Source organism: Nocardia sp. NPDC052001, from assembly GCF_040680615.1.
Classification (GTDB): Bacteria; Actinomycetota; Actinomycetes; order Mycobacteriales; family Mycobacteriaceae; genus Nocardia.
Genome location: NZ_JBFAXC010000002.1, coordinates 1 through 115343, shown reverse-complemented (window position 1 = coordinate 115343; position 115343 = coordinate 1). Strand labels below are relative to the sequence as shown.

Genomic DNA, 115343 nt, shown 5'->3' with positions numbered 1-115343 from the left:
CGAGGTGCGGATCTCCCGAACGACCTCGTTCAGGTCATCGATTACCGTCGTAAGCCGTTGCCGCACATCGGGATTGCGGGCGCGAGCCACCGTGCCTTGCAGATTGAGCCCGGCGGCGAAGAGCCGCTGGATGACGTGATCGTGCAGATCGTGGGCGATGCGGTCGCGATCGGTCAGCACCTCCAGTTCACGCATCTGCCGCTGGGACTGCGCCAGCTGCATCGCCAGCGCCGCCTGATCGGCGAAGGCGGCGGCCAATTCCAGAATTTCGGCCGAGTATGGATAACCCCCGAGATCCCGCTCGACCACCAGCACCCCGAGCACCGCGTCCGAGGTCCGCAGCGGCAAGATCAACGCGGGCCCGGCGCCCGCGAACAGGCCACCGTCCTCGAGGTCGTCGATACTCGGCACGCTCATCGGCGTCCGCCGGGTGTAAGCCTCGCCGATTGCGCTGCCCGCCATCCGCACGGTCCGCTCCGGCGGGGCGGCGCCCTGCCCCGACCAGCGCACGATGTCCAGACTGGCGCGTTCCTCGGGTGGACTGTCCGGATCCGGCGCAATCGCGAGGAAACCGCGAGCCGAATCGGTCAGTACGCGGGCATGATCCACGATGTGCGCCAGCACGATCCGGGTATCGGTGCCGGAGAGGAATTCGGTGGCGATATCGCGGGTGGTCTCGATCCACAGTTGCCGGGTGCGCGCCGCGGCGTATAGGCGCGCATTGTCGATCGCGACACCGGCCGCGGTGGCCAGGGCCTGCACGATCACCTCATCGTCATCGGTGAACGGATGTCCGCCGACCTTTTCGGTCAGGTAGAGATTTCCGAAGACCTCGTTGCGAATGCGCACCGGGACGCCGAGAAAACCATGCATCGGCGGATGATGATCGGGGAAGCCGACCGAGACGGGATGGTCCGCCAAATTGTCCAGCCGGATCGGTTTGGGTTGTTCGAACAGCAGCCCGAGCACTCCGTGACCCTCGGGCAGGTGCCCGATCTGCGCGCGGGTGACGTCATCGACGCCTTCGTTGATGAACTGACTGAGCTGTTCGTCCTGGCCGCGCACGCCGAGCGCGCCGTAGCGGGCGTCGACCAGGACGATCGCGGTGTGGACGATGGTGCGCAGCGTCTGGTCGAGGTTCAACCCCGAGGTGACCGCGAGCATGGCCTCGACCAGACCGTCCATCCGGTCGCGCGAGTCCATGATCTGCTCGATATTGTCTCTGACCTCGCTGAGCAATTCTCTCAGCCGCAGCTGAGACAGTGTTTCCCGAACGGAGTAGGGCCCGGCGGCGGAGGGGTTCGCGGGGCCCTCGGCACCCGTCGCGCGGCGGTGATCATGTGATTGCACCCTGGCATCTCCCTGTCAGAGGTATTCGACAGGTCCCAGAGCCATAGTTCCGGCCTTGGAAGACACCCTCTAGTCTAAAACACTTTCGATTGGGAATGGGCCGGGTCAATCATTTGCCACACGACGTACTGCCAGAGTATCGCTCCAAACCCATTGCGGTGGAACACATTTGGGCGGAACAATGCCTAGCACGTTATGAAAGCCGCTGTATGCTCACCTTCATTCCGTGGATTCACCGGCCGCCAGCGGCAGTTTGGCGGTGAACGAATCACGCGCGAGCTCGGCGGCGTGCCGCAACGCGCCCGGCTCCTCGAACAAATGGGTCGCGCCCGGCACCTCCACCAGTGTGGTCTCGCATGACATCGCTTTCGCCGCTTGATGATTCAACTCCAGCACCTGATAGTCGCGCGCGCCGACGATCAACAGGGTCGGTGCGGTCACCGCGGCGAGCAAACTCCCGGCCAGATCGGGTCGCCCACCCCGGGACACCACGGCGCCGATCCGCACGCGAGGGCTCGCCGCGGCGCGCAGGGCCGCCGCCGCACCGGTGCTCGCGCCGAAGTATCCGATCGGCAGGCCGGCGGCCTGCTCCTGCCCACTGAGCCATTCGGTGACCTCGACCAGCCTCCCGGCGAGCAGATCGATATCGAAGACATGGGCGCGATCGACTTCCTCCGCCGGGCTGAGCAGGTCGAACAGCAGGGTGCCCAGCCCGGCCCGCCGCAGCACCTCGGCGACGTAGTGATTACGCGAGCTGTGGCGGCTGCTGCCGCTACCGTGGGCGAATATCACCACGCCGATCGGCAGTTCGGGAATGGTGAGGTGCCCGGCGAGTTCGACCCTGCCGGCCAGCATCCGTACTTCCTCATCGCACAGCGGCGGATTCCCCGCGGCGACCGATGCCGATCGTTCCGCCCCGACGGCGGCGGACAGCAATTCCACCACCTCGGCATCGGTCGTCTGACCGAAATGGTGGTAGGACTGGCCGACCGCGTGGAAGTACCTGGGCTGATCGAGGCAGATCACCTCATCGGCCTCGCGCAGCAGCATGCGCAGCGCGTCCCGGGCGGCGACCGGCACCGCCAGCACCACCCGCGTAGCGCCCTGCGCGCGAGCGACCTGGCAGGCGGCGCGGGCGGTGGCACCGGTCGCGACGCCGTCGTCGACGATGACCGCGGTCCGGCCCGTGAGGGGGACACGCGGATGTCCGGCGCGGAATCCGGCCGCGCGTCGTTCCACCTCCGAACGCTCCCGGCGCTCCACCCATGCCAGCTCCGCATCGCTGACGTCCGCTCGTTCCACCACGATGCGGTTGATGACCCGTGCGCCGTCCTCGCCGACGGCGCCGAAAGCGAGTTCGGGCTGATGGGGTACGCCGAGTTTGCGCACCACGATCACGTCCAGGGGCGCCTGCAGTCGCCGGGCGATCTCGAAAGCGACCGGAACGCCTCCGCGCGGCAGACCCAGCACCACGATATCGGCGCCGCGAAGTATGCGCAGTCGCTCCCCGAGTCGGCGTCCGGCGTCCGCACGATCCTCGAAATACATCGAAACCTCCTGTCGGACAGGATTTTCCATAGCATCGCAGTCGATCCGGTCGCACCGGCAGGACCGGTTGTCGCAGATCCGAGGAGTCTTAGGTCCTCGATGAGGGGAGGATTCCCACGCGGGCCGGGCCGAACCATTGCCGCGTCGAGCGCGATCGCGGTCGAATAGCCCGCCGCGCTGTGACTTTCGGCTCTGATCGTACTGGCCGCGCGCTGTCAGGCTCCAGTAATGACAGCACGCGCAATGGAATCCGGTAGCACCCTGCAGATATCCGTCGGCCATCACGTATCCGCCGCCGGGGCCGATTACGCCCGCGAAAAGATCGGCCAGGCCCTGGCCGTCGCTCCCGAGCCGGTATTGACCGCACGCGTTCGGCTGAGCGGACATCGCGATCCCGCGGTCGCCAATCCGATTGTTGCCCAGGCGAATGTGAACATGGACGGTCGTGGCGTGCGCGTACAGGTGGCCGCGGCCACCACGCGAGAGGCCATCGATCTGCTGGAAGCGCGGTTACTGGAACGCTTCGACCGGCTCACCCGGCACTGGGAGGCCATTCGCGGCCGTCGTCCGGCTCCCGGCCCGCACGAGTGGCGGCGCGACGCGCCACCGCGCCCCGCGCTGCCCTATTTCCCGCGCGAAACCGAACAGCGGGAGGTGGTGCGGCACAAGTCGTATGCCCTGGCCGATGAGACCTGCGAGGAGGCCGCCTTCGATATGGAGATGATGGACTACGAGTTCCACCTGTTCACCGAATCCGGCAGCGGTGTCGACAGCATCCTGTACCGGGACGCGAACGGCTACCGGCTCGCCCAGCTCGATCCGCGACCGGAGGCCGTCACCCGCGGCAGCGTGCCCATTGCCGTCAGCCCCGCGACCGCACCGGTGCTCGATCTCCAGGGGGCCATCGAACGACTGGAGCTGACGGGCTGGCCGTTCGTATTCTTCCGGGACGTGCGGCGTGATCGCGGCCACGTCGTCTACCACCGCTACGACGGCCACTACGGACTGCTCACCCCGTCCGCCTGAAAACCCGCGCCGCGTTCGTCATCGGCCCGCGCGGTCTTCCCGTCATCGCCCGGATTCGGGTTCTCCCGGTTCCGGGCCCGGCGTTCACGCGCGTGACTCAGCAGGATCGGCCACTCGGCCATGATTCCCGCGGCTATCCGGTCGATATCGGGTGTGGTGTCGAAATCGCCGGTGATACCGAACGTCAACCGGCCGTCATAGCTCAGAATCGCGATGGTGCTCCGCACCCGCAATGCGATCGGAACGCACGGCCACAGTTCGACAACTTCGCGCCCGCCCAGCCTGAGCCGATGGCGCGGGCCGGGAATATTGGTCGCCAGGGCAGCCACCCCGTGCTGGGGGTACAGCGCGCCGAGACGAAAGACCGAGGCCACCAAGGCGAACGGCACCCATTTCACGAATGACAACACCGAGTGTTCGGCCGCGGCCTCCCCGCGGGATTTGTGCGCTTGGATCCGCCGGTGCACGGTCTGCAGACGCTCGACCGGATACTCGATCTCGATCGGGAGATCCGCGATCATCGCCGAAACACGATTGTCCAGCAGGCTTTTCGCGGCCTCGGTGCGCCGTGATACCGGAACCACGATACGAACTTTTCCGGGTGCGGGCGATTCACCCCGGCCCAGCAGCAGCTCGCGATAGGCGGCGGCGACCGCGGCGACCGCGACATCGTTGACGGTGACACCGAACGCGGCGGCGATCTCGCGCGCCTCGGACATCGTGGCCCGTGCCAGCGCGTATCGGCGTTGCCGGCCGATGGGACCGTTCAACGAGGATTCCCCGGCGGGCGCGAGCGCCGCGTACAGCACCGGAACCACGGCGCGCACCGTGCTGAGGGCGGAACGCGGAACCGTGTACGGCAACTGGATCGCTCGAAACGCCCGGCGTGAGAAGTCGGCGAAACGTGAAGAGCCGGAGAGTTTCCGATCTTCGGACGAGGCAGATATCCGGTCCGGTCCGCTGTCCTGCGTATCGCAGAAGCTCTCGAACAGGGTGATCTCGGAAATCCCATCGGTCATGGTGTGGTGCGCTTTGACGATCATCGCCCAGCGCCCGTGCGCCAGCTGTTCGACCACCACGACCTCCCACAGCGGGTGATCGCGGTCCAGTCGTTCGGCGAGTTCGGCGGCGATCAACTCGCGCAGTGCCTGCTCATCGCCAGGAGCCGGCAGCGCGGTCCACCGGGTGTGGTGTCCCAGATCAAAACTCGGATCGTCCTCCCACACCGGCGCGCGCAAATCCAGCGGCATGCGCCGGACCCGCTGCCTCAGCCGAGCGTGTCTGCTCAGCCCCCGCACCATCCACGCGTCGAACTCCGCGCGCGACGGCGGCTCCCCCGCGATGATCGCAACGGTACAGAGGCCGAGGCTCACATGAGCATCGGTATCCTCCATCGCCAGAAATCCCGAATCCAGCGGGCTCACTTCGCTCATCGTGAAACGCCTGTCCGACCGATCGCCGCGACCGTGGCCGCAGGCTGAAAACGCTACCGCCCTCGAACGATCCTCGCCTGCGACCGTGCCCGGCAGATCCGAAAGCACTCGGCCGGAGTGACATTCGCATCTGCCCGGCAACGGTCATGGTCCTGACGATGACGTGACGGTTTCCGCGAGATCCGCGCACAGGAATCTGGTACGGCCGGGATCGACGATCTCCGGAGCCGCGCTCTTCGGCGCCGCCAGCACCGGGTGCCGCAGGCCAGCGCGTCGGCCGGTTTCGCGGCATCGATGCGGCACCTCGAGAATCTCGCGGAAATCCGGAAGCGGTCTATATCGTGAACAAAGCAAACCAACAGAGCACGCGATCACCGAGCCAAAATGCTCTTGCGGAAGAGACCGGATATGCGCATCGGAGCGCAGCAGACCTCCGGATCTACGAAACCTCGATCACGACAGTGACTTTCGCCTCTGCCCGGACCCACTCGGGATATCGACGATGGAGTGGTGCCGGTTCCGTGTCACCGGCGGGAGGCCTACATCATGACCACGAAGCCACAGCCTGCGCACCGGGATCGCCGCGTTCGGGGCCGATTCGCCGGAGTGCTGGGACCGGTCGACTACACCGCGCGGACCCGTTACCGCTCCGGACCGGCCCTGTACCGGCGGCTACAGCCCCTGGGGCACCAACTGACGCGTCTGGGTGTCAGTCCGGATTATGCTGTCGTGCTGGAGGTTCCGGGACGTGGCACGGGAATCATCCACCGCACCAACCTGGTCCGGGTCGAGTACGCCGGTCACCATTACCTGGTATCGCTGGCCGGCGAATCGGAATGGGTCCGCAACGCCCGGGCCAGCGCGGGCCGTGTTGTCCTCGGCCGCCGTGAACGCCGCGCCGCCACCCTCGTCGAAATCCCGCCCGCCGATCGCCCACCGGTGATCCGAGCCTATCTCCGCCGCTCCGGCCGCACCGGCCGCTCCTGGGGCGGCGCCCTCGAAGCCAAGCACTACTTCGGTGTCACCATCGACCCCTCGGACGCCGAACTACGACGGATCGCCGGACACTATCCCGCTTTCCGCGTCGACTATGACGGCGACCGCCCCTGAGCGGCCGAAGCATGTGCCACCCGGCTTCGGTAGTTGATTGGGGTCCGGGTGGCAACCGGCGAAAGCCGCACTCCGGCAAGCCGAGTGGTGGCTAGGACAGCACCAGGCAGGCGGAGCCGGTGTTGGTTCCGGTGCCTACGTCGAGATTGATCGCGGGACCACCCTCGGAGCTCTGATAGGCGACGATGCGGTGCCAGCCGGTCTGCCCCGGGGTCCACCGGACAGTCGCGGTCCCGTTGGCGGGGTAGATGTAATTGCTCGGCGAGAAGGTTGACGAGGGGTCGAAATCGTAGAACGAGACCGGCTGCGCGTCATTGACGGTGGCGGTCAGCGTATAGGTGCAGGTCGTGCCGTACAGCTTGGACGGACCCCAGCTCAGCCCGGGCGACGCCTGCAGCCCGGTGACACCCGCGGTGGCGTCCGGCGCGGCCACCACGACCAGCGCCGCCGCCGCGAATACCGGCAGTGCCGTCCGCGCCAAGGCGACCGACGCCCCTGCTCGCCGGACGATGTCGCCACGCTTCCTCATCCCTGACATATCGAATTCCTCTCTCTCCCTTCACTACACGGTGAGCCAGCGGAGGACGAAGCGAAAGGGCCGAACGTCACCGGCGAGGTTCAGCGTTGCGCGCCAGCCGAATTCGACCGCCAGCCACTGTCGGCTGGTACGCCGGATCAGGATGTCGCACACACCGCCGTGTCGAAGACATGTTGCAGCGCGGCGGTCGCGGCCGGGTCACCGGATCGTTCATTGGCCATGACGGTGACGGCACGACCCTCGGCGGAGATGCCGTCACTGGTTTTGAAGCCGGGGATGGAGCCGCCGTGGCCCCAGACCTGTTTGTCGCAGGGGACGGTGAGGTTGGCCAGGCCGAGGGCGTAGTTGATGCCGGCGGGGCGGTTGGTGAGGGGTTTGGGGTTTTTCTGCATTTCGGTTAGTTGGGTGGGGTTGAGGAGGTTTTCGAAGAGGAGGGCGGTGAAGAAGCGGTTCAGGTCGGTGCCGGTGGAGACCATGGCTCCGGCGGAGGAGGCCCAGGAGGTGTCCAGGCGGGTCAGGTCGGCTCGGTGGCCGTCCACGGATTCGTAGCCTTGGGGGTGGGGGTCGCGGAGGTCCACTTCGCCGGGGGCCGGGATGTAGGTGGATTTCAGGCCCAAGGGGGTGATGATGCGGCGGGTGACCTCGTCGGAATAGGGGTTGCCGGTGATTTTCTCTACGAGCATTCCGACTATCAGGTAGTTGGTGTTGCTGTATTCGGCTTTTTCGCCGGGCGGGAAATGGGCGGGCATGGTGGTGAGGGCGCTGTGGACCAGGTCGGCGGGGTTGAAGTGCTGGGTGAGCATGATTTCGTAGTCGCCGTCGAGTTGCGGCATTTCGAGGTATTCGGGGAGGCCGCTGGTGTGCTGCATGAGATTTCGGACGGTGATGTGATTACCGTCGATGCCGTCGCCCTGGACTACGCCGGGGAGGTAGCGCTCGATGGGGGCGTCGAGGTCCACTTTGCCTTCGGCGACCAATTGCATGATGACGGTGGCGACGAAAGTTTTTGTGTTGCTGCCGATTCGGACCCGCGCGGCGGCGGGGAAGGGCGTGCCGGTATCGGCGTTTCCGACACCGGCGGCCGCGGTCCATTCCTGACCGTTCTCGGTCACCACGACGCGGACTCCGGCAATGCCAGCGGCGACCACCGCGTCGAGCGCGCGTTGCACCTCGGCTCGACTGGCGTCCGAGAGAGGTTGCGGCGCAGCGGGTTCCGCACCGGAGGTGCATGCGGCCAGAGCGCATGCCAGGGCTACGCCGCCCACCAGGATTCGACTCGCTCGCAGCTTCGACGTCATGGATCGAGGGTCACACGGCGGGGGTGGCGGGCACATCGGCCGCAGGTCCTATGCGCACCCCGAGACTCCCCCGACGACCCCTGCCTGTCGAGGGGATGGCGGATTCGGTCGGGCCCTACCGATCCAGAGGGCGTCGAGAATCGAGGCGAGCGTGGTTTGCGGCGGCGCGGCCCGCATCCCAGCCTTCGGCGCTGCGGATGGCGATGCCGCGACTACGGGCTTGCGGGAACAGGTTGTCGAAGGCGGTGTCCACGACAATTTGATGCGAGGCCAGAACGGGCAGGAGGCGTTCCGGCGCAACGGATTCCGCGATGGTCGCGGCTGTCGCCGCGGCGAGGCGTTCGCCGATTCGGGTGGCGTAGGCGACGAGGAAGGCTTTGCGGTAGACCCGGCTGCGCGCCTCGTCGGTGGCGGCGTCGCCGCTGGCGATCATGGCGCGGGTGGCCTGCACCAGCAGCGAGGTGGACAGGAGTTCGACGGCGTCGAGGTCGGCTTCGTCGCCGACGATGGTGACGAACCCCCATTCCGCGAAGAAGATGGCGCGGCTGCGGTTGGCATTGGCCACCACGTCGATGAGCAGGGCTTTGGCGTCCGTATACGGTGTATCGAGCCAGATACGGCGGGCTCCCGGGAGATCGGGGACGGCGCTGTCCGCATCGACCAGCACGCGGTCGAGTGCGTATTTGGTCATCAATTCCTGCGCTTTGGCCGAAAGCGCTTCGGCCTCTTCGGGGAATGAGGTCGATTCGGCCTTGGCGAGGAGGCCGCGAACTCGGCCCAGCACTTTTTCGTCGACATGATGCGGGATGTCGGCGACCGGTCGTGCGGTGCCGGGCAGTGGCCGGATCAGTTCCATTTTCGGCAGCAGGATCAATAGGGCGAGTGCCTCGATGACCGTGGTCAGGGCCTCCACGGGGGTCAGCATGTGTTTGGCCGACCATTGCGACAGATGTGACGAGGAATCGATCCACCAGACTCCAGCATTCAATTCGCCGAGCTGGATGAGCCAGGTTTCATCGATTGTCGCGGGCGCGAATGGCCGCATATAAGCAGCCATGACATCGGTGGTGAAACCGATGCCGAAAGTATCGAGCCGTCGTCGCGCCGCTTCTGCGACGTCTCCGGGCAGCCAGCCGTTCTCGAATACCCTGGCGATAACGCGCTGACCTGCGAGTTGTGCACCGTGCTCGACCTCGGCGGCGAGCGGCCCGGCCCCGGCGAACAGCGTGCCGAAGCGTTTGGCGATCGCCGCGTCGCCGCGCGCGGTCTTGCTTTGCGCCCCGCTCTGCGCCGACTGCATGGCCGCGGTCATGATCGCATTGCCGAATTCCGCGGCGGTCGGTTGCCGATCCTCGGGGACGCCCAGTGCCGCCCAGAATTCGGCATCGCTCTGCTGCGCCCGTTGCTTGGCCGCGCGATGTTTGCGATTCGGTTTAGCCATGGCTTGCCCGCGCGTGGTTCCCTGTCACCCGTCGACCCTATTTCACCGGGTTCCGAGGGTGTCATGGGCCGGGTGGCCGGACCATCGGACCGGTCCGCCATACTCGGTTGGTGGCGGCCACCTTTCCGAGGGGCCGACCGGTGAAAGGAACTCGCCTTGGCGAACAATGAACTGACAGTTGCGATTCTGGGTCCGGGTGGTGTGGGCGGATTGCTCGCCGCGTTGCTCGCGCGGGCCGGTAATCGGGTGATCTGCCTGGCCGGACCGGAGACCGCGGCGAGCCTGCGCGACAATGGAATTCAGGTCCGCAGTGCGCAATTCGGAGATTTCACGGCGCGGGTGGCTGCGGATACCGAGCTGCGCGAGCCGGTGGACGCCTGCCTGATCGCGGTGAAACACACGGCGTTGGCTGCGGCCTTGGATCGCGTCCCGGCCGAGTCGCTCGGCGATGGACTGCTCGTTCCCCTGCTGAACGGTGTCGAGCATCCGGCGCTGCTGCGCAGTCGCTATCGCCCGGACCGGGTGTCCCCCGGCATAATTCGGGTCGAATCGACCCGAGTGGCCCCGGGCGTGATCGAGCATGCGAGTCCCTTCGCGGAGATCGACCTGACCGGCGAGGCGGTTCCCGAGTCGGGACTGAAGTCGCTGGCCGACGCCCTCAGCGAAGCGGGCCCCACGGTGCGGATTCTCGGGAACGAGGCCGCCGCGCTCTGGGCGAAGATGTCCTTTCTCGCCCCGTTCGCCCTGCTCACCACCCGATACGCCGTCCCGCTCGGCGAGATCCGAGCCGAGCACGGCGATGAGCTGACCGCCCTGGTGGCGGAGACCGTCGCCGTCGCCCGCGCGCACGACGCGCCCATCGACGCGGCCCAGGTCCTGGCCCGCTATAACGCGTTCCCGCCGGAGGCCAAATCCTCGATGCAGCGTGACGCGGAAGCGGGCCACCCACTCGAATTGGATGCGATCGGCGGCGCACTACTCCGCGCCGCGGACAGCCGGAACATCGCGGTCCCGGTCGCAACGCGTCTCGTCCAGGAACTGCAAGCCCGCCTGCCCTGACCCGCAGCGCGCATCGAGTCCAGCGCAGAGTCGCGAGGGGGTAGTGCCGGCGGGAACTTCTCACCTGTTGCCGCCGCCATTACCCCCTCGGCCAACCTCGCGGGATTCGTGTCGACCGACCAGCTCGAGGTGGGTGACCCTGGTCATATTGATACCCCTAGGGGGTAGGGGTTTATAGTCAGCGCGGCGGATGTTCCGCCATGACGGGCAAGCCCGTGGAGTGCGAGGAGAACGGCTATGAGCAGCGACGCGAACGGCAGCAGCTACACGGTTTCCGGAATCACCTGTGGCGGATGCGTCGGGAAGGTCGAGGCCGCGGTGGGGAAACTCGCCGGGGTCGACGGCGTTCGGATCGAGCTTGCCACCGGGCGGATGAATGTTCTCGGGGCGGGCGACGACGCATTGATTCAGGCCACTGTCGAGCAGCTGGGCTACCGGGTAGCCAAAGGCTGAAGTGAAGTCCGCGTCACCGGCTCGGTGACGCGGACGGGAGGACCGTTCGATGATCACCATGCTGTTCCGGAATCGCGACTATCTGAGATTGTTCACGGCGCAGGTTTCGGCGCTGTTCGGAACCGGATTGACCACCGTCGCAATGGGATTGCTCGCCTATGAGCTGGCGGGGGCGGATGCGGCGGCCGTGCTGGGCACGGCGCTGACCATCAAGATGCTCGTGTACGTCACGGTCGCGCCGGTGGTGGCGGCCTATGCCGATCGGCTGCCGCGCAGGCCGTTCCTGTTCGGGCTCGATGTGATTCGCGGGGCCGTGGTGCTGGCGCTGCCGTTCATCGATCAGGTGTGGCAGATCTACGTGCTGATCGCGGTATTGCAGACGGCTTCGGCCGCGTTCACGCCGACCTATCAGGCGGTTATCCCGGATATCCTGCCCGATGAGCGGGAGTACACCCGCGCGCTGTCTGCGGCGCAGTTGGCCGCGACCATGGAAACGCTGCTCAGCCCCATGCTGGCCGCCGCGGCGCTGTTGTTGATCAGCTTCCATTGGCTGTTCGTCGGCACCGCGATCGGATTCGTGATTTCGGCGGGGCTGGTGCTCGGCACCCGCATTCCGGATGCCGGAGCCACCACCGCGGGCGATTTCCGCGAGCGGCTCACCGTCGGCATGCGAATCTTCGCGGCCACCCCGAGACAGCGCGGGCTGCTTGGGCTGAATCTCGTTGTCGCGGCGGCTGGTTCGGTGATCATGGTGAACTCCGTCAACTATGTGCGCGATACGCTCGGCGGCACCCAGACCGGTGTGGCGATTCTATTGGCCGCCAATGGTTTCGGGACGATGCTGGTCGCACTGGTACTCCCCCGCGTGCTGGATCGGGTGGCCGCGCGGCCGGTCATGCTGGCCGGTGCCGCCACGCTGATCACCGCCCTCGGCGGCGCGATCGCACTGTCCCTGGCGGATTCGGGCGACTGGCGTTGGGCCGCGGCGCTGACGGTGTGGGCCGTCACCGGCGCGGGCACCGCCGCGATACTCACCCCGACCGGGCAGGTGTTGCGCAGCTCGGCGCGTCCCGCCGATCGGCCCGCGCTGTTCGCGGCGCAGTTCTCGCTCTCGCATCTGGCCTGGCTGCTCACCTATCCGATCGCCGGATGGCTCACCACCGCGGCCGGTTTCACCATCACCTGGCTGACCCTGGCGGCACTCGCCGCGACGGGAATCACCGTGGCAGTGCGGATGTGGCCCCGGCACGATCCGCAGGAGATCACCCATCTGCACGAGGTCGGAACCATCGACCCGATCCGCCTGGCCGATGCCATTCGAATCACCGATCGCCTCTACGAGCACACGCACACCTACGTCATCGACCCCGAGCACCCACGCTGGCCGAGCGCACAGCACCGCCAGCCCGTGCTGGCCGCATGAGACGACAGTCGCGCACCGGATTCCGCGGCACTGCCCACGGGAGCCGGCGCGAACACACGTAACGAGCGATCTCACCCACGGCGTACCGGCCGGGTCGCGTGATGACGAGCGATCGGTGGTGTGGGCACCGCGGACCGAGGACCCGCTGGGCGCACAGGCACGGCCGGCAGCGCGATTCCGGCACCGGCTCGGAGTCCGCCGCCGCTGTCCAGGCATTCGGGGAGATTCCGTGCGTTTTCCGGGTTGGATCCGGTACCTGCGGGGCAGCCCGGCGGATCCCCGCGACACGCGGTGATCTCCTTGCGGATTCGGGCACGGGCGGGGCGTCGGTTCGCTTAGCGTGAGGCGGTTGCCGTCGAGAGAGGTCACTGATGCGAGCCGGGATGCTGAGTGTTGCGGAGCTGGTAGGTCAGGTCGAGGCGGGGGCGATCGACACCGTGCTGGTGGCCATGACCGATATGCAGGGGCGATTGCAGGGGAAACGTTGTTCCGCACGGTATTTCGTGGAGGAGGTACTCGATCAGGCCACCGAGGCGTGCAATTATCTGCTCGCCGTGGATGTGGAGATGAACACGGTCGAGGGGTACGCCATGTCCTCGTGGGAGACCGGGTACGGGGATTTCGTGCTGCGGCCGGACCTGTCGACCCTGCGGCTGGTGCCGTGGTGGCCGGGGACGGCGCTGGTGCTGTGCGATGTCGAGCAGGTGGATTCGGGCGGGCAGCCGGTGACGGCCTCGCCCCGGCAGGTATTGCGGGCGCAGTTGGATCGGCTGGCCGAGCACGGGCTGTACGCCTACGCCGGGACCGAACTCGAATTCCTGGTGTTCGACGACAGTTATGAGGCCGCGTTCCGGGGCGGGTATCGAGAGCTGACGCCCGCGAATCAGTACAACGTCGATTACTCCATGCTCGGAACGGCTCGAATCGAACCGCTGCTGCGGCGCATTCGCAATGAAATGTCCGGGGCCGGAATGTATGTCGAGTCCGCCAAGGGCGAATGCAATCCCGGACAGCACGAGATCGCGTTCCGCTATGACGAAGCGCTGATCACCTGCGATAACCACAGCATCTACAAGACCGGGGCCAAGGAGATCGCCGCGCAGGAGGGGCGCAGCCTCACCTTCATGGCGAAATACAATGAGCGCGAAGGCAATTCGTGCCATATTCATCTGAGTCTGCGGGATGGATCCGGTAAGCCGGTATTCGCCGGTGACGAGGCCGACGGCGGTTCGGCGCTCATGCGGCACTTCCTGGCCGGTCAGCTGGATTGCCTCCAGGAATTCACCTACCTGCTCGCACCGAATATCAACTCGTACAAACGGTTTCAGGCGGGCAGCTTCGCACCCACGGCGGTGGCGTGGGGCCGGGACAATCGCACCTGCGCACTGCGCGTGGTCGGACACGGACCGGCGCTGCGGTTCGAGAACCGGGTGCCGGGCGGGGATGTGAATCCCTACCTCGCGGTGGCGGCCACTATCGCCGCCGGATTGCACGGCATCGAACAGCAACTGCCCCTCGAGCCGGAGTTCCAGGGCAATGCCTACCGGTCGCAGCGGCCCCGGGTACCGCATACGCTGCGGGATGCGGCGCGCCTCTTCGGTGAGAGCAAGGTCGCGCAGCGGGCGTTCGGTGAGGATGTGGTGCGGCACTACCGGAATGCGGCGCAGGTCGAGTTGGACGCCTTCGACGCCGCGGTGACCGATTGGGAGCGGGTGCGTGGATTCGAACGACTCTGAGAGCGTTTCCGGGGGCAGCGGGCTGCCGAGCGACTCGGCGCGGTCGGCCAACGGTGGTGCGGAGTCTCGGCGGCCGTTGATCGGCCTGCCCACCTACTCCGAGCGGACCAGGTTCGGGCATTGGGATGTCGATGCCGCGGTGCTGTCGCGAACCTATGTCGATATGACCGAGCGGGCGGGTGGCATACCGGTGTTGTTGCCGCCCAGCGGGACCGCGCGGCCCGAGTTGATCGAGCGCCTCGACGGACTGGTGCTGACCGGTGGGGCCGATATCGATCCGGAGCGGTACGACGCGGAGCCACACGAGGCGACGCGCGGGCTGCGCACGGATCGGGACGCGTCGGAGTTCGCGCTGTTCGAGTTGGCGCGGGCGGCGGGCATGCCGGTGCTGGCGGTCTGTCGCGGACTGCAATTGGTGAATGTCGCCTTGGGCGGCACGCTGCACCAGCATCTCCCCGATGTGCTCGGGCATACCGATCACGCCCGCACGCCCGGCGTTTTCGGTGTGACCACGGTGCGGACCGTGCCCGGTTCGCAGGTGGCCACGATCGCCGGAGCCGAGGTGACGGTGCACTGTCATCACCATCAGGCGATCGATGTGCTCGCCGACGGTCTCACCGCCACCGCGCACGCCGCCGACGGCACCATCGAGGCGGTCGAGACCGGCGAGGCACCGTTCCTGGTCGGCGTGCAATGGCATCCGGAGGAGAACTCCGCCGACGACCGCCTCATGCGGGCGCTGGTGGAACAGGCGACAGGCTATGGAAGGGAGCGCAATCGGTGACAACGACCCAGGTGATCAACCCCGCGACCGAAACGGTCGTGGCGACGGTGGAGGCGGCCGATCTGGCCGCGACCGACGCCGCCATCGAACGGGCGCAACGGGCCCTGCCGGGCTGGCGGGATATCGCGCCGGGTGATCGCGCGCGCCTGCTGCGCCGGTTCGCCGAGGCGGTCGACGCCGATCTGGAGAACCTGGCGCGGCTCGAGGTGCGCAATGCCGGTCACACCATCGGCAATGCCCGCTGGGAGGCGGGCAATGTGCGCGATGTGCTGCACTACAGCGCCGGACTGCCGGAACGCCTGCTGGGCAGTCAGATTCCGGTCGCCGGCGGGGTGGACATCACCTTCCACGAACCGCTGGGCGTGGTCGGCATTATCGTGCCGTGGAATTTCCCCATGCCGATCGCGGCCTGGGGTTTCGGTCCGGCGCTCGCGGCGGGCAATACCGTGGTGCTCAAACCGGCCGAACTCACCCCGCTCACCGCCATTCGCATCGGTGAGCTGGCGACGCAGGCGGGCTTGCCGGACAACGTCTTTCAGGTGATTCCGGGCAAGGGCTCGGTGGTCGGCGCGCGTTTCGTCACCCATCCCGCCGTGCGCAAGGTGGTGTTCACCGGTTCCACCGAGGTGGGCCGGGGCATCATGGCCGGTTGCGCCGAACAGGTGAAGCGGGTGACGCTCGAATTGGGCGGTAAGAGCGCCAATATCGTGTTCGCCGACGCCGACTTGGAGAAGGCCGCCGCGACCGCGCCCTACGGCGTCTTCGACAATGCCGGTCAGGACTGCTGCGCGCGATCACGAATCCTGGTGCAGCGCAGCGTCTTCGATCGATTCCTGGAACTGCTGGAACCGGCAGTACAGGGTGTTCGGGTCGGCGATCCCGCCGATGAGGCCACCGAAATGGGCCCGCTCATCTCGGCGGCGCATCGTGAGCGGGTCACTGGATTCCTGGAGCTCTCGACCAAGATCGCGTTCACCGGCACCCGCCCCGACGGGCCCGGATTCTGGTTCCCGCCAACGGTGGTGCTGCCCTCCTCCCCCGATGACCGCCTCCTCACCGAAGAGGTATTCGGCCCGGTGGTGGCGGTACTGCCGTTCGACGACGAGGCCGATGCCCTGCGCATCGCCAATGATTCCGAATACGGCCTGTCCGGCTCCATCTGGACCTCGAATGTGGGCCGCGCACTGCGGGTGGCCCGGGGTGTCGAGGCCGGGAACCTGTCGGTGAATTCGCATTCCTCCGTGCGGTATTGGACGCCGTTCGGCGGATACAAGCAGTCCGGACTGGGTCGGGAGCTCGGCCCGGATGCCGCGCGCGCCTTCACCGAGATCAAGAACGTCTTCATCGCCACCGACAACTAAGGAGATACGTTGCAGCGCTTACAGGATCGCGTCGCGGTCGTGACCGGCGGCGGTAGCGGCATCGGGCTCGCCACCGTCAAACGGTTCGCCCAGGAGGGCGCGAAAGTCGTCGTCGCCGATATCGACGCCACCTCTGGGCAGGCCGCGGCGACCGAGGTCGACGGGCTGTACGTGAAGGTCGACGTCACCGATGAGGAGCAGGTGCGAGCGCTGTTCCAGACGGCCGTCGACACCTACGGCGGCCTCGATATCGCCTTCAACAACGCGGGAATCTCACCGCCGGAAGATGATTCGATCCTCACCACCGGACTGGAGGCGTGGAAGCGGGTGCAGGAGGTCAATCTGACCTCGGTGTACCTGTGCAGCAAGTACGCGATTCAGCACATGCTCGAGCGCGGTAAAGGGTCGGTCATCAATACCGCGTCGTTCGTCGCGGTGATGGGTGCGGCGACCTCGCAGATCTCGTACACCGCTTCCAAGGGCGGCGTGCTGTCGATGAGCCGTGAACTCGGAGTTCAGTTCGCGCGCGACAACATTCGCGTCAATGCCCTGTGCCCGGGACCGGTGAACACCCCGCTGCTGCAGGAGTTGTTCGCCAAGGATCCCGAGCGCGCGGCCCGCCGCCTGGTGCACATTCCGGCCGGGCGTTTCGCCGAGCCGGAGGAAATCGCCGCCGCCGTGGCATTTCTCGCCAGCGACGATTCCTCCTTCATCACCGCATCACAGTTCCTGGTCGACGGTGGTATCTCCGGTGCGTACGTGACCCCGCTGTAGCGAGGTTCAGGAGCCGACGGGGGCCTGTTCCCCCGGCGGTTCCTCCACGGTGCGCTTCGGCCCGGTGAACCAGCGCCGGGCCGAGGCGAACCACCAGATGGCGATCGCCCCCACCACGCCGACCAGCGCGATGGGTGCGTAATTGACCGAGTTCCAGGTGAATTCGGAATTCCAGGGATAGCCGCGATCATCCATCGGCAGGATGAACAGCAGGCTGATGAACACGATCCAGATCAGCGCGATGATGCCGACCGGCCGATACCAGCGCCCGAGTTGCCAAGGGCCGGTGCGGAATCGACTTCCGTTCATGAGCCGCAACAGGATCGGGATGCCGTAGGCGATATAGAGCCCGATGGTGGCGACCGAGGTGGCCGCCGCGTATGCCGTGGGAGCGTTCTCCGCGGGGACCAGCATCGACGGAATCAGCAGGATGAACGCGAACACCGAGACGAACAGCACCGCGTTGACCGGTACCTTGCGCGCCGACAGTTTGGACCACAGCGCCGAACCCGGCACCGCGCCGTCCCGCGAGAACGCGAACAGCATCCGCGAGGCCGCCGTCACCGAGGCGTAGCCACAGAACAATTGGGCGATGGCGGCGATGATCAGCAGCAGTCCGGACCAGAACGAGCTGAGCGAGTTCTCCAGAATGTAGATCACCGGATAACCGCTGTTCTTGGTCGGATCCAGCGCGTCGTCCAGGTTCGGGATCGCGAAGGTCACCGCCATGATCAGCAGATAACCGGCGACCGCCGACACGATGATGGTGTTGATGATCCCCTTGGCCGCCATCCGCGAGGCGTCATGCGTCTCCTCGGACATATGCGCCGAGGCGTCGTACCCGGTGAAGGTGTACTGCGCGTGCAGCAGGCCGAGCAGGAAGCTGAACGCGACCCCGCCGAATCCGACCGAACTGTTGTCCACGGTCTGGGTGAAGACGAACCCCACGCTCTGATGGTGTTCGGCGCCGATTCCGAGCACCAGCACGAAGATCGCCACACCGCCGACATGCCACCAGGCGGAGATATTGTTGATGACCGCGGACAGATGCGGGCCGATGGCATTGAGCACCGCGTGCAGCACCAGAATTCCGGCGAACACCAAAAAGATTGCGGTGCGGTCGGTTCCGATATCGATGCCGATCACATTGAGCACCACGGTGGTGAAAATCGCGGCGCCGTAATCGATTGCGGCCGTGACCGCGATTTGGCCGATGAGATTGAACCATCCGGTGAACCAACCCCAGATCGGCCCGCCCAACTCCGAGGCCCACCAGTACAGACCACCCGAAGTCGGATAGGCCGAGGCCAATTCGGCCATGGCCAGCCCCACGAACAGCACCATCACCGAGACCAGCGGCCAGCCCCACGCCATGGTGATGGGTCCGCCGTTGGAGAGTCCGATGCCGTAGCTGGCGAGCCCGCCGGTCAGGATCGAGACAATGGTGAAACTGATGGCGAAGTTCGAGAAGCCCGACCACGATCGGGCCAGTTCCTGTTTATAGCCGAGTTCGGCCAGCCGTCGTTCGTCATCGGACTGGGACTGATCAACGCTCATACCGACTCCCGCGTGAAAACGCCGCCCTCACACGGCGTTTGCCAGGAGCTCAGTGTGAAGTAAACATGCGTCAACCACACCGCGAATGTGTAAATCGACAGTTACCCATCGATTCGGCCGGCCGCGAACTTGGCGGCGATATCCTGTGCGGTCACCCTGGCGAGTTCGATGAAGAACGGTACGCGTTCGGGGATCATGAGCGCGGTGGGTCCGCGCAGGCCCAGGGCGAATCGGCAGCGATCGTTCGTGTCGAGGATGGGCAGGCCGATGGTGCGGAAGCCCGGATCGAGTTCCTCATCGTTGTAGGCGTATCCGCGCTCGCGGGTGACGGTGAGTTCACGGCGGAGTTCGGCCGGGCCGGACACGGATCGGTCGGTGCCCTCTTCATAAGGCAGGCCGTGCAATTCGTCATCGGTGGCGTCGGACCACGCCAGCAGCGCCTTGCCCAGGGCGCTGGCATGCAGGGGCAGGCGCACACCCTGGAGTTCGTGGCCGTCGGATTCGCGCCAGCGGCTGGTGCCCAGCAAGACGGCGTGGATGCCGTGCCGGGTGGCGACCGACGCACTCGCCCCGGTGGTGTTGGCGAGCTGTTCCAGCGCGGGCTCCGCGAGGTAGATGCGGTGCTGCCGGTACGCGATCTGACCGTATTCGGCGAGTGCGCCGCCCATGCGATAGCGGCTCGATTCCGGATCCTTCTCCAGGAATCCGGCCTGCACCAGCGCGGTGAGCAGGCGATGCGTGGTGCTGACCGCCAGCCCCTGCTGACGGGCGACATCGGAGACGCCGCGCTCCTCACCGCCCCGGAAGCAGTCCAGGACGGATAGGGCGCGGGCGACGGTCTGTACGCCGGAAGCTTCCACGGTGCGACGCTAACACAGCCGCACCGGTGGAGCTTTCCGCTATGTGGAAAGTATTTCCGTAGCAGCCGAAATCGATCTGTCAAGCTTTCCGATCCACGGAAAGCATTACCTGGTCGCGGGCCGCTCCCCTCCCTACTGTCCGGAGGCATTGATCGACAATCCGGAACAGGAGTCTCCACGATGTCCCGTAGGCGAGCCCTCATGCGTATCGCACTCGCGATCGTTCCCATCGCCGCACTCGTCGCAGGATGCGGTTCCGACTCCGGCGGCGGTGACAAACCGTCGATCGTGCTCAAGGTGGTCGACCCGGGCAATGAGGGGCCGATCGCGATCGGCAAGCGCGACGGCACCTTCGACGCGGCGCTGGCACCACTCGGCGCGAAGATCGAATGGGTCAACACCACACCGGGTTTCAGCTCCATGCTGAAGCTGTTCAACACCAAGGAACTCGACGTGTCGGGCGCGGCGTTCAGCCCGGTGGTGGGTGCGCTGTCCAAGGACGTCGGCGTGCGGATCGTGGCGGTGCAGGATCCGGCCGGTAAGGATCAGAGCGGGATCATCGCCTCCCCCGGCTCGGGCATCCGCTCGGTCGCGGATCTGGTGGGCAAGCGCGTCGCGGTGAACCCCGCCGCCAAGGGCGAGTACATCCTGCTCAAAGCCCTTGCGCAGGCGGGTATTCCGGCCGACAAGGTGACCCGGGTGCCGTTGCAGCAGAAGGATGCCGCCTCGGCGTTCGCCACCGGCAAGGTCGACGCCTGGGCCTCGTTCCTGATTCCGTACCAGGAAGCCAAGGCCAACGGCGGTATCGAGATCGCGACCGAACAGAGCATCGGGTCCAAGGACAATAGCGTCGTCGTGTTCCGCACCGAGGTGCTGGACAAGCATCCCGCGATCGCGGCCAAGTACCTCGAAGTGCTCCAGGGGCTGACGGCCAAGCAGCACGCCGCTCCCGCCGATTTCGAGAATGTCTTCGAAACCACCGGTCCGCGTGCGCTTTCCGGTGCGCGACTGAGCGATGCCATCCGGGTCGGCGGTGAGGTTACGGTGCCGCGCCTGCCGTCCGCGACCGATGCGACCGATCTCGCCGATGTGGTGAACGTCTTCTTCGACAATGGCGTGATCACCCGCAGGATCACCGCGGCCGATATCTTCTACGACCTGAAGTCCAAGCTCAACCAGGATCAGTTGACGGCCATCAAGGCGGGCAGCTGATATGGCGGTGATCACCGCACCTCCCGCCGCAGCGGTTCGGCCGGAGCCGGTGCTCGCCCCACCGCGCAGCCGGATCGAACGACGCAGGCCCGCATGGCTTTCGGTGCCGCTGCGATTCCTGCTGCCCGCCCTGATCTTCGCCGCCTGGTGGATCGGGTCCGCGACCGGGGCGATCGAACCGCAGGTCATCGCCGGACCGCCGAAGGTGTGGAGCGCGTTCACCGAACTCGCGTCCAGCGGTCAGCTGGCGGACTTCGCCTGGGCTTCGTTCGTGCGCGCCGCCGCCGGGGTCGGACTCGGCGTGGGTGCGGGGTTGATCCTCGGCCTGGCCGCCGGATTGTCCAGTCTCGGTGAGGAAGTGGTCGATTCGACCATGCAGATCGTGCGGGCGGTGCCGTTCCTGGCGCTGGCGCCGCTGTTCATCGCCTGGTTCGGCATCGACGAGCTGTACAAGGTGCTGTTGATCGCGGTGGCGACCGTCGCGCCGATGTACGCCTACACCTATCTCGGGGTCCGCAATGTGGATCGCAAAATGGTCGAGGCCGCACGGAGTTTCGGATTGCGCGGGCCGCGGCTGGTGCTCGAGGTGATCCTGCCGTCGGCACTGCCGGGCATTCTGATGGCGTTGCGAGTGTGCCTGTCCATCAGCATCACCGGGCTCATCGCGGCCGAACAGGTCGGCACCCGTGAGGGTGTCGGATATCTGGTGTCGCTCGCGCAGGAGTACAACCGCACCGACTACATGGTGTTGTGCGTGGTGCTGTACGCGGTGCTGGGCCTGGTATTCGACGGTGCGGTGCGGATCGTGGAGAAGGTCGCCATGCCGTGGCGCAAGCAGGTGGCGATCCGATGAGCACCGCGGTATCGATCACCGGACTGCGGAAGTCGTTCGGCGACAAGACCGTTCTCGACGGCGTGGATCTCACCATCGAACGCGGTGAGTTCACGGTGCTGCTCGGGCCGAGCGGCACCGGTAAGACCACGCTGCTGCGCTTGCTCACCGGGCTCGAAGCGCCCGATGCCGGACAGGTGCTGGTGCCATCGCGCCGCACCACCGTCTATCAGGAGCCGCGGCTCATTCCGTCCAAGCGGGTGCTGGCCAATGTGATTGTCGGGCAGCGACGTTCGCGGGAGAACCGGGAGGCCGGGCTGCGCGCGCTGGCCGAGGTGAACCTGGACGGTAAGGCGCGGCAGTGGCCCGCCACGCTCTCCGGCGGTGAGGCGCAGCGGGCCGCGCTGGCCCGGGCGCTGGTGCGCGAACCCGAATTGCTGTTGCTGGATGAGCCTTTCGCGGCGCTGGACGCGCTCACCCGGTTGCAGATGCAGGATCTGGTGGGCGATCTGGTGGCCCGGCATCGTCCCGCCGTGCTCATGGTGACCCATGACGTCGACGAGGCCATCCGGCTCGCCGACCGGGTGCTCATTCTCGATCGGGGGCGGTTCGCCGTCGACACCGTCATCGACCTGCCGCGTCCCCGCGATCGCGCTGACGCCGAAACCCTGCGGCTGCGTGCCGAATTCCTCGATCACCTCGGTGTGCGGCCGACCGCCGCGCACTGACCCCACTCCTCAGGAGCGATCATGACCGAAACCCTCTGGTACACCCGCTGCCCGGTCCCGACCGCCAGCGGCCTCGCGCACAGCCTGGGCTGGCTCGGCGATACCGCCGCCGCCTCCGGACTGGAATTCGGCGTATTGCAGGACGCCGGGCCGGAATTGGCCGGGCATCACTTCCTGCACGATCTGTCCGGGCTGGTGCGCGAGGGCGGCAATGTGCCCGCCATCGCGGCGCGGGCGCAGGGGTCGCCGACCCGATTGATCGGGCTGACCTGGATAGACGAGGCGCAGGCCATTCTCGTCGGACCCGATTCCGACGTGGCCGGACCCGCGCAATTGGCGGGGCTGCGGCTCGGTGTCCCGGCTTGGGCGCAGGATCAGGCGCGCAGCTTTCCGCGCGCCATGGCATTGCACGGCTTCTCCAGTGCGTTGCGACTGGCTGGGCTGACCCTGGCGGACGCGACGGTCACCGAGGTGACCGTGGAGCGGAATCCGCAGGTGCGCACCGCGGTTCGCGGCGGTGGGCGCGATGTCACCTGGGGCGTCGAGGAGCTGCTGCGCGGAGATGTGGACGCCATCTACGTCAAGGGCGCGCGGGCGCAGGAGATCGCGCGGGAACACGGTTTGCGGGTCGCGGTCGATCTGGACGCCACCGAGAGCAAGCGGCTGCGGGTCAACAATGGCACGCCGCGTCCCATCACCGTGCACGCGGACCTGCTCGAATCGCGGCCGGAAGTGGTGATCGGATTCCTGGCGCAGAGTCTGCGCGCGGCCGATTGGGCGGCCGGGAATCTGGACGGCGTGCGCGAGGTGCTACAGCGCGAAACCCTGTCCGGGCCGCTGGGTGTCGTCGCGGCGTACGGCGAGGATTTCCATCGCGGACTGCATCCGTCGCTGTCGGATGAGCGCTTGGAGCTGATCGGGATTCAGAAGCAGTTCCTGTACACGCACGGGTTCCTGGCGGCGGACTTCGATCTCGACAGCTGGGTCGCGCATGAGCCGCTGGAGCGGGCGCGGGAACTGGTGGCCTCGGGGCAGGTGCCCGCATGACCGAATTCCTGTGGCGGCTGCCCACCCGGGGTGATGGCAGGCATGTGCGGCCGGAGACCCGGCATCGCGGGGGTTTCGGCGGTCCGCCGCCGCGCACCCCGGCCACCGATGTGCGCCCCGGCAAGTTCGGGCCGTTCGACGATCTGCATCAGATCATCGATGCCGCGGAGCTTTCCGGGCTGGACGGTGTACTCGCGCCCTACGATCCGGCGGGTGAGGAGTCGTGGATCGTGGCGGGCGGCGCATTGCGCGCCACCCGGTACGGCCGCGTCGTGGTCGAATTCCAGCCCGCGTTCGGGACTCCGGTGTATGCGGCGAAGATATCGGCCACACTGCAACAACTTGCGCACGGCCGATTGGGATGGCGGCTCGCGGTCGATACCGGCGCGGACGACGCCCGCACGCGGGGCGATCGGGTGGCGGGCGATGATCGCTACGCCCGGGCAGCCGAATTCCTGACCGTCGCGCGTGGAGTCTGGAACGAAACACCGGTTCCGGGTGCGGGATTCAAGGGCACCGGGTTCGAATTCGACGGCGAGTACTACGACGTGATCGACGGTGGATTCCGGGGCATTCTCTCCGGGCTGCCGTTCCCCACCGTCTACCTGTCCGGAACTTCCGCACCCGCGCTGGAACTCTCGGCGCGGCACGGTGATGTGCACCTGTTCACCGAGACCGCCGACGGCCTCGACGCCGCACTCGCCGAGTTGGGCGAGCGGGCGGCCGCCGCCGGGCGACGCGTGCGCGCGGGACTCGAGCTACCGATCATCGCCCGGGAGACCGAGGCGGAGGCGTGGGCGCGAGTACACCGGCAGTGGCATGAGGTGCATGACGAAACACCTTCCGGCGCTTTGACTCTCGACGGCAACCGGTGGGCCGGGTTCGGCGCGCTGGGTTATTCACAGCCGATCGGCCTGGTCGGCAGTTATGAGCAGGTGGCCGAACGGCTTTCGGCGTATCGCGACGCCGGGATCGACAGTTTCGTTCTCGTCGGCCATCCGCAGATCGAGGAAGTGCATCGCACCGGCGAACACCTGCTGCACCTGGTGGATCCGGCCGGGCGCACGCTGGCTCAGGAGGCCACGGTATGACCATCGACACCTACTGGCGGATCGGCATGGAAGGCGATCACGCCTCGCTGCGCACGCCGCGCCGCTACAACCGCGGGCATGCGGGCGGATACGGTCCGGGAAATATCGCGCCCGGCATTCGCGGCGGGGAGCTCGACGGGTACGCGTACATCGACCATATCGCCGCTGTCGCAAAGGCTTCCGAGGCCGCCGGGTTCCTGGGCGGACTGCTGCCCTCGTTCCCGGTCACCGATGATCCGTGGGCGGTGGCGGCCGCGCTGGCCCGCGAGACCACCACCTACCGATTCATGGTGGCGTTCCAGCCGGGCTTCCTGCATCCGGTGCAGGCGGCGCGCATGTCGGCGAGCCTGCAACGCGCGACCGGCGGGCGACTGGTCTACAACATCATCAGCGGTGGTGGCGGGCCCGCCCAATTGTGGTGGGGCGATAAGGTGTCGCACGACGATCGGTACGCGCGCACGAGCGAATTCCTGGACGTGCTGCGCGGGGTGTGGGACGGTGCGCCCTTCGATTACGACGGGCGGTTCTTCCAGACCGAAAGCGCCGCGCTGGCACCGGGATTGGCGGGTCAGCCCTTCCCCGAGGTGTACTTCTCCGGTTCTTCGGGCGCGGCCGTGCAGGCCGCGGGACGGCATGCGGACTACTACCTGTCCTGGCTCGAACCGTATGCCGATCTGCGCGCCAAATTCGACGGCGTGCGGGCGCATTCCGAAATCACCGGCCGCACACCGAAGTTCGCGGTGCGCATCGATATCGTCGCGCGGCACACCGAGGAAGCCGCCTGGGCCGAGATCGAGAAGGGCTGGGCCTTCGTCGACCGTGATGCCGCGAACCGCGCCGCCCAGGGCGATTCGGTCGGCGCGGCCCGTATCAAGGGCTGGGTGCCCGAAACCATCACCGGCTACCGCGATCTCGAAGTGCAGCCGAATGTCTGGTGCGGTTTCAGCCTCATCCGCGGCGGTCCGGCCTTCGGCCTGGTCGGCAGCTACGAGCAGGTCGCCGAGCGCCTGGACGAACTAGTCGACCTCGGCGTCGATGCCTTCATCCTCGCGGGCAACCCGCACCTGGAAGAGGCCTACCGCGTCGGCGAAGAGGTACTACCGCTGCTGGGCCGATCACGACTCACCACACCCGATTCCACCCCGGCGCTCTCACTCGCGCACTGAGCGCCGACTCTCGCGCCACCGTGCCGGTGTCACCTCACTCAACCCGCGACACCGGTCTTCACCCGGTCGCGTCCGCGACCCTGCCTTCAGGAGTGTTCATGTCCCTGCGTGTCGGCTACTTCCCGCACAACAACTCACTGTTCGTGCTGCGGCATCGCGGCATTCTGGAAACCCGTCTGCCCGATGTGGAATGGGTGGATCTGCGCACCCTGCCGCGTTCGGAGCGGGTCGATCCGAAGACGGGTTTGCCGTCGCTGCATTCGGATTGGCTGTTCACCGAGGGTGGTTACGATTTCATCGGCACCGGTTTCACCCCGCCGGTCACCGGTCTGGCCAATGGCCGCGACCTGGTCTACGTGGGCATCTCGGGGCCGCGCATCGAGAACGGCCGCCTGGTCACCAAGGCCGACAGCGGAATTCGCACGGTGGCGGATCTGAAGGGTAAGCGCGTCGGCATCGCGCACGGCTCCTGGCAGACCACCCTGCTGCTGTTCGCCCTGGAGAAGGCGGGCCTGTCCTGGTCCGATATCGAACCCGTCGACACCGATGTGCGCGACGGCGGCGACGCGTTGCTCGCCGGTGACCTGGACGCCTGGACCGGGGCCTACCCCGGCCTGACCGCCGTCGAAGCCGCGGTGGAACTGCACACCCTGGTCGACACCGAATCGGTCTTCAGCCACCCGTCGCTGTGGTTCACCCGCCGCGATATCGCCGAGAACCACCGCCCGGAACTGGAAGCGATCATCGCCTCTCTCCAGGAATCCGACGCCTGGATCACCGCCAATCCCCGTGCGGCGGCCCAGTATTTCGTCGACGACATTGTCGCCGCGGGCGGCACCGCCGACCTCGATGCCTGGGAGGCAGCCCTGCGCGGCCGCCCCTTCGGCGTCAACGCCGTCACCGACGAATTCCTCGACGAACAGCAGCACGCCGCCGACCTGCTCGCCGCCAACGGCCTACTCCCCCGCACCGTCCAGGTACGCGACGCGGTAGTGCCGTGGATCAGCCAGGCGGTCGAGGAGACCAAGTCCGGCACAACCGTGTAGTTCGCACTCGAGACCGGTTTCAACCGGCTCCATCGAGCCGAACCACCGCAAGGATTCAACTTTGGTGATTGCCCCGCACAGCACCTGTGCGGGGCACTACTCTGCTGATCGATGCGAAAGCTCTCTTGAAATGCTTTGTCCTAACTCCTATTAGGTGGACAGTTAGTGTTGTTCAGGAAAGTATCAGCGGTGATTTCGGCGGCGGTATCTCTGGGCCTCATAGTTTCCAACCCAGCATGACCCCCTGGGAAATTTCGGGGCGCATTATCAGCCAACTCTTCATTCACACCTCGTGCGGCGGCAGCACAGTGCTCGACCGAGTAGCTCGGTCCATCACCTACTGAACGCAGGACGACAACCTTGATCACCAGAGGTCATCGAAGAGGTCGCCTGCTACGTCGCCGATGAGGTCGGCGGCGAGGATGCCGCCGCCTACTCCGAGGGCGATTTCGGCTGCGCCGGTGAGGAAGTCGCCGGGGCCGGAGGATCGCTCGGGGCGCTGGGCGGCGGACAGTTGCCGCTGGAGGTGCAGGACCTGCTGTTGGAGTTGGGCGTTGCGGTGCTGGAGCGATTCGATCAGGTGCTGGGCCTGGGGGGCGGTCATGGTGTTCTCCCTTGTGTGGCGGGCTCTTTCGGCCCGATGGGGAGAACGATGCCGGGCGGCGCTGACGAGGGGCTGACAGTCGGCTGACAGGGCGGGTTCATCGAGTTGTAACAGGTTCTAGTTATGGTTTCGGGGTGATCTTCCGACGTGATCGTTCCGGACTGTCCACACTGCCGCGTGATGTGCGCGCGGATCAGTATCCGATGCCGACCGTGCCGCAGGGGTGGTACGCGGTGCTGCGGAGTTCACGGCTGAAGAGCGGGGCGGTGGTGAGCCTGCACTACTTCGGGCGGGCGCTGGTAGCCTTCCGGGGGCGAGATGGGGCGGCTGCCGTGCGGGATGCGCACTGTCCGCATTACGGGGCACATTTGGGGGCGGGTGGGAAAGTCGTGGACGGGCGGCTGGAGTGCCCGTTCCACGGGTGGCAGTTCGAGAGTGACGGGTCTTGTGCCGCAGCGCCTTTCGCGGCTCGGCCGCCCCGGGTGACACTTACCGGGTTGCCGGTGCGGGAGCACAGCGGGCTGATTTTCGTCTATACCGGGGTGGATGAACCGGCGTGGGAGGTACCGGAGATTCCGGAGGCCGTCGATCGCGGGTACGCGCGGCCGATCGATGACATATTGACGGCGCGGATTCACGTGCAGGAGATGCGCGAGAACATCGTCGACGAATCGCATTTCCACCACATCCACGGGCAGAGTGAGCCGCCGGTGCAGGAGCTCATCCCGGATGGTCCGTTCGCCGAAATACACAGCAGGTTCCGGAAATCCGTCCTAGGTTACCGGGTGGACAACAGTTTCGACGTGTTCATGTACGGGCCGGGTGTCATGGTGGTGCGGACGGGCGGGCCCTTGATCACCATGACCGCCATCGCGCTCACCACGCCGATCGACAACACCAGTAGCGAACTGCGGATGCTGTACTTCATTCGCCGACCGCGAATCCCCTTCGCCACAACGGTATTGAAGCTCGCCTTCCGGATGGTGGCGCTCGGCGAAGTACGGGAGGAGCTCGATATCTGGGATCACAAGATCCATCGAGCCCGTCCCGTACTGCTACCGCACGAGCAGGGCATCAAGGCGCTGCGCCGCTGGTACGCGCAGTTCTATCCGGAGGCGTCAGGCGCCGGGCAGCACCAGGATCGGCTTGATGGTCACACCGGTCTCGGCATCGTGCATGGCGGTGTTCACCTCGGCGAAGGGGTAATGCCGGGAGATGCGCTCGATGGGGAACTTGCCCGCGCGATGCCATGCGATGAGCTGGGGGATGAACTGCTGCGGGTCGGCTCCGCCTTCGATACAGCCGCGGACGGCCTTGCCATTGCCGGTGAGATGACCGATCTCGAAATCCATGCTGGCCTCGCCCAGGCCGACCACGACCAGGGTGCCGCGCGGAGCCAGCGCCAGTAGCGCATTGGCGATGACCGGATTGGCGGCGGTGGTGTCCAGGGCGAAGGTCGCGCCGCCGCCGGTGGCGGCGTGCACCTGGGCCACCACATCCTCGGCCGCGCCGTCGATCAGCGTGGTCGCACCGAGTTCCTTTGCCAGCGTCAGCCTTTCGGACGACAGATCGATGGCGACGATATTCTCCACGCCCAGGGCGCGCGCGGCCAGCAGTGCGGACATGCCGACACCGCCCACACCGAAAATGGCGATCGACTCGTGCGGGGCCGGGCGCATGACATTGGCGACCGCGCCCGCACCGGTCTGCACACCGCAGCCGAACGGCGCGCACGCCACCAGATCCACCTCGTCATCGACCACGACCACGCTGGTGCGCAGCACCAGCGCGTGCGTGGCGAAACTGGACTGGCCGAAGAACGCGCCCATGACCCGCTCACCGTTGACGCTCAGCGGCGAGGTGAAGTCCGAGCGGCCACCGGAGGTGTTCAGGATGATGAAGTTCTCGCAGTAGCACGGCGCACCGGTGGTGCACTGGCGACACGTGCCGCAGCTGCTGTAGGTCAGCAGTACGTGATCGCCGGGCTTCACATCGGTGACCTCGGAACCGACCTGCTCGACAATGCCCGAACCCTCGTGTCCGAGCACGATGGGCAACTCCGCCGGGAAGACACTCTTGGTGACCAGGTCGGTGTGGCAGACGCCGGTGGCGACAATGCGCACCAGCACCTCATTCGCGCGGGGCTCCTCCAGCGTGAGGGCTTCGAGCGACAGGGGCGCCTGCGCTCCGCGCGCGACCGCGGCAGTGATGTCCATCCGGACAACTCCTTCCCAAGTTCGGCGAAGGGAATCTCACGCCGATCCCCGCCACCCTAGGGCGCGGCGGCGCACAAATCTAGAACAGGTTCCACTGACAGGGGCACGGGCTTGCCCTGCGGGTTCCCACCGGACCGGTGATACGCGGACGCGCGATACCGCATACTCGTCTCACCCCCTGCGTCGCATCTGAAGGAATCCCGATGGATCTCGCGGCTCCCATCTGCATCGTCGGCGCGGGACAGAGCGGCATCATGGCTGCCGCCGAACTCCGCGATCTCGGATACACCGATATCGATATCCTGGAGGCCGGAGCACAGCTCGGCGGTTACTGTCAGACCGCCGAAATCGACGGTGAGACATACGATTTCCAGGCGCACCTGGTGATCCAGCAGGATTTCGGCGCGGATTTCGCCGATACCGCCATCCATCGGCTGCTCACCCGCCATCCGGTCGAAATGCAGACCGAGGCGCTGTTTTTCGTCGGCCGGGACGAATCCGGTAAGCCGCGCTCGGCGGTGCCGCCGCATTTCATCCCGCTGTTCGGACTGCTGACCCCGGATCAGGCGGCCGATCAGCTGGCCGAAGCCTGGACAATTATCGAGCGGGCGGTACGCGACAAGCACGGGCCGGGAATAGCCGGGCTCAATTTCGACAGGATCCCGGGCGAGACCTGGGAGACCTATCGGGCACGGCATGCTCCGCTGGTCGGCGAACTGCTGCAGGGCATCACGTTGTACGCCAATATGCGACGACCGCGGCAGCCCGCGGAGACCATCATCAATATCAATGCGCACATCTCCGGGCATATCTCCCAACTGGCGAAGCTGATCCTGTCGCTGTATCCGGAGCAGCGGGCGGCGCTGCTGGCCAGGATGCCGGAATCATTGCTCGCACAGATGAGTTCGCGACTGCCGGTGACCCTGAGCATGCGGTACGGATTCATCAGCCTGCTGCACCGCATGGTCGCCGACCTCGACCTGCGGGTCCGAGTGAACTCACCCGTGATCGCCATCGAACCCCTCGCCCCGGAACGGATTCGAGTAACCACCCGGGTGGACGGCGAACCACAGGAGAGCGTCTACTCCCGCGTCATCGTCACCGCGCGGCCCGCGCAGATCCGAGAGATCTTCCCCGCCGGGGAGATTCATCAGATGTTCGCCGAGCGCAACTGTCCCCGCACCTGGACCCGCAGCTATCTCATCAAGGTCGCCGACGAGATCATCGAATTCCCGCGTAAGCCGAATTCGCCCGAACCCCTGGGCTTCTGGGTGATCGAACCCTACGGCAGCTATACCGATACCGATCCGGAACAGGCCGCCCACCGCATCACGGCGGTCAACAAACAGCATCCCGGCCCGTACTGGGTCTGCTTCAGCAATTCCGACACCTCGATCTCCGACGCGGCAGCCTGGACTTTGGCCAAGAAAGGGCTCTACCTGTTCCACGATCCGGAACTGATCACCGAAACCATCGCGGAATGGCCCGCGTACCCCAGCGCCGCGGCGATCCGAGACGGCTGGTTCGACCGCATCGCGAATCTGCAAGGGCGCGACGGCATCTACTTCACCGGAGAGATCCTGTCCGGCCCCACCGCCGAATGCATCAGCGCCTTCGCCCGCGATGTGATCCCGGCCTGGTTCGCTCCCGCCGGCGGGTACGGCGACACCGAATCGACCGCATGATCGGGACGTGTCCGACTCCCGGGCCCCGGCGGCGGTCAGTCGAAGCGGTAGGGGGTCAGGTATTCGGGGATGACCACCTTGGTGTCGGGGCTGGCGGAGTGGATGGCGGCGACGAACGCGTCGCGGCGGACGAGGTCCTTGTCGCCGATGGGAGGCGGGTTTTGCAGCGGCGACTCGAAGTTGTCCCAGTGCACCGGGATTACGGTGGCCGGATTGCCCAGGGCCGCCAGCAGACGGGGTAGGTAGGCGTGGGTGGTGTCGGCGGAGTTGACGGCGATCATGGCGATGTCGGGATGGACGCCTTCGAGGTTGTGCGCGGCGAAATCGCTTGCGCCCATGAAGAACACGCTGGGACCGTCCTTGACCGACAGGTGGAAGGTGAGGGTGTCGCCTTCGGGGAGGTCGGCGATGGTGGCCGGGCGTTCGGGCGGGGTGGGGCGGACGCCCGGGAAGGTGATGCCGTAGGAGGCGGTGCGGCTGTGCAGGGAGCTGATGACTTCCATTGTGTGCGTGCCGAAGTCGAAGACCTCACCGCCCTTGACGGTGCTCAGCTGGGCGGCGGGGACGCCCATGGATTGGGCGATATTGCAGGTGGTGAGGGTGCCGTTCACGCGAGCCCCGGTACTCGTGGCGATATGCGGGACATCGTTGAAATGGTCCCAGTGCGTATGGGTTACGAAAATGCGCTTCGGTGTGCCGATATGCGGATCGATCGCGGCCGGATCCACCCGCAGCGGGGTCGCGGAATCGAATGCGCCGGTGGCGAGCCCGACCGGGTAGCGGGTCAGGTACGGGTCGATCAGCAGGGTTTCACCGGCCAGGTCGATACGCCAGCCGGAGACGCCCAGCCATTGCAATTCGATTGCGGCACCGGCTTTTCGCCGATCCGGTGCGGTGTCATGCCGGGTCAGGGCGAACGCGCCCGCGGTTCCGGCGGCGGCGATGCCGACTCCGGCGGTGGCCGCGCCGCGCAGGAACCGGCGGCGGTCGATACGGGATGTCATATCGATGACGAAAGCAGCCCGCACCCGCCGGTGTCCAAGATCAAAACCCGAATCAGGTGATAGGTGAACGGATATCAGCGCTGGTACGCAGCATTTCCACGGAGGTACGCGCGGCGCGACTCATGGCCAGATCGACGTCGAGACGGCGGCTGCCGAGCTCCTCGGTGCGCGCGAAGATCGCCACCGCGTACCGGCCGCCGTCCGGATATTCGATGACGCCCGCCTCCATATGCAGTCCGGGCAGGGTGCCGGTCTTGGACGCCACCCGCACCTCGTCCGGGAAGCCCGCGGCCAGGCGGGTCCAGAACAGTTGCCGCCCGAGCAGATCCCGGGTCGCGGCGCAGGCGGCGGGCGAACCCGCACGGTCCTGCCAGATCAGCGTCAGCAACCGGGTGATATCGCGGGGTGTGCTGGAGGTGGTGTGCGCCGGATCGAAGACCCGCATCGCCGCGACCTCGGCGCGCGTCAAAGTCGGGTAGACGCGGGCGAATTCGGCCCCGTCGGCCGCACCGGCATCGGCCAGCATGGATTCCAGCAGCTGCCGGGGTCCGCCGATCACCCGCGTGTGGTCCAGGCCGAGTTCGGCGGCGAGCAGACCGGGCGTATCCGCGCCGATGCGCCGCAGCAGCAGATCGGCGGCGGTGTTATCGCTCACCGACATGGCGAAGTAGGCCAGATCGCGCAGCGACAGTTCGATATCGTCCGCGCATCCGGCGGTACCCCAGCCGCCGAGCCGATCCTCGGCGCGCACCCGCACCCGTTCGGTGGCATCCACCTGGCCCGCATCGACCTGGCGGCAGAATTCCAGCGCCAGCAGGATCTTGAAGATCGAGGCGATCACCACCCGCTCGTCGGCGCGCACCCCGACCTCACGACCGGTATCGATATCGATGGCGTGCGACCAGCCCCGCACCGGGACGGCCGCGAAGATCTCTTCCAGCACCGGACCACGGTAGCCGGGTCCCGAACTCATATCCGATGGCATATCGTTGCCGGGTGGATCTGGCCCGGCACCTGCGCTATTTCCTGGTCGTGGCGCAGGAACTGCATTTCGGCCGGGCCGCCGAACTGCTCGGCATGGCGCAACCGCCACTGAGCCAATCGGTGCAGCGATTGGAACGCGAACTCGGCGTGACACTGTTCGATCGCTCCCGCCGACAGGTCGAACTCACCGCCGCCGGCACCCTGCTGATCGATCAGGCGCGGCGCATGCTGGCCGCCGAGGAACGGCTGCGCACCGTGATACGCAAGGCGGGCGACGGCGACCTCGGCACCTTGCGCGCCGGGGTGCCGCCGGATCTGCCCGCCACCCTGCTACATGCGCTGCTGTCCCGAATCGAGGCCGAAATACCCGGCCTCACAGTCGATTTGCTGGAACTCACCACCGCCGAACAACTCCGGGTGCTCGATACCTCGAACCTGGATGTGGGTCTGGTGGATCATCCGGCGGCCCTGCCCGACCTGGCGCACGGCCCGATCGTCGACCTCGAACTCGGCGTGGTGCTGCCGCGCACCGACGCATTGGCCCGGTCATCGGAGCTCGAGCTCGCGGAGCTGACCGGACACGATCTGGTGCTGTTCCCCCGCGCCGCCGCACCGGATTGGCACGATCGGCTGCTCGAGCATTGCCGGGCGCGGGGATTCGTGCCCGCCCGCATTCGGCATGCCCGCAATCCGGAATTCCTGCTGGGATTGGTGCTGGCGGGGCACGGAATCGCCCTGGAGCTGGAGAGCACCGCGCGGCGCGAACCGCGGGTGGCCTGGCGTCCGATCACCGGGCGGCCGCTGCGCCGCCGGCTCGCGGCGGTCTGGCCGGTCACCGGCGCTCACCCGGCCGCACCCCGTTTCGCCCAGCTCACCGCCGAGGTCATTACCGCCGACGGCGCCCGATCGGCATTGGCCACACCGGGCGGGGCCGGGCCGTGGTCGGTCGTCTACACGCCGCGACCACGTGAGTGATCACTGCCGGGAGAACAGGCCCCGGCTGCCGCCGCCCGGGTTCGCGCACGAGCAGCGCTGTGCGACAGGCACATCGCCGAGTACTTCCTCGACATGCTCGCCGCAGCCCTGGAAGGAGGGCTTACCGCAGGCCTGACAGACGATTCGCTGGCACACATGATCTCCTATGGCGTCGTGAAATGGCTGAAATACCTACAAGGGGTATTCCCTGGCAGTCTACGGTCAGTGCCCGACAGGAAATCGGGTGCTCCCGGTATCGCTGCCCGGAATGACCGGTAGTACAAGGGCCGATGGGTGCTGGGCATCGTGATAGACGGTCTGCGTGGCGAGCTGTGAATTCGCGCTCAGGCCGAAGGGTTCCCCGGTGTTCGGATTCGGCGCGTACTGCGGAAAGTCACTGCTGGAGACCTCGACCCTGATGCGATAACCGGCTTTGACCAGGTACGAAGTCGGCCAGATGGCGATTTTGTACTCGTAGGCGCGGCCGGGCTCGATCGGTGACGGATGCTCCAGCGAATCCCGGAAGGCGGCCCGGATGATGCCGTTGTTGAGGTTCATCGTGCTGCCGTCCGGGGCGAGCGCGACCAGCTTGGCGGTGAAGTCGGTATCGGGTGCGGTGGACGCGGCCCACAGTTTCAACTGGATCGGGCCGGTGATCTCGGTATCGGTCGTCATCGGATCCGTGGTGTAGGTGAGCACGTCCGCGCGCTGCTCCACCACGAACTGATCGACGGGCCCCTGCGGACCGGTGCCCGCACCGCAGCAGGAGTGTCCGCCCGCGCTGGGCACCGGGTTGGCCGGGTCGTAATCGTAGATATCCGGGGGCTGTGGATCTTTGGGCGCATCGGTCCCCAAATGCCCGGCCCGGCCGTGTATTCCATTACCGCCGACGCCCGACAGATAGTAGGTGGTCCAGCGCGTATCGGGGAGCGGCCAGGCGGTAGCGCTCTTCCAGCGGTTCGCGCCCATCAGGAAGTAGTCCACGATCGGATGCCCGGATACGTTGCCGCCCTTACCCTTCAGGAATTGATCGAACCAGGCGAGCATGAGTTCGTTGACCGGACTGTCCCCGGCCGCACCGGCGGCGGTCATCATGGGCGTGCCGATGCCGGAACCCGTTCTGCCCCAGCCGACATGGTCCCAGGGGCCGATCACCAGACGCTGATTCGCCCGCGCCTCCGGGGTGCCGCCGTTGGCGACCATTCCGGTGAAGTTCTCCACCCCGCCCGCGAGGAAGGCGTCGTACCAGCCCTCCATATCGAGCACGGGCACCTTCACCCGCGCGTAGCGGTCGCGAATGCTCCACTGTTTCCAGTAGTCGTCACGGGTGGCGTGCCGGAGCCAATCGAAGTACCAGGGCGCGACCGCGGGATTCTCCGGATGCATGGGCGGGAACTGCTGATACGGCCGGAATCCCAGCCAGCGCGTGTAATTCGCCACGTCCGAGCGCAATTGCTTGGCGGTGCCAGTGTCACCGCGATTGAGCGCGGAGCTCGCGGCGATCGTTCCCATCGCCCACGGTTCGACGAAGCCGAGCCGGAACGCGCCGCCCTCGTAGTTCCAGCCGTCGTAATAGTCGGAGGAGGTGTTGGCGGGCACGATGGTGGTCAGATGCGGTGGCGCGCCGACGGCCGCGAGCCATTGGGTGGCACCGACATACGAGGATCCGTACATCCCGACCTTGCCATTGGATCCGGCGAGCCCGGCCGCCCATTCCACCGAGTCGTACCCGTCGTCGAGGTCGTTTCCGAATTCGGTGAACGTGCCCGCGGACGCGCCCTGCCCCCGAATATCCTGTACGACAACGAGATAGCACTGTGAGGCGAACCAGTCCGGCGACTGATAGCGGAACGGCTGAATCTGCGCCTCCGCCTTGCCGTACTGGGTCCGCATGAGGATCACCGGCACCTGCTCGGTGGTCCGGGGCCGGTACACATCGGCTTTCAACACCACGCCGTCGCGCATGGCGGCGGGGACGTTCTCCTGTTTGTCGACCGCACAGGAGCCGCGACCGCTCACCGGCGGCCACTGCGCCGCCGCCGGTGCGGCCTCCCCTGCGGACCCGCCATCGCATCCGGCGGCGATCAGGGCCACCGCCGATAGCAGCGCGCCCCAGCGGGCAATGCGAAAACGACCGAGGCGGTTCCGCGTCATCGCTCGACCGTACACCCGGACCTCGATCGCGAATCCGGGTTTGCGCAGTTCAGGGCGAGAAAAGGCACGGGCGCAGGCGAATTGGGCGGTTCCTGTCACTCGACAGAAACGTCCGGCAATCCAGAAGTTACCAGGGGCAGCACAAGCGATACGCGCACGTCATCGAAACGGTCGGCGACACCTAAAAACTATCGATTGACAGGTTGATCGGTAGGAGCGTTCATGGGCACTGCATTGCTGGACACCGAGGTGTCCGAGGTCGGCACTGTCGAGGAGCTGCGCGTGACGTTCCGTCGCGGCGGGCGTGAGGTATTCGCACTGCGCGGGGTGTCGCTGAGCGTGCGGCGCGGCGAGATCCTCGGACTCGTCGGCGAATCCGGTTCCGGGAAAAGCGTTCTCGGCTATTCGCTGCTGGGCCTGCTGCCCACCGGAACCCGCGTGGAAGGTTCGATCACGGTCGCCGGGGCCAATATGGTCGCCGGTGACGAGCGAACACTGCGCAAGGTGCGGCGACTGGATCTCGGTGCGGTATTCCAGGATCCGATGACCTCGCTGAATCCGACCATGCGCATCGGCGCACAGGTCGTCGAGGCCGCCGGGAGCGAAGCCGAAGCGATACGACTGCTCACCGCGGTGGGGATCCCCGAACCCGCGCGGCGGATGCGCAGCTATCCCCATGAACTGTCCGGCGGTTTGCGCCAGCGCGTCATGATCGCCATGGCGATCGCGGGCAACCCGGAATTGATCATCGCCGACGAGCCGACGACCGCGCTGGACGTCACCGTGCAGGCGCAGGTTCTGGCGCTGCTGCGCGGCATTCGCGAGGAGCTCGGCTGCGGCATTCTGCTGATCACCCACGATCTCGGGGTGGCGGCGCAGATCTCGGACCGCCTCGCGGTGCTGTACGCCGGGCGGATCGCCGAAATCGGGCCCACCGCACAGGTGCTCGGCGACCCGGCGCACCCCTACACTCGCGGCCTGCTCCGGTCCCGCCTCACCCTGACCACCCCGCTCGGCGAACGTCTCGCGGCGCTGCCCGGCGAAGTGCCGAGCCCCGCCGCGCCCCTGCCCGGCTGTGCCTTCGCGCCCCGCTGCGAGCAGGCCGTCGCGCGATGCTCCAGCACTCCCCCGGAACCGGCCGAGATCGCAGTCGAACGGGTATCGGCGTGCATTGTGCCCGTAAACAAGGACCAGGCAGAGAGCACTGCGGCAAAGGCGCGATCGGCCGACGTATCACCGAATGACGCTGTACCGCAGTCGATAACGAAAGGCGAGGCCGAGGCCGGACCGGCCGTGGTGCTGCGTGACGTGACCAAGACGTTCAGCGTCGGCGGGTTGCGCAATCGCGCGACATTGCATGCGCTGCGGCGGGTTTCGCTGACCGTCGAGCGCGGTGAGGCGGTGGCGCTGGTCGGGGAGAGCGGATGCGGGAAGTCCACGCTGCTGCGCGTGATCGCGGGTTTGGAGCAGGCGAGCGGCGGGACCGTACAGACCGGGGCGAACTCCGATGAGCGGCCGCAGATGGTGTTCCAGGATGCGGGGGCGTCGCTGACGCCGTGGATGTCGGTGGGCGAGTTGATCTCCGAGCGACTGTTGCGGTCGGGGTTGTCGCGGGGCGAGCGCAAGGCCGCGGTCGAGACGGCGCTTGGGCGGGTCGGGCTGGTGCCCGAGATCGCGAAGGCGCGGGCGCGGCAGCTGTCCGGTGGTCAGCGGCAACGGGTTTCGCTGGCGCGGGCGACCGTGGTGCCGCCGTCGATCCTGCTGTGCGATGAGCCGACCAGTGCGCTGGATGTCTCACTGGCGGCGTCGGTGATCAACCTCATCGGCGAGCTGCGCCGGAGCCTGGGCATGTCGGTCGTCTTCGTCACGCACGATCTGGCGGTCGCCCGGGTGGTCGCCGATCGGATCGCGGTCATGTATCTGGGCAGGATCATCGAAATCGGCACCGCCGATAAGGTTCTCGGCAATCCGGTGCATCCCTATACCCGCGCGCTCATCGATGCAATTCCGGATCCCGCGCGCGCACCCGTCGCGCCCCGGGGTGAGCCCGCGAGCCCGCTAGCTCCCCCGTCTGGTTGTGCGTTCCATCCGCGCTGCCCGGTCGCGGTGGACGCTTGCTCCGATACGCGGCTCGATGTCCGGCTCGAGGGCATTCCCGGCGGTACGCATCAGGTGGCGTGTATCGAAAAGAAGGTGAGCTGATATGACCGTCGCCCTGCCCGCGCTCACTCGGCTGCGCGGTTCCCGAATCACGGTGGCGTCCCGCGCTTTTCCCGGCGGCTGGAATGGCGTCGGGGTGGCGTTGCTCGGTGTGGTGACGCTGGTCGCACTCGCCGTGCCGGTGCTCGCGCCCTACGATCCACTGCTGCCGGTGGGCATGCCGCTGCAATCGCCCGGGCACGGCGGATTCCTGCTCGGCACCGACAATATCGGCCGTGATCTGCTGAGCCGGGTGCTCTACGGTATGCGGGCCAGCTGGTTCGCCGCACTCGCGGTGGTGGCGAGCGGCCTGGCCATAGGCGGTCTGATCGGCCTGATCGCGGGCACGGTCGGCGGCTGGATCGACAACCTGCTGATGCGCGTCACCGATGCGTTCCTGGCGCTGCCCGCGCCGGTGCTGGCCATTGCCGTGGTCGCCGCGCTCGGTCCCGGCTTCACCCATACTCTGATCGCGGTCTCCATCGTGTGGTGGCCGTTCTACGCCCGGCTGGTGCGCGGTGAGATCGCCGCGCTGGCCGCCCGGCCGCATGTGGAGGCGGCGAAACTCAGTGGGGTGCGGCCGATTCGGCTGGCGCTGCGGCATCTGCTGCCCGGTGCGACACCGGGCGCGCTGGTCGCGGCCAGCCTGGATCTGGGCACGCTCATCCTCACCCTTGCCTCGCTGTCCTTCCTGGGTCTCGGACAGCCCGCGCCCGCACCGGAACTCGGCGCGGACGCGGCCCGCAATCTCAGTTACTTCCTGCAGCAGTGGTGGATTCCGGTCATGCCGGGACTCGGCGTCGCGGTACTGGCGCTGATCGGCACCGTCGCCGGTGACTGCCTGCGCAATCTCACGAGTAGGGACCGCTGACATGCGTGGATTCATCATCTCCCGGCTCGCCGCCATGGTGGCCATCCTCATCGCGCTCACCGGCGTCATGTTCGTACTGCAACGCATTTCGCCGCTGGACCCGGTGCACGCGCAACTGGGCAGTTCGGCATCGCAGGCCGCCATCGCGGCGCGACGGCATGAGCTCGGCCTGGATCAGCCGGTGCCGGTGCAGTTCTGGCACTATCTGACCGCGGCGGCGCACGGCGATTTCGGCACCTCGTATCGCACCCGCCGCCCGGTGAGCACCGATCTGCTGCATTTCGTGCCCGCGACACTGGAACTCGCGCTGTGCGCCCTGGTGATCGCGCTCGTGCTGGCGGCGCTACTGGCCTTCGCCACCACGCTGCGCTGGCCCGGTGCGGGCGTACTGCGGGCGGTGCTGTTTGCCGGTGCGTCGGTGCCGATGTTCCTGCTCGGCATTCTCGGGCTGATCGTGTTCTATCAGCGCCTGGGCTGGGTGCCCGCCAATGGCCGTTCGTCCATCTCCGGAGCGCCAACGGGCCCAACGGGTTTGCTCACCGTGGACGGTCTGCTGGCTGGGCGGTTCGATGTGGTCAGCGACGCGTTCAGCCATCTCATCCTGCCCGCCACCGTCATCGCGCTCGGTCCGGCGGTGGCGATCGGCCGGGTGCTGCGGTCGAGCCTGCTGACCGATATCGACAGCGATTACGCGCGCACCGCCAAGGCCAAGGGCCTGAGCCCGGCCCGCATCCTGCTCCGGCATGTGCTGCGCAATTGCGTCGGTGCGGCACTGTCCATGACGGGATTGCAAGTGGGACTGATGTTCTCGGGCGTGCTCGTGGTCGAGCAGGTCTTCGGCTGGCCGGGTATCGGCCAGTACGTCGCCCAGAGCATTCCGGTCGCCGACTTCCCCGCCATCGCCGGGGTGACGTTGCTGCTCGGTGCGGTCTACGTCGTCATCAATACGGTCGTCGACCTGCTCCAGGCCGCCGCCGATCCGCGCCTCGTCACCGCCTGACCTTCCCCTGAAGTTCGAATCGAAGGAACCGCCCTATGCTCCACACCGCCCGAAGGCTGCTGGCCGCAACCGCTTTCGCCTCCGCCACACTGCTCGCGCTCACCGCGTGCGGTTCCGCCGATCACACGCCCAATGCCGCACCGACCGATAAGGTGCTGCACCTGTCCTTCCTGCAGGATCCGGGTCAGCCGCCGGACCCGGACGTGTACTACGCCGGGCAGGGATTGCTGCTGACCACGAATCTGTATGAGGGACTGCTGCAATACGCCCCGGGCACCGAGAAGGCCGAGCTGCAACCGCTGCTGGCCACCGCGTGGACGGCGTCGCCGGATAACAAGGTGTTCACCTTCACGCTGCGCCAGGGCGTGAAATTCCATGACGGGACGCCGTTCACCTCGGCCGCCATCAAGACCTCGTTCGATCGCCGGCTGGCGGTGAATCAGGGTCCGGCGTACATGGTCTCCGATATCGAATCGGTTACCACACAGGGTGATTACGCCGCGACGATCACGCTCAAGGCACCCAACGCGGTATTCCTGGACTATCTCGCTTCGCCGTACGGGCCGCGCATGCTCAGCCCAGCCGGACTGGCCGCCAATGCCGGGACCGATAACACCCAAACCTATCTGACCACCCATGATCTCGGCACCGGCCCGTACACGCTCACCGACGCACAGGTCGGATCTCATTACGCGCTGGCCGCTTTCGGCGACTACTGGGGTAACAAGCCCTACTTCACGACCGTCGATCTGCCGGTGATCACCGATACCTCCTCGCAGCAGCTGCAATTCAACAACGGCCAGTTGGCGGCGGTGCTGCACGATCTGCCGTCCTCGGCGGTCTCGTCGTACATCGGCAATTCCAAGTTCGCGAATTACTCACTGCCGACCATGATGTCGAACTACTTCTACGTGAATCCGCACAAGGGGATGTTCACCTCGCAGCCCGCGCGCGCGGCCCTGAACCAGGCCATCGATCTACAGCAGATCGTGCAGCAGACCTATTTCGGGCGCGGAAAGGTCGGGGCGCAGGTGTATCCGCCGAATATGATGGCCGCCGACTACGCGAAACAGACTGTCACACATGACACTTCGGCGTTGCAGAAGATCGTGTCGGGTCTGCCCGCCGATCAGAAGACCGTGACCGTCGGCTACGACTCCAGCAATCCCGATAATCAGCTGGTCGGCAATCTGATCCAGACGCAGCTGGCCACGGTCGGCATCACCGCCAAGGTGCAGGGCTACCCCACCTCGCAGATCTACGGCTGGGTCGGTACCACCCCGGCCGACGCACCGGAAATGCTGTTGCTCGCGGGTTGGCCGGACGCGCCGTCGCCGTACACCTGGGGACATATCAATTTCGATCCCGACGGCGGCCTGAACTACCTCAACTGTTCCTCCTCCGATGTCACCTCCTCGCTCGCAGCCGGACGCGAATCCGGTGCGGCGGACGTGTTCTCGCGAGCCGCGGCACAGGCCTCGGCCACCGGCTGCTGGCTCAATATCGCCGATGTCAATGACTTCATGGTGGCGCAACCCTGGCTCAAGGGCGTCGCCGAATCCCATGCGGTGACCGAGCCGAATTCGCTACGCCTGGCCGGATTGTCGGTGGGGTGAACCATGACGGGTGTACGCCGCATCGTCCTGCTCACCCTGGGCTGGGAGGAACTGCCCAAAGCCATTTCGGTACACGGGGCTCCGGCGCATGAACGGCTCCGGGAACCCACGCCGGGTGTGCTGCTGCAGACCGATGGCGGCTGGGTGCTGCTCGATACCGGATTCAATACCGCGCTGATTCGCGATCCGGCGCTGTACCGGCGGTTCTATCCGAGCGTGGAATACATTCCGGTGCTGCCCGGTCCGGGTGAGCCGATCGAGGAATCGTTGCACGATATCGGAATCGATATCGACGACATTCACGCGGTCGCGGTCAGCCATCTGCATCACGATCACGCGGGCGGGTTGAAACTGTTCGCAGGCCGGGTGCCGGTGCACGCCCAGCGGATCGAGCTGGAATACGGGCTGTCCAATCATCCGGAGCCCGAACACCATGCGATGGCACGGGTCGATTTCGACGATCCGCGCATCGACTGGCAACTCGCGGACGGTGAGGCGGTGATCGCACCCGGCATCACCGCGATACCGACCTACGGGCATACGCCGGGACATCAGAGTTTCATGGTCGAACTGGATCGCACCGTGGGCGGCGGCGGATTCGTATTCGCCTTCGACGCGGCCGATCTCACCGAGAACATCGATCAGGAACTGGCCATCGGCGGATTCGTCGGGGTCGATCCGGAGGACACCATCGAGCCGATCCGGCGGCTCAAGAAACTCGCGTACGAGAAGAACTATCCGCTCATCCCCGGGCACGATCCGCATGCCTGGCCGCACTGGACCCAACACTTCCACGAACGGTTCCCGGCATGAACGCGCATGAGACCGATACACCGGTGCGGATGGCGGACTGCGCCGGACTGTGGGAGCGCACGCTGCTGGTCGATCCCGACGGGTCACAGGACATCACCACCGATGTGCGCTGGTTGCAAGGCATTACGCGATTCGTCGACCTGCGCAGGCCGATGCCCCGGCCCGATTTCACCGGCGTGCGCTGTGCGGCGGATCTCACCGATCAGCAGCGCGCCTGGATGCGCATGCAGGACGGATTCGCCGGACAGCTCACCCAGTACGCCGATGTCTTCCATTGGCGGCGCAGCATCGAATTGCAGCCGCCCGGACCGCATCCGGATGAGGGCCGGATGAGCTACGCGGCCGATGTGCTGGTCGAAGTGGGCGTGCACGCGGACTACTTCGAACACTGGATACGGGACCGGCCCGGACAGGACTGCTGGGCAATGGAATTGCGGTCCGGTGACGGCGGACGAGCGCTACTGGTGCGGGTCGACCGATTGTTCGGCTGGGCGATGCGAACCACCGCCGGGACCGTGGAACTCTCACTCGGATCGATCGAGGGCCGCGAATGGATCATCACCGATTCCGCGCTGCCCTATCGCGAATCACAGCGGCTGGCCCCGCGCTGGATCGGTGATTCCCGAATTCACCTGCACACCAATGACATCGACGATCATGGCGCGCTCCGCACCCGGGAGTGGCTGATCGGCCATACGGAAGGAAATGTGACGCTATGAGCAAGGTAACCTCGTTCACCTCGGTTCCGGTCATCGATGTGGCCGGACTGCGTTCGGCCGATCCGGCCGAACGGCGCGCGGTCGCCGATGAGATCGGCCGGGCCGCACGCGAAGTCGGGTTCTTCTATATCAGCGGTTCCGGGGTCGATCCCGCGCTGTTCGAGGGGTTGCTCGCCGCCACCGAACAGTTCTTCGCGCTACCGCTCGAGGAGAAGATGCGCTCCTATATCGGGCTGTCGGACTGCCATCGCGGTTATGTCCCCACCGGTGAGGAGGGATTCGACGGCGGCACACCGGATTTGAAGGAAGCCTTCGACACCGCGCTCGATCTGCCCGCGGACGATCCCGATCATCTGGCGGGCAATCCCATGCTCGGCCCCAATGTCTGGCCCGCGCTACCCGGTTTCGCCGATACCGTCACCACCTACTATCAGGCCGTCCTGGATCTGGGCCGGCAGCTGCTGTGGGCGTTCGCGGTCACCCTCGGCGAGGATCCGGACACCTTCCTGCGCTATGCCACCAAGACGCCCAGTCAGCTGCGCCTGATCCACTATCCCTATGACGAGCGGGCCGAGGATGCCATGGGCATCGGCGCGCACAGCGATTTCGAATGCTTCACCCTGCTCAAGCCGACCGCACCCGGACTGGAGGTGATGAACGGCGCGGGCGATTGGATCGATGTGCCGCCGATTCCGGATACCTTCGTCATCAATATCGGTGACATGCTCGAACTCTGGACCAATGGCGAATTCGTCGCCACCACGCATCGGGTGCGCAAGGTGAAACAGGAGCGGTATTCGTTCCCGCTGTTCTTCAATGTCGACTATCACACCGTCGTCGAACCGCTGCCGCAATTCACCTCGCCCGATCGGCCGCAACGCGCACCGCTGCGGGCGGGTGAACATCTGTTCGCGCAGACCGCGCAGCTGTTCCGCTATCTGCGCATTCGATTGGAATCCGGTGATCTGGTGCTGCCCGACGGTTCGCTGCCGGTGGGCTCGTTCGGGCAGGAGGCGCGTCAGCGGGCCTGACCGTGGCGGCGGGCGGCCAGCGGGACGCCCGCCCCGTGCAGCAGAATGCTGCCGAGCACCGTGAACACCAGGGTCAGCAGGACGAGATCGGCTGACTCGCCGCTCAATCCATTGAAGGCGAGCAGGCCGAACACGATCGAGGTGGTGCCGCGCGGGCCCAGCGCGGCGAGCAGCCAGCGGTCCCGCATCGAGAAATGCGAGCCGATCATGGCCAGATAGGTGGGCACGATGCGCACCACGGTCAGGGCGGCGATCGCGAAAAGCACGGCGCGCCATTCATGTCCCTCGGCGAGGGAGAAGACCGCGACGCTGCCGAAGACGAACCACATGGCGGTGGTCAGCAGGAAGCCGATATCGTCGATCAATTCCAATTCGCGATGGAAGCTCGTCGAATGCCGGAAGAAATTGAGGGTCAGACCGCAGACGAAGGCGGCGACGAAACCATTGCCGCCGAAGCCGACCGCCACCGCATAGGTGAGGATCGGCGCGGCCACCATGGCCATGCGCTTGGATTGATGACTCATCAGATCGTGCTGTTCGGCCGCCTTGGTCGCCGCGGACAGCGCCCAGCCCACCGCGACGCCGACCGCGATGGCCTTCACCGCCGAGGGCAGCGCATCGCCGAGCGCGCCCATCGGCGTGGTGGCGTGCGAGGCGTCACCGGCCAGGGCGAGCGCGAAAATGAAGATGGGCGAGACGATTCCGTCGTTGTAGCCGCCCTCGACATTGAGCACCTCGCGCACCCGCAGCGGAATCCGCCTGTCTCGCAGAATGAACGCCGCGGGTGCGAAATCGATGGGCACTACGACGCAGGCAATGACCAGCAATACCGCCCAGGACAGTCCCGGCAGCAGCCAGGCCCCGAACAACACCGACAGTCCCAGGCCCAGCGGCAGCGCGATCAGCAGCATGCGGAACACCGCGCGCGGCTGCGGGCCGAACAGTCCGCCGCGCACCTCGGTGGCATCGACGAACAGCAGCACCGCCAGCACGATCTCGGCCGCATGCTGCGCGACCTTGGTATTGAGCGTCTCGCCGAGCGTGTTCCGGGTGCCGAACCCCACCACGATCCCGGCCACCACCATTGCCAGTGGCGCGGTGATCTGCCACCGCTCCAACCGCGCGGCCAGTAGCGACCACAGCGCCACCGCCCCCGCCATAACGATCAGCGCCTGCGTCACCCGCGCATCCTCCCAGCCCGCCAGCCATTCGCCACCGCAATACCCTAGCAACGCAAACTGGACAGTTTGCGCGCGCGCAATGGCGCGGGCGTGCACGGGGTTCACCCGCGCCGGAAACCGCCCGCCGAGAGAATCAGGGATGCGAGCGGAGCCACAGGCGGCTGGCGTTGTCCTCGATGGTCGACAGCAGGAGTCCGGCTGGGAGCGCTGCCATTTGGACGCGGGTCGCGGGAACCGGGAGTGGAATGTCCTGCCAGTCGGCGCAATTCGGATCGACGGACAGCAGGTGTGCCGCGCCGTCGAGCCGGACCATCGCCAAGGTTCGGGAGTTCTCGGCGATGACCTTCAGGGTGTCGATGATTCCGGCGGCCGGACCGGAGACCGCCGGGGTGGCGTCGTTCGGCCAGCACAGCAGGGTGGGCGACGCCGCGGTGGACTGGCCGAAGATGGTGCAGCGGTCCGGATTACAGCCCGCCCGGGTGGCGAGGGCGGCGGTGCCCGGCAGGGAGATGCGGCGCCAGGTGAAGCCGTCCGGGGAGGTCCATTTCAGCGGCAGCTGGGTGCGATCGCGCTGGGTCTGACCGACGATCACGAAACCGGGTGGCCCGGTGGTGATGGCCGAGGCTCCGGTCAGTTCGCCGGGTACCGAGGACAGCGCGGGGTCATCCGCGTGGCGTTCCCAGTTCGCGCCGTCGACCGAGGTCCAGGTGGCGGCACCGTATCGGCCGCCGGGACCGTCCCACCCGCCGATCAGGACGGTGACACCGGCGAGCCCCGCGGCGGCCGTCACCGCCAGCGCGTGCGGACCGCCGAACAACTCGAAAGCCTGTGGATGCTCGACCAGTTCGGCGGGGTGGTCCACCGTCTCGGGGTGATCGGCGCTCCAGATCGTCATGCGGGGATTCCCGTGTGCGCCACCGAAAGCCTGACCGAGCACCACGGTCCGCTCCCCCGCACCGACCGAAATCAGTTCCGCCAGAAAGCCGTACGGACTGTCCGGTCGCACCGGAATCGATGTCCACCGGGTGCCGTCCGCCGATAGCCAGGCGGCCGGAGCCCGATCCGCACCGGAAGGCACCGACCCGAGCGCCAGCACCCCGTCGCGGACCGGGATCAGCTCCAGCACCCGCGCGCCCGCCGTTGGTGGGGTAAGCTCTCGCCACCCCGAATGCGTTGCGGCGCTTGCACATCCGGCAACCAGCGCGAGAACCACCAGCAGGGCGAACGACCACCTCATCAGCACACTCTGGCAGACCCGGGCGAGTGCGGCGCGAGATTCGACGCACGCCGAGGGTGTGGATCCCGGCCGAAAGCATGCCGGGATGACGGGGCCGCTCTAATGCAAGCCGGCGTTCAGCGCAGGGCGGCGCGAGCGCCCGCGGCTTCCAGTTTGACGCGGGCGGTTTCGGCGGCGTCGCGGGAGACGCCTTCCAGAACCGGTTTCGGGGCGGATTCGACCAGGTCCTTGGCTTCCTTGAGGCCCAGGCCGGAGACGATTTCGCGGACCGCCTTGATCACCTGGATCTTCTTGTCACCGAAGGATTCCAGGATGAGATCGAATTCGGTTTGCTCCTCGGCGGTTTCGGGTTCGGCGACCGCGCCATCGGATGGCGGGGCGTAGGCCGGGGCGGCGGCGGTCACGCCGAATTCGTCTTCGAAGGCTTTGACGAAACCGGAGAGTTCCAGCAGCGTCATACCTTTGAAGACTTCGAGCAGTTCGTCGACGGTCATCTTGGCCATAATGGACCCCCTTGCAGCGCTGACCAGGCGATACATCCATCATATGCGCGGCGTCCGCGCGGGGCGATCAGTTTCGCGGTGCCGCGAACCTCGCGAGGAAGTCACGCTCGGCCGCGGTGAGCGCGCGGGTGGCACCGTCCGATACCGTCACGAGCGTGGAAGTCGCTGTGAGATACAGGGATTCGGCATCACGCACCTCGTGCGCCAGGGTGAACGAACTGGTCCCGATTCGATCCACCACGGTGGTGACGGTGACCGGATCGGTACGAAAGACCAGCGGGGTGCGATAGCTCAGGCGCTGCCCCGCGACCACGACTCGCCATGGCGTATCCGGGGAGTGGTGACCGTCGAGCAGATCGGTGCGCGCCTCGTCCAGATACTGGGCGAAGATCACGTTGTTGACATGCTGGAGCGCGTCCATATCGGTGCGGCGCAATTGAATGGCGTAGCTGTGCATCACAGACTCAACTCCTCGAGCATGCCGCGTTCGGTATCGCCGAGTTTGCGCGAGCGCTGCGACTCGCTGTCGAAGGCGACCATGGTGCAGATCGCGGTGGAGTACACCACCTCGTCATCGCGGATCTCCTGCGCCAGGGTGAAGGAGGAGCCGCCGACCTTGGTCACCCAGGTTTCCACCCGCACCGGATGCGAGCGGTACCGCAGCGGCGTCAGATAGTCGATATCCATCTGCGCGACCACGCTCGATCCGCTGAACCCGCGCGTCCCGAACAGGTCGATGCGGGTTTCCTCCAGATAGCGCAGATGCGCGGCATTGCTGACGTGCCCGTCGGCGTCCATATCGGACCAGCGCAGGGGGCAGAGGAACTGATGTCGGGCCACCCGCCATTCATATCAAGCCGCCGCGGCAGCGCTCCGACCGGCAGCCGATGGCCGAATTTGCAAGAGTCGTGTCATTGACGCCATCGGGCGCACACCGCAGGCTGAAGGCATGCGGGTGGTGCTGATGGTGGTGTACGACGGGTTCGCGCTGCTGGATCTGGCCGGGCCCGCCGATGTGTTCGGCGGTGCGGCCGCACTCGTGGGCGCGGACGGCTACCGCGTGGAAGTGGCCGCGGTGCGGCCCGGACCGGTGCGCGCGAGCAGCGGGGTCACCGTGACCGCCGACCACGCACTCGCCGACTGGTCCGAACAGATCGACACGCTGCTGGTCGCCGGTGGGCTGGGTTCATGGAACGCGAGCGCGGACGCCGAACTGATCGCGGGGATCGCGCACGCGGCCGGGTACGCCGAACGGATCACCTCGGTGTGCTCGGGGGCGTTCCCGCTCGCCCGCACCGGACTACTGGACGGCCGCCGGGTCACCACGCACTGGGCGGCGGGCGAATTGCTCGGACGCGAATTCCCCGCTGTGACAACCGAACCCGATCTCATCTATGTACGCGACGGGCCGATCTGGACCTCGGCGGGCGTCACCGCCGGTATCGATCTCGCACTCGCCATCGTGAGCGCCGACCACGGGCCGGAGGTGGCGCGCGAGGTGGCGCGCTGGCTGGTGGTGTACCTGCATCGCCCCGGCGGGCAGAGCCAATTCAGCACACCCATGGCCGCCGATCCGCCCAAGCGCAATTCGCTTCGGCTGCTTCAGGTATGGCTGGAGGAGAATCTGGAATCGGATCTGTCACTGCCCGCGCTGGCCGAGCGCGCGGGGATGAGCACCCGGCATTTCTCCCGGGTGTTCGCCGTCGAGACCGGCACCACCCCGGCGCGATATGTCGAACAGGTGCGGATCGGGGCGGCGCGGCGGCTGCTGGAGAACACCGATCAGCCCATGGACCGGGTCGCCGCCGCGGTCGGGCTGGGCAGTCCCGAAACGCTGTATCGAATCTTCCACCGGCACTTGGGCATACCGCCGGGCGAATACCGCGCCCGCTTCACCCGCGTGTGACAGCACGTCAAAGAACACCGAAAGTGAGAGTCCCCCATGACCTTCCAGATCGCCATCGTGCTGTACCCGGGCATGACCGTGCTCGACGCCATCGGCCCGTACGAGGTGCTGCGCTCGCTGCCCGACAGCGAATTACGTTTCGTCTCCAATGAAGTCGGCCCGATCGTCTCGGACTCCGGGGTGCTGGTGCTGGGCGCGACGCACACCTTCGCCGAGACGCCCGCCCCGGATCTGGTGCTGATCGGCGGTTCCGAGGCCGCGACCACCGAGGCCATGGCCAATCGCGAACTCATCGACTGGCTGCGCGCGGTGCATCCGAACACCCAGTGGACGACCTCGGTGTGCACCGGATCGCTGGTGCTGGCCGCCGCCGATATCCTGCGCGGGCATCCCGCGACCACACACTGGTCGGCCCAGCCCATGCTGGCCGCCTTCGGCGCGGAATCGCGACCGCACGATCGCATCGTGCGCAGCGGCAAGATCGTCACCGCCGCCGGCGTCTCGGCCGGAATCGATCTGGGGCTGTGGCTGGTCGGCGAGATCGCGGGCACCGAAGCGGCGCAAATGGTCCAACTCGGCATCGAATACGATCCGCACCCGCCCTTCGACACCGGCCACCCGGACAAGGCCCCCGCCGACCTACTCCGCAAGACCCGCCTCGAAATGACCAAACGCGCCGCCAAGCCCCGCATCCCCCTCGACTTGGCCAGCACCTTCTGGCACCTGACCCTGAACCGAGTACGCGAGCGCAGCGCCGCCAAGCGCTGAACCCGGTGCCGTGCTCCGCCGGATTGCCATGGCGCTCGGTGGAATTGGCGTAGCGTCGGAGTGATGAGCGAGCTGCTCGACGAGAAGTTCTTCGCCGATCCGCACGAGTATTACCGGCGGTGGCGCGCGGCCGGGCCGGTGCATCGGGTCGATTTCGGGGATGGGCTGGATCGGTGGCTCATTCTCGGATACGAGCAGGGGCGCGCGGCGCTGGCGGATCCGCGGCTGCGCAAGGATATCGATCTGTTCGAACAGGTCCTGGCGCGCAAACGCGGTGTGCCACGGGTGAATCCGCGGCCCCGGGAAGTGCTGCGGCATATGCTCAATTCCGATCCGCCGGACCACACCCGGCTGCGCAAGGCGGTGGCGCGGGCCTTCACCGCGCGGCGGGTGGCGCTGCTGGAACCGGTCATCGAGCGGACCACGCGTGAACTCGTCGACACCATGGGCGAATTCGAGCGGGTCGATCTGCTCGCGGCCTTCGCGGTGCCGCTGCCGGTGACGGTGATCTGCCATCTACTCGGGGTGTCCATCGACGATCGCGATACCTTCCGGGCGTGGACCAGGGCGCTGGTCGGCACCGCCGATCCGGCGACCGATCGCGCCCGCGCCCACCACGATATGGTGCATTTCCTGCGAAATATGCTGCGGGACAAGCGGGTACACCCCGGTGAGGATCTGCTCTCACTGCTGATCGTCGACGACGAGGCGCGATTGGACGATCAGGAATTGGTGGGCATGGCGCTGCTGCTCCTGGTCGCCGGGCATGAGACCACCGTCAATCTCATCGGCAACGGCGCGCTCGCCCTGCTGCGCGACCGCCCCTGGCTGGAGCGGCTGCACGCCGATCCCGGCTTGATACCCGGCGCGGTGGAGGAGTTTCTGCGCCTGGACGGCCCGGTCGATCTGGCCACGCCGCGCTTCACCGTGGAGCCGATCACGGTCGGCGATACCGTGATTCCGACGGGGGAAGTCGTCTACGTGGCACTCGCGGCGGGCAATCGCGATCCGGCGCACTACCCCGACCCCGATCAGCTCCACCCCGTCGATGAGCACAGTACCCATCTCGCCTTCGGGCACGGCATGCATTTCTGCGTCGGCGCTCCGCTGGCTCGCCTGGAAGCCAAATCGGCGTTCACCGCGCTGCTGCGGCGCTTTCCGGACATGCGCCTGGCCGTCCCCGAATCGGAGCTGCGCTGGTATCCGAATCCGGTCATTCGGGGCCTCACCGAACTCCCGGTCCGATTGCGCCCCGAATGACTTTGAAATCGGAGCCATCCGGACCCCGGCTCGGCTCCGAAGAGGGGTAGCCAGCGGTTCGCGGCACGCCGAGCTTCCGCTCATGCCCGGGGGTCACGCGCAGTCGTGGCAGTCTTCCCCATGCTCCGACGACCGTGGGCATCGACAGATCAGGGAGGGTTTTATGGCAAAGATGGGTAGGCGAAAGCGCTCGCGGCTCAACACACAGGCTTTCCTGGCCAGTGGCGGCGTATCGAAGAAGCAGCAGGAAGCGGCAGAGCGCGCGATGCGAGGTGAGAGCGCCGCGGCCGTTTCGGCCGAGTCGGCCGCACCGGCCGCGAAGGCCGCCGCGCCACAGGCCGCCGCGGCGAAACCGGCCGCGGATGCTGCGGCGAAGCCCGCACCGGCCGCGGCCGAGCCCGCGGCGCAGCCCGGCGACGGCCCCGACCTCAACGCCCTCGCCGATCGAGTCAAGGCCCGCCGCAAGGAAATGGGCTGGACCCAGGGCGATGTCGCCAAGAAGGGCGGACCGGCCGCCGGCATGATCAGCCAGATCGAGCGCAGCCTGGTCGAATCCCCGGCCGCCGATGTGCTGAGCAAACTCGACGCCGGACTGGAGTGGCCCGCGAACACCGCCGAGGCCATCCTCGCGGGTCGCGTACCCGTCGGCGCGTAATCCCTTCGGTCATCCCGGCATGCTTTCGGCCGGGATCCACGCACCGCGATGCATTACACGGGTGTGGATCCCGGCCGAAAGCGCGCCGGGATGACGGGAAGGGTTAAGCGTCGTTCGTGCGGCGCAGTTCGGCCAGGATCCTGAGGGTCGGAATGCGGCCCGCCTCGGTATGACTGAGCATGGCGTATTCGGCCAGGCGCTCGTCGCCCGAGGTGATGGCACTGATGAGATGGCGGTGATCGTCGAGCTGTTCGGCCGCGTCCCGTTCGGTGGTGATGAAGAACAGCCACGCCATACGGGCCAGAATCGCTCGCATCAATTGCGTGAGCAGCGTGTTGCCCGCGAGTTCGACGATCGCGCCGTGCAGATCCGCATTGGTCTCCGCGATGCGCAGCGGATCGCGGGAGGCGATGGCCGCCTGCGAGTTCGACAGCGCGGCTTCCAGTGGCGCACTGTCCGCCCCCTGTCGAATACGAGCGGCCGCGAGCCGGGCGGCCAAGGGCTCCAGGCCGATTCGCACATCGAAGAGCTCCTCGACCGCGGTGCGGTCCCAGGATTGCACCACGGCGCTGCGGCGCGGCTGGGCGGTGACGATCCCGTCGAATTCCAAGAGCGTCAACGCCTCCCGCACCGGCAGGCGCGAAACGCCGAGCAGTTCGGCCAGTCTGGCCTCGGGCAGCTTCTGCCCCTCGGAGTAGACCCCGGTGATGATGCTGCGCCGCAGGTCGTCGTAGATGCGGCGGGTCTGGGAGGTGTCATCGACGATCAACTCTGACGTACTCACGTTTCGAGGCACCCGCCCAGTCTACGAACTGGTTTCGGTATACCGATATATCTCTTACGAAACATGAACAACACCCTCAGGAAACCGAGGTCGGTGATTCTGTATACCGAACATCGGATCCGAGGAGAAACGCTTGGCCGCCTACCTGCTGCGCCGCCTGCTTCAGGCGGTGATCACCGTCTTCGTCGTCATCACCCTGGCCTTCGGGCTCGGACGGCTCACCGGCAGTCCGGCGGCGACGCTGCTGCCGGAAACCGCGAGCCAGGCCGATGTGGCGGCGCTCAACGCGAAACTCGGCTTCGACAAACCACTGCTCACCCAGTACCTGGACTATCTGGGCGGTGTGATCACCGGGGATTTCGGTGACTCCTATCGCCAGGACGGCACTTCGTCCATGACGATCGTGCTGCAAAGACTGCCCGCCTCACTGCAATTGGGCACCGCCGGTTTCCTGCTCGGCGTCGCGCTCGCGCTGTTCGCGGTGCTGGCCGTGCATCTGAGCGGGTTCTGGTCGTTGCGCGGGGTACTGCTCGGCGTGGGCGCGGGCCGACTCGCGGTGCCGGACTTCCTGTTCGGACTGCTGCTGGTGCTGGTGTTCTCGGTGACGCTGGGCTGGCTGCCCTCGCTGGCGGGGGCGAATCCGCTCTCGATCGTCATGCCCGCGGTGACCATCGCGACCGCGCAGTTCGTGGTTTACGCACGGCTGCTGGACAATTCGCTGACCACCGAGAGTTCGCAGGACTACGTGCGTACCGCGTACGCCCGCGGGGAACGCCGCTCGACGGTCATCGTGCGCGAGATCCTGCCCAATGCGCTGCTACCGGTGCTCACCGTCTCCGGTATAAATTTCGGCACCCTGCTCGGCGGTCTGGTAATCGTCGAAACCGTGTTCGCCTGGCCGGGTTTGGGCCAGCTGATGCTCGGTTCGGTGTTCAGTCGCGACTTCCCGGTGGTCCAGTCCGGACTCATCGTGATCGCCGCCATCTTCGTCCTGGTCAATCTGGCCGTCGACCTGCTGTACGGCTTCGTCGATCCGAGAGCGAGAGTTCGATGATCCCTGTTCTGCCGCGCCCGTCCCGTGCGTCCTCGACGCGCAGATATTCGGCGCGAAATATATTGGCACTCACGGGAATAGCCATGATTCTCGCGGTCGTGCTGTTCTCCCTGCTGTATCCGCTGACCCCGGGATACAGTCCCTACGCCCAGGAACTCTCGGCCGCGTTCACCCGGCCGTTCACCACCGGGCACTATCCGCTCGGCACCGATTCGCTGGGCCGGGATCTGGCCAGCAGGCTCGCGCTGGCCGGGCGGATCACCCTCGCGCTGGTGGTGGTGATCGTGCTCGTCAACGCCCTGATCGGTGTGGTGATCGGCACGGTCTCGGGCTACTTCCGGGGCCCGCTGGACAGCCTGCTCATGGGCTATGCCGATGTGCAGCTGGCGGTTCCGATGTCCCTGGTGATCATGGCGCTGTCCGCGGTGCGCGGGCCGAGCGTCATGCTCATGGCCACGATTCTGGGGCTGACGTTCTGGGTCGGGTACGCCCGGGTCAGCCGATCGGTCGCATTGGGTTTGTCCACACGGGATTTCGTCATCGCGCCGCGACTGCTCGGCGCGCGCTCGAGCTGGGTCATGCGCAAACACATTGTGCCGCATGTACTCACACCCGTCGGGATTCTGGCCACCGCCGACCTCGGCAATGTGATGATCATGATCTCGTCGTTCGACTACCTCGGGCTCGGTGTGCAACCGCCGACGCCGAGCTGGGGTCTGATGATCACCGACGGGCAGAAGTATGTGCGGCAGGCGCCGTACCTGACCATCGTCCCGGCCGTCGCGCTGCTGCTGGTGATCGGCGGAACCCTGCTGGTGAGTCAGCGTTTCACCGGCGATGGACAGGGACTGCGCCGCACCGTGCGGGCCGGACGCCGGCAGGCGGTGGCGGCATGACCTCCACTCCGCTGCTCGAAGTCACCGATCTGACGGTCGGATACGTGACCCCGGAGGGCGAGCGCATCGTGCTCGTCGATTCGGTATCGCTGCGCCTGGAACCTGGCGAAGTCCTCTGTCTGGTGGGTGAATCCGGCTCCGGGAAGTCGGTCACCATGCTCGCCGTACTCGGCCTGCTCACGCCACCGCTGACGGTGTTCTCCGGCAGCGTCCGATTCCGCGGTCGCGAATTGGTCGGCGCGGATGACGAGACCCTGCGGCGGTTGCGCGGGGCGGAACTCGGCATGATCTTCCAGGATCCGATGACCTCGCTCAATCCGGTGCGCCGGGTCGGCGTGCAGATCGAGCGCGCGCTCGCGGTCCACCAGCGCCTGGATCGCAAGGCTAGGCGGCAGCGCGTCGTGGAACTGCTTGCGGCGGTGGGTATTCCGCAGCCCGAGGAGCGGTCCCGCGCCTATCCGCACGAATGGTCCGGCGGTATGCGCCAGCGCGCGGTGATCGCCATGGCGATGGCGAACGATCCGGCGGTGCTCATCGCCGACGAACCGACCACCGCGCTCGATGTCACGGTGCAGGCCCAGCTCATGCAGGTGCTCGCCGAGGCCCGCGCGCGCACCGGCGCGGCCATGGTGCTCATCACCCATGATCTCGGCCTGGTCGCCCAGCACGCGGACCGCGTGGCCATCATGTACGCGGGCCGGGTCGTCGAAACCGGCACGGTCTGGCAGATATTCGATGATCCGGCACATCCGTACACCCGGGGGCTGCAACGCAGTCTGCTCGGCGGTGACGGCGAACCGGACGGCCGCGCCTACGCCATCCCCGGATCACCGCCCGCACCCGCACAGCGACCCACCGGCTGCGGTTTCGCACCGCGCTGCGAATTCCCCGGCAAGACAGCGGAGTGCGATACCAACACGCCCGCGTTGATCGCACTCGACACCGATCACGCGCTCGCCTGCCCGCCCGCGCGGGAGGCGATGCGCACCACCGCACCGAGCGGACGGCAGGCAGCCTCATGAATCCGATCGCCCTTCCCGATCACGTCCGAGCGATGAGCAGGAACAGTCCCGAGACCGACTCCGCCGCAACGGAAGTCACCGAGTCACCCGAGGACGTCATTCGCGTGGAGGACCTGCGGGTGTCCTTCACCAGCCGCCGCGGCCTGCGCGCCAAGCGCACGCTGCGGGCGCTGGACGGGATCTCGTTCAGTGTGCGGCGCGGTGAAACCTTCGGCCTGGTAGGCGAATCCGGCGGCGGGAAGTCGACGCTGGTGCGCACCCTGTTCGGAATCAATACCCCGGATTCGGGGAGTATTCGCATCCTCGGTGAGGATCTGGGCGCACTGCGGCCGAAAGCGCGGCGGGCGCTGCGCAATCGGGTGCAGCTGGTGTTCCAGGATCCCTATTCGTCACTGGATCCGCGCATGACCGCGCACGACATCATCGCCGAACCACTGCGCATCGCGGGCGTCTACCGCCGCGAACGCGTCCTGGAACTGCTGGCCCAGGTCGGCCTGGGCGCGGATGCGCTGGATCGGCGTCCGGCCGCGTTCTCCGGCGGGCAGCGTCAACGCCTGGGCATCGCCCGGGCATTGGCGCTCGACCCCGAGGTGCTGGTGCTGGACGAACCGGTGTCGGCACTGGACGCCTCGGTGCAGGCCCAGGTCATCAACCTGCTGCGGGATCTGCAGGAGCGGCTCGGACTGTCGTATCTGTTCATCGCGCACGACCTTTCGGTGGTGCGACATCTGGCGGACCGGGTGGCCGTCATGCATTTGGGCAAGCTCGTCGAGATCGGCGCGACCGAGGACGTTTTCACCGCACCCCGGCATCCGTACACCCGCGCGCTCATCGCCGCCGCACCGGTGCCCGACCCCCGGGGTCGCGGGCGCGGGACCGCGGCGCTGTTGCGCGGTGAACTGCCCGATGCGGCCAACCCGCCCAGCGGCTGCACCTTCCGCACACGCTGTCCGATCGCGAAAGCCGAATGCGCGCACCATGTTCCACCCCTTGAATCCCGAGATCCGGACGGCCATGCGGTGGCCTGCCTCTTCCCCCTGTGAAAATGAAGGAAATCAATGAGATCCAACCTCTCCACCGTGCTGGCCGGGCTGACCGTGCTGGCCGCCGGTTCGCTCGTCCTGAGCGGCTGCTCCCCCGCCGGCGTCTCCGGTAATTCGTCGAACGCCATCGTCGTCGGCGCGGTCGCCGAACCCGAGCATGTGCCCGACCCGATCATGGACGGCTCGCTCGCGGGCTACAACTACTACTTCGCCGAATTCGAGCAGCTGGCCCGCTTCGACGCCGACGGCAAGATCAATCCGCTGCTGGCCACCAAATGGGAGCACAACGCCGATTTCACGCAGTGGACCTTCACCATTCGCGAGGACGCCAAATTCCAGAACGGCGCACCGGTGAAAGCCTCGGACGTGGCGTTCACCTACAACACCATCAAGGCCAATCCGACCGGTGATCCGGCCTCGTACATGGAGATGTTCGAGCACGCCGTCGTCGGACCGCAGAACACCGTGATATTCACCCTCAACGCCGCGTATTCGGCCTGGCCGACCATTGTCACCGGTGTGTCGATCGTGCCCGAGGACGTCTACACCAAACTCGGATCCGCCGGATTCGCCGCGGCCCCGGTGGGTTCCGGGCCGTTCATGTTCGATCACTACACGCGCGGCGTCGAATACGTGCTCAAGCGCAATCCGAACTACTGGGGTAAGGCCACCGAGGTCGAGAAGATCACCTTCAAGACCGTCGGCGATGCCGATGCCCGCCTCAATGGTGTGCAGTCCGGCAGCCTCGACGTCGCGCTCATCGCGCCGAATCAGGTGTCGGCGGTTTCTGGTTCGGCCAATGTGACCGTCAAGGCCAATGTGTCGAACGGCGTGACCTTCCTGGGTATGAACTCCTCCGCCGGGCCGCTGGCCGATCAGAAGGTGCGCGCGGCGATCGCGCTGGCCATCGACCGGACCGCCATTGTGAAGAATGTGCTCGCCGGTAAGGCGACCGTGGACAATCAGCTGATCGCCAAGAATGTCGGCGGCTTCGATCCCGCCTATCCGCAGGCGGTTTACGATCCGGCCAAGGCCAAACAGCTGCTCGCGGAATCCGGGTACAAGGGTCAGGCCATTCCCTTCCAATACGCCACCAACGGGCGCATTCCACTGAGTTCGGAAATCGCGCAGGCGATTCAGGGCGATCTGGCCAAGGTCGGCATCAATGTCACGCTGAACGGCACCGATCAGGGCAGCTTCTCGCAGATCATCTACGGCACCAAATCCGCGACCGGGCTGTATCTGAACACCTACGCGCCCTCCACCATGGACGGCGACGCGCCGGTGTCGTCCATGTTCGGCGGACAGCAGAACGATTACGCCATGCAACCGGTCACCAAGGCCCTGGTCGCCAAGACCCGGACGGTCGGCGGACAGGATCGGATCAATGCCTACAGCGAATTGTTCCGGCATAACGACGGTCAGGCGCTGCTGATCGGGCTGTACACGCCCGACACCAGCTATGCGGTGCGGCCCGGCCTGAATTGGACGCCGCGCGCCGACGGCATGATCACCCTGGACGCGGTCACCTTCCCGAAGAGCTGACCACCTCTCACCCGATGACGAGCGAGAAGAAGGAAGTATGAGCGGCAACCTCCACATCACCAACGTGCGCCCCTGGGGCGGCGAACCCGTCGACGTCACGATCGAGAAGGGCGCGATAGCAACGGTTTCCGCCGTGGGAACGGTCGACGCTCCGGCGGGCCAGGTGCTGGACGGCGGCGGCAGGCTCATTCTTCCCGCGCTCTCGGATGTACATCTGCATCTCGACTCCAGCTGTCTCGGTTTGCCTTTCCGCGCCTACACCGGTGAACCGGGACGCTGGGGCCGCATCATGAACGACCGGGCGAACTGGCGATCGGCCGAGCGTTCGGTCGCAGAACGCGCGACATTCACCCTCGCTACGGCGATCGCCAATGGCGCCACCAGAATTCGGACGCATGCGCAGGTGGACGCCGATTCGAAACTGACGAAGTTCGAAGGCGTGCTGGCGGCGCGGGAACGCTACGCCGACGCCGCCGATGTGCAGATCGTGGCTTTCCCCCAGGTCGGAATCCTGCTCGAGCCGGGGGTTTTCGATCTGCTCGACGCGGCGCTGCGCGGTGGCGCGGATCTCATCGGCGGTATCGATCCGTGTGAGATCGACCGTGATCCCGTGCGGCATCTGGACGCGGTATTCGAGCTCGCCGAACGGCATCAGGTCGGGGCGGATATCCATCTGCACGAGGCCGGTGAGCTCGGCCTGTTCACCCTGTCGCTCATTCTGGAGCGGGTCGAGGCGCTCGGAATGCAAGGGCGCGTAACGATTTCGCACGCCCGCGCGCTGGCGAGCGGACTGCGGGGCGTACCCGCGACCATCGAACGACTGGCCGCGAATCGGGTGGATATCACCCATGCCGCCGGGGGTAGCGGCTGGGAGTTGCCACTGCTCGACCTGGCCGCCGCCGGGGTGCGCGTCGGGGTCGGGATGGACGGCCAGCGCGACTACTGGTCGCCGTACGGCAATGGCGACATGCTCGATCGCGCTTGGCAATTGGCGTTCGTCCAAGGGTATTCCAGTGATCCGCAGGTGGAACACGCGCTGGCGGTGGCGACCTGGGGCGGCGCGAGCATTCTGGATCACGATCTGCCGGTACTGGATCGACTCGGATCGCATCCGGGTTTCACCTCGGGTGATCCCGCCGAATTCGTGCTCGTGGACGCGGTGAGCCCCACGGCCGCAGTGATGGATCGGCCGGCAGAGCGCACCGTCATCCATCGGGGCGCGGTGGTTGCGGTGGACACCGCACTGGACGGCTTCGAGATCCCCGGACGCTGGGGACGGGCGGGACAGTGACTGTGCGCCAACGCATTCGGGCGAGATATCTACTCGCTCACGAAGAAGGCTCGCATGTGCTGATCGAGCACGGCGAGGTCGTGGTGGACGGCTCGCGAATCGTCTTCGCCGGGCCGCGCGCGACCGGACCGGCCGCCGAGACGGTTATCGAACTCGGTGACGCGCTGCTCATGCCCGGGCTCATCGACCTCGACGCGCTCACCGATATCGACCACACCATTATCGATTCCTGGCAGTCACCCGAACTCGGGCTCGGTCTGCAATGGTCACGCGACTACGCCGAACATCGGCGGCGGGCCGTATTCGATGCCGAGGAGCGCGCTTTCATCCGCGAATACGGCTTCGCGCAATTGCTGCTGCACGGGGTGACCACGGCCATGCCGATCGCCTCGGAGGTGCACAGCGACTGGGCCGAAACCTGCGCGGACGCCATCGCCATGGGCGAGGCGGCGGAGCGGCTCGGGCTGCGGGTGTATCTCGGGCCGAGCTATCGCGCGGGCGTCAATGTGGTGGACGCGGACGGCACCCGCTCCATCTACTGGAACGAGGCCCTGGGCAATGACGGATTCGACGGTGCCGCAGCGTTTCTGGATTGGGCGCGCGCACGAGATTCCGATCTCGTGCACGGAGCGCTGCTGCCCTGCCGGATCGAGACGCTCGGTGCGGACCTCATGCGGCGCACCGCGAAACTCGCCGCGGAATCCGGTGTGCTGGTGCGGCTGCACGCATTACAGGGTTTACTGGAACGACGACTGATCCTGGAGGAGTTCGGCGCGCCGCCGCTGGAGGTGCTGGCGCAGACCGGGCTGCTCGGGCCGAATCTGCTGATACCGCACGGCATCTACATCGATTCGAATCCCTTCGTCGACGCCGACACCGATACCGACCTCGCCACCCTGGCGGCCTCGGGAGCCACGGTCATCCACTGTCCGCTCACCATGGCCCGGCATGGTGCGGCCCTGGACAGCTTCGCGCGCTATCGATCGGCGGGTGTGGCCCTCGCACTCGGAACCGATTCCTTCCCACCGGATCTGGTGCGCGGCATCGACACCGGTGTCACCGTCGCCAAGATCCTGGCGCACCGCACCGATGCGATCGGCTACGCGGACTATGTCACCGCGGCCACCCTCGGCGGCGCGACCGCGCTGGGCCGCACCGATCTCGGTCGCATCGAGGCGGGCGCGACCGCCGATCTGGTGGCCTTCCGGCTGGGCGATCCGCTCGACGGAGTGCTGGACGATCCCATCCGCACCCTCTGCATGAACAGCACGGCCCGCGCGGCGACCTTCTCCATGATCGCGGGCCGCATCGTCATGCGTGACGGGCGGATACCGGGTATCGACCTGACGGCCATGACCCGACGCGCCCAGCGGCTGTTCGATCGGATGAAGGACGCCTACTCCGAACGAGATTATCTGCGCCGCAGCACAGATGACCTGTTCCCGACGTCCTTCCCCGGGTCACGACAGGGCGACTAGGCCGCCGGGGCGGGCGGGGTGTTCAGCTCGTTGAAGAACTGGAACAGCGCCACGGCCGCGACCGGACCGCCGATGAAGATGGTGCCCGCGACCACGCCGATGGCGGCCAGGGCCGCGCCGGTGACCAGGCACCCGCCGATGAAACCGGGAATCGCCAGGGTGCCGATGGTGATGGCGGCCGCGCCCGCGCCGACCGCCGCGCCACCCGCGATACAGCCGATGCCCGCACCGATCACGGTGCCGATGAGGCTGCCGATGGCGACACCGACGGAGACCTCATTGGTCAGGTTGCTCAGCGCCTGATTGAAGTTCGCGTTCGCGGTGGCGTCGATTTGCTTGACGGCCGGGGCATTCGGGGCGACCGGGGTGGCGGCCGACGGATCGGTGACCGGGGTCAGCGTGGCGGTGGTGCCGTCGATGCGGGCGGTGATCGGAAACAACGCGCCGTCGCGCTGGTATCCCAGGGGCACGGTCGCGACGGTCTTCCCGGTCGCGTCGACGATCTGGAACTGATTGTCCTTCGCGGACAGTGAACCCGCGTCGGTCGTGATGACGACCGAGTGATCGACCACGCTGGCCCGGTAATGGATACCGGGCGCGATATCGGTGCCAACCGTGCTGTTGCCCGCGGGCTGTGCGGAGGCCACATTCGCAGTGACGGAGGTGACGGAGACTGCGGCGACGGCGACGGCCGCGGTCGCGACAAAGGAACGGAACTTCATCAGAATCTTTCCAGGTTCGGCGAATTCGGTATGCACGCCGGTAATTCGAATGCGCGACAACCGCGCTGGGCGCTCATCATGTGCCGAGAATTCGAGCGCTGTCAATCCACGAATGGGAATAGTGACGCGCACCGCATCGATAGACTTCATGCACTGCGAAGCGCCAGGTCAGAGCCGAATTATGGTGAACCGTAAAGGATTCAGGCTAAGCCGTAAAAGTTCCGTACAGAATTCCGGAAGGGCACCGTTCGAGATTGACTCGTAGGCGGCGCGATGTGAATCCTTGAAATTCATTTCAAGGAGATGGTCATGATGGTCACCGCACGCTCCCCTGCCCGGCGATGTTTCTGCTCGTACCTCTAGCGGAATTACTCGGGATTCCCCGGCTCCACATCACCGAATCGCCCCGTGGCGAGCGCGGTTGCGCGGTGCCGGTCGGGGAAGCCGGGGCCGAGCGACACCGAGACATCGGCGTGGCGCAGGGGTTCACGGCAGTGCGCGCAGACCACCTCGGCGTGGGTGTCGTGGTCGCAGACCGTGTGGTGCAGCACCACCGGCGGGCCGTCGGGGGCGAGGTAGCGATCGCCCCAGGCCATCATGGCCGCGATGACGGGGAAGAAATCGCGGCCCTGATCGGTGAGGTGGTATTCGAATCGGGGCGGGCGCTCCTGGTAGCGCACGCGTTCGAGCAGGCCCTCGTCCACCAGGCGGGTCAGGCGCTGGGTGAGCACATTGCGGCTCAGGCCCAGAATGCGCTCGAATTCGTCGAAACGCTGTGCGCCGTAGAAGGCTTCGCGCAGGACGAGCGGCGTCCACCAATCGCCGATGAGGTCCACCGTGCGCGCCACCGTGCACGGCCAATTGGCGAACGTCGTCCGTTTCATGCGTCCACGGTATCCAAGCGGGCCGGAACGTACTTATGCCACGGGGTGCCGACCCATTCGTCGCGGGAATCGAATTCGGTGAGTTCATTGGGCGCCGCGCCGGTGGTGACCTGTGCTCCGGTGGCATCGGTCACCGAGAGCCCGAAACCATTGGGCAGGGACAGGTGGCCGGGGCGCATGCGATCGGTGGGCTCCACCGGGACCTCGACGCTGCCGCGCCGGGTGGTGACGCGAATCAGATCACCGGAGCTGACGCCGAGCCGCTCGGCGTCGGATTGGCTCATGCGCAGCGTGCCGCCGCCATCGCGCTTGCGCCACAGCGGATCCCGGACGATGGTGTTGGCGGTGAAGGCGCGCCGCTCACCGGCGGACAGTACGAACGGCCACTGATCGTCGGCGGCGTCGAATTCGGGCAGGGTGGCCACGACGTTCAGCAGGTCCGCCAGATGCAGCTGGATCTTGCTGTCGCGCAGCCGATTCCAGGTCTCCTCGTAATCGTCCTCGGTGATGACGATGCCGTGTTTACCGGTGAGGATGGCCTCGAACAGCCGCTCGCCCGCCGCCAATCCGGTGCCGTACCCGGCGCGTTCGACGCTCGCGGGGAACTTGCGCGCGCAGTTGTAGGCCGCGGCCCACAGCAGCGCGGCCGCGGCCGCACCATCGGGCAGAGTCGGCCCCAGCGTCCGATACAGCAGTACCGGAGCGAGTTTCGATTTGTTCCGGTCGGCGAGAATGCCGAGGAAGGCCATGGCGAACGCCTCGCGGCCCTGAGCGAGGGCCTCGCGCAGCGGGCGGTAGTCGTCCTCGGTGAGCGCTCCCGACGCCTCGACCAGGCGGGCGTGGATCTCCGGTTCGGCCAGGACGCCCTCGGGCGCGGGCAGCAGCGGATGCCGCAGGTGGAAGATATTGCGCGGGAAGTCGAAATTGAAGAACGTCGCCTCGTACTTCTCGAACTGGGTGGCGGCGGGCAGCACATAGTCGGCCTGGCGCGCGGTCTCGGTCATGGCCACATCGACCACCACCACCAGCTCCAGCGATTCCAGCGCCGCGCGCATACGAGCCGAATCCGCCAGGGAATGCACGGGATTGCTGCTCTCGATGAACATGGCGCGATAGCGGGCCGGATGATCGGTGAGGATCTCCTCGGTGATCACATTGCACGGCACCAGACCGCTGATGATCGGCGCGCCCGCGACCGGACTGCGCGGCCCCTCCCCCGCCGGATGTCCGCGATCATGGCCGATGGCGGCCATACCGGTGAAGGCGTACTGGGTGCCGGGCTTACCCACATTGCCGGTGAGCAGCCACACCAGCTTCTCCACGTAACTCACGACGGTGGAGTACCGGTTCATCTGCACGCCGAGATCCTCCAGCGCCGCCACCGATTCGGCGCGGGCCAGCCGATGCGTCGCCGCCACCACCAGATCGAGGTCGACATCGGCTATGGCGCAGTACTTCTCGATCGGTACCGAGCGCAGCACCGCCGCCACCTCGTCCAGGCCGAGGGTGTGTTCGGCCAGCCAGGCGGTATCGATGAGGTTGTCGCGCAGCAGGATCGCCGCCATGGCCGAGAGCAGGTACACATCGGTGCCGGGGCGCAATTGCAAATGGAAATCGGCGAGTTCGGCGGTTTCGGTGCGCACCGGATCGAGCACGATCATGGATCGCTCCGGATCCCGGCCGATCTCCTTGAGCACCGTGCGGGCGCGCGGAAACCCGTGCGACTGATAGGGATTCTTGCCGATGAAGAACGCCACCTCGGCATGTTCGACATCGGCGCGCATGGGATAGCCGGTCATGCGCGCACCCACCCAGAAGTCACCGGTCTTCTCCTGCGCCAGCGCACTGGAGCGGTACTTCATGCCGAAGGCGGCCATGGTGGCGGGCGCGTACGCCCCGCCCAGATGATTGCCCTGACCGCCACCGCCGTAGTAGAAGATCGATTCGCCGCCGTGGCGCAGCCCGATCTCCCGCAGCCGCGCGGCGATCTCGGAAATCGCGGTATCCCAGTCGATTTCCTCGAACTCACCGTCGGGGCGGCGGCGCAGCGGCGTGGTCAGGCGGTCGGTGCGGCCATTCTGGTAGTGATCCAGGCGCAGCGCCTTATTGCAGGTGTAGCCCGCCGAGGCGGGGTGCAGCTTATCGCCGCGGATCTTCTCGAAGGACCGGCCGTCCGGCCCGAGCAGCACCTGAATGCCGCAGTTGCACTCGCACAGGATGCATGCCGTGGGCTGCCAGTCCGTCATTCGCCCAGCGTAGGTGAGTCAGTTCACTTGCGCTACCCACTCGGGGAAAGTCGCGGGCCGGACGGGGGAAAGCCGCCGAAATCAGGTACGCGGATACGGCCACGACCAGTTCGCGACCTCCGGGATGTCCTCGCCGTGTTCACGGGTCCAGGCGCGGGCCGTCCAGCGCGCGTCCACCATTTCCTGGCGGAGCCCGGCGGCTCGCGTTTGCAGTCCGGGTACACGGTCGATGACATCCATGACCAGGTGGAAGCGATCCATGTCATTGAGCATCACCATGTCGAAAGGTGTTGTGGTGGTGCCCTTCTCCTTGTATCCGCGCACATGCAAGCCGGAATGGTTGGCCCGCCGGTAGGTGAGGCGGTGGATCAGCCACGGGTAGCCGTGGAAGGCGAAGATGACCGGGCGATCGGTGGTGAACATGGTGTCGAAGAGGCTGTCCGGCAGGCCGTGCGGATGCTCGTCCCGCGTTTGCAGGCGCATCAGGTCGACGATATTGATCACCCGAATCCGCAAGTCCGGCAGTCGTTCCCGCAGGATCGCGGCCGCCGCCAGGGTCTCCAGCGTCGGCACATCGCCCGCGCACGCCAGCACCACGTCCGGGGTGGTGCCGAGATCGTCGTTATGGCCCGCCCAGTCCCAGATGCCCGCACCGCGCGCACAGTGCACCGTGGCCTCCGGCACCGAAAGCCAGTCCGGCTGCGGCTGTTTACCCGCGACCACGACGTTCACATAGTGCCGCGAGCGCAGGCAGTGATCATAGGTGGAGAGCAGGGTATTGGCGTCCGGCGGCAGGTACACCCGCACGATCTCCGGTGACTTGTTCAGCACCACATCCAGGAATCCGGGGTCCTGATGGGTGAAGCCATTGTGGTCCTGTCGCCAAACATGTGAGGACAGCAGGTAATTCAGGCTCGGGATGGGGCGTCGCCACGGCACCGCCGCGCTGGCGTCCAGCCATTTGGCGTGCTGATTGAACATGGCGTCGATAATGTGGATGAACGCCTCGTAGCAGGTGAAGACGCCGTGCCGGCCGGTGAGCAGATAGCCCTCCAGCAGGCCCTCGCACATATGCTCGGACAGCACCTCGATGACCCGGCCGGTGCGATCCAATTTCACGTCGTACTCACCGATTTCGGCCTGCCAGTCCCGGCCGGTGACGGTGAGGATGTCCTGGAGGCGATTGCTGGCGAGCTCATCGGGGGCGAAGGTGAGGAAGTTGTGCGGATTGGCGGCGGTGACATCGCGCAGCCAGGTGCCGAGCACCTGTGTCGCCTCATGTTTGGTGGCGCCGGGTGACGGGACCTCGACACCGTAGTCGCGCCAATCGGGCAGGGCCAGATCGCGTACCAGGGTGCCGCCATTGGCGACCGGGTTGGCGCTCATCCGCCGGTCCCCCGCCGGAACCAGTCGCAGCAACTCCTCGACGGGGCGGCCGGAATCGTCGAACAGCTCGCGCGGGCGATAGGACTCCAGCCACTTCTCCAGTACCGCACGATGTTTCGCATCGGTGCGGGCGGCGGGCAGCGGCACCTGATGGGCCCGGAAGGTGCCCTCCACCTGTTCGCCGTCGACGATCGGCGGACACGTCCAGCCCTTCGGGGTGCGCATGACGATCATCGGCCAGATCGGGCGGGTCGGATCGCCGGTGCGCGCGATCTGCTGGATCTCGGCGATCCGGTCCATACAGTCGTCCATCGCGGCGGCCATATCCTGATGCACCGCCGCCGGATCGGTGCCCGAGACGATGATCGGCTCGTATCCGTAACCACGCAGCAGCGAGATCAGCTCCGATTCCGGAATGCGGGCCAGGATGGTCGGATTCGCGATCTTGTATTCGTTCAGCGCGAGAATCGGCAGCACCGCACCGTCGCGCGCTGGATTGAGGAACTTGTTCGCGTGCCAGCTGCCAGCGAGCGGTCCGGTCTCGGCCTCCCCGTCACCGATCACACAGAAGACGGTCAGGCTCGGATTGTCCAGTGCCGCACCGAAAGCGTGCAGCAGCGAATACCCGAGTTCACCGCCCTCGTGGAAGGAACCCGGCGTCTCGGGCGCACAGTGACTCGGCACGCCGCCCGGAAAGGAGAACTGCGCGAACAACGCCCGCATCCCATCGGCATCGCGCGGAATACCGCTGTACAGCTCGGAGTAGGTGCCCTCCAGCCAGGCGCACGCGTTCGGCCCCGGCCCGCCGTGCCCCGGCCCTGCCACGAAGACCGCGTTCAGATCCCGGCTCAGAATGGCCCGATTGGCATGCGCCCACACCAGATTCAGGCCCGGCACGGTACCGAAATGCCCGAGCAGTCGCGGCTTGATCTGCTCGGCTTCCAGCGGCTCGCGCAGCAGCGGATTGGCCATCAGATAGATCTGCCCCACCGCCAGATAGTTCGCCGCCCGCCACCAGGCATCGATGAGGCCGAGTTCATCCCGATCGAGGGGTCCGGGACTGTCATCGAGTCGATAGGGCGTCGGCGCGACGGTCCGACCGCCCTCACCGCCGATATTGTCGGCCGAAGTGTCATCATTCGCGCTGGTCAACTGCGTCATGCACCGAACTCCTCACGCTTGCGGGGTATCGCCTGGGCGGACCTTTCGGGCGGAGATTTACGCCCAGGCTACCCGCTCCCCCGACCGACATCCGGACATAGCCGACGCCGCCGCCCCGATGTCGCCGTGGTCGCGATCGCGCTGCGCCCACCCGTGCCGACATCGGACTCAGAGCAGCGCCCGGCCCGTGAAGGCCAGCAGCCGCCGATGTGCGGGGACAGCTGCCGCGATACCCACTGCCGGGCCGAACATGCCGGGTCGCCGGAAGTTGTCGAAATCATTGTCGCGCAGGATTTCCAGGAGGTCGGCGGCCGCTCGCTGATCGATGAGATCCTCGCGGCCGGTCGCGACCGCGAGATCCATACCGTGCACCAGAACCTCGGTCAGGTGGATGAGGGCCGCAAGGGTGCCAGGAACAGGGCCGAAGCCCAGACGCACCGTGCCGGACAGGGCGTCCGGGCGGTGCCAGGCGGCACGGTCGAGAGTCGCGGCGGTGCGGTAGGCGGCGTGGTGATCGGTGGTGAGCCAATCGGATTCGTGTTCGCCGCCCGGATCGGTGCCGGTCAGTTCGGCGGCGAAGATGCGCATACCGCCGACCAGGTGGTTGAGTTCGGTTCGGACATCCCACTTTTCGCACGGGGTGGGCGCGGACAGCTGGTCGGCGGCGATGGCGTCGACTATGCGGCCGGTCGCGGTCAGTGCGGTGTCGATGTGGTCGACGATGCTGGACATGGTGTGCTCCAGGAACTTTCGAATGCGACAGGGCCGGGTGCGGCGAGATCAGGCGAAGACGTCGTCGAGCCAGTCGTAGACGCGGGCGTAGGCCAGGCGCTGCGCACCGGATTGGCAATGCGCGTCCGCGCCTTCGGCTTCGGTGAACTTCACCAGGGTCTTGGGGCAGGTGAGGTGGTCATACAGCAGTTCGGGCTGGCCCTGGAAGAAGCCGTCGTCCACACCGTCGCAGACCAGGGTCGGGCAGGTGATGCGCTCGGCGATGCCGTCGCGCACGTGATAATCGAGGTAGGCGGCGCAGAATTCGCGGGCGGTGCCGATTCCGAAGGTGAACTTGCCCTGATCGACGGCCCAGCGCAGCATCGGGCTGTGCTGAACGGCCGCGTCGAGCATGGCGTCGAATTCGGGATCGGAATCGGCACGCAGGCGGCGTTCGACCTCGGCGCGCTCACCGGGCAGGTTCGCGGTGGAGATATCGCCCAGGTCGTAGATTCCGTCCACGGTGATCAGGGCGGAGACGCGGGGTTCGAAGGCTGCCGCGCGCGGGGTCAGCACACCGCCCATGCTGTTGCCGAACAGGGCCAGGCGAGCGGGATCGACTTCGGGGCGGGTCAGCGCGTAGTCGATGACCGGGCCGACCACGTTCTCCCAATCCGGGCGGAAGTGCAGGCCGCGGCGATGCACCGCGCCGGGCTGACCCGGGCCGTCGTAGACCAGCACGTTGTACCCGCGTTCCACGGCGGCGGCCGCACCGGAGAAGTACATCTCCTCGGCGGAACCGTCGAAACCGTTGCACATCAGCACGGTCGGGCGCGGTGCGCCGGACTCGTCGACGCGGTAGAAGTAGCCGGGCAAGGTGGTGCCCTCGTAGGGGATTTCGATCGGCTCGATCGGCGTCACCGCCAATTCCGCTGCCGCGCGGAAGCATTCGACCTGTAGGTCGTAGGCGTGGGTGACGCGCGGATCGGCCGGATCGCCGTGCAGGAAGAATTCGGCATTGCGGTAGTAGTTCGAAGCACGCAGGAACGCGTCCCGGGCGCTGACCGGGTGACCGCCCGCCAGCGAGGAACGCGCCTGTGCCGCAACCCGATCGGCGGTGGTGAGCCATTCGTCATGCCAGCTGTCGTAGTCGCCGGCCTTGATGCGGTGGGTGGTCGCGACGGCCTCGCCGAAATCGGCGCCGCCGTAGGTGATGTGGCCGAGGGTGCGCAGCGTCTCGTACCAGAACTGGGTGTCCTCGGGGAAGAAAACCGGTTGCATGATAGCTCCTAAAGCAGTTCGTAGCGGCGTTAAGAACAACCGTAGAAGCATGCCGAACTAAACGCAACCCCCAACTGCGTTAGAGTGTGGTCATGGAATCGGAGAAGACCCGGCGGCCCGGCGGGCGCAGCGCCCGGGTGCGCACCGCCGTCCACCAGGCGGTCACCGAACTCGCAGCCGAGCGCGGCTACGGCAATTTCACGATCGGCGAGGTCGCCGCGCGCGCCGGAGTGGCCGATACCAGCATCTATCGCCGCTGGGGCACGCTGGAGGCGCTCAGCGCTGACGCGGCCATCGGCTGGCTCACCGAGCATTCACCGATTCCCGATACCGGCAGCCTGACCACGGACCTGCGCGGTTTCGCGGCGAAGGTCGCCTCGGATGTGTCCGGTCCGGGCGGGCTCGGGGTGCTGCGGCTGGCGATGGCGCTGACCAATGCCGGGGAAACCGGTCAGCAGGCCCGAAATCAGTTCCTCATGGCGCGTTTCGAACAATTGCGCACCATGGTGGACCGGGCGACCGCCAGGGGTGAGCGGGCACCGGATCCGATGGATATCGTGGACCACATACTGGCCCCGATCTATATCCGGACCCTGTTCGGCATGGGGCCGCTCGACCCCGGATACACGAACGGATTGGCCGACCGGCTGGTCGACCAATCCGCTTGAATCACAAGGGAACTCAGGCCGGGCAGCCGTCCTTGATCCACGCCTCGAAGGCATCCACGTGTTCCGCGGGCCAGGCACCGTCGCACGGCATCGAACCCTGCCGCAGGCGGGCGAGAATGCCGTCGGCGTGCTGGGTCACGTCATCGTGCGACCACAGATCGAACACCCAGCTCATGGATTTGCGATCCATCTCCCGGAACAGCGGTTTGATGTGCTCGGCGAATCCGATCGGCTCACCGGCCGACGGCAGCACGGCCGACTGCTCGGCCTTGGGCGCGAGCGCCGAAATACGTGATCCCGGAGTGGCATTGCAGACCCACCACCAGCGCGGCACCGGCATATGCGGCGGCGGATTCGCACCCGGCTGGGAATTCTCCACCGCGATGCGCGAACCCCATTCGACATAGGCGGCGAAGGCGGCGCGGAACTCCGGATCGCGCGGCAGGCCCGCGTCATCGGCGGCCCGCGAGATGAGCTGGGCCCAGCGGGCGCGCCACTGTTCGGTCAGCGCCTTACCGGCGTGCTCGGCGACCATATGGTCGTAACCGCCGTACTGCTCGGTGTAAAGCTGTGGCCCGCCGAAGGTTTCGGTCATCCAGGCGGCCACCCGCTCCGGATGGTCGGGGGACATGCGGGCGAACAGCGGGGCCAGCAGATCGTCCTGCGCCACGTATTTGCCGTAAAAGATCTTGGTCATTCGGGTGAGCGCGGGCAGCCCGCCCGCCCACTCGTAGAGCGAGGGCTCCTCGGACAGCGGCGGATCGCGGAATTCGACGTAGTAGTGCATACCGCTGCAGAACGGCTTGTTGCGGGACTGACCGCACCGGCACAGGCTGTAGTGCTCGCGGGCGTCATCGCCGTCGAGCGGTACGCCGCCGGTGATCCGGTACGGACCGTCCTTGGACACCTCGATGGCCGGATCCCGGTGCGGGAGCACCACTTGCGGACTGCCCAGCGCGCCGGACGGGCAGGCGCGCACCGCCGCCGTGAGCTCATCGGCACGAGCGCCACTGGGGGCCACGAAAGGCTCCTCGGTGGCACGGAAGGCGGTGGGCACCCGGTCGGTACAGAAACCCGAATGCGCGCAGATACCGCGATTGTCGGTGATGGTCATCCCGACCCCGGGATAGGTGTCGAGCCGATCCGGCACGCGTTCGGGATCCTTCGCGCCGCTGAACCCGATCCGGGCGTGGCTGCCATCGCACAGCGGCTTCATTTCCGAAGCGCCGCAACGGCACAGCGCCATCTGCGGGAAGGTGCGCACGGGTTCGCCGAGCCAGTTGGTGAGCTGCTCCGGGTTCGTGACCAGGTACGGACCGTCCGGGGACACATCGATATGCGTCGGCGAAACACCCTGAATCTCAGTGAGTTCGGCGATTCGCGCGGTCAAAACCTCTTCGTCCGAAGCGAATACGCACGCCAGATGCTGGAGCGCGGCCACCGCCTCCAGCAATTCGGGCTGATCGTTGCCCACGCGCAGGCGGGTGGCGTCCTTGGCCAGCTCCCAGAGTCGCGATTGCGGTTCACCCGGCTCGGGTTCGCTTGCGGCGGAGTCTATTTCGCCGACCGCGGCGGCCAGCGGGCGGATCACCGAATCGGCCAGCGGGGTCGCGCCCTCGACGAGTTCACCATCGAGCTGACGGGCACGAGCCAGCAGTGTTCGGAGTTCGTTCTGGATGGCGGTGGTCAAGGCGGCCCTTCCCTCGGCGCGAACGGATATCCACTCGAAGAATGGCCCACCTCCAGGCTCGGGAACAACGACCGTTCGCTCAACGCTTACGTAGTGCCACTCAGGAAACGAGCGAAGGACCATGGAGCTCTACGAAATCGAGGGATTCCTCGCCGTCGCGGAACACCTGCATTTCGGGCGCGCCGCCGAACAGCTACACGTCTCCCCCAGCCGGGTCAGCCAGACCATCGGACAGCTCGAGCGCCGGGTGGGCGCACAGCTGTTCCGGCGCACCACCCGGCGGGTCGCCCTCACCCGGATAGGCGAGCAACTGCTCAGCGATCTGCGACCCGGACACGAACAGATTCAGCAGGCCATTCGGCGGGCCATCGGCGCGGGCCGGGGTTTCGCGGGCACGCTCACCGTGGGGTTCATCGGCGCGGCCGCCGGACAGCTCTGTCACGCCACCGCCGCGAGCTTTCGCGCCGATCATCCCGAAACCGAGCTGAATATCCGCGATGCCCAGCTCACCGACGGATTGCGCTGGTTCAGCAGCGGTTTCGACATGGTGCTGGTGAGCAGGCCCATCGAGGATCCGGGCCTGGTGCACGGTCCGGTGCTGATCACCGAACCGCGCGTCCTGGCCGTATCCGTAACGCATCCCCTGGCGAGCCGGGACAAGATCGAACCGGAGGATCTGGCGGCGGTGACCCTGCTGGACGTGCCCGATACCGTGCCGCGCTCGTGGGTCGAGGACCACATTCCCGGCGAAACCCCTGCCGGCAGGCCCATTCCGCGCGGCCGGATCACGCACACCTTTCAGGAGGTGCTCGCCAGTATCGGCGCGGGTGAGGGCGCGTTCATCTGCGGCGCGCAGGTGGATCGGTTCTATCGGCGGCCCGATATCGCGTTCGTGCCGATCATCGAAACCCCGCCCATGCACTGGGGTTTCACCTGGCGCGCCTGTGATGAGACCGCCCGCATCCGCGCCTTCGACGCCGCTGCGCACGCCGTCGCGATGGGAAATATCAAGCGCGCCAACGAGATGTGAACGACTTGCGCGCGGGCAGCTCCTCGCCGCGCTCACGCACCCGCTCGGCCAGTTCGGCACCGCGATCCTTCACCACCTCGCCCAGATCCGCGCCCCGGTCCTTGACCACCTCGGCCAACGCCGCACCGCGATCCTTGACGACCTCCGACAGCACCGACCCTCGATCCTTGACCACGTCCGAGAGCACCGCGCCCCGATCCTTCATCACGTCGGCGAGTTCCGCGCCGCGATCCCTGGCGAATTCGGAGAGCTCCGCGGCGCGCTCGCGGGCCGTCTCGGCCAGCTGCGGGCCGTGATCCTTGGCGAATTCGGCCAGGTGCGAGCCCTGTACCTGGGCACGCTCGGCCAGATGCGCACCGGATTCCTGGGCGCGCTCGGCGAGCTGCGCGCCGTGCGTCTGCGCCGCATCGGCCAGACCGGCCGTTCCGGCGGCGGCACGTCCGGCCAGCTTCTTCCATCCGGGCGTACCGCGCCCGCCGACATCGCCCGAGGCGATGAGCAGACCGCCGAGCAGGCTCACATCCTTCAGGAATCCCACCCGCTTGGCCGATCGCAGGGCCGGGTCGTTCTCGGCCCAGAAATCCTGTTCGGTGAGCGTCGCGGGAATCACGGTGGCCGCGAGCACCGCCGCGGCCAGCCGGGGCACCCGCCCGAAGGCCAGCAGCACGCCACCGCCCACCTGCACCATGGCATTGATGCGCACCGCGCGTTCGGGTTCGGGCAGCCGGTCCGCGTAGCGCTCGGGTAATGCGCGCTGCGCCTGTTGCACCCGCACCGTGGCGGCCTTGGCGCGCTGCTGCGGATTGGCGAGGGTGTCCAATCCGTCGGCAATGAAGGCCGTGGCCAGGAGCGGGCGGGCAAGTCGTCGCATCAACATGTGAGGGGTTCCTTCCGGGTCGCCGTTATTCCGGCGATACCCGGATCAGGCTCGATAAACCCCCCGGTGGATAGCGTGTTATCGGAATCTCGGTTTGACAACGAGCGCGCTGGGTACCCGCAGGGAAGGTTGATAACACAGCCGATCCCGGCGCGGCCCGCAGTCCCTGCGGCCGCACCAGTGCGACAGCCGATTTTTCCGCCGCGGCATCCGCGACGCGACGCAGCCGACCTCCCCTCAGCGAGAGGTCGCGAGCGAATCGGCGGAAGTCGGAGTGCAACCGATGAGCGAGAACAGCTACGACAATATCGAGGCGGCTTTCGAAGAGCTCGCCATCGCCGTAGAGGATCACGACCCCAAGCGAGAAGCGTTGCGCGAGCGCATCATTCAACGCTGTCTGCCACTCGCCGACCATATCGCGCGCCGATTCGCCGGGCGCGGTGAGGGATTCGACGATCTGCAACAGGTGGCACGGGTGGGGCTGGTGCAGGCCGTCGCTCGCTATGACATCTCGCGCGGTTCGACCTTCCTGTCCTTCGCCATCCCCACCATCATGGGCGAGGTGCGCCGGCACTTCCGCGACTACACCTGGTCGGTACGAGTTCCGCGCCGCACCAAGGAGATTCAGCTTCAGATCGGCGGCGCGGTGGAACGCCTCGCGCAGCGCCTGGGCCGGATGCCCAAGGCCCGCGAGATCGCCGCCGAACTCGGCGTCGACCTGCTCGAGGTCACCCAGGCACTGGTCGCCGCCAACGCCTATCAGACCTCCTCGCTGGACGCGTACACCAGCGATGACGGCGAGAACTCCCCCATCCCGCCCGCCGAAACCCTCGGCGGCGAGGATCCCGATTACGAACTCATCGAACAGCGCATGGCGGTGCGCCCGCACCTGATCGAACTCGGCGACCGTGAGCGCGACATCCTGACCATGCGCTATTTCGAATGCAAGACGCAGAAGCAGATCGCCGATTGCCTCGGCATCTCGCAGATGCACGTCTCGCGCATTCTCACCAGGACGCTGACCCAGCTCCGCGAGGACGCCCTGGCCGACTGACGCGAGCCGCCCGCCGGCGCGAGCCGCTCGTCAGCGCCGGTGCGAGCCACTCGTCAATGCGTTCCCACGCGTTCGAGCAGTCCGCGCAGGGTGGCGCGTTCGGCGGCGGACAGCGCGGCGAAGGATTCGGCCAGTACAGCGTCGGCGACCCGGTTGGCGGCGGCGAGCGTGCGTTCGCCCTCCGGGGTCAGCCGGTGCTCGATGGCTCGCCCGCGACCGGGCGCCACTCTCGTACTGCACGGCGGTGCGGGGCCATTCAGCGTGGCGACCCTCGCCGAACATCTGGGGCGCACCCGGCGGGTGCTCACACCCACCCATCCCGGCTGGAACGGCACCCCGCGCCCGGCGGAGATCGACACCATCGCCGATCTCGCGGCCGCCTACTTGCGCGACCTCGCCGAGCGGGGGTTGCGCGATGTGCTGGTGGCCGGCTCCTCCATCGGTGGCTGGATCGCCGCCGAGATGGCCGCCCAGGACGACGCGGGCCTGATCGGCGGGCCGATCCTCATCGACGCCACCGGGATATGGGTTGACGCGGAACCGATTCCGGATTTCTTCGCCCTCGACACGCGTCAGATCGCCGAATACTCCTATCACGATCCGGATCGGTTCCATCGGGACCCGGCCACCGTGCCCGCCGCGCAAATCGCTGTGCGACAGGGGAATATGGTCGCGCTACGGCATCTCGCGGGCGAGCCCTACATGCACGATCTGAGCCTGTTCGACCGGCTCGCGGCGGTGCGGATTCCCGCACTGCTGCTGTGGGGCGCGAGCGATCGGATCGTCACGCCCGCGTACGGGGCCGCCTATGCCGCGGCCTTCGGCGATGCCCGCCTCGAAATCATCAGCGAGGCAGGACATCTGCCGCAGCTCGAACAGCCCGGAGCGACTTTCGCGCGTATCGACGCCTATGTCGGTGAACTGGATCAGGCGCGAGCGCGGTAGGCCGCCACCGCCGCGTCGGTCTCCTCGGTCACCATATCGGCATTGATCATCGCGCCCGCCATGGCACCCGCGGCGGCGGAGGCTCCCACCTGGGCGGACATATCGGTGACATTGCCCGCGACCCAGACGCCGGGCACCTCGGTACGGCCGGTGGGATCGACGGCGGGCACGTGCTCCCCCATCCCCGAGGGGTGGTCGACGGCCTTCAGGCCCAGGGGCGCAAGGAAACTCGCGCGGGCGACCATGTGCGAGGCCACCGCCACGGCCGTACGGGGGACGACGGTGCCGTCCACCAGCCGCACGCCGACGACGTTCCCGTCGGCGGTCTCCAGTGCCGCCACCTCACCGGTCACCACCGGAATACCCCGTGCCGCAAGCTGTTCGGCCTGTTCGTCGGTGGGGGGCAGGTGATGCGCGAAATAGGTGACGTCCGGGCTCCACTGCCGGAACAGCAGTGCCTGATGCACCGACATGGGTCCGCTGCCCAGGATGCCGATGGCGCGATCGCGAACCTCCCAGCCATGGCAGTAGGGGCAGTGGATCACATTGTGGCCCCACTGCTCTCGCAAGCCCGCGATATCGGGCAGCTCATCGACCAGGCCGGTGGTCACCAGCAGCCGCCGGGCGCGCAGGGTCCGGCCGTCGGCCAATTCGACCGTGAAGCCGAGGGTTTCGGCATCGGCCACCGCATCGGTCCCGTCCGCGCCGTCGCGGGTGGCGGCGACCACGGTGCCCGAGATGATGTGCCCGCCGTAGCCGCGCACCTCCTCGCGACCGCGCTCGACCAATTCGGCCGGGGATATGCCCTCGCGGGCCAGCAACCCGTGCACTCCCTCGGCGGGGGCATTGCGCGGTGCGCCCGCATCGATCACCAGTACCGAGCGCCGGGCCCGCGCGAGCATGAGCGCACCGTTCAACCCGGCCGCGCCGCCGCCGATCACCACCGCGTCATAACCGTTCGCCAGTTGATCCGTCATCCTGACCTCCTCGTTCGTCTGCTTCGACAATGCGAGAACACCCACAATCCTGGCAACTAATGTTGCCGATACGGCAAAATCGGGGGATGGACTCCGAACTCGATCAGGCCCTGGACGCGGTCGGCCCGCGCCTGCGGGAACTGCGCCGCAAACGCGACACCACCCTGGCGGAACTGTCCGCGAGCACCGGAATCTCGGTGAGCACGCTGTCCCGGCTGGAATCCGGTGCGCGCCGGCCCACCCTGGAACTGCTGCTGCCGCTGGCCAAGGCGCACGGGGTGACCCTGGACGAACTGGTGGACGCGCCCGCCACCGGCGATCCGCGCATCCATCTGCGGCCGGTCAGCATGAACGGGATGACCATGGTGCCGCTCACCCGGCGCGCGGGCGGTATCCAGGCGTACAAGCTGGTGATTCCGGGCGGCAGCCGCCAGGAACCGGATCCGCGCACGCATGAGGGCTACGAATGGATGTACATCCTCAACGGCCGCCTGCGCGTGGTTCTCGGCAACCACGATTTCGTCATGTCACCCGGTGAGGCGGCCGAATTCGATACCCGCGAACCGCACTGGTTCGGTTCGGCGGACGGCAATCCGGTCGAATTCCTCAGTCTGTTCGGCAAACAGGGCGAACGCGCACACCTGCGCGCCCGCCCCAAACCCAAGGATCAGTGACCGGCGTGCGCGTGTTCGGCGCACAGACAGCCGATACCGTTCTCGATCCATTCGCGTCCGGCCCAATCCGGGTGCCGCGCAAGCATTATCGCGCGCACCTCGGCGATGATCGTCGCCTCGCTCACGGCGCTGTCGCGGCGAATCCAGGTCTCCTCGCGCAACAGTCGCAGATAGTCGCGGACCTCGGCGAGTAGTTCGGGGCCGCCGATCGCACCGTGGCCGGGGACCACCGTGCCCGGCCGCTCGGCGATGAGCCGTTCCATGACCGCGAGCCAGCCGATACCCGAGACATCGGTGTCGTACGGCGGGAACCACGGGAAGATGGCGAACTGGCCCGCCTCCACCAGATCACCGGTGAAAAGCACGTCGGCGTCCGGGATTTCGACCACCTGATCGCCGAGGCTGTGCCCGCGACCGGTGGCGCGCATGCGCACCCGGCGACCGCCCAGATCCAGTTCGTGCTCGCTCTCGTAGATCTGATCCGGTGCGATGAGCCGCACCTCCTCGAGTCGGCGCGCCACCGAATCGCCCAGGCCCCGGAACATTTCGAGATATGCCGCACCCTTGCGCTCCAGATCCAGCGCCTGCGCCCGATTGATCAGATAGGTCGCCTCGCCCGCGAACACCTCGGCACCGAAAGCATGCTCGGGGTGGAAATGCGTTGTCGTCAAATACAATCGGCGTCCGGCCGCGTAGTCGGCCGCGAACTCCAGCACCGCCTCCGCATTGCGCGGCCCCATACCCGTATCGATCACCAGCACCGCTTCGCGCCCGCCGATCACCCCGATATTGGGCACCAATTGCACGCCGTGATTCTCGATCACCACCAGATCGCGGGCGACCTCGCGAGCCTGTGCGAGGTTCACCGCCGGATCCGGGATCGGATGTTCGGGTGTCACCGCTGCGGTCATTGCACACTCCTGTCCTCGACTCGCCCTCAGTCCAGTCGCGCGGCCGCGCACCGTCCAACACCCTTTCCGGCCGCCCGATACCCCGCGGGTATCGTTGCCGCTGATGGACTTACGCACGCTGCGCTATTTCGTGGCGGTCGCCGAGGAACTGCATTTCGGCCGGGCCGCCGCCCGCCTGCACATGTCCCAGCCCCCGCTGAGCCGGTCCATCCGGCAGCTGGAAACCGAACTCGGCAGCGTACTGCTACTGCGCTCCCCCGCCGGTGTCACGCTGACGGCCGCCGGTGCGGCGCTCTACGACGAGGCGCGCGCACTGCTGGCGCAGGCCGAACAGGCCCGTGCGAAGGTGCGCGCGATCGCCGCTTCGGCCACGCTCACCCTGGGCACGCTCGGGGACAGCGCCGAACAGGTGGGCGCGGATCTGGTCTCGGAGTTCCGGCGCGTACATCCCGATATCCGGGTGCGCGTGCGCGAGTTCGACTTCACCGATCCGACGGCGGGGCTGCGAGCCGGGCTGACCGATCTGGCGCTCACTCGAACTCCGTTCGAGCACACCGGGATCGAGGTGCACCCCTTGCGCTCGGATCCGATCGGGGTGATCGTGCGCGAGGACGATCCACTCGCCGGGCGGGACCGGATCGACCTTCGTGAGCTCGCGGACCGGCAGTGGTTCCGATTGCCCGAGGGCACCGATCCGGTGTGGCAGGCGTACTGGACCCGACCCGACCTGGGACACGCCGATGGTCCGGTGGTGCGCACCGTGCACGAATGCATGCAGGCCGTGCTCTGGAACGGGTCCATCGGTCTCGCACCGCTGGTGCACGCGCTGCCGCGGGGATTGCGCGCGGTGCCGATCGATGACGCGATGCCGAGTCACCTGGTGGTGGCCTGGCCCCGGGCCGATACGAATCCGCTCATCGAGTCGTTCCGGCGCATTGCCGCCGAGCTGTATCGAACCGGCTGATCACCGCCGCCTAACAACCAAGCACTTGCTTGTTTTGCCTCCGTGGACTACGAATGAGGTGGTATCGCCCTGTTCACAGTCGAAGGAAGTGCATGGACGACTTCGGTCATCGGCCCGGCGCCGCACTCGTATTGGGCGCCAGCGGCGGGCTCGGACTCGCGGTGGCGCGCATGCTCATCGAGCGCGGCAGTCATGTGGGGCTGACCTACTTCCGCTCGGCGGGCAAGCTCGATCCGCTGTTCACCATCGCCAAGGAGCAGGAGCGACGGGCACGATCCTGGCGACTGGACCTCACCGACGCCGACCGCGCCGCCGAGGTCACCGCGCAGGTCGCGGAGGAATTCGGCGGGATCCACACCCTGGTCTACGCCGCCGGACCGCATATCCCGATGCGGCATCTGAGCCGAATCTCCCCGGCCGACTTCCGATCTCAGCTCATCGACGACGCGAGCGGCTTCTTCAACGCCGTGCACGCCGCGATACCGCACCTGCGCCGGACCCAGGGCAATATCGTCGCCATCAGCACCGCCGCCACCGCGCGCTTCCCCATCCGGGACGGACTGTCCAGCGGCCCGAAAGCCGCTGTGGAGGCACTGATTCGGGGCATCGCCGCCGAAGAGGGCCGATTCGGGATTCGCGCCAATTGCGTCGGACCGGGCATGACCACCGACGGTATGGCGGAACGGCTGATCAGCTCGGGCGAACTCGACGAGCAGGCCCTGGAGATCACCCGGGGCAATATTCCGCTGCGCCGCTTCGGAAATGCCGAGGACATCGCCGAAGCGGTGTGCTTCCTGGCCTCGGATCGCGCCGATTTCATCAGCGGGCAGAAGCTCGATATCGACGGTGGCTACGGGGTGTAGCTCACCGGTCCGAGACGTTGATTCCGATGGTGTGCGCGAAGATCGGGGCCAGATCCATCAGCTGCAGACTGGTGATCGTGGCCCCGCGCAGGGATTCCACACCCTCGTAGACGCCGATCGAACGCGCCGTCCGCAGATCCACCTTGGACAGGGTGGCCTTGCGCATGGACAGCGCCTGGATCTCGGTGCCCGGAAAGGTGACCGAGGTCAGCTTCGCCTCGCCGATATCCACATGGCGCAGTACGCAATCGGTGAACGACACCTCGGTCAGGTGCGCGCCGCGCAGATTCACCGAATCGAATTTGCAGTTGTAGAACTTGACCCGGCGCAGCCGCGCGCCGAACGCCTCCACCCCCGACCACGCGTTCATCACCAATTCCGCGTCCATCCACGAGGTTTCGGACAGATCGGCGCGGGTCCACTGGGTGCCCTGAATCCACACATCGTTGAACCTGGTGTGCCGCAACGAACCACCGGTGATCGAACCACCGGTGATGGCGCATTCGGTGAGCTGAGCGCCGCGCACCTCGGCATCCTCGAGCCGCATCCCCTCGAAGAGGGCGCAATCGTATTCGCCCTCCATGGTGATCTCATCGCGCTCCTGCAGGAAACGCGCGAACGACAGATCGGCCAAATCCCGCGGCATCGAAGATCCTCACCTCTGCTCGGCAACCAGTGCCGTCGACCGTAGTCGAACACTCCGACAGGCCCGCGCGGGGCGTAGGCTGCCACAAAGGCACGATCCGAGATTCACTTCCGCGCACCGAAAGGTACGACCGTGACGAAAATCGGAGTCACCGGAGCGACCGGCAAGCTCGGCACCCTCGTCGCCCAGCGCCTGGCCGCGGCGGGCGCCGATCTGCGCCTGATCGCCCGCAAACCCGGGAAACAGCTGCCCATCCCCGATGCCGAGGTGCGCTTCGCCGCCTACGGCGACGGTCCCAAATTCGAACTGGCGACCAGCGGGGTGGAAACCCTGCTGCTGGTCTCGGCCATGGAGAGCGATCTGCGCGTGGCCGAGCACACCACCGCCATCGAGGCCGCGGTCGCGGCCGGGGTGCGGCGCATTGTCTACATCTCGTTCCAGGGCGCCGCGCCAGAGGCCACCTTCACCTTCGCGCGCGATCACTGGTACACCGAACAGCAGATCCGCCAGACCGAACTGGCGTTCACGGTATTGCGGGACAACAACTATCAGATCCATCTGCCCGCGCTCGCCGATCCCGAGACCGGGGTGATTCGCGGGCCCGCCGGTGACGGCCGGGTCGCGGCGGTGGCGCACGAGGACATCGCCGATGTGGCCACCGCGGTACTGCTCGATGATCAGTTGCTGCCCAACGAGATACGCGATGTCACCGGGCCCGAGGCGCTGAATCTGGATGAGGTCGCGGCCATGCTGAGCAAGCACACCGACCGCGAGATCACCTACAAACCCGAATCGATTCCCGAGGCGTACGAGAGCCGATCGAAATACGGTGCGCCGGACTGGATGGTCGCGGGATGGGTGACCTCCTATCAGGCCATCGCCACCGGTGAGCTCGCGACGGTCTCGAGCACCGTGGAGGCGATCACCGGTCATCCGCCCATCGCCTTCGACCGCTATCTCACCACCCATCCCGAAGTGCTGGACCGCCTTCGGAACCGAACCTGATATCAGCGCGCCGCGATGGCGGTCAGCAGATCGCGCACCACCGCCATCAGCGCGACCGGTGACGGATCCTTGTGCAGCGCAACCAGATCGTCCTGTAGCTGCTGCGGCAGGGATTCGTCCGACTGATCCGCCAGCGCCTGCCACACCTCGCGCACCTGCCCCTCGCTCAACTGTGCCAGCGGCGCCACCACATCCTCGATCTGCGTCCCGTCCAACCGCGGATCCGCCGCGGCCACCCGCACCCGCGCGGCGACAGTAGGAGGCAAGTGACCGGCGACAATCTGCAGCAGTGTCTTCACCCACCCGAGCGTATGTGCCCATCCCACACCCCACCCCGCTTTCGCCGTTCCCACCACCGGTGCAACATTTTCGCTGCGGTCTTGGAATATTCACGATTCGTCGCGTAGCCTTCGGCGCAGCCGACAGCACCACCGACCCGAGGATGCGACGATGAGCCAGGCGTTCGACGCTTGGAAGCGGACCATTACGCGCGGGGCGAGCACCCGGGCCATCGCGGAACGCTTGGACAGCAATGGGCCGCGCATCAAGCGGCATCTGGAGGAATCGGATCCGCCGGTGGCGGACACCGTGATCGAACTGGCCCGCGCCTACGATGCCAACCCGGTCGAGGGCCTCATCGCCGCGGGCCTGCTCTCGCGCAGCGATGTCGACCACGCCGCCACCCGGGACGCGCTCAGCGCGGTGCCCATGCTGCAACTGCTCGAGGAGGCGGTGGCCCGCGAACGCCGCGCCGTCGACCGCCGCGCCCCGGAACCCGAGCGTCACCCCGACGCGGCCCACGGCCGCCGCATCAAACGACGACGCATCGGCGAGGGCATGCCGTGATGACGCACCTCGCTCACACCCGCTCGGCTCGGCTCTCCGTCCGGGCGTGGCCGCGTGCAACGTGCCCGCGTAGCGGCGGAACAGTTTCAGCATGGCCGAGAACGGGATATCCGAGAGCCGAGCGCGTCGGGGTCCGTCAGGAGGAAACGCTGGCCGGGGTGCGGGAAATGCGGCCGCCCAGGCGCTCGTTGACGGCGAAGCCGTGTTTGCGGCACCAGGCGGCCAGCATCGGGACGGCCGAATCGTCATCGCGGTAGGTGGGCACCAGCTGACCGACGATGGTCAGGTGATGGGCGTCCGCGGCCCGGCAGAGTTGTTGCAGCACAGCGGTTCCCAGTCCGGTCCCGCGCAACTCCGGATTGACGGTGATGTTGTCGAGTTTGATGGTGTCGGCATACACGTCGAAGACCACATCGACGAGATCGTCACTGCGGCGCAGGGATTCGATATCGGCGGGCAGCGGGCGCAGCACGCCGGGCAGATGATCCGCGAGCCGGCCGCGCGCGGCCTCATCGGGCGCGGTGCGGGTCAGCGCGACCAGCTGCTCGGTCAGATCGGCCACGGCCACCCGATCGCCCAGCGCCGCCAGCGGGCGGGTCTGTTCGGCCAGCGCGGCCAGCACGCGCAATTGCCGGGTCCAGTGCGGATCGGTGGTCTCGTATTCGGTGATCAGATCGGCCAGGGTGAACTCCAGGCCGAACGAACTGCCGCGGCTGCGGATATAGCCGCCGGACAGCACGCCCCAGCGTCTGTCGTCCGCGCCGACACCGTGCTGGGCCAGTTCGCGCAGCAGCACATCGCGGCGGCCGGTGGCATTGGCGATGGTGGAACCGGGCAGCCGGTGCAACCAGCGCCGCCACCCGGTGAGATTGGCTCGAATCCGGCTGCCCGCGACATCACCGCTGGCCGCCAAATAGTTGCACAGTGCTTGCTGTCTCCGGTCCAGCAGCTCATGCGCCCGCTCGAAACCGGATGCTTCCGGAAGCGATCTGCCCTCACTCATAACAAACAAGCTAGCGCTCGGCGGCTGAGTCGCAGGTAACCGGCACGCTCCCGATGGGCCGAAATCCTTCGGCGACGCATGATGCGGCTACCTCCGCACCGTTTGCTGATAGTTCCAACTCGGCTCCGGCGGCACACCACCGGACAGCGCCTCGACCCGATCGATCAGCGCGCGTTCGTATCGGCGAGCCTGCCGCCGATCCATTCGGGTCGCGGCCCGCAGGCCCGCCCGGGCACGGCGGCGACTGCGCCGGGAGAGCAGCGAGGCCAACTGCTGTTCGGTGCCCAGCGTGCGCGCCGACGGCTGGGCGATGGTGGCGCGCAACCATTTTCGCTCGGTACCCAGCACCCAGCGGTACGCCAGGCCGAAGATGAGCAGATCGACGATCACCGGGAAGAAGAGCATCAGCACACCCGGACCGCTCGGGCGCGGCGCGTCGAAGACGAAATGCATGGTCACCGCCATGGCGTAGAACAGCGCGAGGAAGCCGATCCGCCAGCCCCATGAGCGATCGGTGCGCAGCAACAGCACCACGATGCCCACGCCCACCAGCGCCGACATCGCCCAGTGCGAGGTGAACGCGGTGATCAGCCGTAGGAACGCCACGATCAGCACATCGGCGATCGGATCCTGCGGAGCGCCCAGCGCGGTCTGCACGCTGTACAGGCAATCCTCGGAGATCTGCGCACCCAGTCCGACGAAACCGCCGATCAGCAGACCGTCCATGGGCCGTCGGAGCCGCGCCCGGAACAGCACCGCGACGATCGCGATGCCGATCGCCTTGATGAACTCCTCATCGATGGGCGCGGCGATCGCCGCCTGCCAGTTGTTCGCGAACTCATCGCCCCCGAGCTTGGCGACCAGCTGTGTCACATGGTCATTCGCCCACAGCGCCACACCCGGCCACACCGTCGCACCCCAGATGAAACCCAGCAGAATCGGCGCGACCAATCGCCGCCGCGCGCGAAAAGGGTCCAGCTCGAACAACACCCAGCCGAAGAACACCAGCGTCAGCGCGGTCACCGGTAGCGCGGCCAGCGCCTGCGCACCGCCGAACCACACCATCCCCGCAGCCTGCGCCAGGAACACCAGCGGTCCGGCCGCGACCACCACGCAGTAGACCCAGAACAGCGCCGACCGCGGCTGGAACCAGCCCGGCCCGGTCATACCTCGACCGCCTTACTCGACGCCAGCACCGCGAGAATCATGGCCCGGCCCGCCTCCCGGGTCGGACCCGTGACGGTGATGGTCACCGCGATATCACCGGAATTCGCGACCGCGCAGACACCGCCCGCCGTATCGGGCAGCACACACATCCGGCCGTGGAACGAGCCCGCCTCGATGGCATCGCCGTCGAAATGCACCTGATGTCCCGACGCGCGCAGCGGCAGCAGCAGTCGCGGTGCGGCGGTATCGAAATCGGTGATGCCGTCCACCACCGACACGCCCAATCGCTGCTCCCCGATATCGGAATCGAGGATCGCGGAGGATTCGGAGCCGGTGGCGATGCGGCGCATGGCCTCCGGGACCGCGAACCGCACCCCGTTCGACGGATCATCGGCGCCGTGCACGGCGCCGATACCGCTCGCGGTCAGCGTGATCTCGGTCCCCGCCGCGACCGCGGTCTCCCGATCGGGCACCGCCGCGTCCAACAGGGGTGGCACCACGGCTATTACGGCGAGGGCGGCCACCGCCGCCAGCGCGGGTCCCACCGAATGAATCAGGCGCGCCATGTCTTCCAGCCTCCCGGTCCGTGTGGCGGGCCCGCAACGGGTGACCGCCACACATATCGGATCAGCGGACGGACAGCCGCCCACCATGCAATAGCCGAGAGTTAACCACAATTCATGATGCGAGCCCGGCGCGCACGCCGCGACCGGTTACAGCAGATTCGCCAGACCCGAGAGCGGACCGGGCAGTGCGGCCACGTGATTCTTCAGACCGGTCGCCACCGGGTTGGGGGTCGCCGCGCGCAGGCGGTCCAGTTCGGTCTGCATGGTTCCGACGGTCTGCTCGTAGATGCGATCCACCAGTTCGGTGTCCTCCGGATCGCCGGGCTGGGTGGACCAGTCCAGGGCGGGCAGGAAGCTCACATCCACGTGTGAGGGCAGCGGGATCTGCGGCAGAATCGGCGCGATGCCGAACGGCAGGCCGACGGTGTACGGAAATACCTTGGCGCGCACCAGTTTATCGAGTCCGAGCAGACGGGCGGTGCGCTCACCGCGACTCACGATGAAGATGGAATCGTGGCCGCCGTTGGCGACCGCCGGAATCACCGGCACGCCCATTTTGAGCGCGAGCCGAATGAAGCCCTTGCGCCCGGCGAAATCGACCTTGCCGCGATCGGTCCACGGACGGCACGCCTCCCAGTCGCCGCCCGGGTAGACCATGACCGCGCCGCCGTCCTTGAGGCCCGCCGTCGCCGCCTCCTGCGAGGCCGGGATGACACCGAAATCGCGCAGGCTGTCACCGAGACCCGGTGCGCGCAAAAGGATTTCGTGCGCCACACCGTAGGTCGGCTCATTCGGGCGGCGATCCATCGCCGCCATGAAGGTTATCCACACCTCGGGCGCCCAATAGATGGACGAGTGATTGCCGATCACCAGCGCCGGCCCCGCCGCCGGTAGGTTCTCCACGCCCGTCACCTGCGGCGTGAAGTAATTCGTATAGACCCGAGCCAACGGAAGCAGTGGGTGGTTCGGGTTCGGAAGTACCGGTGTGTTGTTCATGGAATGTCCTGTCGTATCGCGTTACCGATGACGGGCGGCACGTAACGACACACGCCGACGTGTCGAATTCTCGACGTCGAGCCGAAATGTATTGCCCCCGGACAACATCCCCATTGATAGTCCTGACGGCCGCGTCCAGCGCGGTCCGGATTGGCAGTGCGCGTGCCGCTGCGTTGCGACCGATGCCCGTCACCGTCCTCCTGCCCTTCCGAGGTTAGCAAGCCAAGCAATTGCTTGTTAGGAAGTGTGCGAAACCCAACATCCGCAGCATGATTCGCGTGTCAGCGGGAATGCCGACATAAGATGACAGGCCGGGGACACATAGTTGGATGCGCATATCCGGGTAGACGAATATTGCCGAGGTCCGAGCGCTCCCGGACCCCCGCCGTGATCATGATCAGTTCAAGCCGCGCCGGCGGTACAGCGTGCCCGCCGCCAGATAACCGACCAAGCCTATTGCGGCACACCAGATCAGCGCAGTCACCGGACTGTGGCCGATCGGCGTTCCCATCAGCAGGCCGCGCACCGTTTCGGTGATCGGGGTGATGGGCTGATGTTCGGCGAAGCCCCGCAACCAGCCGGGCAGCGTATGCACCGGCACGAAAGCGCTACTCACGTAGGGCAGGAACATGAAGCTGAAGGTGAAACCGTTGGCCGCCTCCGGATTCGGCGCGAGCAGACCCAGCGCGGCCGCCAGCCAGGACAGCGCGAGAATGAACAGCGCCAGCATCGCGATCACACCGAGCCAGCGAATGGGATCCGCGGTCGGCCGGAAACCGAGAGCCACCGCCACCAGAATCACCAGACCGGTGGTGATCATATTGCGCAGCACGCTTTCCGCCACATGGCCGGTGAGCACCGACGAACGCGAAATCGCCATGGTGCGAAAACGGTCGATGATGCCGCTCTGCATATCGGTGGAGACCGCCACCGCCGTACCGCCCGCACCGAAACCCGAGCACAGCAGAATGATTCCGGGAACCACGTAGTCGATATACGCCCCGCCCACATTCAGCGCGCCGCCGAAGACGTAGACGAACATCAGCAGAATCACCAGCGGGATGATGATGGTCATCAGCAGGGTGTCGGGACTGCGCAGCGTATGCCGGAAACCGCGGCCGACCATGGTGCCCGAATCCTGGGCCGCGCGAACCAGAGTGCTCATGACCGAACGCCTTTCGAGGTGTTACCGGTCAGCGCGAAGAAGACATCGTCGAGATCCGGTGTGTGAATGGATAATTGGCCGATGGACAGGTCGTGATCGTCGAAATGTTCCAGCAGCCTTCGGATATCGCCGACACTGCCGTCCGAGGGCACCGACAGCACCAACTGCTCCATATCGGCCTCCGCGGACCCCACCGCGCGAGCGGCGGCCGCCAAGCCGTGCGCGTCGGCGAAGGTCAGCCGGACGTGACCGCCGGGGGCCAGCTTCTTCAACTCGCCCGAGGTGCCCTCGGCGACGATGCGGCCGCCATCGAGGACCGCGATGCGATCGGCCAGTTGATCGGCCTCCTCCAGATACTGCGTGGTCAGGAAGATCGTCACGCCGTCGTTCACCAAACCTCGGATGACGGACCATAATTCGCGGCGGCTGCGCGGATCCAAACCGGTCGTGGGCTCGTCGAGGAAGACGATGCGCGGATCACCCATCAGACTCATGGCCAGATCCAGGCGGCGCACCATACCGCCGGAGTAGGAACCGGTACGCTTGCGCGCCGCCTCCACCAGATCGAACTGTTTCAGCAATCGTGTTGTGCGCCTGGCGGTTTCCGACGCGCCGAGGTGCAGCAGCTTACCGACCAGGCGCAGGTTCTCCGCCCCCGTCAGCAACGGATCCACCGCCGAATTCTGGCCGGTGACACCGATGATGCCGCGTACGGCATCGGCCTCCCGGACCGGATCGTGCCCGCCCACCAGCATGCGCCCCGCATCGGGACGGCCCAGGGTGACCAGTAGCCGGACCACGGTGGTCTTACCCGCGCCGTTCGGGCCGAGTAGCGAGAAGACCGTTCCGGCGGGCACGTTCAGATCGATGCCGCGCAGCACCTGATGGTCGCCGAAGGATTTGGTCAGCCCGGACACCTCGATGGCGGGCCGGTCAGTGACTGTCATGGGGAACCCCCGAATCGAGAACTGTGTATGGTCTACACTCTGTTTATAGGCTACACAGTTTCCTGGATGGCGCAAGATGTACGGGAGCGTGAGAACAGGAGGGTCGAATGGATCGGCACGACGAAGGCGTCCTGCCCAAATCGGTCAAACTGCTGTGGAACCTAGACGATCCGGGCACCCGCGGCCCCAAACGCGGTCTGAGCCTGGACCAGATCGTCGACGCGGCCGTCGCCATCGGCGATGCCGAGGGCTACGCCGCCATCTCGATGGGCCGCATCGCCAAGGAGCTCGGCTTCACACCCATGTCCCTCTACCGGTACGTGGACAGCAAGGACACCCTGATCGAGATCCTGCACGACCGCATAATCGGACCGCCGCCCACACTGCCCGCCGACGCCGGTTGGCGCGCCAACCTGCAAGCCTGGGCCTGGGCCGAATTCCACGCCATCCGCAATCGCGAATGGTGGATGGACATCCCCGTGACCGGTCCCCCACTGGGCCCGAACAATATGGACTGGCTCGAAACCGGTATGGCCGCGGTCTCCGCCCTGCCCATCCCCGAACCCCAACGGCTGCAACTGGTGACGAACCTGTCCTTCTTCGTCATCGGCCGCACCCGATTTCTGCGCGACACCATGCGCCACGTCGAGGACGACAAGGATTACGGCACCATCCTCGCCGCCGTCCTGGACCCCGCCCGCTACCCCGCCGTCACCAGCGCCGTCACCAACAACGCCTTCGAAGACGACGATATGCACTGGGACGAAGGCGATTTCGGCTTCGCCCTGGACCGCCTACTGGACGGCTACGAGGTCTACATCGACACCTACCCGAACCGAAAACGCTGATCTCTCAGCCGACCCGGTAGAGCCAGAGGCGGGGGTTGGAGGGGTCGCCGGTGGAGGTCCAGCCGTAGGTTTGGGCTATGCCTTCGCCGGAGTATTCGGTGAGGTAGGTGAGTAGGGCGGGGTGGGTGGTGTGGCCGGAGGCTATGCCGTGCAGGACTATTGCGGTCAGGTCGTAGGCTTCGGCGGAGTAGACGCCCGGGGGTGTGCCGGTCGAGGTGCGGTAGGCGGTGGCGAAATCGGTGGGGGCGGGGGCGCAGGGGCAGGAGAGGGTCGCGCCGGAGGCGGCGGAGCCGGCGCGGTCGACAAAGGACGGGTCGTTGCTGCCGTCGCCGGAGTAGAACGGGAGCGTGATGCCGGCCGCGTGCAGGAGTGGGAGCAGGGTGGCGGATTCGGTGTAGTAGCCCGCGTAGAAGATGGCGTCGGGGCCCGCGGTGGCGATCTTCGATACGGCGGCGTTGAAATCGCCGTGCGGGTCCAGGGCGAACGAGCAATTGGTGTCGGCCGCGGAACCCAGGCCCGTGGTAACGGATTTGCCGAGGCTCACGCCGTAATCGCTGGTATCCCAGACCACGCAGACGCCGTGGTGTCCGGCGGTTCCGGCGAGATAGCGGCCCATGGTGAGGCCGGTGAAATCGTCATCGGCCAGCCCGCGGAAGAAGGTGCGCCAACCATTTTGGGAGAGTTGGGAATTGGTGGCCGACGGACTCAGGAAAGGCAGACCGGCGGCACTGAGGACAGCGCCGGTCGCCTTGGTCTCACCGGAGAAGACAGGGCCGATCAGTGCCGCGATCGAGGGGTCGGCGGTGATCTTCGGTGCGAGTTGCGCTGCGGTTTGCGGGTTTCCGGTGGTGTCGAACTCCTTCACCGTGATTGCGCAGCCGGGATTCTTGCGGGTGAACTGTTCGACCGCCAGGCGTACGCCGCCGAGCACATTGCGGCCGAGCGCGGCATTCGGGCCGGTGAGCGCGCCCGCCATGGCAATGCTGGTCGGCGGACAGGTCGCGGTGCCGTCCCCGGCGGGATCCAACGGGGTGTCCACGGCGGCGGCCGGATTGCCGTCGGCGTCCACGCGCATGAGGGGTTGGATACCACCGCCCGGGGTAATCGTCATCTCCCCGCCTCCGGCCGGAACTGCCGCGCCCGCCGAGGAGTTTGCTGCACCCTTGTCATCTGACTTCGAATCCCTTGTCGCCCACAGGATTCCGAATGACACCGCGAGCAGGACCACGACCGCCACCGCGCCGATCGTGATCCATCTGCCCCGGCGCGGGGGCGAAGTCACCGGCACCGACGGCGAAGCCACGGGCACTGGCGGGAAGGTCGGGGATCCGAACCACGGCGCGGTCGACGGCGGATCGGTCGGCGGGCCACCGTGCGACGCGATCAGGGTTTCGTTCAGATCCGGCGGCGCGACCGGCGGCGGAGTGTGCGGATTCGTGGCGATAATCGTTGGGGGCGCGGTGGTTTCGTATCGAGGTGCGGACACCATGGTCGGTGGCACACCGGTGAGGGCGCGGGTCGCGGCGGCGGCGAAATCACGGCAGGTGTCGAAGCGTTCGGCCGGATTCTTGGCCAGCGCGCGGCCGAAGACGGCATCGAGTTCGGCGGGCAGACCACCGCGGCGGGAGCTGATCGGCGGGGGCTGGAAATGCAGATGACCCGCCACCACCGCCGCGGCCGTGCCGGATTGGAAGGGCGTGGCGCCCGAGAGCAGCCAGTACAGGCTGCACGCCAGCGAATACTGATCCGAACGCTGATCCAGGGGCATACCCGACAGCTGTTCAGGTGAGGCGTAAGCCAGTGTGGCGGTGAGGGTTCCGGTGCGGGTCAGGTGCGCGGTGTCATCGCGCAGGCGGCCGATGCCGAAATCGGTGAGCAGCACCCGCTCCTCGTGACCGAGGGTGGGCCGGGCCAGCATGATGTTGGCGGGCTTCACATCTCGATGCAGCACGCCGACGGTATGCGCGTAGTCCAGGGCTTTGGCGGTCTCCCCCACAATGCGAATGGCATGCGGCGGCGGCAACTCCGGCGGTAGCAGTGCGGCCGCGTCGGATCCGTCGATGAACTGCATGGCGATCCACAGTCGCCCGTTCTCGACCCCGCGATCGGACACCGACACGATATTCGGATGATCGAGCCGGGCGATCAATTCCGCCTCGCGCTCGAATCGGGCGCGAATCTCGGCGTCTCCCGCGAACTCCGGGCTCAGCACCTTCAGCGCGACCATGCGCGGCAGGCGCGGATGCCGGGCCAGATACACCGACCCCATACCGCCGCTGCCCAGCAGCCGTTCGACCTGGTACCCCGCGAAAATCTCACCCGCACGCATCGCCCGGTCCCCTCGGCAGCTACAGATTCCCTGGAACCGTACACCGGACGGACGCGACAGGCCCCCGGTTCAGCACCGGGGGCCTGTCGGGGCGAACTATCGCTCGCGAATTACTTCTTGCGCTCGCGCTTCTCGCGCACGCGCACGTTCACCTGCACCGGCGAACCGTCGAAGCCGAACTCCTCACGCAGTTTGCGCTCGAGGAACCGGCGGTAACCGGCCTCGAGGAAGCCCGTGGTGAAGAGCACGAACGTCGGCGGCCGGGTGGACGCCTGGGTCGCGAACATGACGCGCGGCAAACGACCGCCACGCATCGGCGGCGGGGTCGCGGCCACGACCTCCTTGAGCCAATTGTTCAGGCGGCCCGTGGAAATGCGCTTATCCCACGATTCCAGCGCGGTCTCCATCGCCGGAACCAGCTTCTGCACCGCGCGACCGGTATGCGCGGAGATATTCACCCGCTGCGCCCAGCGCACCTGCACCATCTCGCGGTCGATCTCCCGCTCGAGCTGCTCGCGGCGATCCTCATCGACCAGATCCCACTTGTTGTAGGCGATCACCAGCGCGCGACCGGTTTCGGCCACCATGGAGATCACCCGCAGATCCTGTTCGGTGATCGGCTGCGAGGCATCGATGAGCATGACCGCCACCTCGGCGGACTCGATCGCCGACCGGGTGCGCAGCGAGGCGTAGAACTCGGTGCCGCTGGCATTGGCGACCTTGCGGCGCAAACCCGCGGTATCGACGAAACGCCAAGGCTTACCGCCCAATTCGACCAGCGAATCGACCGGGTCCACGGTGGTGCCCGCGACATCGTGCACCACCGAGCGCTCCACGCCCGAAAGCTTGTTGATCAGCGAGGATTTGCCGACGTTCGGCTTGCCGACCAGCGCCACACGACGCGGACCGCCCTGCAAACCGCTGCCCTCACGCGGGGTTTCGGGCAGCACCGCCAGAATATCGTCCAGCAGATCACCCGTACCGCGACCGTGCGCGGCCGAAACCAGTTTGGGCTCACCGAGACCCAGCGACCACAGTGCGGCGGCGTCGGCCTCGAGCTTCTGATTGTCGACCTTGTTGGCGACCAGGATCACCGGGGTCTTGGAGCGGCGCAACACCTTTGCCACCGCTTCATCGGTCGCGGTCGCGCCGACCACGGCGTCCACCACGACCACGATGGCGTCCGCGGTCTGCATGGCGACCTCGGCCTGCCGGGCAACCGACTGCTGCAGACCCTTGGCGTCGGGCTCCCAGCCGCCGGTGTCCTGCACCAGGAAACGGCGTCCGGCCCAGGTGGCCTCGTACGAGATACGGTCGCGGGTAACGCCCGGGACATCCTCGACCACCGCTTCGCGGCGACCCAGAATACGGTTCACCAGCGTGGATTTACCCACGTTCGGCCGGCCCACGATGGCCAGCGTCGGCATGGGCACATGCTCGGCGTCCTGCTCGCCCTCGAATTCGGCGATATCCCAATCGGCTTCATCCGACCAGATGCCATCACCGGCGAAGGTGTCCTGCGTCACTGCGCGCCTCCTGCCGAAATCTGCTGTCCGACAACGCGGTACAGCTCGTCGATAACCTCGTCCATATTCAGCTCGCTGGTGTCGACCAGCACCGCGTCCGCGGCCGGACGCAGCGGCGACACCTTGCGGGTGGAATCGAGATTGTCGCGGCGCTGCACATCGGCCAGCACCGCCTCGAAATCATCACCGCGACCCTCCGCGATGTTCTGCACATTGCGGCGCGAGGCACGGGCCTCGGCGGACGCGGTCAAATAGATCTTCACATCGGCGTCGGTCAGCACGACGGTGCCGATATCACGGCCCTCCACCACGATTCGGCCCGCGGCCGCCGCGATCTCCCGCTGCAGCGCCACCAGCTGATCGCGCACCTCGGACACCGCCGACACCGCGGATACGGCCTTGGTCACCGCATTGCCACGGATCTCCGCCGACACATCCTCACCGTCGAGCAGAATCACCTCGCGACTCGGATCGGTGCCGATGGTCAACGGCAATTCCTTGACCGCCGCCACGATCGCATCGGCGTCATCGAGATCGACACCGCTGCGCAGCACGCGCAGCGTCGCCACCCGATACATGGCGCCGGTATCGAGATACCGGGCCTCGAGCCGGGTCGCCAGCTTGCGCGACACACTCGACTTGCCGGTGCCGGACGGGCCGTCCATGGCCACGACCAGCGGCGCGACGCCGGTGAGTCCGCTGAGCCGATCTTTCACAGTTCCCACACCGTTCACAACGACACCGCCTCGTAGAGCTTCCCGATTTCGTCACGACCAAGAACACGCAGCGCGCCCGGGCGCTGATCGCCCAGCGCCACCGGGCCCACGTGGGTGCGCACCAGCGCGGTCACCGGATGGCCGACCTCGGCCAGCAGGCGGCGCACAATATGCTTGCGGCCCTCGTGCAGCACGATCTTCACCAGCGATTTGCCCTGGCCGACCTCGAGCACCTGGAACTTGTCGGCCTTGGCCGGACCGTCCTCCAGTTCGACGCCGTCGCGCAGCAGCTTGGCGACATTGCGCTGATTGACCTCACCGTTGACCGTGGCCAGGTAGGTCTTGGACACCTCGTACGACGGATGCATCAGGCGGTGCGCCAGATCGCCGTCATTGGTGAGCAGCAGCAGACCCTCGGTATCGGCGTCCAGGCGTCCGACGTGGAACAGGCGCTGCCCGGCCGCGATCCGCTCGGCGACGATATCGCCGACACACGGGCGGCCCATCTCATCGGACATGGTGGACTGCCAGCCCTTGGGCTTGTTCAGGGCCAGATACACCTGCTCATCGCGGACCACGACACGCACACCATCGACACGAACGACCGCGTTCTCCGGATCGATGCGCAGGCCCTGCTCGGTCACGATGCGACCGTCGACCTCGATACGACCAGCCTCGATCATGTCCTCGGCCACGCGCCGCGAGGCGACACCGGCCTTGGCGAGCACCTTCTGCAAACGCTCACCCTCGCCCCACGGGAGCTTCTTGCGGGTCTCGCGATTCTCGTCCTCGACATGCTGATGCCGCGCGGGCTTGGCATTGCTCAACATCACCGGCAGCGCGGGCGACGGGCGATGCACCTTCTTCTTCGGCGTGGGAGAGGTGCTCGGCGCGAGCGGACGACCGCCGCCGATGCGACCGCGCGAGGCATTGCGATCCTGACCGAAACCGGTGCGATCGGCGCCGAAACCGGTGCGGCCCTGGGCACCTCGCGAATCACCGGTGCGCGGGAAGCCGCCACGGGGAGCCGAACCACCGCGGGCGGACGAAGCCGCGCCGCGCGAATCACCGAAAGATCCACCGCCACTGCGGGATCCACCACGCGAGTCGTACGAACCCGAACCGCCACGCGAGCCACCGTACGAACCGGAACCGCGCGAATCACCGTACGAGCCACTGCCACCGCGGGATCCGCCACGGGAATCGCCGCGCGAACCGGCATAACCGGAACCGCCGCGCGAATCACCGCGCGCGCCACCGTACGAACCCGAACCACCGCGCGAATCACCGCGCGAACCGCCACCGTACGAGCCGGAGCCGCCGCGGGAGTCCCCGCGCGAACCGCCACCGTACGAACCCGAACCACCGCGGGAGTCGCCGCGCGACCCGCCGTAGCCGGAACCACCGCGCGAATCGCCGCGCGAGCCCTCATAGGATCCGCGGGACGAGCCGCCGTACGACTGCGAGTCTCCGCGTGATCCGCCGCGCGGCGAACCACCGCGCGAATTGCCATATGAATCGCCGTCACGCGATGACGCGGACCTGTCGGTCCGGCCTCGGGCGGCCTGCGAACCGCCCCTGGGCGATTCGAAATTACGTTTACTACGGTCCGGTGTGCCATCTCGGCGAGCGGGAGTATTCACGTTGTCCTATTTCAATCCTCGGTGCCGAGGTCGATATTCGCCTCGGCTGGTTTTTTCAGCCTGGTGAACCGTGGGTCCGTATCCAGGCTCTCGTTGATCTCGTCGATCAGGTCGACGCCCGGGAGCAGCGGCGCCAACGGCGGCAAATCCGCCAGGGACGCGAGTCCGATCCGTTCCAGGAACAGTTCGGTCGTGACGTACAAAGTGCCGTTGGTCTCCGGGTCCGTTCCGGCCTCCGCGACCAGCCCCCGCGCCAGCAGGGTCCTGATCACGCCGTCGATATTCACGCCGCGCACCGCACTCACACGGGCCCGGGTAACCGGTTGACGATAGGCGATCACCGCCAGGGTTTCCAAGGCAGCGCGAGTGAGCTTCGAACGTGCGCCGTCCAACAGCATACGTTCCACGTAGGGCGCGAATTCCTGCCGCGTGTAGTAACGCCACCCATCCCCCACGAACCTGAGATCCATACCACTGCGCCGATCGGACAATTCGGCCGACATCTCGCGCAGCGCCGTCTCCACCCGCAACGCCGTCGCGTTCACCGCGTTCGCCAGCAAATCCACCGGCGCCGGCGCGTCCACCACCAGCAACATCGCCTCCAACGCCCCCCGGAACTCGACCTCGTCCAACGTTTCCGAGTCGAGCGGATCCACCTCATCCCCGAATTCGAGACTCGTCTGCCCCGGCTCCCCAACCCCCTCGGCCCCGGCCTCCTCGAACGCGGCGACACCCTCCGCGCGCTCGGGCACCTCCGACTCGACGCCCGTCCCGGCATCCCCGGTGTCGTGGGCAATGTCACCTAGGACGTCGCTCTCACCACCCGGCTCCTGGGTCGCGTCATCCAGGTTCCGCACTGCCTCGGTCACCCGTAGTCCTCCTCGATGGTTACCGGTTCGGGTCGGTCGCCCGGCTCGCCCACGTAGCTCACCGAGAGTGGGCCGAGTGGATCGGACTGATCGAACTCGATCGTTTTGCCGCGGTAGAGCTCCAGCAGGGCCAGGAAGCGGGCGACGATTTGCACCGCTACCTCGCAGTCGTGGCAGATCTCCGCGAAGGTGGTCCAGCCGCCTATGCCGCGGGCCTTGAGCATTTCCAGTACCAGGGCGGCCTGTTCGGCCACCGAGATGGAGTGGTTGTGCAGATGGTCCAGGCCCACCTTGGGGATCGGGCGGGGGCGGAACGCGGCCGCGGCGACCTCCGCGAAACCCGCGGCATCGACTCCCAGCGTAACGTCCGGCAACAACTCCAGGTAGCGCTCTTCCAGCGAGACCGCGCGCGGATAGCGTTGGAGCGCAGCCGCCTCCAGCTCGCCCAGCAACTCCGCGACCTGTTTGAAGGCGCGGTACTGCAGCAGGCGGGCGAACAGCAGGTCGCGGGCCGAGAGCAATTCCAGGTCTTCCTCATCGGAGACCTCGCCCGAGGGCAGCAGGCGGGCGGCCTTGAGATCGAGCAGGGTGGCCGCGACGACCAGGAATTCGGTGGTCTGATCCAGGATCTTGTCCGCGCGCAGGCCCTGTTCGGTGGACATGCTGGCGGTCAAAGCCTTGGTGTAGGCGATGAATTCGTCGGTCACCTTGTGCAGGGCGACCTCGGTGACATCGAGCCGGCGCGAGCTGATCAGCTGCAACAGCAGATCAAATGGACCCTGGAAGTTGCTCAACTGGAGGTGAAATCCGGTCTTCTTGTCTGAATTGACCGATTCCGTCGGTGTTTCGGGCGCGACGATATCCGCGATGACACCACTCACGGCATCGGGACCCTCGGGCAGCGGTGTACTCACGTCCACCGGGTCGGGTGCGGACGCGGGTTCGAACGCATCGCTCAACGGCCCGACCGGAGGATGACTTCCCGCGCCATGGCCCGATACGCTTCCGCGCCACCGGATTTGGGCGCCCAGGTGGTGATCGGCTCACCCGCGACACTGGCGTCGGGGAAGCGCACGGTACGCGAGATCACCGTGTCGTAGACCAGGTCGCCGAAGACCTCGACCACACGCGTCATCACCTGCCGGGAATGCAGGAGGCGGGCATCGAACATGGTGACAACGATGCCGTACAGCGCCAGCTCCGGATTCAACCGGTCCCGCACCTTCTCCACCGTGTCATTGAGCAATGCGAGCCCGCGTAGCGAAAAGTATTCGCATTCCATCGGAATGATCACACCGTCCGCGCAGGCCAGCGCGTTCACGGTGAGCAGACCCAGGGACGGCTGGCAGTCGATGAGGATGTAGTCGTAGCGGCTGCGCAGGGGCGCGAGCGCGCGCCCGAGCGTGTGTTCGCGGCCGACCTCGTTGACGAGCTGGATCTCCGCCGCCGACAGATCGATATTGCTGGGCAGCAGGTCCATATTCTCGACCTTGGTGTTCATCAGCACCTGATCGACGGTGACCTTGCCCGGACCGACCAGCAGATTGTGCACGGTCTGATCCAGATCATGGTGCGCCACACCCAATCCGGCCGAGAGCGCACCCTGCGGATCCAAATCCACCAGCAGCACCTTGCGGCCGTACTCGGCCAGTGCCGCACCGAGATTGATGGTGGAGGTGGTCTTGCCCACCCCGCCCTTCTGATTGCACATGGCGACAATCAGCGCGTCCCCGGTGTGATCGGGTGCGGGCGGCTCCGCGATCTCACGCAAAGGACGTCCGGTCGGACCGAGTTCCGCGCTGCTGGCGACATCCGGCGCCTCCCACAGGGTTTGCGCGGCGGTTTCGATCCGCTGGCCCGCACCACCGGCTTTCGTCACGTCCGCTGCTCCTTCGACGTTCCTGCCCTTGCCCCGCCCCGCCCGAAATGCCGTTGGGCGGCGCGCCCGGCCGCGTGTGCGGTCCGGTATCTAACAGACGCTACCGCCTGTCGCTCCCGTACCCACGTTCGGACACGCACCCTAAACCTGCACTTCAGACAGGGAAAAAGCCGTCCAGTCCTGCGCTGACGCTGGTCGGGGCCGCTTTCCCGTTGTAGCCCTTCGGGATTGACCCATTCTGAAGCCAGACACCGGCATCGGCAGGGTTACGCCCGAATCCGAGCCGAACGGGGTGAAAACATGCGATGAAGCATGCCGTGCCCACCGCCGATTCGTCACGGCCGGGCATACCGGTGTCCATGTTTCGCGGGAACACGCGTCAGGGACGCGCCAGGACGGCCTAGCGGGCGCGCGGATGGGCGGTGGCCCAGACCTCGTGCAGCGTGCCGACGGTGACCAGGGTGTAGATCTGGGTGGTGGTCACCGAGGCGTGGCCCAGGAGCTCCTGGACGACGCGAACGTCCGCGCCACCGTCCAGCAGATGGGTGGCGAAGGAGTGGCGCAGGGTATGCGGGGAGACGTGGGCGGCGATACCGGCCCGCTCGGCGGCGGAATGCAGTATCTGCCAAGCGGTTTGGCGTGATAGTCGGCCGCCGCGATGATTCAGGAACAGCGCCGGATTGCCTTTGCCGCGCACCGCGAGCGCGGGACGGCCCCGGACCAGGTAGTTGTCGACGGCGGCCAGCGCGGGCCGGCCGATGGGAACCACGCGCTGCTTACCGCCCTTGCCGCGCAACAGCACCGCGCGTTCGGCGGCATCGATATCGTCGACGTCCAGGCCGACCATCTCGGAGATGCGCGCACCGGTGGAGTAGAGCAATTCCAGCAGCGCGCGATCGCGCAGACCGCGCGGGGCGTCGGCGCTCTCCCCGCCGGTGGCGTCGAGCAGGCGCGAAATCTGGTCGTACGGCAGCGCTTTGGGTAATCGCCGCGCGGGCGAGGGCGGTTTGACCGGATGCGCCACATCGGCCTCGATAATGCCCTCGGCCGCGGAGAACCGGTGCAGCCCGCGCACCGCCACCAGCGCCCGCGAGGCCGAACTGGCCGCCAGCGCCGGATGATCGGCGTCGCCCGAGCGCATGGACACCATGAAATCGGCGATATCGTGCTCGGAAACCCGCGCCAGGGTATCGATTCCGCGCCCCTCGAGAAAACCCCGATACCGCACCAGATCCCGGCGATACGCGGACAGCGTATTGCGCGCGGCACCCCGCTCGACCGTCAAATGGTCGAGGTAGGCGTCGATCTCGCGGCTCAGCACGCAGACATCATGGCAGCAGGTACCGACAGTCAGCCGCACCACGACAAATCCGGCGCGGCCCGGCGCGCGCCTGCCGTCGGGCCGCTATCCGCGGGTGGTCAGCCCCGGGCTGCTTTGCGTTCGAGGAAGGCGGTGGGCAGGCCCGGCCAGGGGGCGTCGGCGGGGCGGAGTTCGGCTCCGGTGGCGCGGGCGGTCATCAGGGCTGTCACGCCGGCGACCGCGGTGGCGTTGGTGATCTCACCGGCGAGAGCGGCGCGGACGGCTTCGGCGAGCGGGACGCGCAGGAGCTGGATATCCGCCTCTTCCAATTCGGGTTCGGGGCGGTCGGTTTCGTAGAGGCCGGAGGCGAGGTAGATGCGCAGCGCCTCATCGGTGAATCCGGGCGAGAGCGCGATATCGACCAGTACCGACCACTCCCGGGCGGCCAGCCCGGTTTCCTCGGCCAGCTCACGCTTGGCGGCTTCGAGCGGATCCTCGCCCTGCTTGTCCAGCAGTCCGGCGGGCAACTCCAGCAGCCGCCGTCCGACCGGATGCCGATACTGGTTGATCAGCACCACATTGTCGTCCTCGTCGACCGCCGCGACCGCGACCGCGGCGTGGTGTTCGATCACCTCGCGTTCGGCGACCTTCCCGCCGGGCATGACGACCTGATCCAGCCGCAGCGCCAGAATCGCCCCCGAGTACACGGTGCGGCTCGAGACGGTATCGAATTCATGTGTTCCGGGCGCGGATTCAGCCATTGGGCAACCTTATCTGTCGATCGGACCCCGAAACGCCGACGGCCCGGCGGATATGGGTTCCCACCATCGGGAACCCGCTCCGCCGGGCCGTATTTCGACGTGCGAACGTCAGCTGGTCACTTTCTCGCCCTCGGCGGCCTCCGGCATATCCACCGGAAGCTGTTCGGCGAGCTTGTAATCCAGCGCCGCCGCGATGAGCGCCGCGAACAGCGGATGCGGGCGCGTCGGCCGGGACTTGAGTTCCGGATGCGCCTGCGTGGCAACGAAGAACGGATGCTTGTCCGCGGGTAGCTCCACGAACTCCACCAGATTGCCGTCCGGCGAGGTGCCGCTGAACTTCAGTCCGCTCTTGGCGATCTTGTCGCGGAAGGAGTTGTTCACCTCGTAACGATGCCGGTGCCGCTCGGACACCTCGGTGGCTCCGTACGCCTGCGCCACAACCGAACCGGCCTCGAGTACCGCCGGGTACGCACCGAGTCGCATGGTGCCGCCCAGATCGGCCTCACCGGCCACGGCCTGCTGCTGATCGGCCATGGTCGAGATGACCGGATACTTCACATCGGGCTCGAACTCGGTCGAATTGGCATCTGTCAGACCGACCGACCGCGCCGCCTCGATCACCATGCACTGCATGCCCAGGCACAGGCCGAGGGTCGGAATGCCGTGGGTGCGCGCGTAATTGATCGCACCCACCTTGCCCTCGATACCGCGGATGCCGAAACCGCCCGGAATGAGCACCGCGTCGACATCGGCCAGATGCGATTGCGCACCGGCCGGGGTCTCGCACTCATCGGACTGCACCCAGCGGATGTTCACCTTGGCCTTGGAGGCGAACCCGCCCGCCCGCAATGCCTCGGTGACCGAGAGGTACGCGTCCGGCAGATCGACGTATTTGCCGACCAGCGCCACGGTGACCTGCTCGCGCGGGTTGTGCACCCGATCCAGCAGCCCGCCCCATACGGTCCAGTCCACATCGCGGAACGGCAGCCCGAGACGGCGCACCACGTACGCGTCCAGGCCCTCGCGGTGCAGCACCTTGGGGATGTCGTAGATCGACGGCGCGTCCGGGGTGGAAATGCAGGCGTCCACCTCGACATCGCACATGAGCGCGATCTTGTTCTTGAGCGGCTGCGGCACCTCGCGGTCGCAACGCAGGATCAGCGCATCGGGCTGGATACCGATATTGCGCAGCGCCGCCACCGAATGCTGGGTCGGCTTGGTCTTCAGCTCGCCCGAGGGACCCAGGTAGGGCACCAGCGAAACGTGCAGGAAGAAGCAGTTGTCCCGGCCCACATCGTGCCGGATCTGCCGGGCCGCCTCGAGGAACGGCTGCGATTCGATATCGCCGACCGTGCCGCCGATTTCGGTGATGACCACGTCCGGAACCTGACCGTGCAGGTCGGGTCCGGCCATGGCCAGAATGCGATTCTTGATCTCATCGGTGATGTGCGGGATGACCTGCACCGTGTCACCGAGGTATTCGCCGCGCCGCTCCTTGGCGATGACGGTCGAATAGATCTGCCCCGTGGTGACATTCGCGTCCTGCGACAGATCGCGATCGAGGAAGCGTTCGTAATGACCCACGTCGAGGTCCGTCTCCGCGCCGTCCTCGGTCACGAACACCTCACCGTGCTGGAAAGGGTTCATGGTGCCGGGATCGACGTTCAGGTACGGATCCAACTTCTGCATCGTCACGCGCAGACCGCGTGACGTAAGCAGCTGACCGAGGCTGGAGGCGGTCAGACCCTTACCGAGTGAAGAGGCAACGCCACCGCTGACGAAGATGTGTTTCGTGGCCGCGCGCGCCGGAATCCGTGATTGACCCACGGGACTTCACGGTAACACGTCTTGCGGATGCCGATCGAATGCCACGCGCGCCATCCGGTCCCGTTCCGGCCCGCTTGCCCGGTGGTAGCGCCGATATCGCCCGCGCTGCTCGCGAATCGGTCAGCGCGGCATGGCGGCGACTGTGAGCGAGGTCGCCCTGGCACCGGTGCCGTATCGCCCGGTACCACCGTTCAGCTGCTCGGTGAGGCCGAGCACGGTGGTGAGGCGGCCGATGGCGTGATCCACATTGTCGACGGTGGTGATGGTCGCCAAGGGGGCTTCATCGCGGGCCACGGCGATCGGTCCGGGGCCTTCGGCGGCACCGTGGCGACCCGCGAGCACCACGCCCGCGCTATGCGCCCGCAAACCACCGGCGAACCTGGCGATGATGGTGCCGCGATTGTTCTCCCCGGCGCGCGCGCCGTCGCCGGTGACCACCACGGCCAGCTGCGCGGGATGCACCTCACCGAAAGCGAGGAAGCCGCCGCCGCGCAAGGTTTCCAGCGCGAGTCCGCGTTCCTGTTCGGTGCCGCGCGGCTGATTGCTCACCGGATCGGTGAGTAGCACCTGGCCGAGCAGATCCCCGCCGAGACTGCCCTGATCGGCGGCGTCGATCTGCAATTTCGCGCCCGCCGGAACGACATTGGTGAGCGCGGTGCGCAGCCGATCGCCCTCGGCGGAATCGGTGAACGCACCGGTGAGCGCGACCCGGCCGGTGACCGTTGCTCCGGCGGCGGTCAGCGAATTGGTGACCGCGTCCGCATCGGCGTTATCGGCGTCGGGGGTGGTGAAGACCAGCACGGACTTACTGCCGAGACTGCCCGCGAGCACCTTGGCCGCCGACCCGGTGAGAAAATCGTCGGCCGCCTTCAATTGCTCTGTGAGCCTGGTGTTCTCGGCGGTCAGCGCATCGACCCGCTGTTTGTCCGCGGAGCCGGGAAAGAATCCGTCGCTGTGCGTGCGGGTGCCGAGCACCACGCCGAGCGCGAGCGCCAGAAAGACGGCCGCGATCGAAACCGCGTGGTGCCGAAAGGAAATCATGGGTCCCCTATTTCAGGTGGCGATCGAGCTGGGTCTGCATCCAGTGCGCGCCGCGATGCCAGGTGTCGGCGATCCAATCGGTGACCTCGGTGCCCATATGCGTGGCCAGCAGCGCGACGATCAACGCGACCAGCGCGGCCAGCACCACCAGGGCGACGGCCCAGCCGGAACCACGGTGCCGGTACAGCGCCGCAACAGCTTTCGCGTCCATTAGTTTAGTGCCGATCTTCAACCGGGTCAGGAAGGTGGCCGGGTTGGAATCGCGGCGGCCGCGATCGAAGAACTCGTCCAGGGAGACGGCCGCACCGGCGGTGACGATCAGACTCGCGCCGTGATGATCGGCCAGCAGCAGTGCCAGATCGGCGGCCGCACCGGAGGACGGGAAGGTGGTCGCGCCGATGCCCAGATCCTGGATGCGCTCCAAACCCTTTGCGTGCCCATCGGTATCGGCGGGCAGGATCACCTCGGCCCCGCATTTGAGCGTGGTGGCGGTGATCTCTTCCGGATCGCCGACGATCAAATCGGGGCGATATCCATTGCGGGTCAAGGTATCCGCACCGCGCCCGACGCCGATGAGCACCGGCGCGTACTCCTTGATGAACGGTTTGATGCGCTTGAGATCCTCGGCGTGATCGGGTCCGTCGCCGACCACCACGACGTGGCGCTTCTTCATGTCGAGCGCGACCTCGGGCACCCCGATGCCGTCGATGAGCAGTGAGCTCTCGGTGCGAATGAACTCGATGGTGTTGCCCGCGAACGCTTCCAGATGATCGGCCAGACCGTTGCGGGCCTCGATCATGCGCTCGGCGATCGAGGTTTCGGTGAGTTCGATGCCCTCGATGAGCGCCTCGGGCTCCTTCTTCACCACCTTGTCGGCGAAGATGACGCTGCCGTCGATGCGAACCCTGGCGCCGTCCTTGATCTTGGTGAAGACATCGTTGCTGAGCGCGTCGATGAGCAGAATCCCATTGGCCACCAGTACTTCCGGGCCCAGATTGGGATAGCGGCCGGAGATGGACGGCGAGGCGTTGACCACCGCCGCGACACCCGCCTCGACGAGCCGGTCGGCGGTCAGCCGATCCAGGTCCATCTCGTCCAGAACGGCCACGTCACCGGGCCCGATGCGTTGCAGCAGACGCCTGGTATTGCGGTCGACCCGGGCCATCCCGGTGATACCGGGCAGCGATTCGGTATTACGCGACAGCAGGGCCAGCATCTTCATAACGATCGATCATTACCGCAAACCCTCAACCATTGGTGGAGGCGCGCCGGTCCGCGAAGGGATCGTCTCAGTCGGACTGTGTCCTTACCAGACGGTAAGTATATGCTCCGGACAACGGTTCGAGAGGAGACCCACCGTTATGGCCAGCACCACCGTTGATACTGTCCTGCCCGCTTCGCGCGACCGCGTCTACCAGCTCTTCGCCGATCGCGATGCCCTCAGCTCCTATCTGCCGATTCAGATTTCACTCAAGAAGCCGGGCATCGGCAGCCCGTCCGGCGTCGGCGCCCAGTACCTGCTCGGACTCGGCGGACTCGGCATCACCGAGGAGACCACCGAACTGGTTCCGGGTGAGCGCATGGTCTACCGGGTCGTGAAGGGCGCGCCGGTCAAGCGGCACGTCGGCACCATCACCTTCGCCGACGCCCCCGGCGGCACCCGCGTGGTGTACACGATGGAGTCGGACCCGAGCCTGCCCGTGCCCGCCAAGGTGCTCGAAGCCGGTCTCAAGAGCCTGATCAACGTCTTCCTCGGCGGCGTCCGCAAGGCCGTCAAGTAGGTCGCACGCATACGGCGAACGGCCCGCGGAGTTCCCTCCGCGGGCCGTTCTCGTTCCGAAATCCGTTCGGCCGGAACTACTTCGGCTGGATGTAGTACGAACCGTAGGAACCGACGCAGTCGTAGTCGTTCCATTCACCGTTGTCCATACCGCGATTACCGCGGCCCAGGCATTCGGCCAGGCTTTCGAACGGGCCCAGCGAATTCTGGTTCGGCTGGGCCACCTGGGCACTGCCGGAATCGAGCGGGCCGGCGGTCGCGGTGGCCGCGGCCCCGGTCACGAGAGCACCGGCGCAGAGTGCGGCGGCGGCAAGACGGCTGAAAGGCATCATGGTCGAATCTTTCTGTAGGACTTGAAGGTTCGAGACTGTCAGGCGGGCGCGAGCTGCTGCATGATGGCCGCGACATCGAGCCAGATGTTCTCCCGGCTCATCCGACCGTCGCGGAATTCGCAGACGTGCAGAATGCGGAAGTCCACCGGCCGATTCCCGCCGGGAATCCCCAGGAAGACCCCGGGAACCCGGCCGTACCAATGGGATTCGTCGACCAGAAAATCGTCACCGTAGTACCGGTGCAGCGTCTCGAACTTGTCCTCGTCGAGTGCCGCCAGCAGACCGTCGTAGCGCTGCCGAATGGCGGTGTGATCACGCAATATCCCGCCTGGATCACCGACCACATCGTGTTCGGCGTCAGCAGTGAGCGTGTCCAGGATCGCGTCGACATTCTTGCTCGCCTCCCCGGCCGCATGTCTGGCGAAGAGTGCGTCCATCTCATCCCGCGTCATGACTGTTCCCTCCTGTTTTGTGAGACTCTGCTATCTTCATGAGATGAGCTTCTCACGTCAAGAGAAATTTCTCACGACAGGACGGCACAACCAGAAGCAGCGAACTCGACAGGCACTGCTGGACGCCGCCATCACACTCGCCAAGGAGGGCAGGCAACCCTCCATCGCCGAGGTGGCCGACGCCGCGCGGGTCTCCCCCGCCACGGCCTACCGGTACTTTCCCAATCCGCAATCGCTCTGGGCCGATCTGGCGACCCAGCAACGCACCCGGCGTGACGACTTCACAGGAATCGTGGACGAACTCGCCGGCACCGCGGAGGAACGGGTGGAAACGGTGGTGCGTTCCACCTCGCAGATACAACTCGCCGATGAGGCTCTGTGGCGCAATGTATTACGCGCCACCCTCGATCGCTGGTTCGAACAAGCGGATATGCCGGAGTCCGAACGGGTTCCGATAAGGGGAATCACCCGACTCCAGATGACCCGCACCGCCCTGGAACCACTATCGGACCGGCTCACGCCCGAACATCTGGATCGGCTGGCCAATGCCATAGCCATCGTCTTCGGCGTGGAGGCCATCGTCAGCACCCGTGACACCTGTGGTCTGTCGCCCGAGGCCGCCGTCGATCTGATGGCATGGTCCGCCCAAGCCCTCGTGCGCCAGGCACTCGCCGAAGCCGAAGGCCGCCACACCGATTGAACACCCAGCCCGATTGAACACAAAGGTCCGGCGGAGCACGAGGGGTGCTCCGCCGGACCAGAGTTCAGGTCTTGCTTCGACTCAGCTTGCGGCGGTGACCTTTTCGGCGTCGGCCGTGGTGAGCAATTCCCACGCGTGCGCGCGGCCGGTTTCGGTGTCGTCGAGACCGGCGAGCATGCGGGCCAGTTCGACTACGCGCTCATCGCGGGTCAGGGCGCGGACGCCGGATTTCACGCCCTTGCCGTCATCGACCTTGTCGACCACCAGGTGGGTGTCGGCGAAGGCCGCGACCTGGGCGAGGTGGGTGACCACGATGACCTGGTGGGTGCGCGCCAATCGGGCCAGGCGACGGCCGATTTCGACCGCGGCGCGACCGCCGACACCGGCGTCGACCTCGTCGAAAACCATGGTGGTGCCGTGTTCGGAACTGGCGAGCACCACTTCCAAGGCCAGCATGATGCGCGAGAGCTCACCGCCGGACGCGCTGCGGCTCAAGGGCAGCGGCTGTGCGCCCGAATGCGCGGCGAGCCGGAATTCCACCTCGTCCACACCGGTGGAACCGGCATGCAGTTCCTGGCCGTCGACCAGCAGCGGCGCGGAATCCTGCACCCCGGCGGGCATCGGGCGCACGCCGACCTCGAGCCTGGCGCGGCCCATGGCCAGACCGCCGAGTTCGGTGCTGACGGCGCTGGCGAGCTTGCCCGCGGCCTTGGAGCGCGCGACCGTGAGTTTGCGCGCGGCCTCGCGCACCTTCTCCGCTTTGGCCTCGACGTCGGCGGCCAGCGCCGCGAGGGCCTCCTCCGAAACATCGAGGGATTCCAGCCGCGTGCGGGATTGATCCGCCCACGCGATGACCCCGTCGATATCGGGCGCGTATTTCCTGGTGAGCGACTTCAATTCGGCCTGACGGGTGAGCATGGAATCCAGCGCGCCCGGATCGGACGGCAGATCCGACAGATAGGAGCTGAGTTCGGTGGCCAGATCCACCACCACCGAAATCGCTTCGCCCAGACGGGGAGCCAGTGCGGTCAGCGCGGGATCCTCGGCCGTATCGAGGCGGGCACGCGCACCGCCGAGCAGCTCCAGCGCACCCGACCCCTCGCCCGGGGTGTCGGCGGGACCGGCCAGCGCGTCATGCGCGGCCGAGGCGGCCTCACGCAGCGAATCCAGATCCGAGAGCCTGCGCACCTCGGCGACCAGGCGCTCATCCTCACCGGGTTCCGGTGCGATGGCATCGATTTCATTCAGCGACTGGGTCAGATGATCGGCCTCGAGGGCCAATTCGCGACTGCGCGCGGTGCGTTCGAGCAGCTGATTGCGCGCCTCGAGCCAGCTCTTGCGCACCTTCTGATACTTGGTGAGCAGCGCCGCCACACCGTCACCGGCGAACTGGTCCAGCGCGTGCAGCTGCTGATCCGGGCGCTGCAACCGCAGCTGATCGTTCTGACCGTGCACGGTGAGCAGCGGTGTCGTGAAATCCGACAGCACCGATGCGGGCACGCTGCGCCCGCCCAGATGCGCGCGCGAGCGGCCGTCGCTGCCGACGGTGCGCACGGCGATCACGCTGCCGTCGTCATCGTGTTCGGCGCCGGAGGCTTCCATCACCTCCTTGACCTCGGAGACCGCGCCCTCGTGGACGGCGTCCACGGTGAAGCGTCCCTCCACCAGCGCGCGCGACGCGCCGAGCCGCACCCGGCCCGCATCGGCGCGGGCGCCGCTGAGCAGGTGCAGGCTCGTGACCACCATGGTCTTGCCCGCACCGGTCTCACCGGTCAAAACGGTCAAACCTTCATGGAATTGCGCGGTGGCGGTGGAAATTACGCCCAGCCCGTCAATCCTGATCTCTGTCAGCACTCGTGCTCTCCGTCCGTCGGCCTCGCCAGCCTGTCACGGGTAACTGGAACTTGCGCACCATCCGGTCTGCGAAGGGTGCGGAATCCAAACGCACCCAGCGCACCGGCTCGGCCCCGCGGACCGCCTCGACCCGGCCGCCCCGCGGCAGTGCGAGGGTGCGTCGGCCGTCCAGGAAAACTATTGCATCATGGCCCGTCGCAACGGTTTCCACCGCTATGCGGGACTCCGGGCTGGTGACCAGGGGCCGCGCGAACAGGGCGTGCGCATTACTCGGAATCACCAGCAGCGCTTCGAGTTCGGGCCACACCACCGGACCGCCCGCCGAGAAGGCGTATGCGGTCGAACCGGTCGGCGTGGCGATCAGCACACCATCGCAGCCGAAGGAGGAGACCGGTCGCCCGTCCACCTCCAGCACCACTTCGAGAACGCCCATGCGCGCGGCGTTTTCGATACTGGCCTCGTTCAGCGCCCAGCCGCTTTCGACGATCTCATCGTCGACGCGCACCCGGACATCGATGGTCATCCGCGTTTCGAGCGTGTAGTCACCGCGCACGACCTGCGATAGCGCCTCGTCGAGGTGTTCCGCCTCGGCCTCGGTGAGAAAACCGATGCGGCCCAGGTTGATTCCCAGCACCGGCACCGACGCGTCCCGGGCCAGTTCGGCGGCACGCAGGAAAGTGCCGTCACCACCCAGCGCCAGCACCATCTCACAGCCGACCGCCGCGTCCGGGCCGTGCGCCATGACGCGCACCGGATACCCGTCCGCCGCACCGACATCGTCGAGATCGAAACGCGTGCTGTAGGCCTCGTCCTCCAGCACCCGCAGGCCGATGCCGGCCTCGGCGAAAATCTTGGCCACCCGATGCGCGGTCTCGGTGATCTCGGACCGCCCCGGATGCGCGACCAGCAGGATCTCCCGTGCGGCGCCCCGCGAATTCACTGTGGTCCCTCCTGAACCGCCCGATCGATCAATGCCGCCACCCGAGCCTGTTCCTCCGCACTGTATGCGGCGGGGACAGAGCTCGCAGCGGACACCGTATCGCCCGGCACCGACAAGCTGTCATCGACAGCGCGAACGCCATCGGACTTCGCGGTGTCTTCCTGCGCGGCGGCCGATTCCGCCGCCTCCTTACGCAACCACAGGAAGTACTCGACATTTCCGGACGGACCCGGCAGCGGACTCGCCGTCACGCCCCGGGTGCGCAGGCCCAGCTTCGCCGCGGCGGCCGCCACTTCGCGCACCGTCTCCGCGCGCAGCGCCGGATCCCGCACCACGCCACCGGATCCGAGCCGATCCTTGCCGACCTCGAACTGCGGCTTCACCATGGGCAGCAGATCCGCCCCGGGCGCACAGCAGGCCGCCAGCGCGGGCAGCACCAGCGCGAGTGAGATGAACGACAGATCCGCCACCACCACATCGACTGTGCCGCCGATGAGTTCGGGGGTCAGCGCGCGAACATTGGTGCGGTCGTGCACTTTCACCCGGTCGTCGTTCTGCAGCCGCCAAATCAATTGGCCGTAGCCGACATCCGCGGCCACGACTTCCTTCGCGCCCTTGGACAGCAGCACATCGGTGAAACCGCCGGTGGACGCACCCGCGTCCAGGCAGCGTTTACCGTCGACCGAAACACCCTCGGCCTCGAACGCCGCGAGCGCGCCGAGCAGCTTGTGCGCTCCGCGCGAGGCCCACTGCACCTCATCGGGCTCATCGCGAACCAGCAACGCCGCGGCGGTCTCCACCCCCGTCGCCGGTTTGGTGGCCACACTTCCATTGATCAGGACGCGGCCCGCGCTGATCAGCTCGACCGCGTGTTCCCGCGATCGCGCCAATCCGCGGCGAACCAATTCCGCGTCCACCCGTGCGCGCCTGGCCACCTCAGATCTTGTCCACCGTTGCGAGTGCGTGCACCAGCACATCGTGCGCCTGCTCCAGAATCCTGGCGCGCCGCACCAGATCCGTGCCGTCGGACGCCGAATCCCGCGCCCCCGCCGACAATTCGGCCAGCAGCGCGTCCACTTCCGTGCGCACCCGCACCGGATCGGCGAATTCCTGATTCGCACCCGCCATATGCTGGCCCGGCAGCGGTATCCCCGGACGGGGACCCGGCGCGGGCTGCTGCGGATTAGACGTGGGCATACTCATCGTGGCGTCAACGCTACCCGAACTCGCATTCGAACAGTATCCAGCCCACGAGGTTCATCCAGTGTGTCCGATCGGCCCCGGCGGGTGCGCGGGTACGGAAAATCGGTGGACTCGACTGGCAGAATCGGGCAAATGGACCGCAACTTCGAGGAATTGATCGCGGAGGCTGATTCGGTCTCCGTCGCCGGCTGGGATTTCTCCTGGCTGGCCGGGCGCGCCACCGAGGAACGACCGTCCTGGGGGTATCAGCGGCAGCAGGCGCAGCGGCTCACCACCGCGCAGGCAGCGCTGGATATTCAGACCGGCGGCGGGGAGGTACTGGCCGAGGCGGAGCATTTCCCGCGCACCATGGTCGCCACCGAATCCTGGCCGCCGAATCTCGCCAAGGCGACTCGACTGCTGCATCCACGCGGGGCGGTCGTGGTCGCCGATCCCGATGAACCGCCGCTGCCGTTCGCGGACGAGGCGTTCGATCTGGTGACGAGCAGGCATCCGGCCACCATCTGGTGGGACGAGATCGCGCGAGTGCTGGAACCGGGCGGGGTGTACTTCGCACAGCATGTGGGACCGGCCAGCGTCTTCGAGATCGTCGAATACTTCCTGGGGCCGCAGCCCGAGGCGCGCAAGGGGCGCGATCCGGAGATCGAGGCCGCCGGGGCGCGCGCCGCCGGACTGGAGATCGTGCAGGCGCGCACCGAACGACTTCCCATGCGGTTCAACGATATCGGCGCGGTGGTGTACTTCCTGCGCAAGGTGATCTGGATGGTGCCGGGATTCACCGTGGCGCAGTATCGGGATCGGCTGCGCGATCTGCACGAGCAGATCACGACCCGGGGACCGTTCGAGGCATATTCGGCGCGGACCCTATTCGAGGCCCGAAAGCCCAACTGAGCCTTCGGGTCTCGAACAGGGTGGCGGCGCGCGAGGTGTGGATCCCGCCGGGATGACGACGGGTTAGCTCCCGTTCAGGCGGGCGGAGGATCAGTCCGTCGCGGCGGCCGGGGTCGCGAGGGTGATGGCGCGGCCCGGATGCTTCGCGAGCAGGGCGGCGATCACATCGGCGATATCGCCCTCACCGGGGATGACCGGGGCGGCGTCCGCGATCGGATGGTTCAGGGCGTCAAGGGTTTCCGCGATGTACGTGGGGAGACGGTCGATCGGCTGGGTGCGCAGATCCTCGAGGGTGCTCACACCGGTCAGGACCATGAACGATTCCAGGCCGACACAGTGCGCGCCGTCGATATCGGTGTCGAGGCGGTCGCCGACCACCAGGGCCTCGCGGGTTCCGGCGCGCACGAGTGCGTCTTCCAGCAGCGGCGCATACGGTTTGCCCGCCACCAGCGGTTCCCGGGCCGAAGCGGTGCGCAGGGCCGCGACCATCGAACCGTTACCGGGTGCGAGGCCGCGTTCGTTCGGGAGGGTCGCATCGGTGTTCGAGGCGACCCAGAGCGCACCGGCACGCAGGGCGTAGGCGGCCTCGGCCAGATCCGCCCAGGCGGTCTGCGGCGAATGACCCTGGACGACCGCGGCGGGAGCGACGCCGTTGAAACGGCGGATCGGTTCCAGGCCAACGGCATTCACTTCGGCCACCAGATCCTCGGTGCCGACGACCAGCACCGTCGAGCCGGGCTCCAGCCGGTTCGCGAGCATATGGGCGGCGGCCTGCGCGCTGGTGACGACCTCGTCTTCGGCCGCGCGATAGCCCAATTCGCGCAGATGCTCGGCCACCACGGGAGCCGAGCGGCTGGCGTTGTTGGTCACATAGACCAGCTGCTGGTCACCCGCGACCGAAAGCGCTTCCGGCGCACCCGGAATCACCTCCGGTCCGCGATACAGGGTGCCGTCCAGATCCAATAGCAGTGCGCCGAATCGATCCCGAAGCCGCATATCGCCGCCCTCTCCCAAAGTTCCCGGCCTACAGGTCGGCCGCCCCCGTTCGGGGACGGCCAGCCTACTAGGCCGATGTCACAGCCTGCCTTCGCGCGGCCACCGATTCGTATCGGCTACCGCGGTCACCTGGTTCGAATCGTTACTGCTCGTCGTCATAGGCCGCGGGCGAATCCTCGGATTTCACAGTGGACTTCGCGGCTTCCGGCTTCGTGGATGCGGCCTTGTCCGCCGCGGCCTTGTCATCGTCGACATCATCGGCGTCGGCATCATCGGCGTCATCGTCGTCGATGTCGTCGTCATCCTCGTCGTCGACGTCTTCATCATCTTCTTCGTCGGCGTCTTCGTCGTCCTCGGTGCCGTCCTCGACCTGGGCGGTCCAGTCCGGCTCGTCATCGGAGTCGTCCTCATCGTCCACGGCGACGGCGTTCGCGGTCCAGCTATTGCCCGAACCGCCCTCGGCCAGATCCGCGGCACGGTCCTCGGCGTCGGTCTCACCCTCGGCATCGGCGGAGGCCGCGTTCATGAACCAGGTCAGCGATTCCTCACGACGACCGGCGGCCAGCAGCGCCTCGGCGTAGGCGTAGAACAGCCGAGCCGACGCCGAACCGGTACGCGCCGGATCCAATTCGGGCGTTTGCAGGGTGACCACGGCCTGGTCGTACTGACCCAGATCCATGCGAGCGCCGGCCACCACGATGCGGAGTTCGGTGGCCTCATCGCCCTTGAGCAGGCGGGCCTCATCACTGCGACCCAATTCGATGGCCCGCTCGGGACGACCCAGACCGCGCTCACAGTCGGCCATGACCGCGAGCAGTCCGGAACCACCGGACATACGGCGCGCGGTACGCAGCTCGGACAGCGCCTCGGCCCACTCACCCGCGTGATAGGCCGCGACACCGGCGGTTTCGCGCACGACCGCGATCCGACCGGCCCGCTGCCGCGCGGCACGAGCGTGCGCCAGCGCCAGCTCGGGATCCTCGTCCAGCAGCTGCGCGACCATGATCAGATGCCGCGCAACGGATTCCGCATTGCTCTTGTCCAGGCTCAGCAGATCGCGGCGCACGGCCGGATCGAGATCGGCGGCCTGAACCTCATCGGGCAACTCCGGCTCATCCGGGCGACCCTCACGACGCTCGCCGCCCCGGGCACCGGGACCGCGCGCACCCTCGCCGCCGCGGCGACGGTCCGAATCCCCACCTGGGAAGGACCGCTCGGCCCGCTCCGGACGCTCGAACCGCTCCGGCTTCTCCGCGCTCTCGGCACGGGGCGAACGTTCCGGCTTCTCGAACCGCTCGGACTTGCCGAACCGCTCCGAACGATCCCGATCCGGGCGATCACCGCGATCGGGACGATCGGCGCGATCACGATTGAACCCGCCACCGGAATTGCCGCGATCACCGAAGTTGCTGCGCCCGAAGCTCTTACGATCGTCGCGATCGCCACCGCGGTTATCGCGATTGAAGCCACCACGGCTATCGCCACGGTTGTCTCCACCACGGCTGGAATTGTCCCGATCGCGGTTGAACCCGCCGCGCTCACCGCCCCGGCTGTCGCCGCCACGATTGAACCCGCCCCGGCTCTCACCACGACTGTCCCCGCCACGGCTATCCGAACCACGGTTGAAACCGCCGCGCTCGCCGCCGCGATTGTCGCGATCGCGGTTGAATCCGCCGCGCTCACCATCACGGTTGTCACGGTTGAACCCGCCACGGCTATCGCCACGACTATCCCCACCGCGATTGAAGCCACCACCGCGGTTGTCACCGCCGCGATTGAAGCCGCCACGATCGTTATCGCGACGCTCGCCACCGCGGTTATCCGAGCCGCGGTTGAAGCCGCCCCGCTCACCGTCACGATTATCGCGATTGAAGCCGCCCCGGCCGCCGCTGTCGCCGCCTCGGTTGAATCCGCCGCGCTCGCCGCCACGGCTGTCGTTCCCGCGATTGAAACCGCCGCGATCGCCCTCACGACGCTCGCCGCCACGGAAGCCACCGCGATCGTTATCGCGGCCCTCGCCGCGCGTGAATCCGCCCCGGCTGTCGCCGCCACTGCGGTTGTAGCCGCCTCGGTTATCGCTGTCACGGTTGAAACCGCCGCGACCACCGGAATTGCTGTCATTGTCGCGGCGGAATCCGCCACGATCGTTGTCCCGGCCCTCGCCGGAACGGTTGAATCCACCGCGCTCGCCACCGCCGCGGTTATCGCCGCCACGATTATCGGAGCCGCGGTTGAAGCCGCCGCCACGGTTGTCGCCGGTACGGCCGCCGGAACCGCCACGGCTGCCGCCGGAATCGCGGTTGTAGCCGCCGCGCTCACCGTCACCGCGGCCCGCGTTATCGCGACCACCGCGGTTGAAGCCGCCTTCCGGACGATCGGATCCGCCGCTACGGCGGAAAGGTTTGCGGCCGTCGTTATGCTCCGCCACGGTGGTCCCTCTCTATAGTTTGCCTGCGGTACCCGGCCGCGGCGCTGGCGCGCGTGACGGTCGGCGGGACGTTCTGTTTCCCACCACCACAAATTCAATCACGCACCGCTGAGCCGCCAAGCGGCACCGGGTCGTAAAACGCCGAAAGGGGACCCAGCAAGTGGGTCCCCTTTCGCGAAGGATGTTCCGGCGGTGTCCTACTCTCCCACACCCTGTCGAGTGCAGTACCATCGGCGCAGGTGGCCTTAGCTTCCGGGTTCGGAATGGGACCGGGCG

106 protein-coding genes, 1 rRNA gene and 3 pseudogenes (1 of these 110 running past the window's edge) are annotated in these 115343 nt (G+C 66.8%); 50 read left to right on the top strand and 60 right to left on the bottom strand.

Annotated elements, in window-relative coordinates; genetic code table 11:
• Both AB0L82_RS08915 and AB0L82_RS08910 read right to left on the bottom strand, forming a co-directional pair.
• Positions 1–1203 carry the 5' portion of a GAF domain-containing sensor histidine kinase gene (locus AB0L82_RS08915; protein ID WP_364633070.1) on the bottom strand. Its footprint begins 414 nt before the window's first position, so the window shows 1203 of its 1617 coding nt (coding positions 1–1203); its start codon is at positions 1201–1203; its stop codon lies off the left edge, out of view.
• Positions 1204–1569: 366 nt separating this feature from the next.
• Positions 1570–2898, bottom strand: coding sequence for a phosphoribosyltransferase family protein (locus AB0L82_RS08910; protein WP_364633068.1), 1329 nt, complete (start codon positions 2896–2898; stop codon positions 1570–1572).
• Positions 2899–3126: 228 nt separating this feature from the next.
• Between AB0L82_RS08910 and AB0L82_RS08905 the strand changes: the two genes are divergently transcribed.
• Entirely contained in the window at positions 3127–3924 is a 798-nt protein-coding gene (locus AB0L82_RS08905) for a sigma 54 modulation/S30EA ribosomal C-terminal domain-containing protein (RefSeq protein ID WP_364633066.1), read from the top strand.
• On the opposite strand, the gene AB0L82_RS08900 is transcribed toward AB0L82_RS08905, so the two are convergent.
• A complete protein-coding gene (locus tag AB0L82_RS08900; protein ID WP_364633064.1) occupies positions 3897–5357 on the bottom strand; it encodes a wax ester/triacylglycerol synthase family O-acyltransferase in 1461 nt (486 codons plus the stop codon). The two genes, AB0L82_RS08905 and AB0L82_RS08900, sit on opposite strands and share 28 nt — an antisense overlap.
• A gap of 729 nt (positions 5358–6086) precedes the next feature.
• Here AB0L82_RS08900 and AB0L82_RS08895 point away from each other — a divergent pair.
• Positions 6087–6467 (top strand): nitroreductase family deazaflavin-dependent oxidoreductase, encoded by a 381-nt coding sequence (locus AB0L82_RS08895; protein ID WP_364633062.1) that lies wholly within the window; start codon positions 6087–6089, stop codon positions 6465–6467.
• A gap of 91 nt (positions 6468–6558) precedes the next feature.
• On the opposite strand, the gene AB0L82_RS08890 is transcribed toward AB0L82_RS08895, so the two are convergent.
• The 3 genes from AB0L82_RS08890 to AB0L82_RS08880 form a co-directional block, all read right to left on the bottom strand.
• Entirely contained in the window at positions 6559–7005 is a 447-nt protein-coding gene (locus AB0L82_RS08890; RefSeq protein WP_364633061.1) for a hypothetical protein, read from the bottom strand.
• Between the two features lie 137 nt (positions 7006–7142).
• Positions 7143–8303, bottom strand: a complete 1161-nt coding sequence (locus tag AB0L82_RS08885) for a serine hydrolase domain-containing protein (RefSeq protein WP_364633059.1) — start codon at positions 8301–8303, stop codon at positions 7143–7145.
• Between the two features lie 115 nt (positions 8304–8418).
• Positions 8419–9744 carry a DUF2786 domain-containing protein gene (locus AB0L82_RS08880; protein WP_364633057.1) on the bottom strand — a complete coding sequence of 442 codons (1326 nt, stop codon included), beginning with the start codon at positions 9742–9744 and terminating at the stop codon, positions 8419–8421.
• 156 nt (positions 9745–9900) lie between these two features.
• Here AB0L82_RS08880 and AB0L82_RS08875 point away from each other — a divergent pair, with 156 nt between their 5' ends.
• The 7 genes from AB0L82_RS08875 (at position 9901) to AB0L82_RS08845 (ending at position 17334) form a co-directional block, all read left to right on the top strand.
• Complete coding sequence (locus AB0L82_RS08875) at positions 9901–10803, top strand: 2-dehydropantoate 2-reductase (protein WP_364633055.1); 903 nt, start codon at positions 9901–9903, stop codon at positions 10801–10803.
• Between the two features lie 237 nt (positions 10804–11040).
• Complete coding sequence (locus AB0L82_RS08870) at positions 11041–11256, top strand: heavy metal-associated domain-containing protein (RefSeq protein WP_364633053.1); 216 nt, start codon at positions 11041–11043, stop codon at positions 11254–11256.
• 49 nt (positions 11257–11305) lie between these two features.
• Positions 11306–12679: an MFS transporter gene (locus AB0L82_RS08865; protein WP_364633051.1), complete on the top strand. Its 1374-nt coding sequence runs from the start codon at positions 11306–11308 to the stop codon at positions 12677–12679.
• Positions 12680–13062: 383 nt separating this feature from the next.
• Complete coding sequence (locus AB0L82_RS08860) at positions 13063–14415, top strand: glutamine synthetase family protein (protein WP_364633049.1); 1353 nt, start codon at positions 13063–13065, stop codon at positions 14413–14415.
• On the top strand, positions 14396–15199 hold the full coding sequence (locus AB0L82_RS08855) for a gamma-glutamyl-gamma-aminobutyrate hydrolase family protein (RefSeq protein WP_364633048.1): 804 nt from the start codon (positions 14396–14398) through the stop codon (positions 15197–15199). Before AB0L82_RS08860 ends, AB0L82_RS08855 begins: the two co-directional genes overlap by 20 nt.
• Positions 15196–16560, top strand: a complete 1365-nt coding sequence (locus AB0L82_RS08850) for an aldehyde dehydrogenase family protein (RefSeq protein ID WP_364633046.1) — start codon at positions 15196–15198, stop codon at positions 16558–16560. Before AB0L82_RS08855 ends, AB0L82_RS08850 begins: the two co-directional genes overlap by 4 nt.
• A 9-nt stretch (positions 16561–16569) precedes the next feature.
• Positions 16570–17334 carry a 3-oxoacyl-ACP reductase gene (locus AB0L82_RS08845; protein WP_364633045.1) on the top strand — a complete coding sequence of 255 codons (765 nt, stop codon included), beginning with the start codon at positions 16570–16572 and terminating at the stop codon, positions 17332–17334.
• Between the two features lie 6 nt (positions 17335–17340).
• Here AB0L82_RS08845 and AB0L82_RS08840 read toward each other — a convergent pair whose 3' ends face one another.
• A complete protein-coding gene (locus tag AB0L82_RS08840; RefSeq protein ID WP_364633043.1) occupies positions 17341–18891 on the bottom strand; it encodes an amino acid permease in 1551 nt (516 codons plus the stop codon).
• Between the two features lie 101 nt (positions 18892–18992).
• The gene (locus AB0L82_RS08835; RefSeq protein ID WP_364633041.1) at positions 18993–19751 is read right to left on the bottom strand and encodes an IclR family transcriptional regulator; all 759 of its coding nucleotides are present in this window, start codon (positions 19749–19751) and stop codon (positions 18993–18995) included.
• Between the two features lie 180 nt (positions 19752–19931).
• Between AB0L82_RS08835 and AB0L82_RS08830 the strand changes: the two genes are divergently transcribed.
• The 7 genes from AB0L82_RS08830 to AB0L82_RS08800 all read left to right on the top strand — a co-directional run bounded on the left by AB0L82_RS08830 (position 19932) and on the right by AB0L82_RS08800 (position 26873).
• A complete protein-coding gene (locus AB0L82_RS08830; protein ID WP_364633039.1) occupies positions 19932–20963 on the top strand; it encodes an NrtA/SsuA/CpmA family ABC transporter substrate-binding protein in 1032 nt (343 codons plus the stop codon).
• Between the two features lies 1 nt (position 20964).
• Entirely contained in the window at positions 20965–21816 is an 852-nt protein-coding gene (locus tag AB0L82_RS08825; protein ID WP_364633037.1) for an ABC transporter permease, read from the top strand.
• The gene (locus AB0L82_RS08820) at positions 21789–22523 is read left to right on the top strand and encodes an ATP-binding cassette domain-containing protein (protein WP_364633035.1); all 735 of its coding nucleotides are present in this window, start codon (positions 21789–21791) and stop codon (positions 22521–22523) included. The genes AB0L82_RS08825 and AB0L82_RS08820 overlap by 28 nt, the downstream gene beginning before the upstream one ends.
• 21 nt (positions 22524–22544) lie before the next feature.
• Complete coding sequence (locus tag AB0L82_RS08815; RefSeq protein ID WP_364633033.1) at positions 22545–23570, top strand: ABC transporter substrate-binding protein; 1026 nt, start codon at positions 22545–22547, stop codon at positions 23568–23570.
• A complete protein-coding gene (locus AB0L82_RS08810) occupies positions 23567–24661 on the top strand; it encodes an LLM class flavin-dependent oxidoreductase (RefSeq protein WP_364633032.1) in 1095 nt (364 codons plus the stop codon). Before AB0L82_RS08815 ends, AB0L82_RS08810 begins: the two co-directional genes overlap by 4 nt.
• On the top strand, positions 24658–25827 hold the full coding sequence (locus AB0L82_RS08805; RefSeq protein ID WP_364633030.1) for an LLM class flavin-dependent oxidoreductase: 1170 nt from the start codon (positions 24658–24660) through the stop codon (positions 25825–25827). Before AB0L82_RS08810 ends, AB0L82_RS08805 begins: the two co-directional genes overlap by 4 nt.
• 98 nt (positions 25828–25925) lie before the next feature.
• A complete protein-coding gene (locus tag AB0L82_RS08800; RefSeq protein WP_364633029.1) occupies positions 25926–26873 on the top strand; it encodes an ABC transporter substrate-binding protein in 948 nt (315 codons plus the stop codon).
• Between the two features lie 364 nt (positions 26874–27237).
• On the opposite strand, the gene AB0L82_RS08795 is transcribed toward AB0L82_RS08800, so the two are convergent.
• Positions 27238–27477 (bottom strand): hypothetical protein, encoded by a 240-nt coding sequence (locus tag AB0L82_RS08795; RefSeq protein WP_364633027.1) that lies wholly within the window; start codon positions 27475–27477, stop codon positions 27238–27240.
• A 203-nt stretch (positions 27478–27680) separates the two neighbouring features.
• On the opposite strand from AB0L82_RS08795, the pseudogene AB0L82_RS08790 reads away from it, so the two are divergent.
• Positions 27681–28526, top strand: a pseudogene (locus AB0L82_RS08790) (Rieske 2Fe-2S domain-containing protein); the annotation flags it as partial.
• A gap of 69 nt (positions 28527–28595) precedes the next feature.
• Here AB0L82_RS08790 and AB0L82_RS08785 read toward each other — a convergent pair.
• On the bottom strand, positions 28596–29693 hold the full coding sequence (locus AB0L82_RS08785; protein WP_364633025.1) for an NAD(P)-dependent alcohol dehydrogenase: 1098 nt from the start codon (positions 29691–29693) through the stop codon (positions 28596–28598).
• A 203-nt stretch (positions 29694–29896) separates the two neighbouring features.
• Between AB0L82_RS08785 and AB0L82_RS08780 the strand changes: the two genes are divergently transcribed.
• Positions 29897–31378, top strand: a complete 1482-nt coding sequence (locus AB0L82_RS08780; RefSeq protein ID WP_364633024.1) for an FAD-dependent oxidoreductase — start codon at positions 29897–29899, stop codon at positions 31376–31378.
• 35 nt (positions 31379–31413) lie between these two features.
• On the opposite strand, the gene AB0L82_RS08775 is transcribed toward AB0L82_RS08780, so the two are convergent.
• Together AB0L82_RS08775 and AB0L82_RS08770 are read right to left on the bottom strand one after the other, a co-directional pair.
• Positions 31414–32382, bottom strand: a complete 969-nt coding sequence (locus AB0L82_RS08775; protein WP_364633022.1) for an MBL fold metallo-hydrolase — start codon at positions 32380–32382, stop codon at positions 31414–31416.
• 52 nt (positions 32383–32434) lie between these two features.
• Positions 32435–33355: a serine hydrolase gene (locus tag AB0L82_RS08770; RefSeq protein WP_364633020.1), complete on the bottom strand. Its 921-nt coding sequence runs from the start codon at positions 33353–33355 to the stop codon at positions 32435–32437.
• A 23-nt stretch (positions 33356–33378) separates the two neighbouring features.
• Here AB0L82_RS08770 and AB0L82_RS08765 point away from each other — a divergent pair, with 23 nt between their 5' ends.
• Positions 33379–34341, top strand: coding sequence for a LysR substrate-binding domain-containing protein (locus AB0L82_RS08765; RefSeq protein ID WP_364633018.1), 963 nt, complete (start codon positions 33379–33381; stop codon positions 34339–34341).
• On the opposite strand, the gene AB0L82_RS08760 is transcribed toward AB0L82_RS08765, so the two are convergent.
• Both AB0L82_RS08760 and AB0L82_RS08755 read right to left on the bottom strand, forming a co-directional pair.
• Complete coding sequence (locus AB0L82_RS08760) at positions 34342–34497, bottom strand: hypothetical protein (protein WP_364633016.1); 156 nt, start codon at positions 34495–34497, stop codon at positions 34342–34344.
• Positions 34498–34563: 66 nt separating this feature from the next.
• Positions 34564–36495, bottom strand: coding sequence for a CocE/NonD family hydrolase (locus AB0L82_RS08755; protein WP_364633014.1), 1932 nt, complete (start codon positions 36493–36495; stop codon positions 34564–34566).
• Positions 36496–36717: 222 nt separating this feature from the next.
• Between AB0L82_RS08755 and AB0L82_RS08750 the strand changes: the two genes are divergently transcribed.
• The 7 genes from AB0L82_RS08750 to AB0L82_RS08720 are packed head-to-tail and all read left to right on the top strand — an operon-like array spanning position 36718 to position 44744.
• Positions 36718–38697, top strand: a complete 1980-nt coding sequence (locus AB0L82_RS08750; RefSeq protein ID WP_364633013.1) for an ABC transporter ATP-binding protein — start codon at positions 36718–36720, stop codon at positions 38695–38697.
• Between the two features lies 1 nt (position 38698).
• Positions 38699–39565, top strand: a complete 867-nt coding sequence (locus AB0L82_RS08745) for an ABC transporter permease (RefSeq protein WP_364633011.1) — start codon at positions 38699–38701, stop codon at positions 39563–39565.
• Between the two features lies 1 nt (position 39566).
• Entirely contained in the window at positions 39567–40565 is a 999-nt protein-coding gene (locus AB0L82_RS08740) for an ABC transporter permease (protein ID WP_364633009.1), read from the top strand.
• Positions 40566–40600: 35 nt separating this feature from the next.
• A complete protein-coding gene (locus AB0L82_RS08735) occupies positions 40601–42181 on the top strand; it encodes an ABC transporter substrate-binding protein (protein WP_364633006.1) in 1581 nt (526 codons plus the stop codon).
• A 3-nt stretch (positions 42182–42184) separates the two neighbouring features.
• Positions 42185–42994, top strand: coding sequence for an N-acyl homoserine lactonase family protein (locus tag AB0L82_RS08730; RefSeq protein WP_364633004.1), 810 nt, complete (start codon positions 42185–42187; stop codon positions 42992–42994).
• Complete coding sequence (locus AB0L82_RS08725) at positions 42991–43713, top strand: hypothetical protein (protein WP_364633002.1); 723 nt, start codon at positions 42991–42993, stop codon at positions 43711–43713. The genes AB0L82_RS08730 and AB0L82_RS08725 overlap by 4 nt, the downstream gene beginning before the upstream one ends.
• Entirely contained in the window at positions 43710–44744 is a 1035-nt protein-coding gene (locus tag AB0L82_RS08720; RefSeq protein WP_364633000.1) for a 2-oxoglutarate and iron-dependent oxygenase domain-containing protein, read from the top strand. Before AB0L82_RS08725 ends, AB0L82_RS08720 begins: the two co-directional genes overlap by 4 nt.
• Here the strand turns inward: AB0L82_RS08720 and AB0L82_RS08715 are convergent.
• From AB0L82_RS08715 to AB0L82_RS08695, 5 genes are all read right to left on the bottom strand, one after another.
• Positions 44732–45925, bottom strand: coding sequence for a cation:proton antiporter (locus AB0L82_RS08715; RefSeq protein WP_364632999.1), 1194 nt, complete (start codon positions 45923–45925; stop codon positions 44732–44734). The genes AB0L82_RS08720 and AB0L82_RS08715 overlap by 13 nt on opposite strands.
• A gap of 133 nt (positions 45926–46058) precedes the next feature.
• Positions 46059–47162 carry a hypothetical protein gene (locus tag AB0L82_RS08710; RefSeq protein WP_364632997.1) on the bottom strand — a complete coding sequence of 368 codons (1104 nt, stop codon included), beginning with the start codon at positions 47160–47162 and terminating at the stop codon, positions 46059–46061.
• Positions 47163–47278: 116 nt separating this feature from the next.
• On the bottom strand, positions 47279–47665 hold the full coding sequence (gene rplL / locus AB0L82_RS08705; protein WP_364632995.1) for a 50S ribosomal protein L7/L12: 387 nt from the start codon (positions 47663–47665) through the stop codon (positions 47279–47281).
• Positions 47666–47732: 67 nt separating this feature from the next.
• Entirely contained in the window at positions 47733–48122 is a 390-nt protein-coding gene (locus AB0L82_RS08700; RefSeq protein ID WP_364632993.1) for a thioesterase family protein, read from the bottom strand.
• On the bottom strand, positions 48122–48505 hold the full coding sequence (locus tag AB0L82_RS08695; protein WP_364632991.1) for a thioesterase family protein: 384 nt from the start codon (positions 48503–48505) through the stop codon (positions 48122–48124). Before AB0L82_RS08695 ends, AB0L82_RS08700 begins: the two co-directional genes overlap by 1 nt.
• A gap of 109 nt (positions 48506–48614) precedes the next feature.
• On the opposite strand from AB0L82_RS08695, the gene AB0L82_RS08690 reads away from it, so the two are divergent.
• The 4 genes from AB0L82_RS08690 to AB0L82_RS08675 all read left to right on the top strand — a co-directional run bounded on the left by AB0L82_RS08690 (position 48615) and on the right by AB0L82_RS08675 (position 52254).
• A complete protein-coding gene (locus tag AB0L82_RS08690; RefSeq protein ID WP_364632989.1) occupies positions 48615–49571 on the top strand; it encodes a GlxA family transcriptional regulator in 957 nt (318 codons plus the stop codon).
• 36 nt (positions 49572–49607) lie between these two features.
• Positions 49608–50339, top strand: a complete 732-nt coding sequence (locus AB0L82_RS08685) for a DJ-1/PfpI family protein (protein ID WP_364632987.1) — start codon at positions 49608–49610, stop codon at positions 50337–50339.
• 63 nt (positions 50340–50402) lie between these two features.
• On the top strand, positions 50403–51599 hold the full coding sequence (locus tag AB0L82_RS08680) for a cytochrome P450 (protein ID WP_364632985.1): 1197 nt from the start codon (positions 50403–50405) through the stop codon (positions 51597–51599).
• A 172-nt stretch (positions 51600–51771) separates the two neighbouring features.
• Positions 51772–52254, top strand: coding sequence for a helix-turn-helix domain-containing protein (locus AB0L82_RS08675; RefSeq protein WP_364632984.1), 483 nt, complete (start codon positions 51772–51774; stop codon positions 52252–52254).
• Positions 52255–52357: 103 nt separating this feature from the next.
• On the opposite strand, the gene AB0L82_RS08670 is transcribed toward AB0L82_RS08675, so the two are convergent.
• Positions 52358–53038: a GntR family transcriptional regulator gene (locus AB0L82_RS08670; RefSeq protein ID WP_364632983.1), complete on the bottom strand. Its 681-nt coding sequence runs from the start codon at positions 53036–53038 to the stop codon at positions 52358–52360.
• A 133-nt stretch (positions 53039–53171) separates the two neighbouring features.
• On the opposite strand from AB0L82_RS08670, the gene AB0L82_RS08665 reads away from it, so the two are divergent.
• The 7 genes from AB0L82_RS08665 to AB0L82_RS08635 all read left to right on the top strand — a co-directional run bounded on the left by AB0L82_RS08665 (position 53172) and on the right by AB0L82_RS08635 (position 61367).
• Positions 53172–54092: an ABC transporter permease gene (locus AB0L82_RS08665; RefSeq protein WP_364632981.1), complete on the top strand. Its 921-nt coding sequence runs from the start codon at positions 53172–53174 to the stop codon at positions 54090–54092.
• Positions 54093–54175: 83 nt separating this feature from the next.
• Positions 54176–54988 (top strand): ABC transporter permease, encoded by an 813-nt coding sequence (locus AB0L82_RS08660; protein ID WP_364632979.1) that lies wholly within the window; start codon positions 54176–54178, stop codon positions 54986–54988.
• A complete protein-coding gene (locus tag AB0L82_RS08655; protein ID WP_364632977.1) occupies positions 54985–56010 on the top strand; it encodes an ABC transporter ATP-binding protein in 1026 nt (341 codons plus the stop codon). The genes AB0L82_RS08660 and AB0L82_RS08655 overlap by 4 nt, the downstream gene beginning before the upstream one ends.
• A 32-nt stretch (positions 56011–56042) precedes the next feature.
• The gene (locus tag AB0L82_RS08650; protein WP_364632975.1) at positions 56043–57053 is read left to right on the top strand and encodes an oligopeptide/dipeptide ABC transporter ATP-binding protein; all 1011 of its coding nucleotides are present in this window, start codon (positions 56043–56045) and stop codon (positions 57051–57053) included.
• Between the two features lie 15 nt (positions 57054–57068).
• A complete protein-coding gene (locus AB0L82_RS08645) occupies positions 57069–58598 on the top strand; it encodes an ABC transporter substrate-binding protein (RefSeq protein ID WP_364632973.1) in 1530 nt (509 codons plus the stop codon).
• Positions 58599–58635: 37 nt separating this feature from the next.
• Complete coding sequence (locus AB0L82_RS08640) at positions 58636–59889, top strand: amidohydrolase family protein (protein ID WP_364632972.1); 1254 nt, start codon at positions 58636–58638, stop codon at positions 59887–59889.
• Positions 59886–61367, top strand: a complete 1482-nt coding sequence (locus AB0L82_RS08635; protein WP_364632970.1) for a chlorohydrolase family protein — start codon at positions 59886–59888, stop codon at positions 61365–61367. The genes AB0L82_RS08640 and AB0L82_RS08635 overlap by 4 nt, the downstream gene beginning before the upstream one ends.
• On the opposite strand, the gene AB0L82_RS08630 is transcribed toward AB0L82_RS08635, so the two are convergent.
• From AB0L82_RS08630 to AB0L82_RS08605, 6 genes are all read right to left on the bottom strand, one after another.
• Positions 61364–62125, bottom strand: a complete 762-nt coding sequence (locus AB0L82_RS08630) for a hypothetical protein (protein WP_364632969.1) — start codon at positions 62123–62125, stop codon at positions 61364–61366. The genes AB0L82_RS08635 and AB0L82_RS08630 overlap by 4 nt on opposite strands.
• A gap of 332 nt (positions 62126–62457) precedes the next feature.
• On the bottom strand, positions 62458–62973 hold the full coding sequence (locus tag AB0L82_RS08625) for a helix-turn-helix domain-containing protein (protein WP_364632967.1): 516 nt from the start codon (positions 62971–62973) through the stop codon (positions 62458–62460).
• Complete coding sequence (locus AB0L82_RS08620; RefSeq protein ID WP_364632965.1) at positions 62970–65219, bottom strand: molybdopterin-dependent oxidoreductase; 2250 nt, start codon at positions 65217–65219, stop codon at positions 62970–62972. Before AB0L82_RS08620 ends, AB0L82_RS08625 begins: the two co-directional genes overlap by 4 nt.
• A gap of 81 nt (positions 65220–65300) precedes the next feature.
• Entirely contained in the window at positions 65301–67766 is a 2466-nt protein-coding gene (locus AB0L82_RS08615) for a phosphoketolase family protein (RefSeq protein ID WP_364632963.1), read from the bottom strand.
• A gap of 168 nt (positions 67767–67934) precedes the next feature.
• Positions 67935–68498, bottom strand: coding sequence for a TIGR03086 family metal-binding protein (locus AB0L82_RS08610; protein WP_364632961.1), 564 nt, complete (start codon positions 68496–68498; stop codon positions 67935–67937).
• A 48-nt stretch (positions 68499–68546) separates the two neighbouring features.
• Positions 68547–69758 (bottom strand): alpha/beta hydrolase, encoded by a 1212-nt coding sequence (locus tag AB0L82_RS08605; RefSeq protein WP_364632959.1) that lies wholly within the window; start codon positions 69756–69758, stop codon positions 68547–68549.
• A 92-nt stretch (positions 69759–69850) separates the two neighbouring features.
• Here AB0L82_RS08605 and AB0L82_RS08600 point away from each other — a divergent pair, with 92 nt between their 5' ends.
• Complete coding sequence (locus AB0L82_RS08600; protein ID WP_364632958.1) at positions 69851–70426, top strand: TetR/AcrR family transcriptional regulator; 576 nt, start codon at positions 69851–69853, stop codon at positions 70424–70426.
• A gap of 13 nt (positions 70427–70439) precedes the next feature.
• Here AB0L82_RS08600 and AB0L82_RS08595 read toward each other — a convergent pair whose 3' ends face one another.
• Positions 70440–72116, bottom strand: a complete 1677-nt coding sequence (locus tag AB0L82_RS08595) for a CDGSH iron-sulfur domain-containing protein (RefSeq protein WP_364632956.1) — start codon at positions 72114–72116, stop codon at positions 70440–70442.
• 121 nt (positions 72117–72237) lie between these two features.
• On the opposite strand from AB0L82_RS08595, the gene AB0L82_RS08590 reads away from it, so the two are divergent.
• A complete protein-coding gene (locus AB0L82_RS08590; protein WP_364632954.1) occupies positions 72238–73146 on the top strand; it encodes a LysR family transcriptional regulator in 909 nt (302 codons plus the stop codon).
• On the opposite strand, the gene AB0L82_RS08585 is transcribed toward AB0L82_RS08590, so the two are convergent.
• On the bottom strand, positions 73124–74023 hold the full coding sequence (locus AB0L82_RS08585; protein ID WP_364632952.1) for a DoxX family membrane protein: 900 nt from the start codon (positions 74021–74023) through the stop codon (positions 73124–73126). The two genes, AB0L82_RS08590 and AB0L82_RS08585, sit on opposite strands and share 23 nt — an antisense overlap.
• A gap of 283 nt (positions 74024–74306) precedes the next feature.
• On the opposite strand from AB0L82_RS08585, the gene AB0L82_RS08580 reads away from it, so the two are divergent.
• On the top strand, positions 74307–75077 hold the full coding sequence (locus tag AB0L82_RS08580) for an RNA polymerase sigma factor SigF (protein ID WP_364632951.1): 771 nt from the start codon (positions 74307–74309) through the stop codon (positions 75075–75077).
• Between the two features lie 53 nt (positions 75078–75130).
• On the opposite strand, the gene AB0L82_RS08575 is transcribed toward AB0L82_RS08580, so the two are convergent.
• Positions 75131–75304, bottom strand: a complete 174-nt coding sequence (locus AB0L82_RS08575; protein ID WP_364632949.1) for a hypothetical protein — start codon at positions 75302–75304, stop codon at positions 75131–75133.
• Here AB0L82_RS08575 and AB0L82_RS08570 point away from each other — a divergent pair.
• Entirely contained in the window at positions 75279–76022 is a 744-nt protein-coding gene (locus AB0L82_RS08570) for an alpha/beta fold hydrolase (RefSeq protein ID WP_364632947.1), read from the top strand. The two genes, AB0L82_RS08575 and AB0L82_RS08570, sit on opposite strands and share 26 nt — an antisense overlap.
• Here the strand turns inward: AB0L82_RS08570 and AB0L82_RS08565 are convergent.
• The gene (locus tag AB0L82_RS08565; protein WP_364632945.1) at positions 76004–76999 is read right to left on the bottom strand and encodes an NAD(P)/FAD-dependent oxidoreductase; all 996 of its coding nucleotides are present in this window, start codon (positions 76997–76999) and stop codon (positions 76004–76006) included. The genes AB0L82_RS08570 and AB0L82_RS08565 overlap by 19 nt on opposite strands.
• An 86-nt stretch (positions 77000–77085) precedes the next feature.
• Here AB0L82_RS08565 and AB0L82_RS08560 point away from each other — a divergent pair, with 86 nt between their 5' ends.
• Positions 77086–77673, top strand: coding sequence for an XRE family transcriptional regulator (locus AB0L82_RS08560; RefSeq protein ID WP_364632943.1), 588 nt, complete (start codon positions 77086–77088; stop codon positions 77671–77673).
• Here the strand turns inward: AB0L82_RS08560 and AB0L82_RS08555 are convergent.
• On the bottom strand, positions 77667–78584 hold the full coding sequence (locus tag AB0L82_RS08555) for an MBL fold metallo-hydrolase (protein WP_364632941.1): 918 nt from the start codon (positions 78582–78584) through the stop codon (positions 77667–77669). The two genes, AB0L82_RS08560 and AB0L82_RS08555, sit on opposite strands and share 7 nt — an antisense overlap.
• A gap of 103 nt (positions 78585–78687) precedes the next feature.
• Between AB0L82_RS08555 and AB0L82_RS08550 the strand changes: the two genes are divergently transcribed.
• Positions 78688–79548: a LysR substrate-binding domain-containing protein gene (locus tag AB0L82_RS08550; RefSeq protein WP_364632939.1), complete on the top strand. Its 861-nt coding sequence runs from the start codon at positions 78688–78690 to the stop codon at positions 79546–79548.
• 92 nt (positions 79549–79640) lie between these two features.
• Complete coding sequence (locus tag AB0L82_RS08545; protein ID WP_364632937.1) at positions 79641–80411, top strand: SDR family oxidoreductase; 771 nt, start codon at positions 79641–79643, stop codon at positions 80409–80411.
• 1 nt (position 80412) lies between these two features.
• Here the strand turns inward: AB0L82_RS08545 and AB0L82_RS08540 are convergent, their stop codons facing one another.
• On the bottom strand, positions 80413–81057 hold the full coding sequence (locus AB0L82_RS08540; RefSeq protein WP_364632935.1) for a pentapeptide repeat-containing protein: 645 nt from the start codon (positions 81055–81057) through the stop codon (positions 80413–80415).
• Between the two features lie 132 nt (positions 81058–81189).
• Between AB0L82_RS08540 and AB0L82_RS08535 the strand changes: the two genes are divergently transcribed.
• Entirely contained in the window at positions 81190–82062 is an 873-nt protein-coding gene (locus AB0L82_RS08535; protein WP_364632933.1) for an SDR family oxidoreductase, read from the top strand.
• 2 nt (positions 82063–82064) lie between these two features.
• Here AB0L82_RS08535 and AB0L82_RS08530 read toward each other — a convergent pair whose 3' ends face one another.
• A complete protein-coding gene (locus AB0L82_RS08530; RefSeq protein ID WP_364632931.1) occupies positions 82065–82361 on the bottom strand; it encodes a hypothetical protein in 297 nt (98 codons plus the stop codon).
• Positions 82362–82512: 151 nt separating this feature from the next.
• On the opposite strand from AB0L82_RS08530, the gene AB0L82_RS08525 reads away from it, so the two are divergent.
• The gene (locus tag AB0L82_RS08525; protein ID WP_364632929.1) at positions 82513–82908 is read left to right on the top strand and encodes a hypothetical protein; all 396 of its coding nucleotides are present in this window, start codon (positions 82513–82515) and stop codon (positions 82906–82908) included.
• Positions 82909–83044: 136 nt separating this feature from the next.
• On the opposite strand, the gene AB0L82_RS08520 is transcribed toward AB0L82_RS08525, so the two are convergent.
• The 6 genes from AB0L82_RS08520 to AB0L82_RS08495 form a co-directional block, all read right to left on the bottom strand.
• Positions 83045–83911 (bottom strand): GNAT family N-acetyltransferase, encoded by an 867-nt coding sequence (locus tag AB0L82_RS08520; protein WP_364632927.1) that lies wholly within the window; start codon positions 83909–83911, stop codon positions 83045–83047.
• 87 nt (positions 83912–83998) lie between these two features.
• Complete coding sequence (locus tag AB0L82_RS08515) at positions 83999–85078, bottom strand: PrsW family intramembrane metalloprotease (protein WP_364632925.1); 1080 nt, start codon at positions 85076–85078, stop codon at positions 83999–84001.
• Positions 85075–85644 carry a hypothetical protein gene (locus AB0L82_RS08510; protein WP_364632923.1) on the bottom strand — a complete coding sequence of 190 codons (570 nt, stop codon included), beginning with the start codon at positions 85642–85644 and terminating at the stop codon, positions 85075–85077. The genes AB0L82_RS08515 and AB0L82_RS08510 overlap by 4 nt, the downstream gene beginning before the upstream one ends.
• 147 nt (positions 85645–85791) lie before the next feature.
• A complete protein-coding gene (locus tag AB0L82_RS08505) occupies positions 85792–86640 on the bottom strand; it encodes a lysophospholipid acyltransferase family protein (protein WP_364632921.1) in 849 nt (282 codons plus the stop codon).
• A gap of 397 nt (positions 86641–87037) precedes the next feature.
• Entirely contained in the window at positions 87038–87805 is a 768-nt protein-coding gene (locus AB0L82_RS08500; protein ID WP_364632919.1) for an ABC transporter permease, read from the bottom strand.
• Positions 87802–88752, bottom strand: coding sequence for an ATP-binding cassette domain-containing protein (locus AB0L82_RS08495; protein ID WP_364632917.1), 951 nt, complete (start codon positions 88750–88752; stop codon positions 87802–87804). The genes AB0L82_RS08500 and AB0L82_RS08495 overlap by 4 nt, the downstream gene beginning before the upstream one ends.
• A 107-nt stretch (positions 88753–88859) precedes the next feature.
• Here AB0L82_RS08495 and AB0L82_RS08490 point away from each other — a divergent pair, with 107 nt between their 5' ends.
• Entirely contained in the window at positions 88860–89600 is a 741-nt protein-coding gene (locus AB0L82_RS08490; RefSeq protein ID WP_364632914.1) for a TetR/AcrR family transcriptional regulator, read from the top strand.
• Positions 89601–89604: 4 nt separating this feature from the next.
• Here AB0L82_RS08490 and AB0L82_RS08485 read toward each other — a convergent pair whose 3' ends face one another.
• The 12 genes and pseudogenes from AB0L82_RS08485 to steA all read right to left on the bottom strand — a co-directional run bounded on the left by AB0L82_RS08485 (position 89605) and on the right by steA (position 104713).
• A complete protein-coding gene (locus AB0L82_RS08485; RefSeq protein WP_364632912.1) occupies positions 89605–91929 on the bottom strand; it encodes a bifunctional serine/threonine-protein kinase/ABC transporter substrate-binding protein in 2325 nt (774 codons plus the stop codon).
• Between the two features lie 110 nt (positions 91930–92039).
• A complete protein-coding gene (gene der / locus AB0L82_RS08480; RefSeq protein ID WP_364632911.1) occupies positions 92040–93455 on the bottom strand; it encodes a ribosome biogenesis GTPase Der in 1416 nt (471 codons plus the stop codon).
• The gene (gene cmk / locus AB0L82_RS08475; RefSeq protein WP_364635923.1) at positions 93452–94120 is read right to left on the bottom strand and encodes a (d)CMP kinase; all 669 of its coding nucleotides are present in this window, start codon (positions 94118–94120) and stop codon (positions 93452–93454) included. The genes der and cmk overlap by 4 nt, the downstream gene beginning before the upstream one ends.
• A gap of 65 nt (positions 94121–94185) precedes the next feature.
• A pseudogene (locus AB0L82_RS08470) lies at positions 94186–95004 on the bottom strand (pseudouridine synthase); the annotation flags it as partial.
• 821 nt (positions 95005–95825) lie between these two features.
• Positions 95826–96470 carry an SMC-Scp complex subunit ScpB gene (gene scpB, locus AB0L82_RS08465; RefSeq protein WP_364635921.1) on the bottom strand — a complete coding sequence of 215 codons (645 nt, stop codon included), beginning with the start codon at positions 96468–96470 and terminating at the stop codon, positions 95826–95828.
• A gap of 209 nt (positions 96471–96679) precedes the next feature.
• Positions 96680–97543 (bottom strand): segregation/condensation protein A, encoded by an 864-nt coding sequence (locus AB0L82_RS08460; RefSeq protein ID WP_364635918.1) that lies wholly within the window; start codon positions 97541–97543, stop codon positions 96680–96682.
• Between the two features lie 95 nt (positions 97544–97638).
• Complete coding sequence (locus AB0L82_RS08455; protein WP_364635915.1) at positions 97639–98532, bottom strand: ParA family protein; 894 nt, start codon at positions 98530–98532, stop codon at positions 97639–97641.
• Between the two features lie 430 nt (positions 98533–98962).
• On the bottom strand, positions 98963–99883 hold the full coding sequence (xerD, locus tag AB0L82_RS08450; protein WP_364632909.1) for a site-specific tyrosine recombinase XerD: 921 nt from the start codon (positions 99881–99883) through the stop codon (positions 98963–98965).
• A gap of 98 nt (positions 99884–99981) precedes the next feature.
• Positions 99982–100623 (bottom strand): NUDIX hydrolase, encoded by a 642-nt coding sequence (locus AB0L82_RS08445; RefSeq protein ID WP_364632907.1) that lies wholly within the window; start codon positions 100621–100623, stop codon positions 99982–99984.
• A gap of 108 nt (positions 100624–100731) precedes the next feature.
• Positions 100732–102450 (bottom strand): CTP synthase, encoded by a 1719-nt coding sequence (locus tag AB0L82_RS08440; RefSeq protein ID WP_364632905.1) that lies wholly within the window; start codon positions 102448–102450, stop codon positions 100732–100734.
• Between the two features lie 120 nt (positions 102451–102570).
• Complete coding sequence (locus tag AB0L82_RS08435; protein WP_364632903.1) at positions 102571–103491, bottom strand: copper transporter; 921 nt, start codon at positions 103489–103491, stop codon at positions 102571–102573.
• 7 nt (positions 103492–103498) lie between these two features.
• Positions 103499–104713, bottom strand: coding sequence for a putative cytokinetic ring protein SteA (steA, locus tag AB0L82_RS08430; protein ID WP_364632901.1), 1215 nt, complete (start codon positions 104711–104713; stop codon positions 103499–103501).
• 139 nt (positions 104714–104852) lie between these two features.
• On the opposite strand from steA, the gene AB0L82_RS08425 reads away from it, so the two are divergent.
• A complete protein-coding gene (locus AB0L82_RS08425) occupies positions 104853–105272 on the top strand; it encodes an SRPBCC family protein (RefSeq protein ID WP_364632900.1) in 420 nt (139 codons plus the stop codon).
• Positions 105273–105348: 76 nt separating this feature from the next.
• Here the strand turns inward: AB0L82_RS08425 and AB0L82_RS08420 are convergent, their stop codons facing one another.
• A complete protein-coding gene (locus AB0L82_RS08420) occupies positions 105349–105603 on the bottom strand; it encodes a hypothetical protein (RefSeq protein ID WP_364632898.1) in 255 nt (84 codons plus the stop codon).
• A 38-nt stretch (positions 105604–105641) separates the two neighbouring features.
• Positions 105642–106055 carry an ester cyclase gene (locus tag AB0L82_RS08415; protein WP_364632896.1) on the bottom strand — a complete coding sequence of 138 codons (414 nt, stop codon included), beginning with the start codon at positions 106053–106055 and terminating at the stop codon, positions 105642–105644.
• A gap of 43 nt (positions 106056–106098) precedes the next feature.
• Here AB0L82_RS08415 and AB0L82_RS08410 point away from each other — a divergent pair, with 43 nt between their 5' ends.
• Positions 106099–106755 (top strand): hypothetical protein, encoded by a 657-nt coding sequence (locus AB0L82_RS08410; RefSeq protein ID WP_364632895.1) that lies wholly within the window; start codon positions 106099–106101, stop codon positions 106753–106755.
• Between the two features lie 81 nt (positions 106756–106836).
• On the opposite strand, the gene recN is transcribed toward AB0L82_RS08410, so the two are convergent.
• From recN to AB0L82_RS08390, 4 genes are read right to left on the bottom strand one after another with little or no spacing between them, the layout of a single operon-like run.
• Entirely contained in the window at positions 106837–108609 is a 1773-nt protein-coding gene (gene recN / locus AB0L82_RS08405) for a DNA repair protein RecN (RefSeq protein ID WP_364632893.1), read from the bottom strand.
• Positions 108587–109549: an NAD kinase gene (locus AB0L82_RS08400; protein WP_364632892.1), complete on the bottom strand. Its 963-nt coding sequence runs from the start codon at positions 109547–109549 to the stop codon at positions 108587–108589. The genes recN and AB0L82_RS08400 overlap by 23 nt, the downstream gene beginning before the upstream one ends.
• Positions 109546–110484 (bottom strand): TlyA family RNA methyltransferase, encoded by a 939-nt coding sequence (locus AB0L82_RS08395; protein WP_364632890.1) that lies wholly within the window; start codon positions 110482–110484, stop codon positions 109546–109548. The genes AB0L82_RS08400 and AB0L82_RS08395 overlap by 4 nt, the downstream gene beginning before the upstream one ends.
• Position 110485: 1 nt before the next feature.
• Positions 110486–110752 carry a hypothetical protein gene (locus tag AB0L82_RS08390; protein ID WP_364632888.1) on the bottom strand — a complete coding sequence of 89 codons (267 nt, stop codon included), beginning with the start codon at positions 110750–110752 and terminating at the stop codon, positions 110486–110488.
• Between the two features lie 132 nt (positions 110753–110884).
• On the opposite strand from AB0L82_RS08390, the gene AB0L82_RS08385 reads away from it, so the two are divergent.
• Positions 110885–111643: a class I SAM-dependent methyltransferase gene (locus tag AB0L82_RS08385; RefSeq protein ID WP_364632887.1), complete on the top strand. Its 759-nt coding sequence runs from the start codon at positions 110885–110887 to the stop codon at positions 111641–111643.
• A gap of 90 nt (positions 111644–111733) precedes the next feature.
• Here the strand turns inward: AB0L82_RS08385 and AB0L82_RS08380 are convergent, their stop codons facing one another.
• From AB0L82_RS08380 to rrf, 3 genes and pseudogenes are all read right to left on the bottom strand, one after another.
• The gene (locus AB0L82_RS08380; RefSeq protein ID WP_364632885.1) at positions 111734–112639 is read right to left on the bottom strand and encodes an HAD-IIA family hydrolase; all 906 of its coding nucleotides are present in this window, start codon (positions 112637–112639) and stop codon (positions 111734–111736) included.
• 463 nt (positions 112640–113102) lie between these two features.
• A pseudogene (locus tag AB0L82_RS08375) lies at positions 113103–113822 on the bottom strand (hypothetical protein); the annotation flags it as partial.
• A gap of 1429 nt (positions 113823–115251) precedes the next feature.
• Positions 115252–115343, bottom strand: a 5S ribosomal RNA gene (gene rrf / locus AB0L82_RS08370); the annotation flags it as partial.

Bases quoted from the DNA above. Each gene is read 5' to 3' on its own strand.
- AB0L82_RS08860 (WP_364633049.1), top strand. From the start codon at position 13,063: ATGCTGAGTGTTGCGGAGCTGGTAGGTCAGGTCGAGGCGGGGGCGATC.
- AB0L82_RS08680 (WP_364632985.1), top strand. From the start codon at position 50,403: ATGAGCGAGCTGCTCGACGAGAAGTTCTTCGCCGATCCGCACGAGTAT.
- AB0L82_RS08800 (WP_364633029.1), top strand. From the start codon at position 25,926: ATGTCCCTGCGTGTCGGCTACTTCCCGCACAACAACTCACTGTTCGTG.
- AB0L82_RS08910 (WP_364633068.1), bottom strand. From the start codon at position 2,898: ATGTATTTCGAGGATCGTGCGGACGCCGGACGCCGACTCGGGGAGCGA.
- AB0L82_RS08735 (WP_364633006.1), top strand. From the start codon at position 40,601: ATGCTCCACACCGCCCGAAGGCTGCTGGCCGCAACCGCTTTCGCCTCC.
- AB0L82_RS08615 (WP_364632963.1), bottom strand. From the start codon at position 67,766: ATGACGCAGTTGACCAGCGCGAATGATGACACTTCGGCCGACAATATC.
- AB0L82_RS08655 (WP_364632977.1), top strand. From the start codon at position 54,985: ATGACCTCCACTCCGCTGCTCGAAGTCACCGATCTGACGGTCGGATAC.
- AB0L82_RS08725 (WP_364633002.1), top strand. From the start codon at position 42,991: ATGAACGCGCATGAGACCGATACACCGGTGCGGATGGCGGACTGCGCC.
- AB0L82_RS08810 (WP_364633032.1), top strand. From the start codon at position 23,567: ATGACCGAATTCCTGTGGCGGCTGCCCACCCGGGGTGATGGCAGGCAT.
- AB0L82_RS08710 (WP_364632997.1), bottom strand. From the start codon at position 47,162: ATGAGGTGGTCGTTCGCCCTGCTGGTGGTTCTCGCGCTGGTTGCCGGA.
- AB0L82_RS08420 (WP_364632898.1), bottom strand. From the start codon at position 105,603: ATGATGCCTTTCAGCCGTCTTGCCGCCGCCGCACTCTGCGCCGGTGCT.
- AB0L82_RS08610 (WP_364632961.1), bottom strand. From the start codon at position 68,498: ATGTCCAGCATCGTCGACCACATCGACACCGCACTGACCGCGACCGGC.
- AB0L82_RS08815 (WP_364633033.1), top strand. From the start codon at position 22,545: ATGACCGAAACCCTCTGGTACACCCGCTGCCCGGTCCCGACCGCCAGC.
- AB0L82_RS08435 (WP_364632903.1), bottom strand. From the start codon at position 103,491: ATGATTTCCTTTCGGCACCACGCGGTTTCGATCGCGGCCGTCTTTCTG.
- AB0L82_RS08625 (WP_364632967.1), bottom strand. From the start codon at position 62,973: ATGAAACGGACGACGTTCGCCAATTGGCCGTGCACGGTGGCGCGCACG.
- AB0L82_RS08730 (WP_364633004.1), top strand. From the start codon at position 42,185: ATGACGGGTGTACGCCGCATCGTCCTGCTCACCCTGGGCTGGGAGGAA.
- AB0L82_RS08590 (WP_364632954.1), top strand. From the start codon at position 72,238: ATGGAGCTCTACGAAATCGAGGGATTCCTCGCCGTCGCGGAACACCTG.
- steA (WP_364632901.1), bottom strand. From the start codon at position 104,713: ATGAAGATGCTGGCCCTGCTGTCGCGTAATACCGAATCGCTGCCCGGT.
- AB0L82_RS08755 (WP_364633014.1), bottom strand. From the start codon at position 36,495: ATGACGCGGAACCGCCTCGGTCGTTTTCGCATTGCCCGCTGGGGCGCG.
- AB0L82_RS08720 (WP_364633000.1), top strand. From the start codon at position 43,710: ATGAGCAAGGTAACCTCGTTCACCTCGGTTCCGGTCATCGATGTGGCC.
- AB0L82_RS08380 (WP_364632885.1), bottom strand. From the start codon at position 112,639: ATGCGGCTTCGGGATCGATTCGGCGCACTGCTATTGGATCTGGACGGC.
- AB0L82_RS08885 (WP_364633059.1), bottom strand. From the start codon at position 8,303: ATGACGTCGAAGCTGCGAGCGAGTCGAATCCTGGTGGGCGGCGTAGCC.
- AB0L82_RS08500 (WP_364632919.1), bottom strand. From the start codon at position 87,805: ATGAGCACTCTGGTTCGCGCGGCCCAGGATTCGGGCACCATGGTCGGC.
- AB0L82_RS08775 (WP_364633022.1), bottom strand. From the start codon at position 32,382: ATGACATCCCGTATCGACCGCCGCCGGTTCCTGCGCGGCGCGGCCACC.
- AB0L82_RS08520 (WP_364632927.1), bottom strand. From the start codon at position 83,911: ATGAGTGAGGGCAGATCGCTTCCGGAAGCATCCGGTTTCGAGCGGGCG.
- AB0L82_RS08410 (WP_364632895.1), top strand. From the start codon at position 106,099: ATGAGCTTCTCACGTCAAGAGAAATTTCTCACGACAGGACGGCACAAC.
- AB0L82_RS08620 (WP_364632965.1), bottom strand. From the start codon at position 65,219: ATGACGGACTGGCAGCCCACGGCATGCATCCTGTGCGAGTGCAACTGC.
- AB0L82_RS08585 (WP_364632952.1), bottom strand. From the start codon at position 74,023: ATGTTGATGCGACGACTTGCCCGCCCGCTCCTGGCCACGGCCTTCATT.
- AB0L82_RS08685 (WP_364632987.1), top strand. From the start codon at position 49,608: ATGACCTTCCAGATCGCCATCGTGCTGTACCCGGGCATGACCGTGCTC.
- AB0L82_RS08865 (WP_364633051.1), top strand. From the start codon at position 11,306: ATGATCACCATGCTGTTCCGGAATCGCGACTATCTGAGATTGTTCACG.
- AB0L82_RS08515 (WP_364632925.1), bottom strand. From the start codon at position 85,078: ATGACCGGGCCGGGCTGGTTCCAGCCGCGGTCGGCGCTGTTCTGGGTC.
- AB0L82_RS08385 (WP_364632887.1), top strand. From the start codon at position 110,885: ATGGACCGCAACTTCGAGGAATTGATCGCGGAGGCTGATTCGGTCTCC.
- AB0L82_RS08580 (WP_364632951.1), top strand. From the start codon at position 74,307: ATGAGCGAGAACAGCTACGACAATATCGAGGCGGCTTTCGAAGAGCTC.
- AB0L82_RS08870 (WP_364633053.1), top strand. From the start codon at position 11,041: ATGAGCAGCGACGCGAACGGCAGCAGCTACACGGTTTCCGGAATCACC.
- AB0L82_RS08505 (WP_364632921.1), bottom strand. From the start codon at position 86,640: ATGAACAACACACCGGTACTTCCGAACCCGAACCACCCACTGCTTCCG.
- AB0L82_RS08840 (WP_364633043.1), bottom strand. From the start codon at position 18,891: ATGAGCGTTGATCAGTCCCAGTCCGATGACGAACGACGGCTGGCCGAA.
- AB0L82_RS08550 (WP_364632939.1), top strand. From the start codon at position 78,688: ATGGACTTACGCACGCTGCGCTATTTCGTGGCGGTCGCCGAGGAACTG.
- AB0L82_RS08510 (WP_364632923.1), bottom strand. From the start codon at position 85,644: ATGGCGCGCCTGATTCATTCGGTGGGACCCGCGCTGGCGGCGGTGGCC.
- AB0L82_RS08425 (WP_364632900.1), top strand. From the start codon at position 104,853: ATGGCCAGCACCACCGTTGATACTGTCCTGCCCGCTTCGCGCGACCGC.
- AB0L82_RS08890 (WP_364633061.1), bottom strand. From the start codon at position 7,005: ATGTCAGGGATGAGGAAGCGTGGCGACATCGTCCGGCGAGCAGGGGCG.
- AB0L82_RS08605 (WP_364632959.1), bottom strand. From the start codon at position 69,758: ATGCAACCGGTTTTCTTCCCCGAGGACACCCAGTTCTGGTACGAGACG.
- AB0L82_RS08540 (WP_364632935.1), bottom strand. From the start codon at position 81,057: ATGCCGCGGGATTTGGCCGATCTGTCGTTCGCGCGTTTCCTGCAGGAG.
- rplL (WP_364632995.1), bottom strand. From the start codon at position 47,665: ATGGCCAAGATGACCGTCGACGAACTGCTCGAAGTCTTCAAAGGTATG.
- AB0L82_RS08900 (WP_364633064.1), bottom strand. From the start codon at position 5,357: ATGAGCGAAGTGAGCCCGCTGGATTCGGGATTTCTGGCGATGGAGGAT.
- AB0L82_RS08490 (WP_364632914.1), top strand. From the start codon at position 88,860: ATGGATCGGCACGACGAAGGCGTCCTGCCCAAATCGGTCAAACTGCTG.
- AB0L82_RS08650 (WP_364632975.1), top strand. From the start codon at position 56,043: ATGAGCAGGAACAGTCCCGAGACCGACTCCGCCGCAACGGAAGTCACC.
- AB0L82_RS08525 (WP_364632929.1), top strand. From the start codon at position 82,513: ATGAGCCAGGCGTTCGACGCTTGGAAGCGGACCATTACGCGCGGGGCG.
- AB0L82_RS08555 (WP_364632941.1), bottom strand. From the start codon at position 78,584: ATGACCGCAGCGGTGACACCCGAACATCCGATCCCGGATCCGGCGGTG.
- AB0L82_RS08390 (WP_364632888.1), bottom strand. From the start codon at position 110,752: ATGAGTATGCCCACGTCTAATCCGCAGCAGCCCGCGCCGGGTCCCCGT.
- AB0L82_RS08740 (WP_364633009.1), top strand. From the start codon at position 39,567: ATGCGTGGATTCATCATCTCCCGGCTCGCCGCCATGGTGGCCATCCTC.
- AB0L82_RS08570 (WP_364632947.1), top strand. From the start codon at position 75,279: ATGGCTCGCCCGCGACCGGGCGCCACTCTCGTACTGCACGGCGGTGCG.
- AB0L82_RS08830 (WP_364633039.1), top strand. From the start codon at position 19,932: ATGTCCCGTAGGCGAGCCCTCATGCGTATCGCACTCGCGATCGTTCCC.
- cmk (WP_364635923.1), bottom strand. From the start codon at position 94,120: ATGGACGGCCCGTCCGGCACCGGCAAGTCGAGTGTGTCGCGCAAGCTG.
- AB0L82_RS08600 (WP_364632958.1), top strand. From the start codon at position 69,851: ATGGAATCGGAGAAGACCCGGCGGCCCGGCGGGCGCAGCGCCCGGGTG.
- AB0L82_RS08495 (WP_364632917.1), bottom strand. From the start codon at position 88,752: ATGACAGTCACTGACCGGCCCGCCATCGAGGTGTCCGGGCTGACCAAA.
- AB0L82_RS08645 (WP_364632973.1), top strand. From the start codon at position 57,069: ATGAGATCCAACCTCTCCACCGTGCTGGCCGGGCTGACCGTGCTGGCC.
- AB0L82_RS08770 (WP_364633020.1), bottom strand. From the start codon at position 33,355: ATGAGTTCGGGACCCGGCTACCGTGGTCCGGTGCTGGAAGAGATCTTC.
- AB0L82_RS08780 (WP_364633024.1), top strand. From the start codon at position 29,897: ATGGATCTCGCGGCTCCCATCTGCATCGTCGGCGCGGGACAGAGCGGC.
- AB0L82_RS08445 (WP_364632907.1), bottom strand. From the start codon at position 100,623: ATGGCTGAATCCGCGCCCGGAACACATGAATTCGATACCGTCTCGAGC.
- AB0L82_RS08565 (WP_364632945.1), bottom strand. From the start codon at position 76,999: ATGACGGATCAACTGGCGAACGGTTATGACGCGGTGGTGATCGGCGGC.
- AB0L82_RS08690 (WP_364632989.1), top strand. From the start codon at position 48,615: ATGCGGGTGGTGCTGATGGTGGTGTACGACGGGTTCGCGCTGCTGGAT.
- AB0L82_RS08880 (WP_364633057.1), bottom strand. From the start codon at position 9,744: ATGGCTAAACCGAATCGCAAACATCGCGCGGCCAAGCAACGGGCGCAG.
- AB0L82_RS08485 (WP_364632912.1), bottom strand. From the start codon at position 91,929: ATGCGTGCGGGTGAGATTTTCGCGGGGTACCAGGTCGAACGGCTGCTG.
- AB0L82_RS08825 (WP_364633037.1), top strand. From the start codon at position 20,965: ATGGCGGTGATCACCGCACCTCCCGCCGCAGCGGTTCGGCCGGAGCCG.
- AB0L82_RS08700 (WP_364632993.1), bottom strand. From the start codon at position 48,122: ATGCACAGCTACGCCATTCAATTGCGCCGCACCGATATGGACGCGCTC.
- AB0L82_RS08745 (WP_364633011.1), top strand. From the start codon at position 38,699: ATGACCGTCGCCCTGCCCGCGCTCACTCGGCTGCGCGGTTCCCGAATC.
- AB0L82_RS08560 (WP_364632943.1), top strand. From the start codon at position 77,086: ATGGACTCCGAACTCGATCAGGCCCTGGACGCGGTCGGCCCGCGCCTG.
- AB0L82_RS08750 (WP_364633013.1), top strand. From the start codon at position 36,718: ATGGGCACTGCATTGCTGGACACCGAGGTGTCCGAGGTCGGCACTGTC.
- AB0L82_RS08785 (WP_364633025.1), bottom strand. From the start codon at position 29,693: ATGGACATCACTGCCGCGGTCGCGCGCGGAGCGCAGGCGCCCCTGTCG.
- AB0L82_RS08675 (WP_364632984.1), top strand. From the start codon at position 51,772: ATGGGTAGGCGAAAGCGCTCGCGGCTCAACACACAGGCTTTCCTGGCC.
- AB0L82_RS08640 (WP_364632972.1), top strand. From the start codon at position 58,636: ATGAGCGGCAACCTCCACATCACCAACGTGCGCCCCTGGGGCGGCGAA.
- AB0L82_RS08905 (WP_364633066.1), top strand. From the start codon at position 3,127: ATGACAGCACGCGCAATGGAATCCGGTAGCACCCTGCAGATATCCGTC.
- AB0L82_RS08415 (WP_364632896.1), bottom strand. From the start codon at position 106,055: ATGACGCGGGATGAGATGGACGCACTCTTCGCCAGACATGCGGCCGGG.
- AB0L82_RS08660 (WP_364632979.1), top strand. From the start codon at position 54,176: ATGATTCTCGCGGTCGTGCTGTTCTCCCTGCTGTATCCGCTGACCCCG.
- AB0L82_RS08805 (WP_364633030.1), top strand. From the start codon at position 24,658: ATGACCATCGACACCTACTGGCGGATCGGCATGGAAGGCGATCACGCC.
- AB0L82_RS08795 (WP_364633027.1), bottom strand. From the start codon at position 27,477: ATGACCGCCCCCCAGGCCCAGCACCTGATCGAATCGCTCCAGCACCGC.
- AB0L82_RS08545 (WP_364632937.1), top strand. From the start codon at position 79,641: ATGGACGACTTCGGTCATCGGCCCGGCGCCGCACTCGTATTGGGCGCC.